The organism is Paenibacillus harenae DSM 16969 (genome assembly GCF_000422465.1).
Taxonomy (GTDB): domain Bacteria; phylum Bacillota; class Bacilli; order Paenibacillales; family Paenibacillaceae; genus Pristimantibacillus; species Pristimantibacillus harenae.
Window position 1 is genome coordinate 235,444 of record NZ_KE383846.1, and the last position, 115,343, is coordinate 350,786.

110 protein-coding genes and 1 riboswitch (1 of these 111 running past the window's edge) are annotated in these 115,343 nt (G+C 51.4%); of the genes, 38 read left to right on the forward strand and 72 right to left on the reverse strand.

The window, feature by feature from the left end; genetic code table 11:
• Window positions 1–141: 141 nt before the first annotated feature.
• The 7 genes from H581_RS0131530 to H581_RS0131560 form a co-directional block, all read right to left on the reverse strand.
• Window positions 142–1,197, reverse strand: coding sequence for an oxidoreductase (locus H581_RS0131530; protein WP_029192728.1), 1,056 nt, complete (start codon window positions 1,195–1,197; stop codon window positions 142–144).
• 181 nt (window positions 1,198–1,378) lie between these two features.
• On the reverse strand, window positions 1,379–2,227 hold the full coding sequence (locus H581_RS0131535; RefSeq protein ID WP_245600216.1) for an AraC family transcriptional regulator: 849 nt from the start codon (window positions 2,225–2,227) through the stop codon (window positions 1,379–1,381).
• 71 nt (window positions 2,228–2,298) lie between these two features.
• Window positions 2,299–3,057: a sugar phosphate isomerase/epimerase family protein gene (locus H581_RS0131540; RefSeq protein WP_029192730.1), complete on the reverse strand. Its 759-nt coding sequence runs from the start codon at window positions 3,055–3,057 to the stop codon at window positions 2,299–2,301.
• A 77-nt stretch (window positions 3,058–3,134) separates the two neighbouring features.
• Complete coding sequence (locus H581_RS0131545; RefSeq protein ID WP_245600217.1) at window positions 3,135–4,289, reverse strand: Gfo/Idh/MocA family protein; 1,155 nt, start codon at window positions 4,287–4,289, stop codon at window positions 3,135–3,137.
• 302 nt (window positions 4,290–4,591) lie between these two features.
• Window positions 4,592–4,870 (reverse strand): hypothetical protein, encoded by a 279-nt coding sequence (locus H581_RS0131550; protein ID WP_029192732.1) that lies wholly within the window; start codon window positions 4,868–4,870, stop codon window positions 4,592–4,594.
• 101 nt (window positions 4,871–4,971) lie between these two features.
• The gene (locus H581_RS36060) at window positions 4,972–6,711 is read right to left on the reverse strand and encodes an ABC transporter ATP-binding protein (RefSeq protein WP_051251511.1); all 1,740 of its coding nucleotides are present in this window, start codon (window positions 6,709–6,711) and stop codon (window positions 4,972–4,974) included.
• Between the two features lie 3 nt (window positions 6,712–6,714).
• Window positions 6,715–8,448 carry an ABC transporter ATP-binding protein gene (locus H581_RS0131560; RefSeq protein WP_029192733.1) on the reverse strand — a complete coding sequence of 578 codons (1,734 nt, stop codon included), beginning with the start codon at window positions 8,446–8,448 and terminating at the stop codon, window positions 6,715–6,717.
• A 488-nt stretch (window positions 8,449–8,936) separates the two neighbouring features.
• Window positions 8,937–9,015: riboswitch (ZMP/ZTP riboswitch) on the forward strand.
• 64 nt (window positions 9,016–9,079) lie between these two features.
• Here H581_RS0131560 and H581_RS0131570 point away from each other — a divergent pair.
• Entirely contained in the window at window positions 9,080–9,925 is an 846-nt protein-coding gene (locus tag H581_RS0131570; protein WP_029192734.1) for a bifunctional 5,10-methylenetetrahydrofolate dehydrogenase/5,10-methenyltetrahydrofolate cyclohydrolase, read from the forward strand.
• Between the two features lie 253 nt (window positions 9,926–10,178).
• Here H581_RS0131570 and H581_RS0131575 read toward each other — a convergent pair whose 3' ends face one another.
• From H581_RS0131575 to H581_RS0131590, 4 genes are all read right to left on the reverse strand, one after another.
• The gene (locus tag H581_RS0131575; protein WP_036720720.1) at window positions 10,179–11,135 is read right to left on the reverse strand and encodes a DNA-binding transcriptional repressor DeoR; all 957 of its coding nucleotides are present in this window, start codon (window positions 11,133–11,135) and stop codon (window positions 10,179–10,181) included.
• A gap of 184 nt (window positions 11,136–11,319) precedes the next feature.
• The gene (locus H581_RS39185; RefSeq protein ID WP_029192736.1) at window positions 11,320–17,010 is read right to left on the reverse strand and encodes a 5'-nucleotidase C-terminal domain-containing protein; all 5,691 of its coding nucleotides are present in this window, start codon (window positions 17,008–17,010) and stop codon (window positions 11,320–11,322) included.
• Window positions 17,011–17,423: 413 nt separating this feature from the next.
• The gene (locus tag H581_RS36065) at window positions 17,424–19,199 is read right to left on the reverse strand and encodes an ABC transporter ATP-binding protein (RefSeq protein WP_036720722.1); all 1,776 of its coding nucleotides are present in this window, start codon (window positions 19,197–19,199) and stop codon (window positions 17,424–17,426) included.
• A 12-nt stretch (window positions 19,200–19,211) separates the two neighbouring features.
• Window positions 19,212–20,954, reverse strand: a complete 1,743-nt coding sequence (locus tag H581_RS0131590; RefSeq protein WP_029192737.1) for an ABC transporter ATP-binding protein — start codon at window positions 20,952–20,954, stop codon at window positions 19,212–19,214.
• A gap of 223 nt (window positions 20,955–21,177) precedes the next feature.
• Between H581_RS0131590 and H581_RS36070 the strand changes: the two genes are divergently transcribed.
• A complete protein-coding gene (locus tag H581_RS36070) occupies window positions 21,178–22,212 on the forward strand; it encodes a glycosyltransferase family 2 protein (RefSeq protein WP_051251512.1) in 1,035 nt (344 codons plus the stop codon).
• Window positions 22,213–22,243: 31 nt separating this feature from the next.
• Here the strand turns inward: H581_RS36070 and H581_RS39825 are convergent, their stop codons facing one another.
• The 3 genes from H581_RS39825 to H581_RS0131605 all read right to left on the reverse strand — a co-directional run bounded on the left by H581_RS39825 (window position 22,244) and on the right by H581_RS0131605 (window position 24,296).
• On the reverse strand, window positions 22,244–22,354 hold the full coding sequence (locus H581_RS39825) for a helix-turn-helix domain-containing protein (protein ID WP_425414679.1): 111 nt from the start codon (window positions 22,352–22,354) through the stop codon (window positions 22,244–22,246).
• Window positions 22,355–22,631: 277 nt separating this feature from the next.
• Complete coding sequence (locus H581_RS0131600) at window positions 22,632–23,678, reverse strand: anthranilate phosphoribosyltransferase (protein WP_036720724.1); 1,047 nt, start codon at window positions 23,676–23,678, stop codon at window positions 22,632–22,634.
• A gap of 12 nt (window positions 23,679–23,690) precedes the next feature.
• Complete coding sequence (locus H581_RS0131605) at window positions 23,691–24,296, reverse strand: ANTAR domain-containing response regulator (protein ID WP_029192739.1); 606 nt, start codon at window positions 24,294–24,296, stop codon at window positions 23,691–23,693.
• Window positions 24,297–24,620: 324 nt separating this feature from the next.
• Between H581_RS0131605 and nirB the strand changes: the two genes are divergently transcribed.
• The 3 genes from nirB (at window position 24,621) to cobA (ending at window position 28,266) form a co-directional block, all read left to right on the forward strand.
• On the forward strand, window positions 24,621–27,062 hold the full coding sequence (nirB, locus tag H581_RS0131610; RefSeq protein WP_029192740.1) for a nitrite reductase large subunit NirB: 2,442 nt from the start codon (window positions 24,621–24,623) through the stop codon (window positions 27,060–27,062).
• A 24-nt stretch (window positions 27,063–27,086) separates the two neighbouring features.
• A complete protein-coding gene (gene nirD, locus H581_RS0131615; RefSeq protein ID WP_029192741.1) occupies window positions 27,087–27,401 on the forward strand; it encodes a nitrite reductase small subunit NirD in 315 nt (104 codons plus the stop codon).
• A gap of 88 nt (window positions 27,402–27,489) precedes the next feature.
• Window positions 27,490–28,266, forward strand: coding sequence for a uroporphyrinogen-III C-methyltransferase (gene cobA / locus H581_RS0131620; protein WP_029192742.1), 777 nt, complete (start codon window positions 27,490–27,492; stop codon window positions 28,264–28,266).
• Window positions 28,267–28,272: 6 nt separating this feature from the next.
• Here cobA and H581_RS0131625 read toward each other — a convergent pair whose 3' ends face one another.
• Window positions 28,273–29,067 (reverse strand): alpha/beta hydrolase, encoded by a 795-nt coding sequence (locus H581_RS0131625; RefSeq protein WP_029192743.1) that lies wholly within the window; start codon window positions 29,065–29,067, stop codon window positions 28,273–28,275.
• Window positions 29,068–29,143: 76 nt separating this feature from the next.
• Window positions 29,144–29,614 (reverse strand): divergent PAP2 family protein, encoded by a 471-nt coding sequence (locus H581_RS0131630; protein ID WP_029192744.1) that lies wholly within the window; start codon window positions 29,612–29,614, stop codon window positions 29,144–29,146.
• A 179-nt stretch (window positions 29,615–29,793) separates the two neighbouring features.
• Here H581_RS0131630 and H581_RS0131635 point away from each other — a divergent pair, with 179 nt between their 5' ends.
• Both H581_RS0131635 and H581_RS0131640 read left to right on the forward strand, forming a co-directional pair.
• On the forward strand, window positions 29,794–30,483 hold the full coding sequence (locus H581_RS0131635; protein WP_245600218.1) for a Crp/Fnr family transcriptional regulator: 690 nt from the start codon (window positions 29,794–29,796) through the stop codon (window positions 30,481–30,483).
• 21 nt (window positions 30,484–30,504) lie between these two features.
• Window positions 30,505–30,933 carry a DMT family transporter gene (locus tag H581_RS0131640; protein WP_029192746.1) on the forward strand — a complete coding sequence of 143 codons (429 nt, stop codon included), beginning with the start codon at window positions 30,505–30,507 and terminating at the stop codon, window positions 30,931–30,933.
• An 84-nt stretch (window positions 30,934–31,017) separates the two neighbouring features.
• Here H581_RS0131640 and H581_RS36075 read toward each other — a convergent pair whose 3' ends face one another.
• The 3 genes from H581_RS36075 to H581_RS38230 all read right to left on the reverse strand — a co-directional run bounded on the left by H581_RS36075 (window position 31,018) and on the right by H581_RS38230 (window position 32,671).
• Window positions 31,018–31,863, reverse strand: coding sequence for an MBL fold metallo-hydrolase (locus H581_RS36075; RefSeq protein WP_051251513.1), 846 nt, complete (start codon window positions 31,861–31,863; stop codon window positions 31,018–31,020).
• 178 nt (window positions 31,864–32,041) lie between these two features.
• On the reverse strand, window positions 32,042–32,221 hold the full coding sequence (locus tag H581_RS39830) for a hypothetical protein (RefSeq protein ID WP_029192747.1): 180 nt from the start codon (window positions 32,219–32,221) through the stop codon (window positions 32,042–32,044).
• Between the two features lie 210 nt (window positions 32,222–32,431).
• Complete coding sequence (locus tag H581_RS38230; RefSeq protein ID WP_156889744.1) at window positions 32,432–32,671, reverse strand: hypothetical protein; 240 nt, start codon at window positions 32,669–32,671, stop codon at window positions 32,432–32,434.
• Between the two features lie 123 nt (window positions 32,672–32,794).
• On the opposite strand from H581_RS38230, the gene H581_RS0131660 reads away from it, so the two are divergent.
• Entirely contained in the window at window positions 32,795–33,211 is a 417-nt protein-coding gene (locus H581_RS0131660; protein WP_029192749.1) for an SET domain-containing protein, read from the forward strand.
• 79 nt (window positions 33,212–33,290) lie between these two features.
• Here the strand turns inward: H581_RS0131660 and H581_RS0131670 are convergent, their stop codons facing one another.
• From H581_RS0131670 to H581_RS0131690, 5 genes are read right to left on the reverse strand one after another with little or no spacing between them, the layout of a single operon-like run.
• A complete protein-coding gene (locus tag H581_RS0131670; RefSeq protein ID WP_029192750.1) occupies window positions 33,291–34,304 on the reverse strand; it encodes a zinc-binding alcohol dehydrogenase family protein in 1,014 nt (337 codons plus the stop codon).
• A 15-nt stretch (window positions 34,305–34,319) separates the two neighbouring features.
• A complete protein-coding gene (locus H581_RS0131675) occupies window positions 34,320–35,264 on the reverse strand; it encodes an aldo/keto reductase (RefSeq protein ID WP_029192751.1) in 945 nt (314 codons plus the stop codon).
• Window positions 35,265–35,283: 19 nt separating this feature from the next.
• Complete coding sequence (locus H581_RS0131680; RefSeq protein ID WP_029192752.1) at window positions 35,284–36,807, reverse strand: UxaA family hydrolase; 1,524 nt, start codon at window positions 36,805–36,807, stop codon at window positions 35,284–35,286.
• A complete protein-coding gene (locus H581_RS36080) occupies window positions 36,800–38,296 on the reverse strand; it encodes a tagaturonate reductase (protein ID WP_051251514.1) in 1,497 nt (498 codons plus the stop codon). The genes H581_RS0131680 and H581_RS36080 overlap by 8 nt, the downstream gene beginning before the upstream one ends.
• Entirely contained in the window at window positions 38,293–39,123 is an 831-nt protein-coding gene (locus H581_RS0131690; RefSeq protein WP_029192753.1) for an amidohydrolase family protein, read from the reverse strand. The genes H581_RS36080 and H581_RS0131690 overlap by 4 nt, the downstream gene beginning before the upstream one ends.
• 148 nt (window positions 39,124–39,271) lie before the next feature.
• On the opposite strand from H581_RS0131690, the gene H581_RS0131695 reads away from it, so the two are divergent.
• From H581_RS0131695 to H581_RS0131705, 3 genes are all read left to right on the forward strand, one after another.
• The gene (locus H581_RS0131695; protein ID WP_029192754.1) at window positions 39,272–40,129 is read left to right on the forward strand and encodes an AraC family transcriptional regulator; all 858 of its coding nucleotides are present in this window, start codon (window positions 39,272–39,274) and stop codon (window positions 40,127–40,129) included.
• Window positions 40,130–40,226: 97 nt separating this feature from the next.
• Window positions 40,227–40,409 (forward strand): hypothetical protein, encoded by a 183-nt coding sequence (locus tag H581_RS0131700; protein ID WP_029192755.1) that lies wholly within the window; start codon window positions 40,227–40,229, stop codon window positions 40,407–40,409.
• Window positions 40,410–40,462: 53 nt separating this feature from the next.
• A complete protein-coding gene (locus tag H581_RS0131705) occupies window positions 40,463–40,648 on the forward strand; it encodes a hypothetical protein (RefSeq protein ID WP_029192756.1) in 186 nt (61 codons plus the stop codon).
• A gap of 88 nt (window positions 40,649–40,736) precedes the next feature.
• Here H581_RS0131705 and H581_RS0131710 read toward each other — a convergent pair whose 3' ends face one another.
• Window positions 40,737–41,684, reverse strand: coding sequence for an EamA family transporter (locus H581_RS0131710; protein ID WP_342663473.1), 948 nt, complete (start codon window positions 41,682–41,684; stop codon window positions 40,737–40,739).
• 190 nt (window positions 41,685–41,874) lie between these two features.
• Here H581_RS0131710 and H581_RS0131715 point away from each other — a divergent pair, with 190 nt between their 5' ends.
• Together H581_RS0131715 and H581_RS0131725 are read left to right on the forward strand one after the other, a co-directional pair.
• Entirely contained in the window at window positions 41,875–43,059 is a 1,185-nt protein-coding gene (locus tag H581_RS0131715) for an acyltransferase (protein ID WP_029192758.1), read from the forward strand.
• Between the two features lie 861 nt (window positions 43,060–43,920).
• Window positions 43,921–44,790, forward strand: coding sequence for a VOC family protein (locus H581_RS0131725; RefSeq protein ID WP_029192760.1), 870 nt, complete (start codon window positions 43,921–43,923; stop codon window positions 44,788–44,790).
• A 14-nt stretch (window positions 44,791–44,804) separates the two neighbouring features.
• On the opposite strand, the gene H581_RS0131730 is transcribed toward H581_RS0131725, so the two are convergent.
• Window positions 44,805–45,641 carry an AraC family transcriptional regulator gene (locus tag H581_RS0131730; protein ID WP_051251515.1) on the reverse strand — a complete coding sequence of 279 codons (837 nt, stop codon included), beginning with the start codon at window positions 45,639–45,641 and terminating at the stop codon, window positions 44,805–44,807.
• A 164-nt stretch (window positions 45,642–45,805) separates the two neighbouring features.
• Between H581_RS0131730 and H581_RS0131735 the strand changes: the two genes are divergently transcribed.
• From H581_RS0131735 to H581_RS0131745, 3 genes are all read left to right on the forward strand, one after another.
• On the forward strand, window positions 45,806–47,860 hold the full coding sequence (locus H581_RS0131735) for a beta-galactosidase (protein ID WP_029192762.1): 2,055 nt from the start codon (window positions 45,806–45,808) through the stop codon (window positions 47,858–47,860).
• Between the two features lie 282 nt (window positions 47,861–48,142).
• Window positions 48,143–49,072 (forward strand): ABC transporter ATP-binding protein, encoded by a 930-nt coding sequence (locus H581_RS0131740; RefSeq protein ID WP_029192763.1) that lies wholly within the window; start codon window positions 48,143–48,145, stop codon window positions 49,070–49,072.
• On the forward strand, window positions 49,072–50,193 hold the full coding sequence (locus tag H581_RS0131745) for an ABC transporter permease (protein WP_029192764.1): 1,122 nt from the start codon (window positions 49,072–49,074) through the stop codon (window positions 50,191–50,193). The genes H581_RS0131740 and H581_RS0131745 overlap by 1 nt, the downstream gene beginning before the upstream one ends.
• A gap of 72 nt (window positions 50,194–50,265) precedes the next feature.
• On the opposite strand, the gene H581_RS36085 is transcribed toward H581_RS0131745, so the two are convergent.
• The 6 genes from H581_RS36085 to H581_RS36090 all read right to left on the reverse strand — a co-directional run bounded on the left by H581_RS36085 (window position 50,266) and on the right by H581_RS36090 (window position 55,132).
• Window positions 50,266–51,420: a cation diffusion facilitator family transporter gene (locus H581_RS36085; RefSeq protein WP_084134896.1), complete on the reverse strand. Its 1,155-nt coding sequence runs from the start codon at window positions 51,418–51,420 to the stop codon at window positions 50,266–50,268.
• A gap of 347 nt (window positions 51,421–51,767) precedes the next feature.
• Window positions 51,768–52,133: an ArsR/SmtB family transcription factor gene (locus H581_RS0131755; protein ID WP_029192765.1), complete on the reverse strand. Its 366-nt coding sequence runs from the start codon at window positions 52,131–52,133 to the stop codon at window positions 51,768–51,770.
• A gap of 255 nt (window positions 52,134–52,388) precedes the next feature.
• Window positions 52,389–52,580, reverse strand: a complete 192-nt coding sequence (locus tag H581_RS0131760; protein WP_029192766.1) for a capping complex subunit for YIEGIA — start codon at window positions 52,578–52,580, stop codon at window positions 52,389–52,391.
• Window positions 52,577–53,488, reverse strand: a complete 912-nt coding sequence (locus tag H581_RS0131765; protein WP_029192767.1) for a YIEGIA domain-containing protein — start codon at window positions 53,486–53,488, stop codon at window positions 52,577–52,579. The genes H581_RS0131760 and H581_RS0131765 overlap by 4 nt, the downstream gene beginning before the upstream one ends.
• A complete protein-coding gene (locus H581_RS0131770; protein ID WP_169507565.1) occupies window positions 53,488–54,063 on the reverse strand; it encodes an NTP transferase domain-containing protein in 576 nt (191 codons plus the stop codon). Before H581_RS0131770 ends, H581_RS0131765 begins: the two co-directional genes overlap by 1 nt.
• Window positions 54,026–55,132, reverse strand: a complete 1,107-nt coding sequence (locus H581_RS36090; RefSeq protein WP_084134897.1) for an XdhC family protein — start codon at window positions 55,130–55,132, stop codon at window positions 54,026–54,028. Before H581_RS36090 ends, H581_RS0131770 begins: the two co-directional genes overlap by 38 nt.
• Before the next feature lie 156 nt (window positions 55,133–55,288).
• Between H581_RS36090 and H581_RS0131780 the strand changes: the two genes are divergently transcribed.
• From H581_RS0131780 to H581_RS0131790, 3 genes are read left to right on the forward strand one after another with little or no spacing between them, the layout of a single operon-like run.
• Window positions 55,289–57,622: a xanthine dehydrogenase family protein molybdopterin-binding subunit gene (locus H581_RS0131780; RefSeq protein ID WP_029192769.1), complete on the forward strand. Its 2,334-nt coding sequence runs from the start codon at window positions 55,289–55,291 to the stop codon at window positions 57,620–57,622.
• Window positions 57,609–58,457, forward strand: coding sequence for an FAD binding domain-containing protein (locus tag H581_RS0131785; protein WP_029192770.1), 849 nt, complete (start codon window positions 57,609–57,611; stop codon window positions 58,455–58,457). Before H581_RS0131780 ends, H581_RS0131785 begins: the two co-directional genes overlap by 14 nt.
• Window positions 58,444–58,920 (forward strand): (2Fe-2S)-binding protein, encoded by a 477-nt coding sequence (locus tag H581_RS0131790; RefSeq protein ID WP_029192771.1) that lies wholly within the window; start codon window positions 58,444–58,446, stop codon window positions 58,918–58,920. The genes H581_RS0131785 and H581_RS0131790 overlap by 14 nt, the downstream gene beginning before the upstream one ends.
• Window positions 58,921–58,959: 39 nt before the next feature.
• Here the strand turns inward: H581_RS0131790 and H581_RS0131795 are convergent, their stop codons facing one another.
• The 4 genes from H581_RS0131795 to H581_RS0131810 form a co-directional block, all read right to left on the reverse strand.
• Entirely contained in the window at window positions 58,960–59,673 is a 714-nt protein-coding gene (locus H581_RS0131795; RefSeq protein ID WP_029192772.1) for a DUF421 domain-containing protein, read from the reverse strand.
• A gap of 577 nt (window positions 59,674–60,250) precedes the next feature.
• Entirely contained in the window at window positions 60,251–61,114 is an 864-nt protein-coding gene (gene sigJ, locus H581_RS0131800; protein ID WP_029192773.1) for an RNA polymerase sigma factor SigJ, read from the reverse strand.
• A gap of 57 nt (window positions 61,115–61,171) precedes the next feature.
• Window positions 61,172–62,359, reverse strand: coding sequence for an NAD(P)/FAD-dependent oxidoreductase (locus H581_RS0131805; protein ID WP_029192774.1), 1,188 nt, complete (start codon window positions 62,357–62,359; stop codon window positions 61,172–61,174).
• A 128-nt stretch (window positions 62,360–62,487) separates the two neighbouring features.
• Window positions 62,488–65,187 (reverse strand): family 78 glycoside hydrolase catalytic domain, encoded by a 2,700-nt coding sequence (locus H581_RS0131810; RefSeq protein ID WP_029192775.1) that lies wholly within the window; start codon window positions 65,185–65,187, stop codon window positions 62,488–62,490.
• Window positions 65,188–65,355: 168 nt separating this feature from the next.
• Here H581_RS0131810 and H581_RS36095 point away from each other — a divergent pair, with 168 nt between their 5' ends.
• From H581_RS36095 to H581_RS0131830, 4 genes are read left to right on the forward strand one after another with little or no spacing between them, the layout of a single operon-like run.
• On the forward strand, window positions 65,356–66,258 hold the full coding sequence (locus tag H581_RS36095) for an AraC family transcriptional regulator (RefSeq protein ID WP_051251516.1): 903 nt from the start codon (window positions 65,356–65,358) through the stop codon (window positions 66,256–66,258).
• Window positions 66,259–66,260: 2 nt separating this feature from the next.
• Window positions 66,261–66,422: a hypothetical protein gene (locus tag H581_RS38235; RefSeq protein ID WP_156889745.1), complete on the forward strand. Its 162-nt coding sequence runs from the start codon at window positions 66,261–66,263 to the stop codon at window positions 66,420–66,422.
• Window positions 66,423–66,473: 51 nt separating this feature from the next.
• Window positions 66,474–67,118, forward strand: a complete 645-nt coding sequence (locus H581_RS0131825) for a metal-dependent hydrolase (RefSeq protein ID WP_029192776.1) — start codon at window positions 66,474–66,476, stop codon at window positions 67,116–67,118.
• 8 nt (window positions 67,119–67,126) lie between these two features.
• Window positions 67,127–67,750: a nucleotidyltransferase domain-containing protein gene (locus H581_RS0131830; protein WP_029192777.1), complete on the forward strand. Its 624-nt coding sequence runs from the start codon at window positions 67,127–67,129 to the stop codon at window positions 67,748–67,750.
• A 28-nt stretch (window positions 67,751–67,778) separates the two neighbouring features.
• Here the strand turns inward: H581_RS0131830 and H581_RS36810 are convergent, their stop codons facing one another.
• On the reverse strand, window positions 67,779–68,699 hold the full coding sequence (locus tag H581_RS36810) for a DUF4871 domain-containing protein (protein WP_051251517.1): 921 nt from the start codon (window positions 68,697–68,699) through the stop codon (window positions 67,779–67,781).
• Between the two features lie 5 nt (window positions 68,700–68,704).
• Window positions 68,705–69,259, reverse strand: a complete 555-nt coding sequence (locus H581_RS0131840) for an RNA polymerase sigma factor (protein ID WP_029192778.1) — start codon at window positions 69,257–69,259, stop codon at window positions 68,705–68,707.
• A 339-nt stretch (window positions 69,260–69,598) separates the two neighbouring features.
• On the opposite strand from H581_RS0131840, the gene H581_RS37560 reads away from it, so the two are divergent.
• Window positions 69,599–70,426, forward strand: a complete 828-nt coding sequence (locus tag H581_RS37560; protein WP_029192779.1) for a CAP domain-containing protein — start codon at window positions 69,599–69,601, stop codon at window positions 70,424–70,426.
• Between the two features lie 50 nt (window positions 70,427–70,476).
• On the opposite strand, the gene H581_RS0131850 is transcribed toward H581_RS37560, so the two are convergent.
• The 3 genes from H581_RS0131850 to H581_RS0131860 all read right to left on the reverse strand — a co-directional run bounded on the left by H581_RS0131850 (window position 70,477) and on the right by H581_RS0131860 (window position 72,481).
• On the reverse strand, window positions 70,477–71,373 hold the full coding sequence (locus H581_RS0131850; protein ID WP_029192780.1) for a hypothetical protein: 897 nt from the start codon (window positions 71,371–71,373) through the stop codon (window positions 70,477–70,479).
• Window positions 71,374–71,459: 86 nt separating this feature from the next.
• Window positions 71,460–72,122, reverse strand: a complete 663-nt coding sequence (locus tag H581_RS0131855) for an HAD family hydrolase (protein WP_029192781.1) — start codon at window positions 72,120–72,122, stop codon at window positions 71,460–71,462.
• A 23-nt stretch (window positions 72,123–72,145) separates the two neighbouring features.
• Window positions 72,146–72,481, reverse strand: a complete 336-nt coding sequence (locus tag H581_RS0131860) for a DUF3221 domain-containing protein (protein ID WP_029192782.1) — start codon at window positions 72,479–72,481, stop codon at window positions 72,146–72,148.
• 707 nt (window positions 72,482–73,188) lie between these two features.
• Between H581_RS0131860 and H581_RS0131870 the strand changes: the two genes are divergently transcribed.
• Genes H581_RS0131870 through H581_RS0131880 form a run of 3 tightly spaced genes read left to right on the forward strand, consistent with a single transcriptional unit; the run spans window position 73,189 to window position 74,682 of the window.
• Window positions 73,189–73,899: a hypothetical protein gene (locus H581_RS0131870; protein ID WP_029192784.1), complete on the forward strand. Its 711-nt coding sequence runs from the start codon at window positions 73,189–73,191 to the stop codon at window positions 73,897–73,899.
• Window positions 73,896–74,453, forward strand: a complete 558-nt coding sequence (locus H581_RS0131875; RefSeq protein ID WP_029192785.1) for an RNA polymerase sigma factor — start codon at window positions 73,896–73,898, stop codon at window positions 74,451–74,453. The genes H581_RS0131870 and H581_RS0131875 overlap by 4 nt, the downstream gene beginning before the upstream one ends.
• Entirely contained in the window at window positions 74,446–74,682 is a 237-nt protein-coding gene (locus H581_RS0131880; protein WP_029192786.1) for a hypothetical protein, read from the forward strand. The genes H581_RS0131875 and H581_RS0131880 overlap by 8 nt, the downstream gene beginning before the upstream one ends.
• Before the next feature lie 364 nt (window positions 74,683–75,046).
• Here the strand turns inward: H581_RS0131880 and H581_RS0131885 are convergent, their stop codons facing one another.
• Window positions 75,047–76,099: a M42 family metallopeptidase gene (locus H581_RS0131885; protein ID WP_029192787.1), complete on the reverse strand. Its 1,053-nt coding sequence runs from the start codon at window positions 76,097–76,099 to the stop codon at window positions 75,047–75,049.
• A gap of 110 nt (window positions 76,100–76,209) precedes the next feature.
• Window positions 76,210–76,638, reverse strand: a complete 429-nt coding sequence (locus H581_RS0131890; protein WP_029192788.1) for a VOC family protein — start codon at window positions 76,636–76,638, stop codon at window positions 76,210–76,212.
• Between the two features lie 427 nt (window positions 76,639–77,065).
• Here H581_RS0131890 and H581_RS0131895 point away from each other — a divergent pair, with 427 nt between their 5' ends.
• On the forward strand, window positions 77,066–77,734 hold the full coding sequence (locus tag H581_RS0131895; protein ID WP_029192789.1) for an SIMPL domain-containing protein: 669 nt from the start codon (window positions 77,066–77,068) through the stop codon (window positions 77,732–77,734).
• A gap of 104 nt (window positions 77,735–77,838) precedes the next feature.
• On the opposite strand, the gene H581_RS0131900 is transcribed toward H581_RS0131895, so the two are convergent.
• A complete protein-coding gene (locus H581_RS0131900; RefSeq protein ID WP_029192790.1) occupies window positions 77,839–78,753 on the reverse strand; it encodes an arginase family protein in 915 nt (304 codons plus the stop codon).
• A gap of 105 nt (window positions 78,754–78,858) precedes the next feature.
• Between H581_RS0131900 and H581_RS0131905 the strand changes: the two genes are divergently transcribed.
• Window positions 78,859–79,200, forward strand: a complete 342-nt coding sequence (locus H581_RS0131905; RefSeq protein ID WP_029192791.1) for a winged helix-turn-helix transcriptional regulator — start codon at window positions 78,859–78,861, stop codon at window positions 79,198–79,200.
• Window positions 79,201–79,263: 63 nt separating this feature from the next.
• Here H581_RS0131905 and ligD (H581_RS0131910) read toward each other — a convergent pair whose 3' ends face one another.
• The 4 genes from ligD (H581_RS0131910) to H581_RS36820 all read right to left on the reverse strand — a co-directional run bounded on the left by ligD (H581_RS0131910) (window position 79,264) and on the right by H581_RS36820 (window position 82,884).
• The gene (gene ligD, locus H581_RS0131910; protein WP_036720736.1) at window positions 79,264–80,163 is read right to left on the reverse strand and encodes a non-homologous end-joining DNA ligase; all 900 of its coding nucleotides are present in this window, start codon (window positions 80,161–80,163) and stop codon (window positions 79,264–79,266) included.
• Complete coding sequence (gene ligD, locus H581_RS36105) at window positions 80,160–81,095, reverse strand: non-homologous end-joining DNA ligase (protein WP_051251518.1); 936 nt, start codon at window positions 81,093–81,095, stop codon at window positions 80,160–80,162. The genes ligD (H581_RS0131910) and ligD (H581_RS36105) overlap by 4 nt, the downstream gene beginning before the upstream one ends.
• Window positions 81,096–81,128: 33 nt before the next feature.
• Entirely contained in the window at window positions 81,129–81,965 is an 837-nt protein-coding gene (locus tag H581_RS0131920; RefSeq protein ID WP_029192793.1) for a deoxyribonuclease IV, read from the reverse strand.
• Window positions 81,966–82,146: 181 nt separating this feature from the next.
• The gene (locus H581_RS36820) at window positions 82,147–82,884 is read right to left on the reverse strand and encodes a C40 family peptidase (RefSeq protein WP_051251519.1); all 738 of its coding nucleotides are present in this window, start codon (window positions 82,882–82,884) and stop codon (window positions 82,147–82,149) included.
• 244 nt (window positions 82,885–83,128) lie between these two features.
• Here H581_RS36820 and H581_RS0131930 point away from each other — a divergent pair, with 244 nt between their 5' ends.
• On the forward strand, window positions 83,129–83,620 hold the full coding sequence (locus tag H581_RS0131930; protein WP_029192795.1) for a hypothetical protein: 492 nt from the start codon (window positions 83,129–83,131) through the stop codon (window positions 83,618–83,620).
• A gap of 9 nt (window positions 83,621–83,629) precedes the next feature.
• On the opposite strand, the gene H581_RS0131935 is transcribed toward H581_RS0131930, so the two are convergent.
• From H581_RS0131935 to H581_RS0131975, 9 genes are all read right to left on the reverse strand, one after another.
• Entirely contained in the window at window positions 83,630–84,673 is a 1,044-nt protein-coding gene (locus tag H581_RS0131935; protein WP_029192796.1) for an HD-GYP domain-containing protein, read from the reverse strand.
• A 288-nt stretch (window positions 84,674–84,961) separates the two neighbouring features.
• Window positions 84,962–87,055, reverse strand: a complete 2,094-nt coding sequence (locus H581_RS0131940) for a CopD family protein (RefSeq protein ID WP_029192797.1) — start codon at window positions 87,053–87,055, stop codon at window positions 84,962–84,964.
• A gap of 71 nt (window positions 87,056–87,126) precedes the next feature.
• Window positions 87,127–88,188, reverse strand: a complete 1,062-nt coding sequence (locus tag H581_RS0131945) for a DUF4198 domain-containing protein (protein ID WP_029192798.1) — start codon at window positions 88,186–88,188, stop codon at window positions 87,127–87,129.
• A gap of 133 nt (window positions 88,189–88,321) precedes the next feature.
• Window positions 88,322–88,969, reverse strand: a complete 648-nt coding sequence (locus tag H581_RS0131950) for a response regulator (RefSeq protein WP_029192799.1) — start codon at window positions 88,967–88,969, stop codon at window positions 88,322–88,324.
• A 6-nt stretch (window positions 88,970–88,975) separates the two neighbouring features.
• Entirely contained in the window at window positions 88,976–89,797 is an 822-nt protein-coding gene (locus H581_RS0131955; protein WP_029192800.1) for a sensor histidine kinase, read from the reverse strand.
• Between the two features lie 119 nt (window positions 89,798–89,916).
• Window positions 89,917–90,525, reverse strand: a complete 609-nt coding sequence (locus tag H581_RS0131960; RefSeq protein ID WP_029192801.1) for a DedA family protein — start codon at window positions 90,523–90,525, stop codon at window positions 89,917–89,919.
• Between the two features lie 26 nt (window positions 90,526–90,551).
• On the reverse strand, window positions 90,552–91,193 hold the full coding sequence (locus H581_RS0131965; protein ID WP_029192802.1) for a hypothetical protein: 642 nt from the start codon (window positions 91,191–91,193) through the stop codon (window positions 90,552–90,554).
• A 14-nt stretch (window positions 91,194–91,207) separates the two neighbouring features.
• Entirely contained in the window at window positions 91,208–91,522 is a 315-nt protein-coding gene (locus H581_RS0131970; protein WP_029192803.1) for a PadR family transcriptional regulator, read from the reverse strand.
• 137 nt (window positions 91,523–91,659) lie between these two features.
• Window positions 91,660–92,202: an AAA family ATPase gene (locus H581_RS0131975; protein WP_029192804.1), complete on the reverse strand. Its 543-nt coding sequence runs from the start codon at window positions 92,200–92,202 to the stop codon at window positions 91,660–91,662.
• 57 nt (window positions 92,203–92,259) lie between these two features.
• Here H581_RS0131975 and H581_RS38240 point away from each other — a divergent pair, with 57 nt between their 5' ends.
• A complete protein-coding gene (locus H581_RS38240) occupies window positions 92,260–92,418 on the forward strand; it encodes a sugar phosphate isomerase family (protein WP_156889746.1) in 159 nt (52 codons plus the stop codon).
• Between the two features lie 150 nt (window positions 92,419–92,568).
• On the opposite strand, the gene H581_RS0131985 is transcribed toward H581_RS38240, so the two are convergent.
• From H581_RS0131985 to H581_RS0132010, 5 genes are all read right to left on the reverse strand, one after another.
• A complete protein-coding gene (locus tag H581_RS0131985) occupies window positions 92,569–92,964 on the reverse strand; it encodes a hypothetical protein (RefSeq protein ID WP_029192805.1) in 396 nt (131 codons plus the stop codon).
• A 320-nt stretch (window positions 92,965–93,284) separates the two neighbouring features.
• Window positions 93,285–94,697, reverse strand: a complete 1,413-nt coding sequence (locus tag H581_RS0131995; RefSeq protein ID WP_051251520.1) for an MFS transporter — start codon at window positions 94,695–94,697, stop codon at window positions 93,285–93,287.
• 90 nt (window positions 94,698–94,787) lie between these two features.
• Window positions 94,788–95,582: a helix-turn-helix transcriptional regulator gene (locus H581_RS0132000; protein WP_029192807.1), complete on the reverse strand. Its 795-nt coding sequence runs from the start codon at window positions 95,580–95,582 to the stop codon at window positions 94,788–94,790.
• 119 nt (window positions 95,583–95,701) lie between these two features.
• Window positions 95,702–96,079, reverse strand: a complete 378-nt coding sequence (locus H581_RS0132005; RefSeq protein WP_029192808.1) for a VOC family protein — start codon at window positions 96,077–96,079, stop codon at window positions 95,702–95,704.
• Between the two features lie 85 nt (window positions 96,080–96,164).
• Window positions 96,165–97,016 (reverse strand): helix-turn-helix transcriptional regulator, encoded by an 852-nt coding sequence (locus tag H581_RS0132010; RefSeq protein ID WP_029192809.1) that lies wholly within the window; start codon window positions 97,014–97,016, stop codon window positions 96,165–96,167.
• A gap of 406 nt (window positions 97,017–97,422) precedes the next feature.
• Between H581_RS0132010 and H581_RS0132020 the strand changes: the two genes are divergently transcribed.
• Window positions 97,423–98,487 carry a GIY-YIG nuclease family protein gene (locus H581_RS0132020; protein WP_029192810.1) on the forward strand — a complete coding sequence of 355 codons (1,065 nt, stop codon included), beginning with the start codon at window positions 97,423–97,425 and terminating at the stop codon, window positions 98,485–98,487.
• Window positions 98,488–98,558: 71 nt separating this feature from the next.
• Here the strand turns inward: H581_RS0132020 and pruA are convergent, their stop codons facing one another.
• The 3 genes from pruA to H581_RS0132035 are packed head-to-tail and all read right to left on the reverse strand — an operon-like array spanning window position 98,559 to window position 102,274.
• Window positions 98,559–100,106 carry an L-glutamate gamma-semialdehyde dehydrogenase gene (gene pruA, locus H581_RS0132025; protein ID WP_029192811.1) on the reverse strand — a complete coding sequence of 516 codons (1,548 nt, stop codon included), beginning with the start codon at window positions 100,104–100,106 and terminating at the stop codon, window positions 98,559–98,561.
• Window positions 100,107–100,152: 46 nt separating this feature from the next.
• A complete protein-coding gene (rocF, locus tag H581_RS0132030) occupies window positions 100,153–101,055 on the reverse strand; it encodes an arginase (RefSeq protein WP_036720738.1) in 903 nt (300 codons plus the stop codon).
• Window positions 101,056–101,062: 7 nt separating this feature from the next.
• Window positions 101,063–102,274 carry an ornithine--oxo-acid transaminase gene (locus tag H581_RS0132035; protein WP_029192813.1) on the reverse strand — a complete coding sequence of 404 codons (1,212 nt, stop codon included), beginning with the start codon at window positions 102,272–102,274 and terminating at the stop codon, window positions 101,063–101,065.
• A 289-nt stretch (window positions 102,275–102,563) separates the two neighbouring features.
• Between H581_RS0132035 and H581_RS0132040 the strand changes: the two genes are divergently transcribed.
• Genes H581_RS0132040 through H581_RS0132065 form a run of 6 tightly spaced genes read left to right on the forward strand, consistent with a single transcriptional unit; the run spans window position 102,564 to window position 108,265 of the window.
• Window positions 102,564–103,607 carry a LacI family DNA-binding transcriptional regulator gene (locus tag H581_RS0132040; RefSeq protein ID WP_029192814.1) on the forward strand — a complete coding sequence of 348 codons (1,044 nt, stop codon included), beginning with the start codon at window positions 102,564–102,566 and terminating at the stop codon, window positions 103,605–103,607.
• Entirely contained in the window at window positions 103,604–104,428 is an 825-nt protein-coding gene (locus H581_RS0132045; protein ID WP_029192815.1) for an ABC transporter permease, read from the forward strand. Before H581_RS0132040 ends, H581_RS0132045 begins: the two co-directional genes overlap by 4 nt.
• A gap of 23 nt (window positions 104,429–104,451) precedes the next feature.
• Entirely contained in the window at window positions 104,452–105,483 is a 1,032-nt protein-coding gene (locus H581_RS0132050; protein ID WP_029192816.1) for an ABC transporter ATP-binding protein, read from the forward strand.
• Window positions 105,484–105,510: 27 nt separating this feature from the next.
• Entirely contained in the window at window positions 105,511–106,698 is a 1,188-nt protein-coding gene (locus H581_RS0132055; RefSeq protein ID WP_029192817.1) for an extracellular solute-binding protein, read from the forward strand.
• Window positions 106,695–107,540: an ABC transporter permease gene (locus H581_RS0132060; RefSeq protein ID WP_029192818.1), complete on the forward strand. Its 846-nt coding sequence runs from the start codon at window positions 106,695–106,697 to the stop codon at window positions 107,538–107,540. The genes H581_RS0132055 and H581_RS0132060 overlap by 4 nt, the downstream gene beginning before the upstream one ends.
• Window positions 107,537–108,265 carry a glycerophosphodiester phosphodiesterase gene (locus tag H581_RS0132065; RefSeq protein WP_029192819.1) on the forward strand — a complete coding sequence of 243 codons (729 nt, stop codon included), beginning with the start codon at window positions 107,537–107,539 and terminating at the stop codon, window positions 108,263–108,265. Before H581_RS0132060 ends, H581_RS0132065 begins: the two co-directional genes overlap by 4 nt.
• 493 nt (window positions 108,266–108,758) lie before the next feature.
• On the opposite strand, the gene H581_RS0132070 is transcribed toward H581_RS0132065, so the two are convergent.
• The 7 genes from H581_RS0132070 to asd all read right to left on the reverse strand — a co-directional run.
• The gene (locus H581_RS0132070; protein WP_029192820.1) at window positions 108,759–109,061 is read right to left on the reverse strand and encodes a DUF6509 family protein; all 303 of its coding nucleotides are present in this window, start codon (window positions 109,059–109,061) and stop codon (window positions 108,759–108,761) included.
• Between the two features lie 154 nt (window positions 109,062–109,215).
• Complete coding sequence (locus H581_RS0132075; protein WP_029192821.1) at window positions 109,216–110,148, reverse strand: manganese-dependent inorganic pyrophosphatase; 933 nt, start codon at window positions 110,146–110,148, stop codon at window positions 109,216–109,218.
• 542 nt (window positions 110,149–110,690) lie between these two features.
• The gene (locus tag H581_RS0132080; RefSeq protein ID WP_029192822.1) at window positions 110,691–112,415 is read right to left on the reverse strand and encodes a cellulase family glycosylhydrolase; all 1,725 of its coding nucleotides are present in this window, start codon (window positions 112,413–112,415) and stop codon (window positions 110,691–110,693) included.
• A 327-nt stretch (window positions 112,416–112,742) separates the two neighbouring features.
• Window positions 112,743–113,045: a Dabb family protein gene (locus H581_RS0132085; protein WP_029192823.1), complete on the reverse strand. Its 303-nt coding sequence runs from the start codon at window positions 113,043–113,045 to the stop codon at window positions 112,743–112,745.
• 53 nt (window positions 113,046–113,098) lie between these two features.
• Complete coding sequence (locus H581_RS0132090) at window positions 113,099–114,121, reverse strand: phosphotransferase enzyme family protein (RefSeq protein ID WP_156889747.1); 1,023 nt, start codon at window positions 114,119–114,121, stop codon at window positions 113,099–113,101.
• Between the two features lie 42 nt (window positions 114,122–114,163).
• Window positions 114,164–114,868 (reverse strand): CTP synthase C-terminal region-related (seleno)protein, encoded by a 705-nt coding sequence (locus H581_RS0132095; RefSeq protein WP_029192825.1) that lies wholly within the window; start codon window positions 114,866–114,868, stop codon window positions 114,164–114,166.
• A 38-nt stretch (window positions 114,869–114,906) separates the two neighbouring features.
• A protein-coding gene (asd, locus tag H581_RS0132100) for an aspartate-semialdehyde dehydrogenase (RefSeq protein ID WP_029192826.1) crosses the window boundary here: on the reverse strand, window positions 114,907–115,343 show its end. 649 nt of this gene lie beyond the right edge of the window; 437 of the gene's 1,086 nt are visible here — the last part of the coding sequence; its start codon lies beyond the right edge, outside the window — the gene reads right to left on this strand; the stop codon is at window positions 114,907–114,909.

Consider the following 115,343-nt stretch of genomic DNA (forward strand, 5'->3'; position numbering starts at 1 on the left):
AACGGCACTTTTACCTTTGATTCGCCCAATAGTCGCCATACGAGTGAAATAAACGGCACTTTTACCCTTGATTTCCTGTTCTGTAAACTGCCGACGCTCTCTAAGAGCTGTTTAAGTACAAGCTTCACATAATCCCGCCCGTTAAGGCGTTACCTCTACCGTGCGCTGTTCCCTTGCGCTCTGCAGGCCCAGCTCGATCAGCCGCACCGCCATCCGCGCCTCCTCCGGCTTCACGGCCAGCTCGGCTGTCCCGTTGATCGCCCCGGCTACGTTACAATAATACGACTGGTAGCTGCCGGGGATGGTCTGAATCCGGCCGCTGAAGCGCAAGCCGTCCAGCTCTGCCTCAAGCGTGGCCCAGCTTTCCTCCGGCTCGGCGCCCCATCCGGGGTTTCCGGGCGAAAGGCCTGCTTTGAGCGCGCCTTCCTGGGGATCCTCGCCGTATTTGACGAATGTGCCGGACGTGCCATGCAGCGTATAACGCGGTCCCGGCTGCCTGGCAAGCAGCATTGATCGAAGCGCCAGCCGTAAGCCGTTCCCGTAGGTCAGCGTCACGTCGAACGCATCGTCGGACTTGGCGCCGTCGCGAATCGCCCGTATATCCGCGTTGATCTGAAGCGGTGTGCCGAACAACGAAAGAGCCTGATCCAGGAAATGCACCCCCAAATCATAAAATACGCCCGTCCCCGGACCGCCGCTGTCGCGCCATCGCTCCGGATTGGCATTCGGGCTGAAGCGTTCCCAACGGAACTCAGCGTCCGTCAGCCTTCCAAGAACCCCCTTCCGGACGACCTGGCTGAGCGTCAGAAAGTCGCCGTCCCAGCGGCGGTTATGGAAGACGCTGAGCACGAGACCCTTCTCGCGGGCCAGCCCGATCAGCTCGTCGGCTTCGCCAACCGTCGCGGTGAAAGGCTTCTCGACGACGACATGCTTGCCGGCCAGCAGCGCAGCCTTAGCGAATGAATAATGGTCCGTGCTCGGCGTCGTAACGACGATCAGGCCGATCGACGGATCGGCGTAGAGCGACTCCGCATCCCGGACGATCCTTACCCAAGGGTAACGTTCTCTGGCGCCGTCCCCGCTTCGCTGCACGACGGCGGCAAGCTTCAGCTCCGGCACCGAAGCGATGACAGGCGCGTGAAACGTCCGGCCGGCGAAGCCGTAACCGATCAGTCCGACGTTGATTACTCGATCCATAACAATATCCCCCTTCGCACTTACTTGGGCAGAATCGCGGCGCTGTTCCCGATACTCCCTGATCCTACCCGATACTCTCCTTGCTCTCTCTTGCTCTCTCTTGCTCTCTCTTGCTCTCTTGCTCTCCTTCTCTTGCTTCCCCTGATTCACCTGTTCCTTTGCGCCGTCCGGTCCCGAACGGTCATGGTGTCCACATATTGTATAAAATCCGGTTCGGCGGATACAGCGAATCGCCGTCGCTGATCGGAACAAGATCCTTATAGATCGGATTGGAGTGCTTTCTGCGATACTCCGTTGCCGTAATTCCTCTGACCGACTTGAACACCCGGCTGAAGTAATTCTCATCCGCAAAGCCGACTGCATATGCCACTTCCTTCACGCTCCTCTCTTCGTGGAGCAGGAGCTGGCAGGCGCGGTCGACCCGTTTATGAATAATAGCTTCACGCGGCGTCCGTCCGAGATGCTTGACGAAAGAACGCGAGAAATGCTCATGCGTCCAGCCGGCCGTCTGCGCGAGCGTCTCTACGGACAACGGCTCCTCCAGGTGCTTCTCGATATAATCGAGCGCTTTCACCAGCTGCGGAGGAATCGGGCTGGTCTGCGAGGCCAGAGGTCCGTCTTCGATTAGGCCGTTGATTTCTTGCAGAACCGCAAGCAGAAGGGTGCCGCACCTCTGATGCATCCGATCCGGCACGGCATACATCAAGTATAGAATCTGCTTCATCATGCCTAGCGCCAGCTCGCTGCCCCCAGTCACGCGCGACGGTCCGCCCTGCCTTAGAATAGCCAGATCAGGCAGCATAGCCGGATTCCGCTCGAAGCCGAAATGAATGAACAAATGTCTCGTCGGCTGATTCGTATCATATTCGTAGAGATGGCGCTCGCCCGGACGGGTGATGATGAAGCTTGGCTCGCGCAGGATATAGGTCTCATCCTCGACCCGGTACACGCTTTCCGACCCGTCCGGAAAAAACAACAGCTCATAGTCGTTAAGAACCCGAGGGGAAATGCCGGTCCCGGGTTTCTTCACGACATCGCCCGCAATATGGATAACCGGCAAATAATCATGGATATGAACGGGAGCCGCCCCCCTCCTCCAAGCTACGGCATCATAATGCCGAGCTTCGTCAAATTCTCGTAGCTGATGCGCAGGCTATCGAACGGATCGCGCCGGCTCTGGTCCTGCTCTACGACGAGCCATTGCACGCCGATCTCCTCCGCAACGCCGGCAATTTCCTTAAAGTCAAGCACGCCCTCGCCGATCTCGGCAAAAAACTGCTCTTCCCCCTTCTCCACATCCTTGATATGGAGCAGCGGCGCGCGCCCCTTCAGCTTCCGAAGGTATGCAGCCGGATCCTCGCCGCCCTTCTTGATCCAGTAGGTGTCCAGCTCGGTCTGCACCAATTCCGGGTCCGTCTCGCGCAGCAGAATATCTAGCGCGTATTCGCCGCCGAATTTCTCGAATTCCCAGTCGTGATTATGATAGAGGAACGTAATGCCGCGCTTCCGGAAAATCTCGCCGGCCTCATTCATTTTTTTCGCTTTCTCCAGAACGTCTTCACGGGATGAGAAGCGAAGTGAGATCGCAACGAACCGTCCGCCGTCCACCTCGTCGAGGTAATCGGCAATCGCATGAGCGTCAAAATCGAAGGTATCGAAGCCGGCATGCGTGCCGATAACCTTCAATCCCAGCCGGTCCAGCAGCGCTTTCTGGCGGGCAACCGTTATGCCTTGCGGCGGACGGCCAAGCTCGATGCCTTTATAGCCGATTGCGGCTACCCTTTCAAGAGCGCCTTCATAATCCTGAGACAGCGCTTCACGAATCGTATATGGCTGGACGGCAACCGGAAATTGTTTCATGGACGATTCACCTGGCCTTTTCGGAATTTTAGCCCTGTATGACGCAGCTGTAATGGATATGCTCCAATTATAGGAGATTATGAATCAAGCATGTTGTATTTAAGACCAAGCGGCAGCGGCTTCGGACGTTCGACGGTAGACTCAAGTCGTACATGCTTCTCCGTATCGGACGCTTCGAAAATACCGAGCGAAATATCAAGGATGTGGCGCGCGAGACTTCCGCTTGCGCGGTTCGAACGTCCCGACTGGATCGCGTAAGCCATATCGGCTACGCCCATGCCGCGGCCTTCCTCCGCATAAGGATGCGAATGAGGAACCTCCTTCAGCTCGCCGCTTGCAAATCTGATCGAAACCGCGCCGCCGAAGAAATTCGGATCGGGCACGATCAGATTTCCTTCCGTCCCGTATACCTCAAGCCGGGGCGCATAGCCGAAGCTTTCTTTGGCCGCTTGCAGGCTGGCGACGGCGCCGCTTGCGAAATCCAGCACAGCCGTGACGTTCGTCGGCGCCTCTACCGGAACCGTCTTGCCGTACGCGTGCGACTTCGGATTTTTAATCGTAATTTCCTTGTTCAACTGTTGGGCGGAACCTGTAACGCGGCGGACAGGTCCAAGCATCGCGACCAGCGCGGTCAAATAGTAGGGGCCCATATCCATGATCGGGTCTCCGCCAAGCTTCAAGAAGTTCTGGAAGTTCGGATGCATGCCGCCGGAAGCGTTGCCCATGATGATCGTGCCGCTGGCCGCGTACGGCGTGCCGATCCAGCCGTCGTCGATCAGCTTGATGCAGGTCTGAATGCCTGCGCCAAGGAACGTGTCCGGCGCGCAGCCGACGAGCAAGCCTTTCTGCCCGGCTAAGGCAAGCACCTCATCCGCATCCGCGCGGTTCAGCGCGAACGGCTTCTCCGTATAGACATGTTTGCCGGCATGCAGCGCTTTCAAATTCAGCGGCGCGTGCGCGGCCGGCGCGGTCAGGTTGAGCACGATTTCGATTTCCGGATCGTCCAACAATTCATCCACCGTATACACATGCGGGATATTGTACTCCTCCGCGCGCTTCCGGGCCAGCTCCGGCACCAGATCCGCAACCGCCTTGACCTCCAGAATGTTATCGAACATTCCCGTGCAGTTTTTCAAATAAATGTTGCTGATGACTCCCGCACCAATGACACCGATCTTGATTTTGCGCATATGGATCTTCCTCTCCGCCTGATAATGGACTTGGACTTGCATGCTCCTATTATGGACCACGAACGTCCCGATCTCAATGGATGATCCCGAACAAAAACTGGACTAATTTGATATTCACCCCTGACATGGACACGCTTACACATCCCTTTTTTACAGTTTTATATTGAAATGCACGACTTATTTGACATTACTATGCATAAAAGGCGGAGGCTCCGCCCGAACCGTTAACCGTACCTTCATGCCGCACGGTTCTATGCCGTCTATTTGCGCTAAAGCTGCTGTCCGCAATAAAAAAAGACTCCGCCCAATTTCCCAGGCAGGAGTCTTCATTCATGTACCGGATGTCAGTCCACGTAACCGGCAACGCCTTTGTCCATCAAATAATCCATTTCGGCATCCAATATCGATTCGACCACCAGCTCGTTCGACTTGACGTCCGGGCGGCTGAGAATATAATCAACCAGCTCGTCGCTGTCGATTTCGACCTCGCCGTTCTTGTCTTCCTTGGCATTGTTAATGAAGGCTTGCTCATGCTTCAGCACGAGCTTGATCAGCTTCTCGTCGGCATCCGTCTCTGTCGCTATGTAGCTAAGCAGCTCCTGCTCATTGATTTGTTCGCTCATTTTCTTGTCATCTCCTAATTGTCATACTCGTCTTATTGTACCATATTGGCGCGCAAGTCATCCTTGCTGCCTTTCTTCGCGCGCCCCAAAGTTTCCCCCCATTAGGCCTCCCGAACCAGCTGACTGCCATGAAGCCGTTCATACAACCCTCTGCGGGCCATCAGCTCTTCATGGCTCCCCCGTTCAGCGATTTCGCCGTCCTTGATGAACAGAATCGTATCCGCATGGCGAATCGTGCTGAGACGATGCGCGATGACGAAGCTTGTTCTTCCCTGTAGCAGACGCTTCATCGCTTCTTGAATTTGCAGCTCCGTCAGCGTGTCGACGCTGCTGGTCGCCTCATCGAGGATGAGCAGCGCCGGGTCGGACAATATCGCGCGGGCAATCGTAATCAGCTGCCGCTGCCCGTGACTGACGTTGCCGCCCTCCGCAGACAGCAGCGTCTCGTAACCGTTCTCCAGCTTGACGATGAAGCCGTGCGCATTCGCCTGAACGGCTGCCTGCTCCACCTCCGCGTCCGTGGCGTCCAGCTTGCCGTAGCGGATATTCTCGCGGATCGTTCCCGAGAACAAATGCGCATCCTGCAGCACAATGCCAAGCTGTCTGCGCAGGCTGTTTTTGTCCAGTCCGCGAATATCCTCATCATCTATCAAAATTTGGCCGCCTGTAATGTCATAGAAACGTCCGATCAAGTTAATGATCGTGGTCTTGCCGGCGCCCGTAGGCCCGACTAACGCGATCGTCTCCCCCGGCATTGCGGTAAAGCTAATATTTCGCAAAGCGGCGGTGCCTTCGGCGTACTCAAATTGAACCTGGCGGAATTCCACCTTGCCCGTTATGGACAACGCCTGCTTGCCGCCCTCATTATCCTCGTATTCCGAAGGAATGTCCATCATCTCGAACACCCGCTCCGCGCCCGCAACACCCGACTGGATCAAATTAAATTGATTCGCGACTTCGTTCAGCGGTCCGCTGAACTGCCGGGAATAACCCAGAAAGCTGATAATAACGCCGACTGTTGCCAGATCGCGAACAGCCAGCCAGCCGCCGGCGCCGGCAATAATCAAGTAACTGATATGGCTGAACATGTTCATGAACGGCCCCATGGACCCGGAATAAATTTGCGCCTTGATGCCAACCTTCTTCAGTCTGGCATTCGCTTCGCCGAACTGTCCGGCCATCCGCTCCTCCTGATGGAACAGCAGGGCGACCTTCTGCCCGGATACCGTTTCCTCAATGAAGCCGTTCAAACTGCCAAGCTCCTGCTGCTGACCCTTGAACTGCCGCTGCGTGATCTTCGCGATCCGCTTCGACACATAGACGATCAGAGGGATAACAACCAGAGCGATTAACGTCAGCCAGACATTCAGGATCAGCATCATCGTGAAGGAGCCGATCAGCATAATGACGCTGGAAATAATTTGAATAAGGCTTTGATTCAACGTATTTGTCACATTGTCGATATCATTCGTCGTCCGGCTCATGAGCTCGCCGTGGCTTTTGCCGGAGAAGAACGGGATCGGCAGCTTTTGAAAATGAACGAATAAATCCTTTCGAAGCCGCCACACCGTCCGCTGTGACACATCCGCCAGGAAAAACGCCTGAAGCCAGCTCACGAGGCTGCCTGCCCCGTATACGCTTAGCATCAGAAGGCAAATCGGCAGCAAGCCGTCATAGCGCTCCGCAATAATATAATCGTCAAGCGCAACCCCGAGCAGATAAGGCCCCGCAAGTGTGAGACCAGCCGCAGCGATCGTAAGCGCAATAACCGCAATCAGCCTGGCACGTTGTTGGAATAAATAAGCGCAGAGTCTTTTTAGGGTAGAAAACGTATGATTCATCCGTTACGCTCCTTGCTGCGATATAGCAATCTGCCGGTAAAGCCCGCTTTGCCCAAGCAGCTCCCGATGGGTGCCTATTGCGGTAATTCGACCGTCTTCCAGCACGAGAATCCGGTCGGCTTCTTCAATAGACGCGATTCGCTGCCCGATAATGAGGCAGGTGCTGTCCTTCATGACCGTTTGCAGCGATTTCCTTATCAGCAGATCCGTGTTCAAATCGACCGCGCTCGTGCAATCGTCGAGAATGACGATTTTCGGCTTGAGCAGCAGCGTCCGCGCAATCGATAAGCGCTGCTTCTGCCCGCCGGACAAATTGACGCCGCGCTGTCCGAGAACGGTATCGTAGCCTTGCTCCAGCTTCATAATAAATTCATGCGCCTGCGCGGCTCTGGCGGCGGCCTCGATCTCTTCTATCGTGGATTCCGGCTTGCCGTAACTAATATTCTCACGAATCGTGCCGCTGAACAGATGCGCCTGCTGCAGCACCATGCCGACCTCGCGATGCAGCTCCCCGGGATCAATCTCGCCGACCGGCAGAGCATCGATACGAATGACGCCCTCCGTCACGTCGTACAGCCTCGGTATCAGGCTGACGAGCGTCGATTTGCCCGATCCGTTCGCCCCGACGATGCCAATCGTCTCTCCGGGCTCCGCCGTAAAATGAATATCACGAAGAACCGCTTTATCCCGATCCCCGTCGTAGCTGAAGCTGACATACTCAAAGGAAAGACGGCCTTCACGTATTGCAGAGGGAGCTTTCCCGCCCGCTTGCGCTGCCCGTGCACCCTGGTTATCCGCAGGTACGGCTAATATCTCGTTAATACGGTCGGCGGATGCCTTCGCGCGCGATATCGCCATCAACTGGTTGCCAAGCCCCAGAGTGGAGAAGAGCAGCTGCGTAATATAGGTCAAAAAGGCGGCAAGGCTGCCGACCGACAAAGCCCCCTTCTCGGACAGCATGCCTCCGTACCACAAGGCAACGACGATACTAAAGTTCAAAATGACCGACATCAGCGGCGTATTGAGCGCTACGATTTTCGCCGCCTTCAAACTGGCGCGGAGCAGACTCCCGTTCGCCTTGCCGAAGCGCTCCTCCTCGTAGCTTGAGCGTACAAATGCCTTAATTACGCGTATACCGGACAAGTTCTCCTGCATCACCGTATTCACATGATCCAGCCTTTGCTGCATCTTCGAGAAAAGCGGCACCGTCAATCGGGTCGTCACGATAAGAAAGGCCGCAAGCAGCGGAAGCATGGCCAGCAGAATAACAGACAGCCGCGGGCTGATCGAGTACGCCATCACGAAGCTGCCGGCAATGATGAACGTATCGCGCGCAAAGACGCGAAGAAGCAGAAAAACCAGATTTTGAATTTGCGTGATATCCCCAGTCAGACGGGTTACGATGGAGCCGGACCCAAAGCGGTCGAGCGTACGGAGCGAGAGCGCTTGAACCTTTTGGAACAGCTCCTGCCTTAGATCGGCGCCGAAGCTTTGCGAGGCGATGGTGGCGAACACGGTGCAGCCGACGCCCCCAAGCAGGCCGATAAGCGCAGCCAGCAGCATCTTCGGCGACGTAGCGGCAATATGGCCGAGATCGCCTTTCATCATGCCTTCATTGACGATACTCGCCATCCATTTCGGCTGCTGCAGATCCATCCAGACCTCGAGCAGCATGAAGAGCGGGGCCAAGAAGGCGGACAACCAATATTTTTTGAGAAACCCAGCAAGCCTGAACAAGCAAACACCTCAAACTTTCATGATAATCTCTTAATCTATATAATTTGAACAAATGAATTACCGTACACCAGGCAGCATGAGGAATGATTTTAATCATTCTCACTCTAACGGTTGTCTGAGCCCTTATTTGCCTAAAAAAGCACGTTTCAAATTTGTAACGGCTGCTACAGACCTTATCCGGAGATTTTCAGCCCGAAAATGAGCTGATATCGGGAAATAGCGTCTGTCAGCTCCGTTACATTTTTATAATGGCCGATATTGCACAAATAACGTATGTAGTGGCCGTTAAACTCATCAAGTGGCATGTGTTAGCCATATCTCTCCACTCGAGTCGCGCAATTCTCTGGTTCAACTTATATAGCTAAGAGAACGTTCTCCCGGCGCGGCGCTAAAAACTTAAAGCTATTATAGCACAGCGCTTCTTATCCGGATTCGTACAAAAGTGTTGTGATTATCCGGTTCAACTGTTACGATGGATTTACCAATTCAAAGCTGTGCGTAACTGGCGGAGCATGGGTAACCATGAGGGAGCGCGCAGATCATTAGCCGTACGCCTGGGCAAAAGGTAAGGGGACATCCCCCTTGCCTTTTTATGTTTTTCGAATACGATTCGAAGGAGCTGAGGTTGACAATGACGGAAAAACTTATTTTGGACGGAGCCCGTGTTGCGGGTGAAATCAAGGAACGGCTGAAAGAAAGGGTAGAGGCGCTCGCCGCAAAAGGGACAATTCCATGCCTGGCCACCATCCTGGTCGGCGACGATCCGGCTTCCGAGACCTATGTGCGCATGAAGGGAAATGCCTGCAAGCAGCTGGGCATGGATTCGCGGCGTATTCACTTGGATGCCGGCACCTCAACCGAGGAACTTATCCAATTAATTCGGCAGCTGAATGATGACCCGCTTGTTCACGGCATCTTGCTCCAGCATCCGGTTCCCCATCAAATCGACGAACGGGCCGCATTCGAATCGATCGGTATCGACAAAGACGTGGACGGCGTGACAACGCTAGGTTTTGCCCAAAATGCTTTCGGCTATGCGGCTTACCCTTCCTGCACGCCGGCAGCGATTATCGCCATTCTTGATTACTACCAGATTCCAATGGAAGGGAAGCACGCGGTCGTCGTCGGACGCAGCCCGATTCTCGGGAAGCCCGTCTCGCTGATGCTGCTGAACCGGAACGCAACCGTGACGATCTGCCATTCCAAAACAACGAACCTGCCTGAGCTGCTTAGAGAAGGAGATATCGTCGTCGCCGCGGTCGGAAGGCCAAAGTTCATTCAAGGAGACTGGATACGCGAAGGAGCCGTTGTGCTCGACGCCGGCTATAACGAAGGGAATGTCGGAGACGTCGACTACGACGCATGCTTAACCAGAGCGAGCGCCATCACACCCGTACCTGCAGGTGTTGGCCCCGTTACGATTGCGATGCTGCTGAAGCATACGATCGATGCGGCAGAGAAAGCGGCTGGCCGGTAGCCGTCGCGCTATCGGACAATTAGGGGAGTTAATTTCAATATCTGAAATTAACTCCCCCATTTACTTTTGTTATGAACTTTCCAGTTTCAATATTTGAAGCTATCCTCTTCTAATCGTCGTAAATGTCCCTCCTTTCTCATGGTTAGTCTCAATAGTTGAATCTATTCTATTGATCAAAGCCGTTTTTCCGGGCTAGCGTCAATAACTGAACTTACCGTTTGCCGTTCGTCTGCCTCTGCCATGCAGATTCTCTTCAGTTCTCCCGTTCCAGCAAATATCTGGCCGTAAACTGGTCCGTAATAAGCACGTTCACATACCCGCCGCTGAGCGCTCCGTAAATGCCGTCAACCTTCTTTGCCCCTCCGGCTACGAGAATCGATTGCTCCTTCTTCTTTAACTCCTCCAGACTAATACCGATGGTGCGCTGGTCGAGCTCCTCCGAGCAGATGGCGCCGGCCGTATCGATGTAACGGGAGCAAATGTCGCCGGCCCCCTTCGTCCGTATGATCTCCAAATCCGCTTCGGTAAAATAATTCGCCCGGATCAGCACCGAATCCTCGGTCGGCGCTCCTACGGTCACAACCGCGATATTAGACAGCTTGCCCATCTCCAAAATATTGCGGATATGGCGGTCCGTCTCAATCGTCTGCTTCACGACCTTGTGATCGACGAGCGCCGGCAGAGGGATGAAGTACGGCATTGTATGAAAGGCTTTGCCGAACAAATGGACGATTTCATACGCATAGGTATTCGTCTCCGAATGGCTGACGCCGCCGTTAAGCTGCACGACCTTAATGTCCCGGACTGGCTTATCCTTCAGCTGTATCGCCATCTGATAAAGCGTGGTTCCCCAAGTCGTGGCGATGATATCCCCGTCCTTGACCGTATCATACAGGTAATTCGCCGCCGCCTCGCCGATATATTTCTTGACCACGGCGTCCTCGTATTGCGGCACCGAGGCGATTAATGCTTTCTTCAACCCGAACTTCGACTCCAGCCGCACGGCAAGCGCATCCTTGTTCCCGCAAGGATCAACGATCTTTATTTGAACATATCCCTCATCCTTCGCCTGCTGCAGAAAACGCGAGATCGTGGGCCGGGATACGCCAAGCTTCTGAGCGATCTCTTCCTGGGTATGATTTAATTCATAGTAAAGCTTTGCCGCATCTATCATTTTACTAAGCTTATCTTCCGATCTTTCATCCGCCATCCCTATTCCACACTTTCCGGCAAATCTCTCATTTTTCCATCCAAACTATATCAAACGACTGTTCAAATGACAATAAAAGTCTGCTTGCGATTGAAACGGTCACGAACGTAAGACGTCCCGGACCACATGAAGTCACGTGGCCGGGACGCTTTCCAAATTAAGATGAAATTATCTTATCGCTTCACTATTGCTTACTCTTCTTGTACTCCAATGCAGACAGCAGCAGCGTTACAACCTCAGCGCGCGTCGCGTTTAATTGCGGCTCAAAGCGGTTGCCGCCCATTCCTTCAATTAAGCCCGCATGATGCGCGGCTGCAATATACGACCGCGCCCATACCGGAATTGCGGCTGCATCCGTAAAGGAAGTCGTAACATCCGGATCAACCGGAATGCCTAGCGCGCGTACCAGAATGACGGTCATTTCCGTCCGCGTCAACGGATTCGCCGGGCGCAGCGTGTTATCCTCATACCCTGCGATCACCTTGTCTTCGATCAGTTGGGCGAAGAAGGCACTCGCCCACGCCGGCACTTGGCCTGCATCGGCAAAATCCAGCCCGCTCTCTGCGGCTTCCAGCTTGAGCGCCCGGCCGACCATCGTAACGAATTCCGCTCTGGTCGTCTTTGCGTCCGGACGGAATGTTCCGTCACCGTAACCTTTAATGAAGCCCGTCTTCACCGCTTCCTCAATCGACTTCGCAGCCCAGTGGCTGCCCACATCCGTGAACGAAATTTCCGGCTCCTCCGGAGCAGGTGTCGGTGTCGGTGTCGGTGTTGGTGTTGGTGTTGGTGTTGGTGTTGGTGTTGGTGTTGGTGTTGGTGTTGGTGTTGGTGTTGGCGTTGGCGTTGGTGTTGGTGTCGGCGTCGAATTCTCGCCGCCTTCGCCCGGCAGCGAACTTCCTTTCAGATCGACGATTCTGCCTTCGATTCCCGTTTTAACCGTACCAACCCGATCCAAATGCTCCCAGAAGACTTCATAATCCACTATGTTCATTTCATGCTGACGGCCGGCATCCTTTGCCGCTTTCATCGAACGGTAGAAATCACCGCCGTTTGCAATAAAGGAGTTCGTTGCTACCATATAGTAGCCATTCAGATCGATTGGACTGAAAGTGCCGTTATCATTCTTGATCTCGACCTTGATGATCCGCTCTCCAGCTTGCGTCACATTTCCGTTCGTGTCTTGAATTTCCGGCTTCTTCGTCGAATCGTAGTAGAACCGCAAGCCCGAAACTTGCGGGAAACGTCCTTGGCCCGTCTCGAGACCACTCACTCCGTTCTCCAGCGCCTCTACAATCTCCTGACCCGTCATACGAAGCGCTGTCAGGTTATTGCCGAAAGGCATTACCGTCAGTAATTCACCGAGCGTAATGTCCCCGTCCGTCTTACCCACTGCCGTCTTCGAGATCGATGTGCGAATACCTCCGCCGTTTTGGATGGCAACAAAGCCCTTTACTTCTAAGTCCTTGAATTCAGGTATGCTCATTACTTTGGCAAGCATGCCGTCTGTCATCAAATTGCCGAGATTCGTTTCCTTCGAACGGACATTATTCCTTTCCCCATCCAAGAGCACATCCGTTTTGCCGATCACTTCGGCCTTAATTTCAGCTATACCAGCATTGTAAGGGGCGAGTTTCGCGAGCGCAGATGCGTCAGCCGCATACTTCGTCGAATCCAGCAGCACACCCTCCCAAGAGGTAAGCACGCCGTCCCCGTCAAACGTCAGGTCCGCGCGACCCAAGTACTTACCGTATTCCTCAGCCTGCAAAATAATCGTCGGAACATTTCCGTTCAAGACCTCGACAGGAGCCGGAAGTTTTGTATGACTGTGTCCTCCGACAATAACGTCGATACCTTCCACCTCATCGGCTAGTATTCTATCGAATTCATAACCAAGATGAGTTAATGCAATGATTTTATTAATCCCCTCCGCCTTAAGCATCTCGACGGTTTGCTTCCCTTTTGCGAGATAATCCTCGAATACGATGTTTTCACCCGGCGAAGCCAAGAACTTCGTATCCTCAGTCGTTAGGCCGAATACGCCGATCTTCTCGCCGCCTTCCTCCAAAATAACCGCATCGTAGATCTTCCCGCCTTCTGCAGGTTTACCAACAGCCTGTTGGGCTACAAAACCGCTAAGTTCGGATTCCTGGCTGAAATCAATATTTGCGCTCACAAACGGGAAGTTGGCTTTCTCCACAAAATCCGCAAGAACCTGCGGTCCTTTATCGAACTCGTGATTACCGAAAACCATTGCATCATATCCGATATCGTTCATAAACTCAAGGTCCGCCTGACCCAAATATTTGTTAAAGAACAACGTCCCCGAGAATACGTCACCCGCGTCAAGCAGAATAGTATTCGCCTCTTCGGCGCGAATTTCTTTTATCGCCGTTATGCGCTGAGCCACATTTTCCAGGTGAGCATGCGTATCGTTCACATGCATCAGCGTCATCGTGAATGGCGCTTCCTTCTTCCCTTTCAGGTCAACCTGAACGAGGAGCGGATCATGGTCGCTGACGCGTCCTTGCGCTGCATCAAAATCAGCATTGATATGAACGATGTCAATAGTAGAGTAGGGAGCCAGTTTCTTATCTACCAAAATATGATCCAGCGTTTGAGAATTTCCTTGATACACATAGGAATAACGTTCATTTTCAGGCAGCGTATCCACTAGATTTGTCAATACATTGCCTTTAGTCAGTTCCAGTGTCTTCGAGAACTGGAAGTCGTTCAGGTCGCCGAGTACAATGACATTTGCTTTCGCATCCTGCTCGTAGATCGATTGTACAAACCCGTTTACGACCTCAGCAATCTTATGACGTTGCACTTCGCTGCCAAGAGTCTCCGGAAGCGGTTGAACCGCGCCGAACGGGGCTTCATCCCCGCCTTTGGAATTAAAGTGGTTTGCGATGACTACAACCTTCTCACCTTCGAATTCAAACTCCGCCGCGAGCGGTTTGCGCGATGATTCGAAAGCTTCATTAGCCGGATCGATGCGTCCAGGATTATGCGAAAGCCCGCCTTCGCCGTAGCTGACAGCTGTTGTGGCCGTACCTTTGCCTGCCGCCTTCTCGATTAATCCGACACGTACCGGGTTGTATAAATAGCCGACACGGATATTGCCGCCTGGGGCTCCGCCGTCCTTGTTATTCTCAGGTGCGATATCGGTATAGCTGTAAACAGGTCCTCCGTTATCAGCAATTGCTGCGATCAATGCCTCATAACTTTTACTGGCATCGGTTACGCCGTTATTGGCTGTTCCGTCGTTGTCCTGAACCTCTATGAGCGCCACGATATCCGGGCTTTTGAGATTTGTGACAATCGCTTTGGCGATATTGTTTTTACGCGTCGTTTCCGAATTGCTCGGATTGTTCCAGAAATTCTCGATATTGAACGAAGCAACCGTCAGTTTATCATCTGTAGGGGCAATAGATGTTTCCTGCCTCGTATTCGCACTCGCAGTTACAGTCGGAAGAATTTCTGGGATTACTTTATAATTGCTGTAATCATAAGACATTACACCAACGATAGAATCGTCGAACTTGTCACCTGTCTTCACCTTTTGCTTAGGATTCCCAGCAATAAGGATCCGCTGAGGGTTAAGGTCTTCACCCGTCAGGATAATGCCTCCCGCCGGAGTCATCGCTCCAGTAGCGGATGGATCGCCCAGTACTACAGGGACTTCAAAGTTTAGCGGACCCACAATATGCGCATCGTTCAATTGTACTCGCATGCCCTCCAGACTTTCATAGAAGTCCAAAGCATCCTCCTCAGGATCAAAAACAGTCATCCCGTCATTATCGATAACGCTGGTCGGTTGTATTCGATCATCGCCTATGACAACCGGTTCAGGAGTTGTGTTGCCTCTTGAGAGAACCGTTAAGGAAGAAGCCGCGATTTGTGTCGTGGTCAAATCTTTTGCATCTGCATAACCTTTTTCTTTTACCTCTTGAACTGTACCTGAGATCGAGACTTTATCGCCTACACTTATCGAAACTGATGGTTTTGGCTCGATCATTATAGCTTCCGACGTAGCATCATTGCTATCCCAATCCGCATCGGACGCCTGTAGGAACCATTTTCCGTCATCGCGTTTCATCGTAACGATACCTTCTACTTCTGTTACCATATGGCCTGCATATGGAGATACATGAGCCGCTGATTGAATTTCATGTATTTTCAAATCAGCATACGATTGTTGAAGTTTGTAGGAGAAAGTGAAAACCTCGCTTGTCGCATCGCCGGCAACAACAATCGCCTTAATCTCCGTATCTGCTGATATAACTATTGGAGTTGAATAGGCGTTTGCTTCGATTGCATCAGGCGCACTTCCATCAGTGGAAAAATAAATTTTTCCGCCGTTTGCGGGAGTTGCTAATGTAACTGATGTATTCGGTTGAATCAATCCCGAAGGAGACGGATTTGCCGTAACGGCCAGCACCTTCTCCACGACATCGGATGCAGAGCGAGGGATGATCATATATTTGCCAAACGAATAAGTTACGACGCCGGTAATGCGCTCATAGGTTTTACCTGACTCCAGCAACGCAGATTTAACATAAAAACTACCACTGGAATCCGTCATGGAGAATTCGTTATACTGATTTCCGGCACCTGCCGTCACCTTTTCGACGGTGACAAGCTCTGCTTCAACCGTCTCGCCCACTCCTGAGCCTTGGATCAACTCCGGAGTCGGAACGCCGGCATTCGATTCCTCAACTGTAACGGCGCTTGTCTCGACAATCAGCTGAGCTAAATCAAAGTACGGTTGCACCGAACCGGACGCTCTTATAACATCGCCGATTTCTGCCGCAAGCCCTGGTCCTCTAACGACAATTCCTCCTGTGCTGTCCTGAACATACAAATTCACTTGCCCGCCTGAAATCTCTTTATAAGTAACTGTTCCTTGAATAAGCGCACTTGAGCCGGCCACCAACACTCTGACATCCGCAATTGACTTGATGTCGCTTGTTGTATAAGAGAAGGTAAGCGTTTCGCTGTCGGCCAAGCCGTCCTTCTTCGCATAAGCATGAATCGTGGTTGGCTCTGTAACGGTAATCGTCGTCACGCCCGGCTGATACCATTCAAAGTCCTGCGGATCGACTTGCGGATCGGCTGCGCCGTATACGCTGTAATATACGCTCGCGCCGACTGTTGGCGTAGATAGTACGACCGATGTCCCTGCCGTAACGATACCGGCCCCCGGCTCTGCGGTTACATTTTCCACTACGCTGCCATAAGCGGAATTGCGGGGCGAAGGCGTGCCCGTCGTAAAGTCGGCACTGTTATCATCCGTATCAAGGCCTCTGTCCGTTGTGTTCGGTTTGCGAATAGCCGCTAACGTACTGGATAGATTAGCAGTTGGACCCATTCCCTCGTATTCGTTGGCAGTTGATCCAAAACCGATCATATCAACTACTGCGCCCTCATCATCAACTAAATCTACTTTACCAGCGGTGCCTCCCATGTTAATTGTTCCTGTATAATCAGGTGCAGGTAGATCCTTCGTTCCACCTGTGCCTGCCGATTGCTGAATCAGAAAATAACCGTTGGCTTTGATTTTGATTGTTCCTACTAATTGCGTAATATTAGTAGAGGTAATGAGACTCCCTGCTTTGCTGGTTGCGCTGGCATACCTTACCTTCCAACCGGTCAAAATTACGTCTTGTTCCGTCGGATTATACAACTCAACAAAATCATTTTTTAACGTTGCTCCGCTGTTCCCCCCGCCCCCATATACCTGCGAGATCACAACATGACCAGCATCTGCCGCATGCACGGGAACGCCTAAGCTCCCCAGAATACCTCCTACAACCATAACGGTCGCCAACATGATACTAGCTTGTCTCTTTATATGTCTCATCCAACGCTGCATTTGACCTCTCTCCTCTCTCCATCCCGTAATCTCATAAAAACTAGCAATACACACTCTAATAGAGTAGTGAAAAATTGTATGCTGCGCGTCAAAATGAAATTAATTTCTAGTAAACATGAACATTTGTTCAGAGACAACAACAAAAAATCCCCTTTCTACATTGCATGCATGCCATCCGTAACAGACTGTTTGCACGATGAAGTAAGGGGGATCTACGCTTTGGGCCCAAGCTGGTTGAGTCATCCGATCAAATGTCATATAAACTGACATAATTTATATTGGCTAGTATACTGCGGAACATTTTACCTGTCAATCCATAGAAATAATCATTTTCCGCCCCGGAAAACCAATAAAAAATGACATAATCATCACTGAAAAAGTAATGACTATGTCATATATTATCGAAATCCTGTCTATTTTGCGCTTTTCATTTCCTTCGCCGCCTCCGGCGAAGCCTTCTCGCCCTTCTGGAGCTGGTACATCTTGAAATAACGGCCGCCCAGCGCCATCAGCGTTTCGTGATTGCCGCGTTCCACGATTTCTCCGCGGTGCAGCACCAGAATCTGATCGGCCTCGCGAATGGTTGACAGCCTGTGCGCAATGATCAGCGTCGTCCGTCCTTCGCTGACGACCCGCAGCGCCTGCTGGATCAGCCCCTCCGTCTCGCTGTCGATGCTCGCCGTCGCCTCATCCAGAATAAGAATCGACGGATCGAAGGCGAGTGCTCTCGCGAAGGAAATGAGCTGACGCTGGCCGGAGGACAGCGTGCTTCCCCGCTCAACCACCAGCTCGTCGTAGCCGCCGGGCAGCTGCTCCACGAAGCCGGCCGCCCCGACATCCTTCAGCGCGGTTTTAACGCGCTCGAGCGTAATTTCTTTATTGTACAAGCTGACATTAAACTTAATGTCTCCGGCGAACAAGTACGGATCCTGCAGCACGATGCCCATATGCTTGCGCAGCTCTTGCTTGGACAGTCCCGCGATATCAACGCCGTCGATCGTTATTTTACCTATATTCGGTTCATAGAAACCGAGCAGCAGGTTCATAATCGAGCTCTTCCCCGATCCGGTATGGCCGACCAGCGCGACCGTCTCGCCGCGGCTGGCTTCGAATGAAATGCCTTTCAGCACATTCTCGCCTTCTTTGTAGGCAAATGTGACGTTGTCGAATTTCACGGCGCCGTCGGGACGCTTCGCCTGGCTGACCTCATCGACCTCCGCCCCTTCCAAATCCAGAATTGCAAACACCTTCTCGGCGGACACGAACGCCCGCTGCGCATTCGTCAATTGATCGAATATCCCGATAATCGGCTGGAAGATTCGCCCCAAGTAATCGATAAAAGCATAAAATACGCCGAATAAAATAACCGACTCGAGCGATGCGCGGCCAAAATACCAAATAACGAGCGCCGTCACCAGGCTGCCGATCGTCCCTACGATATTCCGGGAGGACAACGAAAACACTCTGAACTGCTTAATTTGATTCGAATACCGATCCTCGTTCAGCGTCTCGAACTCCGCAAGCGTCACCTTCTCGCGCCGGAACGCTTGAATGATCGGCATGACGACGATCGACTCGTTAATCATCGCGTTCATATCGCTAAGCCTCGCGCGCATGATCGAGATATAGCCCTTCGAGTATTTCAGGTGCACGTACATAATTAACGCGAACAGCGGCGGAAGCGCCAAGCAGAACAGCGCAAGCCGCACGTCCAGAATGAACAGCGCCGTGAAAATACCGATAAGCTGCACGAAGCTTACGACGAACGTCGCCATGAAGCTCATGAATAAATCCCGGACTGCCTCCGTATCGTTCGCGATCCGGGATACGATTTGGCCGATCGGCGTATTGTCGAAATACTTCAGCGGGATGCGCTGGATGTGCCGCATTAAATCCATGCGCATATTTTTAATGATTTGCAGCGCCGTAGACTGCAGCAGATACGACTGCGTAAAGTTGCCTACCCCCGCGATAATCAGCAGCGCCAAATATAAACCAAGCAGCGCCAGTACGGGCGCCAGCTCCCCCCCTTCGACCGACAAATGCTTGTCGATAATCGTTTTGATAATAAACGGTCCGCCAAGATCGGCGCCTACGGCACAGCAAAGGATGAGCAGCGCGCCAATAATTCTATACTTATAGACGAGAGCGTATGCGAATAGCCTTCTCGCCGTCGATTGTTCCCGCATTCCAGCACCTCCTTATTCCTCCAGGCTCGCTTCCATTTGCTGCCGTTCCCACTGTTCTTTATACCAGCCGCCGAACAGCATCAACTCGTCGTGCGTGCCCTCTTCTTTGATTTTTCCTTCATCCAGTACCAGGATCCAATCGGCGTGACTGACGGCCGAGAGACGATGTGTCGTAATCAGCGTCGTCTTGCCGGCCCTCTCCTGGCGGATATGATGCAAAATCCGGCTCTCGGTACGCGCATCGACGGCTGACAACGAGTCGTCCAGCAGCAAAATTTCGGAATCCGTCAGCAGCGCCCGCGCGATCGCCAGCCGCTGCTTCTGCCCGCCGGAGAGCATAACGCCATTCTCGCCTACTACCGTATTCAGCCCTTCCGGCATCTGGGCGACATCCTCGGCAAAGGACGCCATCCGGACCGCACGGTCAATCTCCTCCTGCGTCGCATCCGGCTTGCCGAGCGCAATATTGTCACGGATCGACTTGGATAACAGGAGATGCTCTTGAGGTACGTACGAAATCCAGCGTTTCATTTGATCCAGCGCGATTCTCTCGACCGGCACCCCGGCAACATACAGCATTTCCGGTTCTACCGGATATTGGCGCAGCAGCTGTTTCAGCAGCGTGCTCTTCCCGCTGCCGGTCTTGCCTACGATGCCGAGCGTCTGGCCCCGTTCCAGGCGGAAGGAGACGCCTGCAAGACTCGGCCTGCTTGCTGTCGGATAAGTGAACGTCAGCTGCTTCATCTCAATCCGGGTCGGCACTTCCACATCGGCAGGCTTATCCGGGTCCTGCAAATCCGGCTTCTGCGACAAAGCCTCATCGAGCCGGTCGGCGGACGCGCTTCCGCGCTGAAGCACATTAATGAATTCACCGAACGAAATCATCGGCCAGATCAGCATGCCTAAATAAATATTGAATGATATAAGCTGGCCAAGCGATATTTCTTCTTGAAATACAAGATAAGAGCCGTAACCGATGCCGATCGAATAGCTTACGCCGACAATAATGGAAATGGTCGGCTGAAATAACGCGTTCAAGAGCGACACGCGTTTGTTCTTCTGCATGACCTCCGAGGTCACCTTGTCGAAAGCGGCGATATCGTTTTTTTCCTGCACGTAGGAACGAATGACCCGAATGCCGGATATAGACTCCAGCGCATGATCGTTCATTTTGCCGAAGGAAGCCTGCGCATCGAGAAACCGGGTTCTTACCCGTGTGCCAAGCTTACTGATGACAAAAGCGAGCAGGGGCAGCGGAATCAAGGCCGCGAGCATCAATTTGTAGCTGACGAATGAAATCATCATCACCATGACGACCGAAGCGCCGACGAGCGTATTGACCAGCGTCATAACGCCGTAACCCGCCGTTTGGCCGATCGCCAGGACGTCGTTCGTCGCTAGCGCCATCAGTTGTCCGGTACTGTTGCGCTGAAAGAAACCGGGCGTCATCCTCGTCAGATGGGCAAGCAGCCGGCCTCTCAACACCTTCTCAATAAGAGCGGAATTACCGAACAGCGTCGTAATCCATATGTACACCAGCACATAAAGAAGCAGCGCGAGTCCGACAAGCAGCAGCACGGTCTGATTGAGGCCCGACTCGGTCAGCTGTCCGTCGCGAATCTGGTCAACCGTTCTGCCAATCAGATTTGGCGGTATCGTCGAGAGTATGCTGACAATCGCCATAATGCTGACGGCAACCGCATAACTCCCCCATCTATCCTTGAAAAACCATTTCAGACGATTTACGAAAGACATAGTATCCCCCTTCAATAATGAATTGCTGCTCAAGGGTTTCCAGCATAACCCGACATCTTCCATAATGCTTCAATTTCCTTATTTATGCAACATTGTTAAGCAAGTCTTATCCACTTTTCATTTTGCAGTTTTAAGCTTGTTCTTAATAACGAATATGATATGATGAATTTACGACTCCGCTTGCTCGCCGCTATAAAATCAGATGACAACCGAGGTGAACGGAATGGACTGTGCCATTAGCATCATCGTACCGATCTATAATGCCGAGAAGCGGCTGCATCGGTGCATCGACAGCATCCTGCGTCAGTCCTTTCACGATTTTGAGCTGCTGCTCATCGATGACGGCTCCGCCGACGACAGCGGAGCCATATGCGAACAATATGCCTCAGCCGACTGCCGTATTAAAACACTCCATCAAACGAACGCCGGTATCGGCGCAGCCAAAAACACCGGAATCGGAGCCGCTTCCGGCAAATACATTTCCTTCGTCGATTCCGACGACGAGGTGAATGAGCATTTTCTCGCCAAGCTTTACGCCGAAGCGGAGGAGCATGCCTGCGACGTCGTCGTAAGCGGCTTCCGGATCGTTCCCGGCTTCCGGATCGTCACGCCCCGTTTCAAGCTTCACGCGCTTATGAACGGCACCGATTTCGTACTCAGCTCCGCAGCCGTTCATTCCGATAATGATTTGTGCTTCAACTGGAGAAGCCTGTTCAAGAGGGAGCACCTTGCCTCGTTGCGAATCCGATTCCGCGAGGAGCTCCTGATTGGAGAAGATACGATATTCATGCTGGAGGCGCTGCTTGGCTCCGGACGCGTATACGCGATCCCCGATCCGTTATATGACTACACCGTCAACAATCCGGACAGCATCATGAACTCCGCTTTCATTCCGAAGCTGGAGTCCGTCCTGCTGCTGCAATACGGGTTAAGAAAACGGATTTCCGAACAATACGGCTTGCTGGCAAACAAACGTTACCGGAAAGACATGGCGGACTATTACATTAAGTCCATTTACGGACTGCTTATCCAAAATTTCAGGAACAGCCCCAAGCCCGTTCAACCGGCGGACCTTGACGCAATTATTCGCAGCGATATGATTTCGGACAGCACGAAGGCATTGGGCTTCGCGTACAAATGCGGCAATATCAAAGAGTATATGCATTTTTTGGCTCTAAAGTTCAAGCTGACCGCTCTTCTGTTCAACCGGGAATACAAATCAAAGAACCCTTCCGCTCTCTCGCCCTCCAGCAGGTGAGCCATTTTAATTCGCTTTACGGGTACGGTCACTAACGCGTTTTGAGGTGAAGGATTCCTGGGCAAGCCCGCCCAATGGCTTCCCGCCATAGCCCATGGAAATGGTTAAACACGAATCTCGCGCATCCGATGGTTTTACGAATGAGCGCAGCTAGTTCTTTGGTGGGATATAATCGATAGCGTCAGGCTTTGTGCACAAGACCCAAGACGAGCGCCTCCTTTCAAAAAAGGGATATGCTCATTATACCAGAACAAATGTTCTTATTACAAGAGAAATCGATTCATCCCCTCCCTAAAACGATGCTCGTTTTGGAGGGAGGGGTCTTCTCGCCAAAATTGATAATTCCGCATTCGACGTAACCCATATATTCCATAACAACAAAAAACTGCCGAGCATCGCTCGGCAGCCCCTGATTTCACTTAACCCGGAAGGGACAGCACGCCCTCGCCCCTCATCACATTTTGCCATTTGCGGTACAGATCCCACGCAGCCCCATCGTCCAGCAAGGCTTTGCATGTATATAGGCCTTCCTCGATCGATTCCACCTTATCCGCGAGCTGCAGCCTGGCAGCCGCATTGAGCAGAACCTGGTTGACGAAAGCAAAATGCCCGCGTCCCTGCAGTACGGCCTCCGATACCCGAAGCTGCTCGGCCGCCGTCCACTCCGTTTCCGGCAAAGCCGTCTCCAAGCCGTACGTATCCGGATCGACGATATGAAGCCTCGACTCCCCGTTCTCCACGATATAGGTGCGGGTCGGACGTTCAATGAACAGATCCTCGGACCCTTCCGCCCCTTGCACGATCAACGCCTTCTCATATTGAAGGTTGGTCGCCAGCTTCGCCATGCGTTCAAATACCGTATTATGATACACGCCGAAGGTCAAGTATGGCGAGTACGCATAATCGATCAGCTTCTCCGCCGTATTCAGAACCGTCCGCATGCCAAGCTCAACGCGTATGGAACGCAGCGCCTTCAGCGGCGGACACCATTCCTCAGCCGGCACATACAGCACGCCCGTGCTCGAAGCCGCCTTCAGCACCTGCTCCCGAGGCAGACGGTCGGCGTCAATGCCTGCTTCGCGCAGCAAATCATCGAGCGTCACTCCCCACTTCGGCGGCAGCGAAGCCGCTCCGTGGAACGTTACCGGCAAGCCGGCGCTTGCAAGAAGGAACGCGGTTGGAAACGTTGCGAAAAATGTTTTTTTGCGTCCGTCGTAAGGACCCGCGCAATCCAATCCCTGATGAACCGGCGTGCGATACGCATGCTTGCGGCATACCGCTACGAATGCCTCAAGCTCCTCGACGCTTTCCATCTTTATCCGTTCAGCGATGAAGAAGGCGCCTATTTGAGCCGGGGTAGCTTTCTTTTCAAGGATCGCTTCGGCAGCAAGCAGCGCTTCCTCGTAATTCAAGTCGCGCGCGCCCCGTTTTCCACGGCCAACTTCCTTCAGCAGGTTCGTAATCATCGCAAGGCCTCCTTATTTTGACTCCTGAAGTATCTGATAAACCTTAACGATCGACGTCGCTACATCGACCATGCGTTTGCGTTCATTCATCGCCTGCTTGCGCAGCACTTCGTACGCCTCCGCTTCGGAGATGTTCTTGATCTTGCATAAAATCCCCTTCGCCATATCAATCCACTTTCGTTCCTCAAGCCTGCCCTCGAGCTGTTTCCGCTCATTCGCCCATTGCTGTCTCTCGAAGCACTGCTTGGAGGCAAAGTGAAGCGCCCAGTGCAGCTCTTGCTCCGACATGGACGGCGTCAATATGCCGTCGACCGGCACGTCATCCTCGCAGAAAGCGGCGGACGAAGCGGCGGCATACGCGCTGCACCACCACAGCATCGGAGCTGTTTTTCGCCCCAGCAGCCTCTGCCCTATTCCTTTTACTTCATTTAATGGCAGATGAATGACCACCGCGTCGGCTGCGCTCATTTGCTGCTCCGCCATTTTCTCGTCTTTAGCGCGAATAATATGATAACCGTAAGTTTCTAATATATATTTTGGCGTTTGTTTCTTAGAAAGCTGATCTGACTGAGGGTCCGCCGCTGCCGCCCGATGATCGACTACTAACAAAGAACGCATGTTGAACGCCCCCTCCTCTACGACTTTTAATTATGATAATCACATTTGTGAACTCTTGTTACTATATATAACATAAAAATATCGAAACTGTCATTACCCTAATTTTTTCAGCCTTTTTTGTGTCAAGTATATTGACATGAGATTTAAAACCATTGTATGATTACGTTAACAACTACAAATCATTCGCGAATACAACGGTGTGTTCGTTTGAAGCGGCAAAGATGCCTGCTTTCGTTTTTCAGAGGAGACGTACGACGTTCTCCCTGAGACGAAGCAGGCTTTTATTATTTTCCCACAGACAGTGTTTGAGAGGAGAGTAACAAATTGACGACAACGAAAAAATTAGTTCTCATCGGTAACGGTATGGCAGGGGTCCGGGCAGTAGAGCATCTTCTGAAGCTTTCTCCGGAGAGCTATGATATTACGATCTTCGGCGCTGAGCCGCATCCGAACTATAACCGCATCATGCTTTCCTCCGTCCTGGCGGGCGGCGCGGATATGCAGGAAATCGTCATTAACAACTGGGACTGGTACAAAGATAATAACATTACGCTTCATACGGGACATAAGATTACCAAGATTGACACTGACCGCAAAAAAGTCACTTCGCACTTAGGCATTGAAGTCAGCTACGACGCACTCATCATTGCGACCGGCTCCAATCCGTTCATGCTGCCGCTTCCCGGAGCCGACAAGGAAGGCGTCATCGCATTCCGCGATATCAATGACTGCGAAGTCATGATCGACGCATCCAAAAAATATAAAAAGGCTGTTGTTATCGGCGGCGGCTTACTCGGACTTGAAGCTGCCAGAGGCCTTCTCCATCTTGGAATGGAAGTAAATGTCGTTCACATCTTTGGTAACTTGATGGAACGTCAGCTTGACGAAGCCGCGGCTAAGATGCTGCAGCGCGAGCTGGAAGCGCAAGGCATGCAATTTTTGCTGCAAAAGAGTACGGCATCCATAAAAGGTAAACGCCGCGCTACCGGGCTGGTCTTCGCCGATGGCAGTGAAGTCGATGGCGATTTGGTTGTCATGGCTGTCGGCATTAAGCCGAACATTGAACTCGCAAAAGCATCCGGCATCGAAGTAAATCGCGGTATCATCGTGGATGATTTTATGCAGACGAGCGTACCCGGCATTTATGCCGTTGGTGAATGTGCCGAGCACCGGGGCATTGCTTACGGCTTGGTTGCTCCGTTATATGAGCAAGGGGCGGTACTCGCTAAGCATCTGGCTGGCGTCGAGACTGCAGGCTATCAAGGCTCGGTCACCTCAACGAAGCTTAAAGTATCCGGCGTTGACGTTTTCTCGGCAGGACGGTTTGATGAGCCTCCAGGCACCAAAGCGCTTAAGATTCAAGACGATATGGCAGGCACTTATAAAAAAATCGTTATACAAGACGACAAGCTGGTCGGCGCGGTACTATTCGGAGATACATCAGACGGCGCTGAATTATTCGCAACGATTAAAAGCGGCGAATCGATTGCCGGGCGCGAGAAAGAAATTTTGCTCGGCATTTCCTCCGACCTGCTCGGCCAATCCTCCGGCGGGAACGGCAGACTTGAAGCGATGGCGGATGATGATATTATTTGCGGCTGCAACGGCGTATCCAAAGGAACGATTGCCGATGCCATCCTGAACAAAGGCTGCAATACGGTCGGCTCCATCAAAGCTTGCACCAAGGCTTCCGGATCCTGCGGCGGCTGTAAGCCTCAAGTTGAAGGCCTCCTGCAGATTTACGCCGGCGATTCGATGGGCGAGCCGGTCAAAGAAGGCATCTGCGGCTGTACAACGCTGAGCAGAGACGAGATTGTCGAAGAAATTACACGTATGAAGCTGATGAGCACCAAGGAAGTCATGAACGTGCTTGGCTGGCATCATCCGGAAGGCTGCTCGAAGTGCCGTCCCGCTCTTAACTACTACCTCGGCATGCTCTATCCGGAGGAGTATGTGGACGAGAAGGAATCCCGCATCACGAATGAACGTTACCACGCGAATATTCAGAAGGACGGCACATACTCCGTTGTCCCTCGGATTTACGGCGGCGTAACTTCTCCGGCCGATCTGAAGAAAATCGCCGAGGTAGCCGAGAAATTCGAAGTGCCGATGGTGAAGTTCACAGGCGGACAGCGGCTTGACCTGCTCGGCGTAAAGAAAGAGGATTTGCCGAAGATCTGGGAAGAGCTCGACATGCCTTCCGGCCATGCTTACGGCAAAACGCTGCGGACCGTTAAGACCTGCGTCGGCAACACCTTCTGCCGATTCGGCACACAGGATTCCATCAGCATGGGCATCCAATTGGAAAAAGCTTTCGAGCGCCTGAACACACCGGCTAAAGTGAAGCTTGCCGTATCCGGTTGTCCGCGAAACTGCGCGGAAGCAACCATCAAGGACTTCGGCGTAGTCGCAATCGACGGAGGCTGGGAGCTTCATATCGCAGGCAACGGCGGCGTGAACGTCCGGGCAACCGATCTGCTCTGCATCGTCAAGACAGAGGAAGAAGTCATGGAATGGTCATCTGCCTTCCTGCAATATTATCGCGAGAATGCGCAATGGAACGAGCGTACGGCGCAATGGGTTGAACGCGTGGGTCTCGATACCGTGAAGAAAGCGTTAGAGAACCGCGAAGACCGTCTGGCGCTGAAAGCACGGATTGAGAAAACGCTCAGCTTGACGACCGATCCTTGGAAGCAAATTGTCGAGACTGACGATCTTCGTAAAAATTTCGAGCAATTATCCGGCGCTCAGCCTGTTAAATTATAAAACCATTTCAGGAGGGGTACACCCATGACAACGAAGCTGCTGGTAGCCAACCTATCGGACATTGATGTCAAAGGATCGCGAAAAATTAAAGTAAACGATATAGAGATCGCCGTATTTCGGCTGACGGACGGCAGCGTGCTTGCCGTTGAAAATAAATGCCCGCACAAGGGCGGACAGCTTTCGGAAGGGATGGTGTGCGGCTCGGACGTGCACTGCCCGCTTCACGATTGGAAGGTCGACCTCCGGAGCGGCCGCGTCCACGAGCCGGACGAAGGCTGCGTAACCACCTTTGAGACGGAAATTGATCGCGAGAGCGGATCTATCTATGTAACCGTATAGAGGAAATTGAAACTGGCGTATGTAAAGCCGGCTGAAGTATTGGACGCCATTAATTAAAAAAGCGATATAAGCAAAGGGGGATCGGCCTATGAGAAAGAAGGCTGCAGGTAAAGTGTACATTGTCGGTGCTGGTCCGGGCGATCCTGAGCTTATTACCGTTAAAGCGATGCGGCGCATTCAGCTCGCAGACCTTATTATGTACGACCGGCTGGCAAGCGAAGAACTTCTCAGATATGCGCGCGACGGCGCCGAGCTGCTTTATTGCGGCAAAGCTCCGGGCGCTCATGCCATGCCGCAGCAGCTTATTAATGAAGCGCTGGTCCGCTACGCTTTGGAAGGAAAAACGGTCGTCCGCTTGAAAGGCGGCGACCCGTTCGTATTTGGCAGAGGCGGCGAAGAGGCTCTTGAGCTGGCGGCCTGGGGGATCGAATATGAGATCATTCCCGGCATCACGTCGGCGATAGGCGCCGCAGCCGCCGCGGGCATCCCGGTCACGCACCGCGAATATGCCGCTTCCTTCGCCTGCGTAACGGGCAGCCGCTGCCACGGTGAGAAATCCCCCATCCGGTGGGACTTGCTAGCGCACGGCGTGGATACGTTGGCCATTTACATGGGGGTCAGCCAGCTCCCCGCTATTCGCGAAGAGCTGCTGAAGCACGGCAAAGCCGCTTCAACCCCTGTCGCCCTGATCGAACGCGGCACAACGGCCAAGCAGCGTACAATCACCGGTACGCTTGCCGATATCCACACGCTGGCCGTCACGATGAAGCTCAGCAACCCTGCTCTCATCATCATCGGCGAGGTTGTGCGCATACGTGAGCAGCTGATGCAAGCGGAGCAGCAAGCCATTGCTTTAATAGGATGATCCTATTTATTGGAAGCCATTCAACTCCAGCCAGGATGCGCATGCCGCGGTCCATCCGATCGTATGCGGCTCATCCTCGGATAGTCCGAGACCGTGCCGGCCTTTCGCATAGACGTGAAGATCGAATAAAACGTCATGCTTGCTAAGCGCAGAAGCGAACATCAAGCTGTTCTCGACGGGAACAGCCCCGTCGTTCGACGTATGCCACAGAAAGGTCGGCGGCGTGTCCCCGGTTACATTCAGCTCATTGCTATGCTGTTCGAACCTCGATAGCTCTGCGTCTCTCCCCACTAAATTTTCTCTGGAACCCTCATGCGTGAATGGACTCAACATGGTGATAACCGGATAACATAACACCAGCAGGTCCGGACGGCAGGAATGGCGTTCGATCATATCCTCTGCATTCTTGTCCCCTCTGTCATAGCTTGTCCCGGCATTCGCCGTCAAATGCCCGCCCGCGGAAAATCCGAGCAAACCAACCTTGTCCGGGTCGATGCGAAACTTCTCCGCCTCATGCCGGACCAACCGAATGGCTCTCTGCGCATCGAGAAGGGCGCAAGGGTATTGATACGGCGCCACGCGGTAACGCAGCACGAAAGCGGATACGCCCAGACCGTTCAGCCACTTCGCGATCGGCTCCCCTTCATGCTGCGCTCTCATTCCGTAACCGCCTCCAGGACATACGATAACCGCCGGACGCTGATCTCCTTCTGCTAAATAAGGCGTAATCGCAGGACGGTCCTCATCCGTATCCCCTTCCGCGAATGGCGCTCCATCAGACCATAATAAAATCTCCTTCATTGTTACCTTCCTCCCCAGGAATAGCCGAATAAAATTGGTTAACTTTCCCCATTATATAATGTAAATAAGCCGCATACTAGATGCGGCCTCTCGAAGGCAATAATGCGCCGATAAGTCCGATGCAAGCTCCGAGTATAGAGCCGGCGGCAACCTCACGCGGCTGATGACCCAAGCTTTCCTTCAGTCTCTCGCGCCTGCGCTTATGGTAAAGGCCGGGATGCTCGCCCGACAGCTTCTCGACGTCTTCATCCAAATCATTGACCTGCATGGCGATTTCTCCCGCATGCCTGCGGATATTCATCGCATCGTACATCACAATGATGCCGAGCATAGCGGAAATAGCGAATTCCGGCGTTTTGATTCCATACTTTGTCGCCGTATAGACGGCTAAAGCGGTCACTCCGCTCGAGTGCGAGCTTGGCATGCCGCCCGAGCCGACGAGTTTGCCCATCTCCCACTTTCCCGTTTCCGCATAATGCAGCGGCAGCTTTAACAGCTGCGCCGCTCCTACCGCTATTAGTGCCGTACTTAATCCTCTGTTTGACACAGGTTACCAACCTCCCGACATATTCTCCGGTCATTTTGCCCAGCGCCTGCAAAAAACATCCCGATTCATGAAAATCGGCGTTAACAAGATTTAGGGCTATAATAGGACATATGTCCTTTTCAAGAGAGGATGTCCTTCCTTACAATGAGAATCGAAGCACAGGAGGATTAATGAGAGTTATGGAACAAGATCGACGAATTGACCGGTACGCGGTTCAGTATAAGCTGAACGAAATATTCGACCCGGCTGCGATAGCTTCTATGCGTCTGTTATCTTACTCGAAAGGCGAGGCCGTCTGCTCTGCCGGAGATCATCTGGACCACTTATATTTACTTGTAAAAGGCAAGACAAAAGTGTACACGACGCTGCCGAACGGCAAATCCGTCCTACTGCGGTTCAACGAGCCTCTCGCGGTTGTCGGGGACATGGAGCTGATGACCGGAAATCCGGTGCAGTGCATGGTCGAATCGGTCGGCGAAAGCCTGTTTTTGGCGATTTCAAAGGAGGCATTGCGGGATACCGCCTTTCAAAGCCCGCGTTTTCTAAGCTTTATAATCAAACAATTAAGCCATAAGCTGTACACGGCTTCGAATGCGTCCAGTCTCAACCTGCTGTATCCGGTGGAAAACCGGTTTGCCAGCTACTTGGTCTCGGTGACATCCGATGACCCTCACTCGGCGGCGCTTAAGGAAATAAAGACGGATAAGCTGACCGAGGTTGCCGAGAAGCTCGGTACGAGCTACCGTCATTTAAACCGCGTCATCGCGCAGCTTGCCCGGAGCGGCATTGTCGAGCGGGAACGCGGCGCCGTTTATATCCGCGATCTTGAGCGGTTGAAAGAGCTCGCAAGCGGAAATCTGTACAGTTAAATGTAATGGAGGTTTTTGGTCATGATAGGCATCATATATTCCTTGCTTGCAGGTCTAATCATCAGCGTCCAGAGCGTGTTCAATACACGACTCTCCGAGAAGACCGGCTTTTGGTTTACGAACGCTTGGGTGCATGGCACCGGATTCGCCATTACGCTTATTATTCTGCTTCTGCTTAAGGATGACGGATTATTCAAGCTGCCTGCCGTGAATAAGCTCTACCTGCTCGGCGGCGCCTTCGGCGTATTGATCGTTTTCTCCGTAACGAAAGGGATTACGCTGCTTGGACCTGCCTATTCCATCGCTCTCCTGCTGATCATGCAGCTGCTCGTCGCGATGATAATTGACAGTCTCGGTCTATTCGGCGTCGATAAAATGCCCATTACGGCCAATAAGCTCATCGGCCTGAGTATCATGATCGCAGGAGTGATCGTTTTTAAGATTAAGTAAGTGTAAACGTCTAACGCCATCTTTTGGCGTAAGCTCGTTTCGCGGAGAATTCTAAGTGATTATAAGTGTAAAACTTATAAATTCTTAGAATTTGAAATAAACGAACTGCTCGCCCGGAGCGAACATATGAAATTTCCGGGCCGGATAATGGCGGTACAAATAATCGACGAAATAAGCCGGATTCTCGTCATTATGCGGAAATAAGCCGTAATGCATCGGTATTAACAGATCCGCGTTAATCTGTACGGCGATCTCGATCGCTTCCCGGTAATTGGTATTGCCGACGATGCCCTGTTCATTCCTCGCAAAATCCCGTCCGTTGATCGGCAGCATGGCAATATCGATTTGTCTGCTTTGCAGCCACGTCACCAGCTCGGGAAAACCAACCGTGTCGCCCGCGTGATAGAGACGGATGCCGCCAAAATCAGCGACGAAGCCGAGAAACTTGTGCTCTCCCGCCTCATCCTGTTCGAACTGTTCATGTTTGGCGGCGAACGCTGACAGCGAGATACCGCCTTTCAGCTCCAAGGTCTGCCCATGCGAAATGCCGATCAGCTGCTCGTCTTTAAAACCCCATTGCTTCATTAAAGAGAGATGGGCCTTCGGAATGATAAATCGCGTTTTGGCCGATTTCCCTATCAGCTGCAGTGTTTGCTTGTCCATATGATCCCCATGATGATGCGAGCATACGACATAATCCACATCCAGGCATTGCAACGGATCAAGCGGCGGTCTGAATGCCCTCGACCATGGCGAGCCGCTCTGCTCCTGAACGGAATCCGTTAAATATGGGTCAAAAAGCACCGTCAGCTGCTTCCATTTCACCAAAAATCCCTCTTGCCCCAGCGCCCACAGCGCAAGTCCCTGCTCCGGCAGCGCCGTCTGCCTGATCTGCTGCTCAAGCTCGGCTCCTTGTTTATACACGCTCATCGATTCCTCATCCTTTCCCATTCCACCCAAGCATAAATTTTGAAATTCATATGATGATTTCTCTTTCTATTATATCTTTTTTCGCAGAGCCTACAAATCAAAGCGACGGCCTGCCAGCCGCCATATGCGGCTGGCAGGCCGTCAGCCGTCTATATGAAGATGACGAATGTCTGAATAATCATGTAGAACGAATCAAGTCCGATAATGCGGGGCGCCAGGATCCCTCGCCTATGCCGGCAATCGTAAATATATTCGCGTACTTATACACGATAATGACGAGCTGACTACTCCGATAAAGAAACTCGTAACGGCCGGTCATGGTCGGATGATGGCTGCTTCCCAGCCATCGCAGCGGCACTGCTCGCGTTCTTTCTCCATTGAACGAAAGACATAAGCGCAAAAAAAGGGCACTTGTAACTCTACGAATAGCCAATGCAAAAAGGGCCGTCCAGTCATAGAATGGACAGAAAGCAGATAGCACAATCTTTGAAGCTAACTGCAATAGAACTGACGAGCGAAAGGAGCGCTGAGCCTCTATGGGATGCCAGATTGGAAGAGTCGTTATCTGTCAGAACGAAGGGACGATCATCTTTGGAAACGTCCGCAACGTTAACGTCAACGAAACTTCGGAAACAACGGAAGAGTCTTCCGACTCTAACGGTGAATCCGGAGCTGACGGCAATGGCACCGAAACAGATCCGGCATCGGCATCCGAGACATGGTCGGCATCCGTTACTCGATCGTCATCCAATACCCGGTCGGCGTCCGGTACCCGGCCGTCAAAACGCTCCAAACGCAAACGGCGCAAGCGGCGTTAGCTCTATCTTCCCCGTTCAGCTTGCCGTTTGACCATTGATGGGTTAAAATTATACTTTTCAAACGTTTTCAAGCGAGCAGCGTGCTTAGACTGAAGAATGCGCAGGTGACCAGCATGATTGAGATCAAAATGTCCAAGCTTAGCGGTGGCGAGTTCAATAGAGGGGTATTTGCGGTACGGGATATAGCAAAAGGAGAGCTTATACACGAGGCGCCGGTCGTTGCTTTTCCGAATGAGGAACACGAGTACATAGAGAAAACCATCCTTGCGGATTATGTATTCGAATACGGCATCAACCATACGGCTATCCTTCTGGGGTACGGCAGTTTGTTTAACCACTCCTATACGCCAAATGCGACGTATGACATTAACTTTGAGAGTCACACCTTCGACTTCTATGCGTATACGGACATCAAAGCGGGGGAAGAAATCCTCATCAACTATAACGGCGACGTCGATTGCGATGATCCTCTTTGGTTTTATGAAGAAGGCAAAGAAAAAGAAAATGAAAAAGAAAATGAAAAAGAATAAGCTTGCTTCAGGTAAAATAAAATTCCGGCTTCAAAAGGCGCTGAGCCTTACTGAGCCGGAATTTTTCTTCGTGTAACCTTTATAATTCCACCATCGCCTTGATGACCTTCGATTCAGGCTTCAGCCATTCGTCGAATTGGCCGATCATCTCCGTAAATGCCGCACGGTGCGTAATGAAGCTGGCCGCATCGATGCCGCCCTTCCGAAAGGCCTCCTGAACCGCGTCGAAGTCCTCCGGCGTCGCGTTGCGGCTGCCCAGCAGCGTCATTTCGCGCTTATGGAACTCGGGATCGTTGAAGGCCAGATCCGCCTTCACCAGTCCCACATAGACGAGCTTGCCGCCATGCGCCACGAAGCCGAAGGCTTCGCTCATAGACCGGGCGCTGCCCGTCGCATCGAAGACGACCGTCGGGAAATCGCCGTTCGTCAATTCAGAGACCCGCTCCTTCGCGCTCTGCGTCGCTTGCACGGTTTCATCGACACCGGCCCACTTCCGGCAGAAGGCGAGCCGTTCGTCCTGCAGATCCATCGCGATGACGCGCGCGCCGCGGTGCTTCGTGAAAGCCATGACGCCGAGGCCGATCGGACCGGCGCCTATAACAAGCGCCGTCTCGCCGGCGCGAAGCTCCGAGCGGCGAACGGCATGCGCTCCGATAGCAAGCGGTTCCAGTACCGCGGACTGATCGAGCGTCAATCCGTTCGTGACGAGCAAATGCGTGACGGGCACCGCGATCCGCTCCCTCATGCCGCCGTCGATATGGACGCCGAGCACTTTCATACCGGTACAGCAATTCGTCTTCCCGTTCCGGCAGGCAATGCAATCGCCGCAATGCATATAAGGGATTACCGCGACCTGATCGCCGGCTTTCACTTTGCCCTGCGGATCATCCGCCTGCTCGACAATCCCGGCCAGCTCATGTCCGAGCACCCGCGGGTAGGTGAAAAAAGGCTGATTGCCTTTATAAGCGTGCATATCGGTCCCGCAAATGCCGATTCTCCGAAGCTTGACGATTGCGGTTCCAGGCTGCGGCTGCGGCTCCTCCTGCAAGGTCATGCGCAGCTGACCCACCTGCTCACATACAATTGCTTTCATGGCCCAGATCTCCTTTTACCGGTTATTTTGTCCATTATATTCCGGCCTCCCGCTTGTCCAGCTCCGATTATGAACGGGCTGCAGAATCGCCAAGACTTCGCTCAGCAGCTCGTCGTCAAGCGGCTCGTCCGTCCATTCGATATTGCTGCGGATATTGGCCGGATTCGCGGTACTGACGAGCGTTGTGGGGATCCGCTCATTCGCGGTCGAGAATTGAACGGCAAGCTTCGTGAGGTCCGCGCCTCTCGCGGTACAGTGCTCCGCCGCTTCCTTGCAGAGCGCGCGAAGCTCCATGTCCGCCGGATGCCAATCCGGCGCCGGCCGCATGCTGAGCAGACCCATGGACAGCGGCGAGGCGTTAACGAGGCCAACCCCCTTCCGCTCCAGCAGCGGCAGGATATCAAGCAGAGAGATATCGTTTAACGAATAATGGCAATACGATAAGACCGCGTCCAGATCACGGTAAGCAAGCGATCGCTCAAACACGCCCAGCGGAAGCCCCGATACGCCGGAATAGCGGATTTTCCCCTGCTCCTTCAGCTTATCAAGCGCGGGGAAAGCCTCCTCGGCCACCTGCTCAAAGGGAACAAATTCAATATCGTGCAAATACAATATGTCGATATAATCCGTACCCAGACGCTGCAAGCTTTCGTCAACGCTGCTCATGATCCGTTTCTCCGAAAAATCAAACTCTTCTGCGCCATAACGCCCTGCCTTCGTCGACAGGATCAGCTTCTCCCTTGGCAGTCCGGCAATCGCCTTGCCCAGTACGGTCTCCGCCTTCGTCAAGCCGTAATACGGCGATACGTCGATCAAATTGACGCCCATATCCACGGCCGTATGAACCGTACGCACGCTTTCCGCCTCATCCGTCTCCCGGAACACCGACCCGAGCGACGACGCGCCAAAGCTAAGGACCGACACCTCCAGGCCCGTTCTTCCAAGCTTCCGATACTTCACTAACAGCCACCCCCGTCCTCTACAATATAACGCCATCCTTGAATATCGCGATTTCCTTAAAGCCGTTGCGCTCATTATTCGTCTGCCGCTCGCCCGAAGCGAGGGCGATCAGCTGCTCCCACATTTCATCGGTCAGCGTCTCCATGCTTTTGCCTTCGAGCAGCTGCCCGGCGTTGAAGTCGATCCAATTCTTCTTCCGCGCGGCAAGCTCGCTGTTCGTTGCGATCTTCACCGTCGGAACCGGCCCGCCGAACGGCGTCCCCCTGCCCGTCGTGAACAGCACGATATGCGCGCCGCCGGCGGACAATGCCGTTACCGAGACAAGGTCGTTGCCCGGCGCTTCCAGCAGGTTAAGTCCGCTGCTCGTAATCCGCTCTCCGTAAGGGACGACGTCCTGCACGATCGCATGACCGCCCTTCTGCGTACAGCCGAGCGACTTCTCCTCGAGCGTGCTGATGCCGCCGTCCTTATTGCCGGGCGACGGGTTCTCGTAGATTTCCTGGTTATGCTTGATAAAATATTGCTTGAAATCATTGATCAAATGAACGATTTTGCCGAACACCCGCTCATCCGCCGCGCGGTTCATCAGAATCGTCTCGGCGCCGAACATTTCCGGAACCTCGGTCAGGATTGCCGTGCCTCCGGCTGCGATGAGCCGGTCGGATACCGCGCCGACAAGCGGGTTCGCCGTAATGCCCGACAGACCGTCCGAGCCTCCGCATTTCAGTCCGAGCTTCAGCCTCGATACCGGCACCGGTTCCCGAACGAACCGCTCGGCGTAAGCAACAAGCCCGTCGATCAGCTCCAGCGCTTCCTCGATCTCATCCTCCGCCTCCTGCGACTTCAGAAACTTCACGCGCTCCGCGCTATGCTCGCCGATGGCCTGCTTGAACGAATCGATCTGATTGTTCTCGCAGCCGAGCCCAATGACAAGCACGCCTGCCGCGTTCGGATGGTTCACAAGCGAAGCCAGCAGCTTCTGCGTATGGACAAGGTCATCGCCAAGCTGCGAGCAGCCGAACGGATGCGCAAAATGGTAAACGCCGTCTACGCGGCCTTCATACATTGCGTGAGCTCTTTTGGCCACGATTTCACATGTTTTGTTAATGCAGCCGACCGTGTTAATAATCCAAATCTCATTGCGGATACCGACCTCGCCATTGTCGCGGACAAAGCCTTGAAAGGTTCGCGCACCGTCAAGCGCGGGCTTCCTGGTTTCTCCCTGCGCGGCCGGCTCATAGGCATATTCGAGAATACCTCCGAGCCCCGTCCCCATATTATGCGTATGCACCCAGCGGCCGGGCTCCAAATCCTCCTTCGCCACGCCGATCGAGTAACCGAACTTAAGGACATGCTCTCCTTTGCGAACCGCGCGCGTTATAATCTTGTGCCCCTTCGGCACATCATCCAGCAGTTCGATCGTCTGTTCCGAGCCTTCGTCCGGGGCGGCGCCTGTTCCCAAAGTCAGCTTATCCCCTTTGGCATACGGCCGAAGCGCGACAATAACATGATCGTCCTCATGCAATCTTACCCAGCTACTCATTGGCCGTCCTCTCCATTTCCGCTATGCATTGACTTACCATTTCCGCTAACTCCGGCCACTCCGCAGCCAGATTACGTCCCCAAATCACGTCCAATCCGAGAAGCCGTTCTACCGTCGTATTCAGCGGCCAGCGCTGCTCCTCAGCGTTCGTCCATACCGCAGCGACGGTCTCCAGCATGCCGGCATCGTCCCGCACCGTATACGAGACGCCTCCAAGCGTCGACCCTACGAAGCCCGCCTCCGTCTGCTTCACCTTATAATACCGCAGCAAGCCGGCAAAGCCCCGAACAAGCCCTTGCGGCGCCTTCGAGCCGCTCCCTGCGTAATGAAGCAGCGACGGCAGCAGCCGTACCTTGAATTTGCTCAGACTGTTCATGGCGATATCCGACAAGCGGTGGCGGATGAACGGATTCAGGAACCGTTCGTATACCGTACCGGCGTATTCCAGCAATTCCTGCTCCGCAACCGGCAGCGCAGGAACGATTTCCTTCTCTACCGTATGGCGGACAAGCGGTCCCAGCACATCGTGCTCCATCGCTTCGCGCACCTGCTCGACGCCATGCAGCAAGCCGAGCGGCGTCATCAGCGTATGGGCGCCGTTCAAAATCCGAACCTTGCGCAGCTGGAACGGCTTCAGATCGTTGACCCACTGCACGTTAAGCCCCGCCTTGCGCAGCGGCAGCAGCTCCTCCATCTCCGGCTCCGCTTCGATTGCCCACAAATGGTACGGCTCGGCGGTGCTCAGCATCGGATCCTTATAGCCCCACTCGCCGAACCATGCCTCGGCCTGCGCCTCATCCGGGTACCCCGTTACGATCCGGTCGACGAGCGAGTTCAGAAACCGGTTATGCCGCACAACCCACTGCTTGAAGGCTTCGGGATAACCCCAATCCTCGCTGTAACGCAGCACGCAGCCGCGAAGCTCGTCGCCGTTACGCTCCAGCAGCTCGCACGGCAAGCAGATCAGGCCGCGGTCCGGATCTCCTCCGAAAAACGCAAACCTCCGGTAAAGCAGCTGCGTCAGCTTCCCCGGAAACGATTGCGCCGGCTGCCCTTCCGCCGGCTCCTCCGCGCGGTAGACAAGACCTGCCTCCGTTGTATTCGATACGACAAACCGGAGATCCGGGCTTTCGGCCAAAGCGAGATAAGCGTCCCAATTCGAATAAGGGTCAAAAGCCCGGCCAAACACCGAAATCACCTCAGTCCGCTGAACCCTCTCGCCCTTCTCCAAGCCGCGGATAACCAAGGTGTACAACCCGTCCTGTTTCGCAAGCGCCTCGATCTTCGGCTTGCCGCCCGGCCGGGGCTGCGTGACGGCGATGCTTCCGTCGTATAATCCCTGCTTGCGGCACTCGTGGATCATCCAATCGAAGAATCCGCGCAGGAAATTGCCTTCCCCGATTTGCAAAATCGTGACCGGCGACTGCTTCATTTGTTCATAGAAACCGAGCTGCTCATCCGTTAACTGACTTTGGCTTATATTTTTCATATCCGATAAAACTCCTTCGCGTTTAGTCCGTACAGCCGCTTCCGGTTTTCTTCCGTCCATGGCTCAGGCAGCCCTGCTTCCAATACCCGAACGACTTCGTCATAATCTGCCGCGAGCAGGCATACCGGCCAGTCGCTGCCGAACATGACCCGTTCCGGTCCGAACACCTCCAGCGCATGCCGGATATAAGCGGTGAAGTCTTCCGTCTTCCAATTGCCGTGATCCGCTTCCGTCACCATGCCCGACAGCTTGCAGTATAGATTAGGAAATGCGGCGATTCTCGCCATTTGGATTTTCCACGGCTCGAGGATTCCCTCCCGGATGCGAGGCTTCGCGATGTGGTCAATGACCGCATGCAGTCCGGGAACGAAATCAAGCAGCTCCAGAACGGGCTCAAGCTGATGCGAGACAACGAGCAGATCGACCGGAACATCCTTCTCCGCCAACCATGCGAGCGCTTCCACAGAGTCCGGCTTCAGCACCTCGCGAGCGTCCGGCATCTCCTGAATCATGACGCGGATGCCGACGAACTTAGGGTGCTTCGCGAACCGTTCGTAATGGCTCCGGCAATCGGGATCGGCGGGATCGAGCCAACCCACAACACCGAGAATCGAATCCGATGCTTCGCTGAGCGACAGCAAATATTCCGTTTCCGCCAGTGTTGGAGCCGCTTGCACGACGATCGTGCCGTCCAGCTTATGCTTATTTAAATGAGCCTCCAAATGCTCCGGCAGGAAATTCCGGTACAGCGCCGGAATTTCCGGCGTGATCCAGCCGTAATCGCCCCGCTCGATGCTCCAATAATGCTGATGCGCGTCTATTCTCATTTTTTCGCCCCTTTACCCGGCTAATCCCTCTTCCTTTCCATTATAAAAAACAAGATTCATGCATGAAATAATCAATAAACGCTTATTTGTACTCTTTTTTGATATTTGCTACAATCAGGCTGACAAATATGGTTAATGAGGTGTTAGCATGAATCCTTATCGCAAAAGGTTCGACGCCCAGGCCGCTTTCCCTTTCGAATGCGTCTACCGGGACACGAAGACGGCGCAAGCCGAGCTGCCCGACCATTTGCATGATTGGTATGAGCTTGTTTATTTATATAGCGGCAAAGGCACCTTTTTCATCGATCAAACTCTATATGACGCCGCGGCCGGCGACATCTTCCTCATTCCCGGCAATACGATTCACCGTTCGTTTCCCGATCCGGAAGACCCGAAGACCTCGACGGCCTTGTTCTTCAGCGCGTCTCTCGTGCACAGCCCGCCGCTTGGCGACTCGTTCACCTTTCTGCGCTGCTTCGAGCAGGCCAAGCGCCGGAAGGCGTATAAGCTCTCGGCGGCCGAAGACGAGAAGCGGCTGCTGGTCTCTCTCATCGAACGCATCCGTCACGAAGAAGCCGATAAGCTCCCGGGTTACCGTCAGGCGGTACTGCTGCAGCTTCAGCATATTCTGCTGCTGCTTGGCCGGGCAGCGTATCCGGCGGAGAGTGAGGCTCCCGCTCCGTCCTCCCTTCCCGGCTGGATGAAGGAAACTCTAACCTATATCGACGAGCATCCTGAAAGCCCGCTAAGTTTGTCTCAGCTGGCGAAGCGCGCTTCCGTAACGCCCGCTCACTTCTCCCGCGTGTTCAAAAAGCTGACCGGCATGAACGTGACCGAATACGTCACGACCAAGCGAATCCTCCGGGCCAAAGAGCTGCTCATCGCGTCCGACGCCAATATCGCCGAGATTGCCGAGCGCTGCGGCTTCGAGAGCCTGCCTCATTTTCACCGGATGTTCAAGAAGCTGACCGGCATGACCCCTTCGCATTATAAGAAAAGCGAATAATTGATTGATTTGACGGTTATGATTAGCGGATACCGATTCTATGAATCTCTCATATGTTATATAGCAAACAACAAATTTGCTGGCAGGAGGTTCGCACATGGTCCGCTCTAACGTCAAGACTTATAAGTATAAGGTCGGCAAGAACAACTTCATCGTCATAAACATTTTTCAAACCTCGCAGGCAAGCGCCGAGCAAGGAAACGTGCTCGCAAGCAACGCAGCCACCGTGCAGATTGTGAAACAATCCAAGTCCAAAAAATCCAGATCCAAAAAAGGCTAGACTCACCCTCAACTGGCAAACCGGCCCGGTTCGCAAGAAAGGGGGTGATCACAATGGCATACTTTGGACAAAAGAAAGGCAAGAAATCCAAGCGCTCGAATGTTGTAAAATGGGGCAACGGCAAAACTAAAGTTAACGTGAACCAAAGCGCTTTCGCATTCATCAATCAAGGCGGAAACGCATTTGCAATCAACGCAACCGATATCGGCGTCGTCCGCATTCGTCCCGGCCAAGGATAATGAAGCAAAAAAAAAGGACTCCGGCAGGCTTAATGCCTGTCTGGAGTCCTTTGCTTTTGCCCTTGCGGCGGCATCAGCCCGGCTCGCGTTAAGCCCCGAACAGCCGCATCAGCAGGATTCCCGCAAACGCGAGCGCGATCCCCGCGACTTCGGTTTTCGTAAACTTCTCCTTCACGACGAATCTCGTATAGAGCAGAACGATTAAGACGTTAAGCGCCGTTACGGCGGATACGAGACCCGCTTTGCCGAGATCGAATGCGGTTACGATCAGCATCATGCCGACCGCGTTCGTCGTGCCGACGGCGAGTCCGACAAGAAATGTGCGCCGGCCGCTCCAGGCGCCAGTCCCGGCTGCCGCTTGTTCGCTTGCGGCATGGCCCGAAAGCCTCACCGCTCCGCCCGCTGCCAGACGAACACGTTCCGCCGCCTTCCGCTTTCCTATTTCCTTCCTCGCGTCGCGCAGCCACCACAGCCCGAAGCAGCACGCCCCCGTCAAGAACATGAAGAACGTCGTTGGAAACAGCTCCGCCTCCATCATCGTCGACCACTTGCCCGACAGGTCATTCCCCGCGAACAGCAGCATAGCCAGCAAGCCCCACTGCGCGCCCTGCAGATTACGGAGCGAGATGTCGTTCGAGAGCCTGACGAGCAGTACGCCGCCGATGATGATGACGAACGAGATCAGCTGCATCGCCTGCAGCTTCTCTTGCCACAGCGCGAAAGCCGCGATAACGACGACAACCGAAGGCAGCGCCGTAAGAATCGCGACGAGCGACGCCTTGCCGACCGCAAAGCCCTTGAACATGCTTGCATTCGCCCCGAATGAAAAGAGTCCCATTTGAATGCCGATAAGCGCGGCGACCGTCCAGTCCGAGGAGAAAACCAGCGCGCACCCCCCGCTTATGACCGCGCCCATCGTAAACGTCCCAAAGAGCAGCAGATTACGGTTCAGCGGCTGCTGACTCGTCCAGTGATACAGAATTCCGCGCAAACCGAAGCTAAGCGCCGCGAACACGGAATAGGTAAGCCACATCATAGCCAGCCCCTTTTTTTACTCATTCGTGTGTGAACATAACAGAACCTATCATAACAAGCCGAACCTCATTTGTCTGTAGAAAGAAATTAAACTGTTGGCTGTTATTGGAACAAAACGTATAATAAACGATAGCGGCTGCCGGTCTTACGGACATTCCGCGTCCAATCTACGACATAGCAAGGGGATACCTATGGCAAACGCTGCAAAAAGACCGTATTTGCCCGAGCTCGACATCGTCAGAGCCTTCGGCATTATGGCGGTCGTCATGATTCATGCCACATCATCGGTCGTCGCCAATTACGATCATCATTCTACGCTGTACCCGCTGTATGTTTTTCTGAATGTGTTCTCCAAATTCGCCGTTCCGGTCTTTATTTTTTTGAGCGGCTTCGTCTTGTTCTACAACTATATCGATAAGCCCTTCACCGCCCGTACCTTCGGGGAGTTCTATAAGAAGCGCCTTTCGAAAACGCTCGTTCCGTTTCTGGTTTTCTCCTGCCTGTATTGGGGCTTTACGAGGCTGCATAGCTTCGGTTTTACCGATATAAAGACGTTTATCGGCTATTTTACGAATGCGGTTTTTCTCGAGAAGCTGCTCATCGGCAAGACGTATACGCATCTTTATTTTGTCGTCATCATCATTCAATTTTACATACTGGCTCCGCTTATGCTGTATGCGGTCAAGCGGCTTCCCTGGCTCGGCAAGCATATCGTCTGGATCGGGCTGCTCGCGCAGTGGGCATTCATCTACAAGCTGGCTGATGCATTCCATTTGATCTATCGCGGCAGCTACTCATTTACGTATATGCTGTATTTTGCCGCCGGTGCGTTCATCGGCATGTATTACATAAAGCTGGCCACCTGGATCAAAGTGTCGAAGCAGCATGCTACTCCGCGTAAAATAACGGCTTGGATTGCGCTGTGGACGCTGTTTCTGACGACAAGCATGGCCGAGGTCTATGTGTATTACCGCTACCTGATGGAAGGCCGGTTCGTGCTCAGTCCGAAGCTGCTGGAGCTGGTGAATGAGGTTCACTGCGTTACGGCGGGCATTGTGCTCATTCAGCTTTCCTATTGGATCTATGCGGCGTGGAATAAAACAATCGTCAAGGCGCTTATTCATATCGGAGCGGTCTCCTTCGGCATCTACCTGCTGCATCCTCTCTTTCTGTTTGCTTACAGGAAAATGGACATTGGCGGCAATTCGATCCTCTACCATTTGTGGGTTGCCGGCGGATTTGTGATAGCAATGGCCATCCCGTGGCTGATCGTATCGGTGTGTGCCCGTTTCAGATGGCATTGGATCTTGTTCGGCCCGCTCCCGGTGAAGAAGAAGCGGACGGCTGTGCCGGAGCAGACCGGTGTGCAAGCGTAAACTTTCTGCGAAAGTAGTGCAATAAGAACAGCCGTCCGATCTTTTTTCGCAAAAAACGCGGGCGGCTGCTTTTTTTTGGGGTTGGCGTATCCGGCTATCCATCCCGTTCGGAAAGAAATCTTGTAACGCTATAAAGGCTTCTAGTTATGATAAGGCTCCAAAAAAAGCTAATAGGGTTTCTAGTTAAGCTGGCTTCTAGTTGCGCTAAGTTCCAAATTACGCTAAAAGGGTTTCTATATAAGTTGAACGAAAGAAACGAAAGCGTGGAGCGGAGAGAGCAAATCGTTCTGGAGAAACGAAGTGGTCGCTTTTTGCAGTCCAAAAAACCATTTGGCTGGAACAGCGATCGTAAGAATGATTTACTCTCGCAGCGATAACTGCTGATGTAAATCAATCGTTCAACTTAGTTACGATATATTGGATCTATGTTAAGGGTTCTAAGTTACTATAAGGTTCCAAACTACACTAAAGAGCCCCCGAGTCACGCTATATTGGAAACCATCCATGGTAAAGGCGCCATTTTATACATAACCTCGGGCTATACTGGATTATAAACAGTGATTTGGTCTCAAGCGCCTCATTTAGGCGGCTGCGCTATTTCTTCGATGTAGAAAATACAGGATAGCTTGCCAAATTGGGGAATATGAACAAAGTTACTGGAGAAATTACAGGATAGGGTCGGGCGGTTGATCTTGAAATTAGGAAGCCCTGCTACTGACCCTGAGATTCATGAAGTCCGGTAACTGATCTTGAGATCAGGAAGCCTGGTGACTGACCCTGAGATCAGGAAGCCTGGCGACTATTCCTAACGGTTATAGGACAGGGCAGCCTGCGTGCAAATTCAAATAGGGAGTGAATACGATGGCGGCATTTCTGGATTCGAATATATCGCTTGGCGAGGTGAAGCTGAAGGTTAGCCGGCTGGACAAGTCGATCCGTTTTTACGAGGAGGTTGTCGGGCTGCGGGTACTGGCGCATGATGCGGATAACCGCACGGCTTCCTTTACCGCCGACGGGCAGCACGCGCTGCTCGTACTGGAGGAAATACCGAATGCGGCCGTGCCGCAGCGCCGGTCCTACGCGGGACTGTACCATTTCGCGCTTCTTGTGCCGGATCGCCGCTCGCTGTCGTTGTCGCTGCGCAATTTGCTGCAAAGCGGCATCTATATCGGTCAAGCCGATCATCTGGTCAGCGAAGCGTTATACATATCCGATCCGGACAATAACGGCATCGAGATTTACGCGGACCGTCCGCGGGAACTGTGGAAGAGAGATGCCGGCGGCAATTATGTGATGGCCAGCGATCCCATTGCATGGGACAGCCTGATAGCGGAAAGCGGAGATGCGGAATGGAACGGCTTGCCGCCGGAAACGGTTATAGGCCATATCCATTTGCATGTCGGCAGTTTACGGGAATCGAGGGACTTCTATGAGAATAAGCTCGGCTTCGACGTCGTAGGCGACTACGCCCAAATGTCAGCCGTATTCGTCTCGGCAGGCGGCTACCATCATCATATCGGGATGAATATTTGGGCGGGAGCCGGCGCGACTCTTCCGCCTTCCCTTACGACAGGGCTTGACTACTTCACGATTGCATTCCCAAGCGCTGCTGCCCGCGAGGCTCTGCTCTCGCACCTATGCAACGAGGTAGCCGGCGTCGCGGAGCAGGATGGCGCATATATCGTGCACGACCCTTCCGGCATTGCCATTCGTCTTGTTCTTAATCATTAATCGGAGCTAGCTTCTTAGCCATAGATCATACGGTATGTTTTCGGAGATACGCCTTCCGCTGCACGAAAAACGCGTATAAAATAACTCGCTTGGGCGAAGCCGCAGCGGGCTGCAATCTCCGTCACGGATAATGCCGTTGTCGACAGCAGCTGCTTGGCTGCCACGATGCGGCATTCCGTCACATAATGATTCGGCGTCTTGCCCATGACCTGCCGGAACAGCCTCAGAAAATGATAAGGACTGTAGCCTGCAAGCTCCGCCATTCGTTCCAGGCTCCATGCTTCCTCGCACCGATGACGAATGTGATCGGCAGCCATGCGGATCGTGTTGCTTTTCTCCAGCGCGGTCGCCCCTTCCAGCCGCTCCGAATGCTGAGCCAACTCCACTAATATTTCATAGAGAAGCGCCGACAGCCGCGGCTCGTTTCTTGTCTCGAACGGACTGCAGAGCGCATACATTTCCTCCGTCAGCTCCTTGAACCTTTCCCGCTTGGAGAACGTGAACGGCAAGCCGCCGAAATCCTCGGCTTCCCGAAGCATCGGCAGAGCCATTTCCGCGTCAAAATGAATCCACCGCACATCCCACGGATCATGAACGTTTGAACCATACTCCTGCTTTGCCAGCTTCGGAAACAGAAAGCCGTCCCCTGCCTGCAGCTGCAATCGCTTCCCGCTGCTTTCATCCACGACGTAACCGCTCCCGGCAAAAATAAGATGAAGATTGTAATGCTTCAGCTGTCCCCGTTCCCTCCGCTCCGCATGCTGAGGAAAGTCCTTGTAACGGCCGGCTAAATCAGGATAACAAATATAATGGGTAAATGACGGATACGGCACGACATAGTGCTGCCTCATCGCTCCAGTTCCCCCTCCTCGTCCAACTCCGCAATTTTGTATTACGAATAGCAGGATATTATTATTTACTGCGGTATATATAGATTTTACAATAAATAATAACTGATTTCATTCGCAATATATTCTTATATTAGAACCATAAACTTGTCTAGGAGGAGCATACCATGAAGCATACCGAATCGCTTAACGAGTTTCGCCTTGGCGTCTGTTATTACCCCGAGCATTGGCCCGAGGAGCTGTGGGAGGACGACTTCCGGCGGATGCGCGAGCTCGGCTTCTCGGTTGTCCGCGTCGCTGAATTTGCCTGGTCGATATTCGAGCCGGAGGAAGGGTCGTTCCAATTCGGTCTTTTCGATCGCGCGCTGGACCTCGCCCACAAGCACGGTCTGAAAGTCATTATCGGCACGCCGACCGCCACCCCTCCCGCTTGGCTCACTCATCGTTATCCTGAGGTGCTGAACGTAACGCAGGATGGAGTTACGCTTCATCACGGTCTCCGCCGCCATTATAATTACAGCAGTCCGAAATACCGCGAGCTGTCCGCCGTCATTGTACGCCGTATGGCCGAGCATTATAAGAACCACCCCGCCGTAATCGGCTGGCAGATCGACAATGAATTCAACTGTGAAATCAGCGAATTCTATTCCCCTGCCGATCATGACGCCTTCCGGGAATGGTGCAGATCGAAATACGGCACGCTGGACAAGCTGAACGATGCATGGGGAACCGTGTTCTGGAGCCAGACCTATACCGGCTGGGAGCAGGTATTTCTTCCTCGCCCTACGCCGGCGCATAAGCAGCCGAATCCTCATCAGGCGCTTGATGAGAAACGCTTTATTTCCGACAATACGATCTCTTATGCCGGAGAGCAGGCGGCTATTTTGCGGGAAGTTGCGCCTCATCACTGGATAACGACAAACGGCCTCTTCGGCCACTTGGACAGCCACCGGATGAACGACGATTTGCTCGACTTTTTCAGCTACGACTCGTATCCGCAGTTCTCATCGATTTATTACGACCGGAACGAGGAGAATCCGCTTGCGGATCGGAGCTGGAGCCAGACCCTGGGTGCGGTTCGCTCGATCTCGCCGAACTTCTGCATTATGGAACAGCAGGCCGGACCGGGCGGCTGGGTGAACCGGATGGATATGCCGTCGCCTAAGCCGGGCCAAATGCGGCTGTGGACTTACCAATCCATCGCGCACGGCGCGAACATGGTGCTCTACTTCCGCTGGCGGACGGCCGCCTTCGGCAATGAAATCTACTGGCACGGCATTAACGATTATCATAACCGTCCGAACCGCAGAGTCCGCGAAGCGGGACAGATCGGCGCTGAGCTTGCCAGTGCCGGAAACCGCATCGCATCGACCCGGTATACGGCTGATATCGCGCTGCTTCGCGATTATGACAATGAATGGGACGGCGAATACGATGTGTGGCACGGCCCGTTCTCCTGGCAAAGCGGCAAAGCCTGGTTCAAGGCGCTGACCCGCCGCCATATTCCGAGCGATACGCTGTATGTGCGCAAAAGTACGACAATCGAGGATTTGAAGCGCTACAAGGTGCTCGTCTATCCGCATCCGGCCATTATGCGCGACGAGACGGCTGCGCTTCTGGAGCAGTATACGAGGGAAGGCGGCATCGTTATTTTCGGCTGCAGGACGGGCTACAAGGATGAACGCGGACATTGCTATATGCGTCCATTCCCGGGCGCGGCGGCCGGTCTTAGCGGTATTTCCGTCGAAGAGTTCACGATGGTTAAGGGTACGAGGGAAGCGACCTTTATGGAGTGGGACGGAGATGATGCCGTTACGACTCCTGCCGATTCCTTCAACGACGTGCTGCTGCCGGAGAGCGATTCCGTTGAAGTCGTGGCCCGCTATGCCTCCGACTATTATGCAGGCAAGCCTGCCGTAACCAGGAATAAGTTCGGCGAAGGCGAAGCTTGGTACTTCGGCGCCGTGTTCAATGAGGTTTCGGCCGGCCGGATTATCGAACGGCTTGGCCTGATGTCGCCGACAGCCGATTGGCTGACGCTGCCCGAGCAGGTCGAGCTGGCGATTCGTCAGGACGATGCGGCCTCCTTCTGCTTCCTGCTCAATTTCAGCGAGCAGCCGGCGGAGATTACGCTTCGCGAAGAGAAGACGGATCTGCTCACAGGGCGCAAGCTCAGCGGAGCGGTTACGCTTGAAGGCTTCGGCGTGGTCGTGCTCAGCTAATACACAGACCTCATTCAGCGGAGGATGCTTCGGCATCGCTTCGCGGGATGAGGTCTTTTTTTTCCCCGTACTTGATCTCTATGTTACGGTATCGATTAGGCTAGCAGGATAAAACAAATATAATCAATCAATCCAATCCCCAGCCGTCGCCGCTCCTCCTCCAGACCGAGTCTAAAGCATGCTGAAGGCTGTATCCTCTTAAAATGGATTTGTTTTACAATAGCTGTAGCGAAAAAACAATCGACGGCGCGATAAATCGATTCTATTTAGGAGGTGCCCTTAATGCCTGTATTGGAAGTCCGGAATTTAAAAAAAGCTTACGGCCAGGTTACGGCTGTAGCGGACATCAGCTTCTCGGTAGAGGCCGGGGAAGTATTCACGATCATCGGCCCGAACGGCGCCGGGAAAACAACAACGCTTGAAATGATTGAAGGACTCGTAACGCCGGATGCCGGCCAAATCGAGTTCGGGCCTTTGAACTGGGCGAGGAATAGCGAGCAGATTAAGGTGACGATTGGCGTTCAGCCGCAATCGAGCGCGCTTTTCGACCTGCTGACGGTGGAAGAAAATCTCGATCTGTTCGCCAGCTTTTATCCAAAATCGCGGCCAACCGCAGAAGTGCTCGATATGATCAGCTTAACCGACCAGCGCAATAAGCATGTCAAGAAGCTGTCCGGCGGACAGAAGCAGCGTCTGGCGATCGGGCTTGCCATGATTAACGATCCCGCGCTGATCTTCCTCGATGAACCGACGACCGGGCTCGATCCTCAGGCAAGGCGCAACATTTGGGATATCATCCTGAAGCTGAAGGAGCTCGGCAAGACAACTATTCTCACGACGCATTACATGGAAGAAGCCGAGAAGCTGAGCGACCGCGTCTGCATCGTCGATCAAGGGAAGATCGTCACGCTGGACACCCCTGCCGCACTTATCGAACGCCTGACGAAGGAACGGGAGGTCAGGCTCACTCTGATGGACGGCGAAGCGGCTGCGATAGAGACCGAGAAGATCGCTCTCCTTCAAAGCTCCGTCGTACGAACGAACCGCGAAGGCGACTCGCTCCAGCTATGGACGACGCAGCCTGAGGAGACGTTGTATGAGCTGTTCGGCTTTACCAAGGACCGCGGATTCCGGGTCGAGCAAATCTCGATCCATGAAATGAGTCTGGAAGACGTGTTCATTGCCTTCACCGGCAAAGAATGGAGGGACTAATGAATAACAGCAAACAATTTGCCAAAATGTTCACCGCTCAGATCAAAATGATGTTTCGCGAGAAACAGGTATGGTTTTGGAACATCTTTTTTCCCATTATCTTAATGGTCATCTTTATGATTATTTTCGGCGGCGGCTCAAGCGACAGCTTTAAAGCGAAAATCGCCGTAGTCGACCCGCAGCCGAACGCGACGTCGGGCATGCTGCTCGAGCAGCTGCGGCAAATACCGGTGCTCGAATTTGAAGATGACGCGCCAGTCAGCAAGGAGATTGGTACGGAGTGGGTGGAGAAGCAGGACATTAACGCGCTCATTATACTCCCGGAATCGGAGAGCGCGGCAACGGTTCAGCTTATCGTGAACAAGGAGGATGAGCAGGGCGTTACGACGCAGGCGGTCGCCGGCGTTTTGGATAAGCTGGTTCAGCAGGCTAACCTGGCTGTCGCCGGCGCGACGGAAACCTTCCGTATGACGACGGAATCCGTGTCGTCCGGCGCCGACGACCTGAGCTATGCGGATTTTCTGCTCACGGGGATGATTGGCCTATCGGTAGCGCAGGGCGGATTGTTCGGCATGGTCGAGCTGGTCGATATGCGCCGCCGCGGCTTGATGACCCGCCTGCGCATGACACCCGCCAATATGAACCTCTACGGCATGGCCGGCATGCTCGTCCGGCTTATGCTCGGCATCATTCAAATCGTTATTTTATCGCTGATCGGGGTGTTCGGCTTTGGCGCGAGTCTGCACATTAATGTGTTCAGCCTGGCCATTGCCCTTATAGCCGGGGGACTCGTTTTCAACGCAATGGGCTACCTCTTCTCGTCCTTCAGCAAAACGATCGAGGCATACATGGGAATGGCCAACATCGCGAGCATGCTGATGATGTTCCTCAGCGGCGTCTTCTTCCCGCTCGAGACGCTGCCGGAATGGCTGCAGCCGGTTACGCAGGTTCTGCCGCTTACTTATTTCGTTGACGGCATGCGCGACGGCCTCATCTACGCTTCCGGCATCGCGTCCAGCGCCTTCTGGATCGGAATCGGCATCATGATCCTGTGGGGAGTCGTTTCCTTCCTGATCGGTTCGCAGGTCTACAAAACGAAATCAATCTCTGCTACAAGGTAGACAGCTTACGAAAAGAAGCAGAGCCAGATGCGAAAGGCATCTGGCCTGCTTCTTTTTTGCTCGGGTGGGGAATTATATTTTGAGCGCCGCATGCCGGAGGCTGGACTTCTCAATTTGAATGGTCGCATGCTCGATATGGAACTGCGCCGCGATTTGCTTGATCGCCTCCTGCAGCACCGCTTGGCAATCGGCGTGATCCTCGACAAGGAGATGGCAGCTTAAGGAATCGAGTCCCGACGTAATCGTCCAGATATGAAGATCATGAACCTCCTTCACGCCGGAGATGCGCTGCAGCGCCGCTGTCACCTGCCCCGCGTCCACGTTCGCCGGTGTTCCTTCCATCAGGATATGGACGGTAGAGGTAACGATGCCCCAAGCACTTTTCAAAATAAGAAGCGCAACGACGACACTAATAATCGGATCGGCGATATACCAGGAGAATAAGGACATTAGTATTCCGGCAATAATCGCGCCGACTGAGCCGATCGCATCGCCGATGACGTGCAGGTAAGCGCTGCGCACATTCAAATTATCCTTCACATCGGCCTTCCGCATGAGAAACCACGCGCTTGCCAGATTGGCCAGCAGGCCGATAACCGCGATGACCATCATTGCTCCGCTGGCTACGGTCGGCGGCTCCGTGAACCTCTCGACAGCTTCGGCAATGATGAATGCCGCAATTACGAATAACGTGACCCCATTCAATAATGCCGCCAATATTTCGAAACGATGAAAGCCGTATGTCCGTTTGGACGACGCCGGCCTTGCGGCAATCCACATCGCAGTCAAGCTTAGCGCCAGCGCGGCCGTATCGCTAAGCATATGTCCGGAGTCCGACAGCAGCGCCAAGGAGTTGGTAATCAAGCCGCCGACAAACTCCAGAAGCATAATGCCCCCGGTGATAAAAAGGGCGATGAGCAGGCCGGCTTTATTGTTCGGCCCGTGCGAATGGCCGTGATGGCCATGGTGGTGATGTCCGTGATGGCCATGACGATGGCTGTGCGAATGACCGCCCGGGCTTGCGCCGCGGTCTTGTCCGCCGCTGCCGTGACTATTCTCGTTGCGATCGTGGCTGCACTCAGCGCCATGACCTTGCTTTCCATGCTCATGGTTACATTCGTCGCCATGGCTTTGCTTCTCGTCATGCTTATGGTCGCAAGCCTTTCCGTGCTCATGCTGATGCTCGACCTGTTTTCCCGCATAATGCTCTTGACCTGACTTACTCATCCCATTTTCCCCCGTTTTCAATCCGAAATCCTATGCCGCACTCTGAACGTTAATAAGATATAACATATGAACATGTGTTCATATGTATTATATGAAAAATCATGTATGGTTGCAATAGGCTCGCTCAATGGATTCCATCCTTATCCATGCTTCCCCGCGCTCCAGCAACTCATGCTTACAACCAACATCCTATTCAAAAACACAATACTCGGCACAATGATACGCATGTCAAACAGGACTGCGTTTAAGCAGAACACTCTGAACCGTAAAATTCAAAAAAACCACGCAAAATGCCCAGCCCTGTCAGGACGAAGTGCATTCATCGTAGTTTCTTCTTTGAATTACTCTTATCCATGCTTCAAATGCTGCAGCGTCAGCATAATCATCTGCTCCACATGATCGTCGTCAAGCGAATAGAATACCGTCTTGCCAACCTTTCTGCGCTTCACGATGCGCATATTCCGCAGCAGCCGCAGCTGATGGGACACGGCCGATTGGCCCATATGGAGCACTTGCGTCAAGTCGTGAACGCAGAGCTCCGACTGCACGAGCGCATGAATGATTTTCACCCGCGTCGGGTCGCCCAGCGCCTTGAACAGATCAGCAAGCTGAACGGCGGTCGTCTCATTAATCAGCTTGCTGCGCACACTCTCTATGTTCGTATCCGAGCCCGCGCATGTATCATCGCAAGCGGCTGTCCCTTGATTATCCATGCTCATCCCACCAACCCTGTCAGTCTTGATGCTTATTATATCATGCTTCGCCTGGCGCTGCTTATATCCCGCCTTGTTTGCGGAGCTTGAGCGCATGCATCCCGACAATCAAGAAAGAGCCACTCGAGGTAGAACACAATCAAAAATCGTCCGAACAAACCTGCAAGCACGTCAGGAGTGAACTGGCCATCGTTGCGGCTAGTCGATCGGATAACTTCGGCAAGAACGTTTTAAAATAACAAAATACGTTCAAAACTATTTTTTAATTACCATACAATCCCCTGTCGGAAACTGTACAATATCAGCCTTGAAGGCTTTGGCTACAGTTGTCGCAAGAGCCAGCAATTCCTCTTCATCCTTTGCCAGCAACGTCAGCGGCTGACCACCCAAATAGCGGTTTTTATCGGTCGTCACAAAAGCCAAAATACCTTGAATTTCTTTACTCATTTATTCTTTCCTCCCACTACGCTCGCATTCAATAATCGGTGCGTTTTCTTTACGCTTTCAAGCAAGGGAGTATTCAATATGGTCTCTTTCAACAGATCGAAGTTATGCACGATGGGGACTAGTACAATGATAACTCGTCCATCCATCAAATTTTGAAAACAGTATCGTTTTTTTCCTATCGCCCGGGTAGCTTCAAATAATACCGCCTGGCGTTGGCCGAAATGCTCCAAAACAATACGGAGATGAGGCTCGCGAGGATGAATTACGGCAGCAATACCTTCCTCCGAGAAAAACTTCTTTGCCTCCTCTTCACCTGCAGCATTGGTAACAAACAGCCCGTCCACGTAAAGTTCGGAACCTTTGATTTCGATTTCCCCCTGCGTTATGGTAGCGATGTCCTTGACTTGCTTGCCTTTCGTAAATCGCCGTAGGAGGACGAATACTAACAGGCCAATCAGCGTACCGGCGACAATTTCGATCCAATCAGACAAATTCAGGAGCTGCATGGTCACACTCGTTGCAAAGGCGACAAGCAGAGCAAAATAATTCCTTGCTTCGAACGTTTTGGCGATACCGTCAATGTAAGAGTCACCGCGAATCGTATACTCGGTTTCTTCCAAGTCCCGCAGACTATCCCTTTCGGTCTTCCTCACTTCACGAAATTGTTGAATCGCAAGAGACAGGAAAGTAACAGCGACAAAGTTTTCGGTCATTAGGGTAGGTATGATAAAGGCGCCCAAAGCGGCTGCCAAGGCTCCCGTTACAAAATGAATCAAATATCCGTTCGGATGACTCGGGTATTGTCTGTAATCCTGCTTTATAGTCAGGGCTCGTGCCAGCGTCCCTATAATAGTTGCCGTAACGATCATCACGAGATACGGCATGGAAATGATATCGCTGCTATCCATCAATCTGTCTCCTTTTCATATAGTAAGGATTCATAATCGTTCTGTGTGTCGATGTCGATAAAACATTTTGCGTCATGCCAATCGATCATCATGCTTTTCTCCTTACCAACGTTCTGTATCATTCGCCGTGCTCCTTCATCGCCTTGCAGCTGTAAGAGGTCCGGGAACATACAAGAGTCAAACAATACGGGGGGACGGGGGATACCCTCATAACGAGCGGCAATGAAAGCTTTGTTCTCATTGTTATATTGACTTACCATGTGATCTATCATCACTGCATTAACAAACGGCTGATCCGCCAGTATGACCAGAACGGCATGCGCCTGCAAACCTTGAACTCTCATTAATCCGCATTTTAACGATTCTGCCATGCCGAGACGAGCTGTTTCGCAAGGAACATGGATCCATTTCCGGCGGTGAGGGTTCTCGAACATAAAAGAAGGGATCCAATCCAAGGAATCCTCCGCTTGGGTTACAACGGCTACACCATTCAACAAGGATGCCGCCGCCGCTTCCAGAGCAATGCTGCCAAGCGGTCTAGCTCCGACAGGCAGACACAATTTGGATCTGCCCATTCTCCTGCTCCGGCCGGCCGCCAGATATATTCCCCAGATCATTCTTATCCTCTCCCCTCCTTAGACGATCGGCTTTTATGACATCCCCAAGTATGCTTATCGCTATCTCTTCCGGACCCTCGGCTCCAATGGGAAGGCCAACGGGTGAATGAAGCCAACTCGGAATCGCCCCCCCTAGCAACCTTGCGGTACGTTCCCTCGAACCCAAGATCCCAAAATACTGCAGCTTTTTAGATATCAAGGCATGAATAATTTGTTGATCTTTTTGAAAATGGTGGGTCATTACGATCACGGAATCGCGCCTTGAGAATGGAAAATCGGCTGCAATCGTATCCGGTAATCCGATCACCCGTTCATTAGCTTCAGGGAAATGGATATGATTGCAAAGTGCCGGGCGCCAATCAGTAACGACAACATGGAATCCGGCTCTGGCGGCAAAACTGACAAGCGGCTTTGCATCCGGACCCGCGCCAAAAATAATCAGACGCGGTTTAGGCTCAAAGAACTGGATAAAGAACCGTTCCGTTGGTTGACAACTCTCTTTCAATCCTTTCAATCCGGCCTTTCGGTTGGCAAATAGCCGGTCCAAATGCTGCGGTATCGCGCCGGACCATTTGCCAAACCACTGGTTGTTTTCTGAATAAAATAAATAATCGGTAACCGTCCACTCCTCTGACAGCCTTTTGATATGAAGCAAGGATATTCCATCGTTCAGTTGGCGCCGCAAATTATGTAAATGTTCCGTCTGCTCGCCGTCCAACGGCTCCATTAGAACATGCAGGATACCGTTGCAGCCGTGTCCTTGTCCCCATGACAAATCGTCCTCAGCGCTTAAATCATAAACCACGGTTCGAGAAACACCTTCTTCCCATACCAGCGGGGCTCTTTCCGCAAGATCGTCATCCAGACATCCGCCGCTTAAGAGCCCAACCCGCTTATGGTCCTCCGTTAAGAGCATCATCGTTCCCTCTTTACGGTAAGCCGAACCCTCAACCCGGATAATCGTAGCTAACAGCTTCTGTCCGTTCGTATCTGACAGAGCGTCCAATACATCATATAAATCTCCCATGGCACACCTCGCCTGAAAATCGAATTGTTATACAATATAACCAATCAGGTGCCAACTAAACCGGGAGCAGGTTTGGTATCGAGTAGTCTTATAGTTAAATGGATATAATACGATTTGGGATGTACCTATTAAATAATGAATATGAGGAATCCATAGATGACGATTGGAGATAGCATTTTCAGAAAAGAAGCCCTTGAGAAGGTTACCGGCACAGCAAAATATACGGATGACTACCATTCCCCGGCTATGCTGCATGCAAAGCTGATCGTTAGTCCGCATGCCCACGCCAAGATCAAATCGATCGACATCTTGGAAGCACAGAAAGCCCCCGGCGTACGTGCCGTTGTTACGGGACAAGCGGAATTCCCGCTCACCGGCGAAGAAATTCACGACCGTCCGCCTATTGCATTCGGAAAGGTTCGTTATCATGGCGAACCTGTTGCGGCGGTAATAGCGGACACTCTTCAATTGGCAAAGAAGGCTGCAGAGCTGGTAAAGGTAACTTACGAGTCTTTACCTGTGGTCAATTCTCCATCCGAAGCCCTGAGCACAAGCGCTCCGCTCGTTCACGAGAATTTGGGGCAGTATGAAAAGATCCAGCATGTTTTTCCGGAACCAAACACCAATATTGCAGACCGGATCAAAATTCGCAAAGGCAATATGGAGATTGGCTGGCAGGAAAGTGAAGTGACCGTGGAAACCAATTTCTCGTTCGGTCCTTCCGATCATGCCGCCATGGAAACGCGGTGCGCAACCGCCGAAATTCGTCCGGACGGGCATATTCTCATTTCCTCCTCTTCTCAATCGCCGTATATGATCAAAAAACTGATGAGCGAATATTTTGATCTTGAAGCCGGAAAGATTATTGTGACCACCCCTTTAGTCGGCGGTGCTTATGGAGGAAAAGTGCCTACCCAGTTGGAGATCATTGCATATTTGGCTTCAAAAGCGGTAGGCGGAAGACCCGTTAAGGTATTTAATGAGCGGGAAGAAGACATGATTACATCTCCAGTACATATTGGCCTTGAGGCGACTGTAAAGCTCGGAAGCACAAGAGACGGCAAATTAAAAGCAGCGAAGCTGTTTTATACGTTCGACTCCGGGGCCTATTCGGATAAGGGGGCAACGATAAGCCGGGCTGCTGCCGTGTCTTGTACCGGACCTTATTTTATTGAAAACATTTGGTGCGATTCGCTCTGTGTATATACAAATCATCCTTATGCTACCGCTTATAGGGGGTTCAGCCATTCAGAAGTTTTATTTGCGTTTGAACGCACAATGGACGTGCTTGCAGAAAAGCTGGGAATGGATCCGTTTGAACTCAGGGAGAAAAACGCCATTCTTCCTGGCCACACTACTCCTACGGAAGTTGACCTGAATTCCAGCAATGTAGGGAATTTGCCCGAATGCCTGAGAAAGCTGAAAGAGTTAATGAAGTGGGACGAAGGAAGATTCATTAAAATCAATGACCGAAAGGTTCGCGCCAAAGGCATCAGCTGTATATGGAAAACTTCTACGATCGATACGAACGCCAGCTCCGGCGTTATTTTGACATATAACCCGGACGGAAGTTTGAACTTGCTGTCAGGTTTAGTCGAAATCGGAACAGGTACGAAAACTGTTCTTGCGCAAATCCTTGCGGAAAAAATGAAAATGGATGTGAGCCAAATCCATGTCCGTATGGAAGTGGATACGCAAACGATGCCGGAGCACTGGAAGACTGTTGCAAGCCGAGGCACCTACATGGCAGGAAGAGCGGTTCAGCAAGCGGCGGACGATCTCATCAGGCAGTTGAAGGATATGGCTTCGCGAGTATTGGTTTGTTCACCCGATGAATTGGAGGTCGGATACGGTAAAGTGATTGTAAAGGATGATCCGACGAAAAGCTGCATGATCGCCGATATCGCATACGGTCACAAGTATCCTAACGGTAATGCGATCGGCGGTCAGATTATGGCTAATGGAAAATTTATGTTCAAGCATATGACCCATCTGGATCGTGAGACCGGCTCCGGCAAACCGGGTCCGGAGTGGACGGTAGGAGCTCAGGGAATAGAGATTGAGTTCGACACAAGAGATTTTACCTATCGAATTCTAAAGGCTTATTCCGTTATCGATGTCGGAAAAGTATTGAATTATAAAGGTGCGCTGGGCCAGGTAATGGGCGCCATGAGCATGGGGATTGGATTTGCCGGGCGTGAAGCTTTTATCTTTGACAGAAAAGGCAAAGTGCTCAATCCGCAATTGCGTACGTATGTCCCGCCTCATTATGGAGAGCATCCGGAATATATTGTTGAATTCGTGGAAACTCCTCATATCGATGCGCCTCATGGCGCGCGCGGCATCGGAGAACACGGCTTAATCGGAATGCCGGCGGCGCTGGCAAACGTTTTGTCGAACGCCGCCGGAATAAACCTGAATCAACTGCCTCTTGTTCCGGAGTTGATATGGAAGATCAAGACTCAGGGGGTGCAAAATGATTCCGTATGATTTTGCCTATTTTAAAGCATCGACCGCGGAGGAAGCCGTAGAGCTGTATCAGTCTTTGCGGGAGCAGGGAAAGCAGCCGGTCTATTATGCCGGAGGAACCGAAATAATAACGCTCGGAAGAATGAAAGAAGTTTATACGGAAGCTGTTATTGACATCAAAGGCATTACGGAATGCCAAACCCTGCAATTAGAACAAAATCAGTTGGTGATGGGAGCCGCTCTCCCTCTTACCAAGCTGCAGGAGGCAAACCTATTTCCGCTGCTCAGCCAAACCATTAGTGAGATAGCCGATCATACAGCGCGAAACAAGATTACCTTGGGCGGAAACCTGTGCGGAAATATTTATTATCGGGAAGCCGTGCTTCCTCTCTTGATAGCGGATACTGACGTCGTCATTGCGGGAAAAAGCGGGAGAAGGCGAATTCCGCTGAATTCGATTTTCGATGAGCGACCGTGTTTGGAAGACGGAGAACTGCTTACCCAGCTTATAACGCAATCAGACTATCTTGGACTGCCTTATTACAGCGTTAAAAAACGTAGACAATGGGATGTCGGTTATCCTTTGATTACGGTAACGGCGCTTAAAAAAGAAGGTAAAATCCGTGTATCTTTCAGCGGAGTGTGTCTTTTTCCTTTTCGCAGCGAACGGATTGAAGAATGCTTGAACGATACCCGGCTGAATCCGGATGACAGAATCGAGCGGGCGATACAACATTTACCTAAACCGATCTCCAATGATGTGGAAGGTTCTCCGGAATACCGTTTATTTGTATTAAAAAATACGCTGCTTGATGTTTTACAAGCACTGGAAGGAGAAACATATGCACACAACTGAAATAACATTAGAGGTTAACGGGGAAACCCGATCTGTTACCGTCAGGAACGCTGATACCTTATTGTACGTGCTTCGGGATAAGCTGGGACTGACCGGGGCAAAGCCAGGGTGTTTGAACGGGGACTGCGGCACTTGTACGATTGACGTGGATGGAAACCCCATGAAATCTTGTTTGATGCTGGCCGTTGAAGTACAAGAAGCCAAGATTACGACTGTGGAAGGTCTGAAATATTCGTCTTTACAAACTGAATTCGTAGATAAATTTGCATTTCAATGCGGGTATTGTACACCGGGCTTCATCATGAATGCCAATGCATTGATCAAACAATACCCTCATGCGAACGACATGTTGATCAAAGAATGGCTTGAATCAAACATCTGCCGCTGCACAGGATATAAAGAAATCGAAGAAGCCGTAAAATCGGCTTTGGCTACCGCTCAAACTGTATTAAGACAACAATAATACACCTTATACACCCAAGATTTCATTATGGTTTGAACGTTAATGTTTAATAGGCGGAATATGACCGGAATAGGGTTGAGAAACAAATAATTCAAAGTTTTCATCGATTGACGCAAAAATAACATCCTCTTTGTTCAAGCCTTTGGCATGCAATTGTGATTCTAACCACACCATGTCTTTATTCAAGTGGGACAATACTTCTTCGGTGACTTTACCTTCAAGAATTAATGGGTATGCAAGTCCGATCCGTTTTTTGACCAGCCCCAAATCCTCTACAGTAACAGCGGTTTTCAGAGGTTTTTTATACACGGATAATTTGCCGTTAGCCTCCAATACGGCGAGTTCAACCTCGTCTAAATGAAAAATGTCTTTTTCACGCAGCATCTGAAGAATGTTGTCAATCGAGTAGCGCACTTTTTGAAGGTTAAGGATTAAAATATTTCCGTTATGAACGACCACAGTTGGTTCAAAGGTGATCCATTTTCCGAATTTTCTTATTTTAATCGCCAACGTAGATACCCAACGCTGCAAGAGACCAATAAGTATAATGGCAACGGCAGTATGAAGATGTTGAATCTTCGGATCGGCTATATCAGCACCGACTACAGCGCCTAATGCAATAATGACAAGGAAATCGAATACCGGCAATTCACCGATAGAGCGTTTCCCCATGTAAAGAGCAACCATTAACATAAGAGGAAAAATTGTAATAATTCTTCCCGCAACCAGTAAAAGGTCTTTAATTATTTCCACTTACTTCACCTCTTCGTTTGATACCGGATTTATCGGCTATTTTTTGATCATCATGGGAGCCGGTCGCGAACGAGTATCCTTATCCAAAAGATAACGCGTATGCATCAAGTCTTCTCTCGGCATAGCTCGCTTTTCGTCGTATTTTATACAATATATCCAATTTAACTACAACTAAACAAACTAAACTCATAATCCAATGCCATTAAAAACAAAATGACAAAAATCCACATGAGCAAAGGCCAGTCGTACACCTTGGAAAATATATCTTTACATTTACCTGTATCAAATAAAAAACAGCATCTCAAATTTTGATGCCGTGCTTCTACGCTATCGCTTCGTTCGCGCGGTCTGCCCTGGGCATTCCAGCAAATAAAACAGATAGGGGCGTCCCTCAGTCATTTATGACTCTTGAGACAGCCCCTTTATATGCCCTCGAAACGCTTCCTGCGTTAGATGAGTTGATTTTGTCTCGCATGCGATTTAAACTTCATAGTAGAGCGTCCTCCTGTATGATGGAATTTTTAGGGCTAAGCTTTTATCTTAGTTCCCGGTCCCTTATCATTCTGCAGTCGACTACCTAAACCAGGGCAAGCTTATCCGGGTTTCGTACGGCATACATTCTGGCAAGCTTCCCGCGTCGGAGATGTATAAATATAGCGGCCAGAGTTTCGTCCCCCGAACGGATTACTATACCGGTCTCACCGTTCAGAGGGGCAACCTCGAGGTGAAAATTTCCCTGATAATAGCGGCCTATGCTCTGGAACCCGTCGAGCAGGACTCGGGCCACTTGATCGCGCGTTTGTACCGGATGCTTGAACGCGAGTACTTTGCCGCCTCCGTCGGCGACGAACATGACGTCTTCGGTCAGCAGAGACAGCAAATGATCGACATTACCTTGCTCGAGGGATATGAGGAAGCGGCTTATCCATTCCATTTGGGCCGCATCGGCCCTTACGGGCTCTTCCTCGGATATACCCATCTTGCTTCTTGCCCGGCTCATCAGCTTACGGCAATTTGCCTCTTGCTTGCCGAGCAGTTCGGCAATTTCGGGATAATCGAAGCCCAGCGCCTCACGCAGGACGAAAACCGTCCGCTCTGTCGGCGTCAGCCGCTCGAGCAGTACGAGCATGCCGTAAGACAGCAGATCGCGGCGGACAACCGTCGTCTCGAGCGTATCCGCCTCAGGCGTCCGAATCGGTTCGGGGAGCCACGGACCGACGTACACTATCCGCCTCTTCCGCGCCGATTTCTGCTGATTGAGGCAGCGATTGGTTACCATTTTGCACAAATACGCCTTCGGTTTCTCCAAACGTTCGGGATGTACGTCGAACGATTTAAAAAACACGTCCTGCACCGCATCTTCCGCGTCTTCCACAGAGCCTGTCAACTGATAAGCCAGCGTGAACAGCAGCGCTCTGTATTGATCGTACAGTTCTTCCATTCGCCGTCTCACCTTCTCCGGGCTGTCAGATATACTGCAATCTTGGTCTCTTTGTTTCTATAGTAGCTTACTGCCCGCTTTCCATGCAATATTCCTGAATTTCCACGCAGGCTTCCCCGTTATAATCATATTAAGTCCCCATTTGCGTCCCCACACCAATCCGCGATTTTCACCCAGACCAATGCAGTAGAAATCCAAGGGGACTTTTTTATGAACCGGGGCGGGGCGCCCCTCCAGATCGGCCATCACGATTTTCCCCAGTCGATCCGCCTGTATCCCGCCTTCTTTGCACGTCATCTGATCCGCAATGCCGTTTCTCGGATCGACTATTCTCGCACAGTCGCCAATGCTGTATACGCCCGGCGCCCCTTGGACGCGATAGCATTCATCCACCAATACTTGACCTTCAGGAGTAAGCGGCAAGCCCATACCGCGAAGGGCCGGATTCGGTATCAGACCAATCGTCCATATACACAGGCCAACAGGCAGACGATCGCCATTGGAGAGCGTCACCACTCCTGCTTCCTCCCGGATCGCCTTACGATTATGAAGCACGGTTACTCCACATCCGCTGAGCGTCAGTTCCAACTTCCGTCCAACTACCACCGGCCCTTCCGGGAACAGCCGCTCCTGCGCATTCAGCAAATAGACGGTGGTATCGGACGGATTCAGTCCCAGCGCCGTCGCTTCCTCCCGCATTGCGAGCGCCAGTTCGGCGGATGTCTCGATGCCGCTGATGCCCGCACCCCCAACCGCGATTGTCATCAGTCGCTTTCGTTCTTCAGGATTCGTCTCGGCAACAGCTTTCCGCAGATTGGCGCGCCAGCGCTCCCGGATGTCCGCCGCGGCATACGGATCGGTCAAGGCGACGCCGCCCTGATCGGGATCCGGTCGCCGAACGATGCTGCCGACCGCCACAACTAAAAGGTCATAACGAATTCGGGCATCATTTCCTTGCGTATCCGTATAACGAATCCGTTTTTCCCCACTATCCACGGACGTAACCGTACCTTGCACGAATTCGACTCCTTCTGGAAACCAATGCATCCAGGGAATCATAATCTCTTCCTCACCTACGGCCGGCCGGAACAACAGTATTTTGCGCACATGACCGGACTGCTTATCGATCAGAACAAACCGAATTCGCCGTCCATTCGCCATGCCCCGGGTCGTTTCCTTTATAGCCTTGAGCGCCCCAAGCCCTGCATGGCCGCCTCCGATGATTATGCATGTCAAGTCGTTCATCATCCCTCAGCTCCTTTTACATTTTGCACATATAACAATGTAAGGCTCTGATTTGTGACATCGGAAACGAACGAATGAGAAACACATGCGCCCGTTTAATCAGCCGTTCTTTGTTTCTCTTCTTTATTTTACAAACGCGGTACGAGCGAAGCTTCCCTAGCGGACTGCTGCCAAACAAACCGGTAGCTTCCCGATCCGACCGTTACCGTAACGGAAGACGAGCCCTCCGCTACGTCCATGATGCCGGCCGCTTCGCCGAGCTGAGCTCCGCTTTCCGTAACCTTAGAGCCGCCCAGCGCTCCCAGCAGCAGCACCTCCGCCGTTGTGTTCGGTGGAATGGTAACCTCAAGCGTAAGTGCGCCCTCGTCTGACCTGCTCCATTTCGAACTCAGCGTACCGTACAGCGTCTCCAGCCTTCCTTCCGCCCAAGCGAGTCCTTCTCCCGGCTGCGGCGCAATCCGGATACGCTTGTAGCCCGGCGCCGACTCGACCGGCTGAATGCCGGCAATCGTCCGGTACATCCAGTCTCCGACCGCCCCGTATGCATAATGGTTGAAGGAATTCATATCCGCGCTCCAGAAGCTTCCGTCCTCCTTAATCCCGTCCCAATGCTCCCATATCGTCGTCGCGCCTTTCGTTACCGGATACAGCCACGAAGGGTACGTCTGCTGCAGCAGCAGCTTATAAGCCGTCTCGTTATGCCCGAATGCGCTTAACGCGTGGTTCAAATACGGCGTCCCGACGAACCCCGTCGTCAGATGGTATTGGGTTGACTCCAACAGTTCCTCCAGCTTGGCGATTGCCCGCGCCTCCGCCTTCCCGTCCAGCAGGCCGAAATGTAATGCGAGCACCTGAGCCGTCTGCGTCGGCACAGACAGCCTTCCGGAAGCCGTGACGAACTCCTCTCTGAATGCGGCGACGACATTCCCGTACAGCTCGAGATATTCGGCGGCATCGTCCGTCTTGCCGAGTGTATTAGCCGTTTTTTGAAGCAACGACACGGAATAAGCATAAAACGCCGTAGCGATGAGGTCTTTATCGGTTGCCCCGATATAATCGCCTGATTTGGCGTCCAGTCCGAGCCAGTCCCCAAAGTGGAAGCCTGTATTCCATAAATATTCATTGTCGCCTTGGCGCCGGATATACGTCACCCAAGCTTTCATGCTCTCATACTGCTCCTCCAGAATCCGCTTATCCCCATAGCAAAGGTAAATCGTCCACGGGCATATGACAGCGGCGTCGCCCCATGCGGAAGAGGAATGCTCATTCTCGCCAAGCACATGCGGAACGACGAACGGTATACCGCCGTCTTCGGTCTGCTCAGCCTTCACGTCGCGCAGCCATTTGGTGAAGAAAGGCGCAACATTCGACAGGTACGACGCGGTTTGAACGAACATTTGGGCATCGCCCGTCCAGCCTAGCCGTTCATCCCGCTGCGGGCAGTCGGTCGGAATGTCCAGGAAGTTGCCCTTCAGGCCCCATTTAATATTGTGCTGCAGCTGATTCACGAGCGGATCCGAGCATTGGAAAGCGCCGGTCTCCTCCATATCCGAATGAAGTACGACAGCCGTAAAATCATCCAGCGACATGGTCTCCGGAAAGCCGGTCAGCTGCACGTAACGGAAGCCCTGGAACGTAAACCGCGGCTCATACGTCTCCCGTTCTCCGCCCTTCAGAACGTACTGGATCATCTGCTTCGCCGCACGAAGGTTAGCGATATAGAAATTCCCTTCGCTGTCCAGAACTTCGGCATGCTGCAGGCTCACCTCTGTGCCCGCTGTTCCCTGCACGTCGAAACGAACCCATCCGACCAGGTTTTGACCGAAATCGAGCACGGTCTCCCCCTTCGGCGTCGTTATAAAGGCAATCGGCTTCAATTGCTCCTGCTTGCGAACCGGCTCATTGATCTGCGGCGTCAAAATGTCTTTGCCATGCGAGAGGAGCTCTACGGAATGCCACTCGGTCTCGTCTCCCCTATAAGCAGAGGTGCTCCAGCCCTCCCGTTCCAAACGGGCGTCGTACATCTCGCCGTGATAAATTTCCGACATGAGAATCGGCCCTGTCGCGGCCTTCCACTTCTCGTCCGTCACGATCAGCTCTTCCCGTCCGTCTTCATATACGACGCGCAGCTGCAGCAGAAGAGCAAGCCGCTCGCCGTACACGCACTTCTGATCGTTCCATGTCAAATTCCCTTTATACCAACCGTTGCCAAGCATCGCGCCGATGGCATTCGATCCGTCAGTTACGAGACCGGTCACATCATAGGTTTGCGTCTGAACCGAATGCTTGTAGCTGGTCCAGCCCGGCGTAAAATAACAATCGCCCACCCGCTGCCCGTTCAGCTCCAGTTCATATAATCCGAGCGCTGTCGCATACAGCCGCGCCTTCTTCACCGCCCCCTTCAGCTCGAAGCTTCTCCTGAACATCGGACAAGCCTCCGCCGTAACCGGCAGCAGCGCAAGCGGCGCCGCAATCCATTCCCCGGCCCAGTTCCCCGGCTCAAGCAGCCCCATTTCCCAGAAAGCCGTCTCGGACCAAGGCGAAGGTTCGCCGTAATGATTCCAAGCCCGCACGCGATAATAATAACGCTCGAAAGATTGTACGGTTAACGCGTCAATCTCTACATGAACGGATTGGTCCGATTCGATTCGTCCCGATCCCCATAACACCTTCGTGAAGCTTTCGTCCTCGGCCACTTCAATCTGATAAGCGGTCTGGTTTGTTGCCCTCTCGTCAGACTGCAGCTTCCAGCTGATACGCGGCTTGGCCGTGCCAAGGCCGATCGGATTACTCCGGTACTCGCAGCGCGGTTCGATTACATGGAACATGATCATTTCCTCCATTCAATTGGGTAAATAGCTTCCCTGTCTTCCTGCCTTCCTCTATAATTATAAGAAAGCACGGCGCTTTATTTGCAGGCAATACGGACATAATCATTCGGTATTTCGGACATTTTCATTGCGGCTGCAAAATCATACTAGGGTGGGTGCTTCATCATGAACCGTCCGGCAGAAACCTATCGCGGCGAGCAATTCTTCCGGCATAACTTGCCGCTGTTCGTCAATCGCAACGCCGAAAACTTTTTGAATCCGTATCATAATCATGATTTCTTTGAATGCACGTATATCGCCGAAGGAACCGGCTTTCATCATATCGGAGACACGGTTCACAGGGTGCATAAAGGACATGTGCTGTTTATTCCGATCGGACAATCGCATGTTTTCCGGCCGGCGTCTTCCGACCTTGCGCGTCATCCGCTCAGCGTATACAACTGCGTCTTTTCTCCGCTGCTGCTGCATAAACTGAGCGCATTCGCATCAGATTTCGGCTTATCGCAGTTCTTGCAGGAAATGGAGAGCGGACGGCTGGCAGCCTTCGCTTGCACGGACACGGGCGATCAGTTCGAGAAGCTGTTCCTGTCGCTGCACCGGGAATATCAGCTGCCGCAAGCCGGCTCGCCGGATTATTTGCAAGCGCTCCTGCTGCAGCTGCTCATTCTTCTCCAGCGCTCGACGGATCAGCCGAGCCTGCCGCCCGCTCCGAAGCAATCCGCGTTCATCGAGCTGCTGGGCATCATGGAGCAGCGCTGCGGCCAGGAGCTGACGCTTGCGCAGCTTGCCGAGGAAGGCCGCTGGAGCGAACGCCATCTGCAGCGCTTGTTCCGGCAGCATACCGGCCAGAGCTTCCTCCGCTGCCTGCAAAATTTGCGGATCCGCAAAAGCCAAGAGCTCCTTCGCGGCTCGGAGCTCAAGATCAGCGCCATTGCCGAGACCGTCGGCTACAAAGACATTCATTCGTTTAATACGCTGTTCAAGCGCTGCACCGGCACGACGCCGAGCGTATACCGCAGAGCAGCCGCAACAAGTGCGGCGCTTACTGAGATCGGAGGTGACGAGTAAGCATGTTTACGCTAAAAGAAAAGCTTTATATGCTGGAATTACTTAAAGAGCATAACCGGAAGCGCCTTCTCGCCTTTCGCAAAAAAGATCCGTCCCACGACCGTCTGGTCGAGAAGCTGGAGCAAATGATCCGCAACGAGCAGGTCAATCGCGAGCAGCTATAACAAAGAAAGCTGTCCGTGCCATAGCAAGCATAGTCAGTCACAGGAGGAATTATGACAGGAAAGACGCATCTGGCCATAGGCGCCTTTGTAGGCGCGGCATCCGCCGCCTATTTTTCATTCGGGCTGGAGCAGGCGGCATACTTCATCGGCGTCTCCGCCTTCTCCGCCCTAAGCGCCGACCTTGACGGTCCGAGCATGCTCAGCAGCAAGCTCGGCAAGCTGTCCAAGCTTATTCGCGAGGCGGCGCTCTGGGGCGGCGCCTTGTTTCTGGGCATTATCGCTTATTATTATTTGACCGGTCGACCGATATCGCCCTTGCTCGGCCTGAGCGGCGCGGCTGCGTTCCTGCTTGGGCTCGTCATGAAGCAGGGCTTCATCCGCAACGCGCTTGTCAGCGTTGTCGGCGCAGCCTTCATGTATGCCGGCTACCGAAATCAAATGATCTGGCTGATCGGCTTCGGCTTATTCGTCGCCTGGGTACCGTGGCTGAAGCATCGCGGGATGACCCATACGATTTGGGCAGTACCGATCTGGGGAGCCATTGCCTGGGGACTCGAGAAGCAGCTGCAAATCGAAGGACTCGCGATTACAGCCATGCTCGGCTACTTGTCCCATCTCATCGCGGATACCCTTACGCCAAGCGGCGTGAAATGGCTGTATCCGATCGTCAAAAAATCTTTTAAAATTCGGATGTGAGGATAACCTTGAGAACGGATTACGAGAATTGGAAACCGCTTGCTGTTGATGAAATGAACAACTTATTTTACAACCTGCCTGTGCAATGGTGCATCGCCGGCGGTTGGGCGCTCGATTTGCACATAGGCTCGCAAACAAGGAAACACGGAGATGTTGATGTCCTTATTTTGCGGGAGGAGCAATTAACCGTTTATCGTCATTTATCGCAGGACTGGATGCTCTACAAAGCGGAGAATGGCGAATTGGAGCTTTGGAGGGAGGACGAATATCTCGACTTGACAGGCGATGTTTGGGCGTGCAAGGATGATGCTTCGCCATGGGCCTTTCAATTGATGCTCGTAGAGACCGAGCAAGACGATTGGATTTATCGGAGAGAACAATCGATACGCCGCGCGCTGAGGGATATTACCTTGAAATCGCCCGAAGGAATTCCCTACTTAAGGCCGGAAATCCAGCTGTTGTATAAAGGCGGCAGCAAGAACATCCGAAGCAAGGATCATGACGACTTTCATACGATCCTCCCTTCTCTTTCACCGCAAGAAATAGAATGGCTTGCATCGGCTTTGCGGAAGCAATTTCCGGAAGGGCATGCGTGGGTCGATATTATCCGCCAAAAGAAGGACAGCCGCTAGAGCTGTCCTTTTGCTTGCTGCATATCCTCTACTCTTTCACCTCGACGACAATGCTGTCGACAAGCTTGCCGCCTACAAAGGGCAGCAGCCGCCATACGCCGGCTTCAGGCAAAGACATCGAACTGGGTACGCTTCGATCCGCGCCGTTCAGCGCTCCCCCAAGGCTGAAGCCATCGAATACTCCAATCATCTGGTTGTTACCCTTCTTAACGGCCATCACGGTTAGCTTACCGTCCAGCTTCTGGTCAGCTTCCCAGAAATGCCACATGTACTTGTTCCCTTTTCCTGCGATAAAGCCGGGGTCAATGAATCCTACTCGCTGCTCTATGCCTCTTAGAGAATAGCTTCCCGACTTGAATAGCGGACTAAGCTCCCAGGAAGGCTCTCCCACGGACAAAATCACATCGCCATACGTTTCCCCGTCCAGCTCAACCTCGTACATCCACATCCCTCCCAGCGGTAGCGCGATTCTTGCGGTAAAACGCCCCAAGCTGTCGTACCCGCTGCTCGGCTCCGTAATCCGGACGGGGGGCACCCCGGTCACTTGCTGGCCCGTCTTGATATGAATCGCACGGATCGAAAGCTCCTTGCCTTGAAACGCGGTGAAAGGCTCCGTGAAATGAAACATATACCCTGCGGGACTGCCGGCCCGCAGCTCCGGTTCGGGAAAGACCTGGAAAAGCAGTTCTCCGTTATCGAAATAAGCGTTTCGCTCCTTGACCGGTTCGGGAGGCACTATTTTCCCATCCATGCTAAAAAGATACAAAAGGATTGAACTCAAGGCTGCCGCCGCAAGCAGGATGGAGGCAAGCCTTAACTTTAACCCGCGCTTGTTTGTTCTTCCCGTTTTGTGCCGGATCTGCGATCTTAATGCCTCTGTAAAATGCGGCTGATCAAACGGCATCTCTTTCAGGCGTTCAGCCCATTGCGGTTTTTGCATGTTTGTCATGGCGTTCACTCTCCTCTCCTTTCGGTATCCAGCAGCGCGGACATTTTGTTCTTCGCCCGGTGCAGCCGCGATTTCACCGTACCTTCCGAAATTTGAAGCGAAACGGCAATTTCACCGATCGGCAGCTCGAAATGGTAGGCTAATATAATGACCTCTCTGAACTTGACGGGGAGCTTCATAACCTGTTCCCAGATTTCTCTGGATGCCATCCGGTCCAAGACAGCCTGCTCCGCCGACGGAGACTGCCCTCTAAGATGCAACAGCGTGTCGATTAGCGTAACTTTCCGGATAAACGCGCTTTTTAAATAATTAAGTGCCTTATTGCGCGTTATACTAAGAATCCAGCTCTTGATTGCAGACGCTCCGCGAAAGGTATACAGCCGGTTATACACGATCAGAAAAACATCCTGCGTAATATCATCCGCCGCATCCGCGCGGCGGGTCAGGAAATAAGCAAAATTCCAGACATCCTCGCCATACGTTGTCATGAGATCCTCCAGCACCAGATCACGGTCGAAGCCCGGAGCCAAATACTGCACATAATGCTTCTCCACATCCATTCACCTCTAACTAATAAGACCATCCAGCGGCGGAAAAGTTCCCGAACTCTGATTATATTTTACCTGAGTCATTCAGTTGGCGGTTAAGGCGGAGGCATGCCAAAAAGCACTTCCTTCATCCGAAGAAGCGCTTTCCGTCATTCAGCCAATCAACTTAAACATGTTAGGCTTGCCTATCGTTCTTTTCCTGTATTAGCGTCATTATGTAAAGTTGTTTAATTTCCAAATTACGCAAGACGGTTTACTCACTAAAAAAGGAATGGATACCGTCAGCGCCAATCGGAAAAAATACTTTCGAACTGCTTCTTACTACATGAATTTATCGGAGGTATGGGACAAATGAAGAAGTACGTCGCGGTAGCAGCTACAGCCTTGTTACTTTTAACCGGCTGTACGGTTAATGACAACAACAATGCCAACAATGCTGCTAACAACAACAATCAGAATAATCAGGCTCGTCAGCAAGCCGCACAGAACCCGGCACGCATCCATTCGAATGCGGCCCGTTCGTCTCAACAGCTTGCGAATGTGTCGCAGACGCTGGCATCTTCTATCGCTACGCCCGGCACATCCCGAACCGTACAGATGAAGCAAATGCCCGGCATGCCCGGCAACATGACTGGCAACATTCCGGATTGGCTTCGCGGATATTTTCCTAATTTACCTGCCAATCCCGGACAAGCGCCTAATACGGGACAAAATCCTGCGACAGGCCAAAACCCGGGAACAGGTCAAAATCCGGGAACAGGTCAAAATCCCGAAACAGGCAGAGCCCCGGATACCGGTAATAACACGGCTGTATCCCAATATGAGGAGCAAGTTCTAAAGCTGTGTAACCAACACCGCGCAAGCGCGGGATTAGGCGCTCTTAGCATGGACAGCAGCTTATCGAATGTCGCTCTGCTCAAAGCCAAAGACATGATCAACAACAATTATTTCAGCCATCAATCTCCGACGTACGGGTCTCCGTTCGATATGATGAAGCAGCACGGTATAACCTATAGATCCGCAGGGGAGAATATCGCAAAAGGCCAGACCAGTCCGGATCAGGTTATGAACGACTGGATGAATAGTCCCGGACACCGTGCGAACATTCTAAACAACAGCTTTACGAAACTCGGTGTCGGATACTACAACGGCGCATGGGTTCAAGCCTTTACAGGCTAATGCGAAATCAATGCAGGCTGCAGCGATAACTCGCTGCGGCCTGCATCTCTTTAGACGGTTATTAATTTTTGTTGAAGCAGCATGGCTAAGCTTTCTGATGTCTCCCAGACGATCGGACGAATGGTTGAAGACAGAACGGCCAACCGGTCCGTCTCACTCCGGTTCACGGTCCAAATAACCGGGATGTTCAGACCAAGCGCATAACCGGCCGCAAAATAAACTTCAGGCGAATGCGTGGACAAATCCGCGATGACAAGTTTGCTTTTGGAAACCTGCTGCATGAGATCGATATCGTGTTTTCTTCGGGCGGCAGGCTGCAGCAAGCGGGGCAGATAACCGCATTGTTCAAGCTTGGGCAGCACCTTGTCCGTCCATTCCGCATACTTGTCATTATTTTCCGTCAGCAGCACGAAGCAAGCCTTCAGCTTTCTTCCGCCCGCTCTAGCGGCGGCCTCGCTCCACCCTTTCTCGGTAAGCTTAAACGTTACGCTTTCCCTTACGATCGATCGCTCTTCACGAAGCTTCTCAATGATATAAACGAGCTCCTGCTGGTTTGGCGAATAGGTTAAGTTATAGCTATTGGACAGCGGCTGTATAACGATGGGGTCTCCCGGCCCCTCCGAATGCCGGTACAAATATTGCAGCAGCCGGCTTTCCTTCTCTTCGATAGACACCGGAATTTGCGGAGATTTACCGATTGTCTCTAAATCGTCAACCGACAGCACAACCTTCTCCTCGCAATCGGTCAGCTCGCGGATATAAGCCGATATGATCGGAAACAGCAGACGTTTCTTATGATACGGGAACGCGCGGATGGAATCGTAGCTGTCTCTTACAAGGCTGTAAGAGCCGTCCGGCGAGCACCAGCAGCCTATGAATTTATCGTGATCGCCTGCCGATTCGACCGGAACGATTGCATCGCAGAACAAACAAAGCTTCTTTAACATACCGTTTAATCCCCCCTCCATGTTATCATTCGCAATGATAACCCGAAATGAGGGTAGAAAGGACGGGTAAATATTACCTCATGCCATCAGGAGACGGCTAGCTTACGTATAAGCGAGCGGATATCCAATTCCGCCAACGACTCTAACCTGAGGTCAAATTCGCCGAATAGTAAATTCTTCGTTAGATCGTTTGGCACGATGACAATTTTCATTCCGGCTCTCTGCGCGGCTAATGCGCCGTTTGGCGAATCTTCCAGGGCAATAGCCTCCGACGGAGAGACGCCAAGGCATTTTAATGCTTCAATATAAAGCGCCGGATCGGGTTTTACTCGCTTTACATCCTCCCGAACCCGGATACAATCGAAATAATCCGCGATACCAAGTTTGGCCAAATACCCCGTTACCCACTCTCTTGACGAGCTGGAGGCAAGCCCTATTTTTATCCCTAACTGCCGGGCATGGATTAAATAATCCGTTACTCCCGGTCTTATTTTCTCCTTCGCGAGAAGCGCATCATATGTCGCTCTGCGTATGGAACGAATCTCTTCGCGGTTCAATGTCCTGCCAACGCACTGATCCAAATGGTCATAAGGGTTAAAGTGACTCGCATCGGTACCGACCCATTGACCCCATACATTCAAATCTAATTCAACTCCATGCTTTAGAAAAATCTCTCTGAAAGAAGCATATTCCGGTGTCTCCGTATCAAGAATAAGACCGTCAAAATCAAAAACAATCGCTTTAATCAACTGTTCATCCCCCTTGATCCGGATTATTCCTGTTCAATAACGACAACTTTCTCAGCTGCTGCCTGTAAAGGATACGAATTATCAACCCCTCCGTCAATCCAGTACTGTACTTTCTTTCCCACTTTCAATTTGGATGTATCGGTGCGCAACCATATGGCATCCCCTTCATGAGACTCAGAAATACCAATCCGGCTTTTACCGAAGTCAGACTCATTGGCTTGGTCTAGAACTAAAATTCTCCCCTCGCTGATCTCAAGAATGAATCCTTGACCTGTCGGTGCCGCTGACTCAGCATTTGTACCGCATCCCCCAAGCACGCCAATCATCATGGTCAATACGGCCGCCACTACATATTTCACCAGCTCACCCCTTATCACCTATCTGAGTATTAACTTTTAAACGTAAATAGAACGGGGTTTGTTTCGCCGGAATCCAGAACTGCGCTCTATGCCTTACGCAAAGGCTATGTTTAACTTGATTGGTGATTTTCTTCAAATTAAATGATCTGACTCTTCCTAATTTAAGCTCTGTAAACTTTTCGGACAACAGTATTTTCGATTTGACGCCGCTTACTTCGTTTCCATCACTAACGAGGATCGACGTTAAAAACAACCGAATTGAGGATATCCTTCCTCTCAACCAAATGTTTAGCCTTGACTGCATAATTCTGCGACATAATCCGGTAAAAAACATTCATGAACTGCAGCTTCCGAAACTTAGTCATCTGTATATCGACGGTGTCGAAACCGAGGATTGGAGCTTCTTGCAATAGGGATTCCCAAAACTAGAATACGTTTCGATCTCCGACGAGGGAATGACAGGCGCCTCAAGCAAGAGTATAAAGGAAGTCATTAGGAGCAAAAAGTTTGCTGTCTCTTTACCGGTCAGGGATTTTGATGAAAATGAAACCGGATAATTCGGACTTCTTCGTTTTGTAAAATAAATTGCAAACTATTTCGAGATCTCGTACACTTGCACCATATTTTCTTCTGACGTCCCAACACCTGGCGAAGTCGCGCGTTTTCCTAGATGTAAAACAATTCATGATCGAATGGAGGAGTTAGCAATGGAAGAGGTAAAAGTGACGGGGACGACGATCGAGAATTTGGGCATACTTGATTTGATCGATAAGAAGCCGGAGGATTTGGCAGCCGTGACGCAGATACAAAACGTCGGTGTTGTTCTCGCTCCCGAAGCGTTGTCCGGCGCCTTGATGAAGATTCCGCAGAAAAATGTCGGATTGATTGTGACGATCCCGCCGACATCCGGGAAAATTAAACGGCTGACCGGGCAGCTAACGGTGGACGGTGAAGCGTTTGCAAACCACTCGGGTTCTCCCGAAGACATGCTGGTCATTGCCGGTCAGATCATCATCACATCCGAGATCGAAGTGGTCGGTTTCAAGGAAGTGATCGTAGCGGGCCAAATAATCGCCCCCAAGAAAGCGGAGAGAGCATTGGTGGGCGCGGTATCACAACTCACCGGCCAAATCGTGTATTATACAGGGGAAACGCCCAGGTTGTTTGTCGGGAATGATACATTCTCGAAGGCTTTCCTCGATCTTATCGACGGCAATATGTCGATGATCCTTATCGGGAGTTTCGAATTCGGCTCAGATGTCGATACGTCCACGCTCAAGCAGAAGATAACGGAATTAGTCTTGATCGGCGAACTGAGAGCTCCGAAGGAGCTCATTCCACTGCTCCAACTCCTCGCCGTCGTTAAATTGGGAAACATTGTAGGTAAAGAGAACGTAGAGGCACAGAGCGAGCAATGAGGAAGGACTTGTTCCATGATCTGTACGTCACATACTCCCGGCAGGTCTATTCATACCTGCTGGGGCGCACGGGGGGGAGCAAAGATGTCGGCGCGGATTTGCTTCAGGACGTCTTCATGCGTATCTGGAATCGGATGGAAGCTCTTGAACGAATTCCCGAAGATCAGCGGATCTACTGGATCTTCTCCGTCGCTTCCAACCGGGTGAAAGATTACTACCGGAAGTCATCGAACCAGCGGCATGCGGAAGAGCAGCTACGCGACCGGAACAAAGGGGGAGGAGGCCCAACCGAGGACCTCTCCCAATTGTTGTCGGGCCGCGAACGGTATCGAGAGCTTGAGTCGGCCATTGGCGCGCTCCCGGAGGAACTTCGTTGCATCCTTCTGATGAAAGTCGTCGGCGGGATGAACAGCAGCCGGATTGGCGAAGCGCTCGAGATGCCGGCCGGCACGGTGCGCTATAAAATATCGCAAGCTCGGGCGCTTCTTGCCGGACGGCTGGGACTGTCAGAGACCAAATTGGCTGCGACGGAAAGGAGTAACTCTAATGGATGATGAGCTCATGGATCTGAAGTTTCCTGCTGAAGCGGATGACCAGTTGAATCGGCTCCTGGCGAAGTGGGCGCTGCAGGTCCAATTGTCGCTACAGGAAGAGGAAGAGCTGTACGATCGAATTTTCGTTATTGCCGACGATTTGGGTTATGACTGGTGGCGTCAATTGGGTGAAGGCTTTTCCTTCCAAACGTTGAACGTCTTTCCCGCATTCGTTTTCCGCAACATATAAAAGACTCGTTATTCGTTTGAAAATGCGCACAACCACAGAGTAACCATGACTCCGAACTAAAATTGCGAATTTGTTATAAATACTAACTAATTGAGTTTAGTTCGGGGTAATATTATGGAAGTTCGTATTTAACTGATACCGGACAAATGAAGTTGACTTTTCTCTGGCTCAATAGTTCATTTTAATGCTGAGTATCGGAATTATCGGAACTTTTCTAACTTGTTAAGACGTATCTCCCCCGTATTGCTTCATCTTCTGGATCAAGACAGAGCAAAGTTCCAATCGATGTAACTCATCAATTCCTAAACATCAGAAAAGAACAGAGCAGCTTCTCAGACCTCCGCTCTGTTCTACGAATATCCGTTTATGACTCCATCACATAAGCGAGCAGAAGAGCCGCCGTATTGACAACCGCATCCGCATGCGTCCTCTCCATCCCATGCGAGGCATGGACGCCCGGACCGATCAGCGCCGCGCGGATATTGCTGCCCCCGCGCAGCGCCGCCGATGCATCCGATCCATAATGGGGGTAGATATCGACCGCATAGGGGAGCTCCTCGCGCTTGGCCAGCTCGATAAGCCGGGAGGTCATGTTGTAATCGTACGGGCCTGTGGAGTCCTTGGCGCAAATGGATACATCCCGCTCGGTTGCCGAGAGATCATCCCCAAGCGCGCCCATGTCGACGGCAATCAGCTCCGTAATATCGGCCGGAATAAACGAGCTCCCGTGGCCGACTTCTTCGTATGTGGAGAAGATGAGCTTAATCGTGCAGGAAGGCACAACGCCTTCCCGTTTCAGCCATTCCATGAAGCCAAACAAGGCGGCAACGCTGGCTTTATCGTCCAGATGACGCGATTTGATCCAGCCGTTCGGCAGTATACGGGTTCGCGGCTCCCATGATATGAAATCGCCTGCGGCGATGCCAAGCTTCCCTGTCTCTTCCTTCGACTTCACGGTCTCGTCGATACGAATCTCCATATTCGCCTCTTCGCGTTTCCAGTCCCTGGCGTCCGTGTACACATGCACGGACGCTTTCGTAGACAGCACGGTTCCCTCATAGGTTCGGTTGTCCCGCGTATGAATCCGGCAGTATTCTCCTTCGACCGTATGCATCGCGTAACTGCCGATCGGCGTGAAACGAATCATGCCGCTTGGCTTAATCGAACGAACCATCGCTCCAAGCGTATCGAGATGCGCGGAAATTCCGATCACTTGGTCCGCCATTTGCCCCGGGATGGTGATCATCCCGTTTCCCTTTGGCGTCATTTCCAACTTATATCCCAGCTTGCCAACTTCATCCTTCATGTATTTCATAATAGCCATGCAATAACCGCTTGGACTCGGGATGCCCAGCAATGCCTCCAGCTGATTCACGATATACTCGCGGTTTAACTGCGGTTTAAGCGGCGAAGTCATGCTCGCGTTCCCCTTTCATGATTGACTTGAAATATCGGTGCCTAGCAAATACTTTCAGTATATCCGATTTTCTCGCATCACATCACGTATGGGGAGCAGGGCAGTTCCAGTTATCCCTGACTGAGCTTCGTAAAAATTTGGAAGGTTACGCCGAACCTATCCGTCACGACAGCAAATGCCGGGCTAAAATATTGCTCTCCTAACGGCTGTTCGACGCGACCGTCCTGACGTAAGGCTTCGTAGAACTGCCTCGATTGTTCAATGTCGGTCGTCGTGATACAGATCGTCAGCAGATTTCCTTGATGAACCGGCTGGCCGGGTATTTGATCGGCCACAAACAATTCCGAATCGGCGACCTTCAGTACAGCGTGCGCGACAAGGTTTTTCTGTTCTTCCGGGACGGGCAATTCCGGAGACCCGGCCCCTTCTCCGACCGTTTCTTTGAAGAGAACTTTGGCATTCAAAGACTTCTCATAGAACGCAATCGCTTCCGCGGCCTTCCCATCCAGCATGATATAAGCGTTTAATTGTACCGTCATTCTAAACATCTCCTCTATTTTTTATTGTTGTTGAATCATGGACCTGTAACCAATTGTAGACCATAATAGTGACAACCCTTGTCATAAATGCGAAGAATGTGCAACCTTCCCTAATCTTCTTCGTCTAGAATTATATGAGATGAATACTCCCGCCACTTACCGATGCAGTCGCATTGGCTGAGTGATGACAATGATCTGCGGAGGCAAACGAATAGCCGCCAAATGACACCATAACAGATGCCTGCCGTTCTCGTGAGCGGCTGGTTTTGGCTCCTCTGTCACTTTAGACGACTATTTCGAATGACAGCCAAGCAGAAACGCCTATCGGCGCCCATTATAAGTGCTAAACTTATAAATTATAAAGTCTTATATTTGAACAAATTCCCATATACCAAGTAATAACCACTTTTTTATAAAGGAGTCCGACATGCCAAATCAACCGTTCGAAGCAGTACCCCATTTAGAGCGTCCAAAATGTCCGTTCACCATCGAAGTGCCGGGAGAAGGAACGGCAGCCGCGGCCCCCGATCGTTCCGTTGTCGTGCTGGGAGCCATGACGGAGGGCCCCGTTCTGCAGGATGCCCAATCCGAGAACGCCGACCTGTTAAACGCCATCATCCAAGCCCTCCTAGAGCTGAATATTCCCCGGGAAAATATCCAAACAAAAGATTTTCGAATCGAGGTTCAGTACGATTACGTAGACGGGAAACAAATCTTTCGGGGTTATCAGGTAACCCATCTTCTGCAAATGACAACCGATCAGGTTGACCAAACGGGACTCATCATCGATACTGCCGTTGCTAACGGGGCCAATACCGTCACCAGCATTGAATTTACAACCTCACAGCCTGAAAAATACGAGAATCAGGCCTTATCTTCGGCTATACGAAGCGCCCTGCAGAAGGCTCAGACGATAGCGGGGACCTTAGGCGTAGCCCTCTCGGCGATCCCCTGCCAGGTTCAGCAGGTATCCCGTACAGCCGAGCCGCCCGTATTATTCAAAGCCGCCCAGCTGTCGGCCGGCGCGGCTACCCCGATCGAGCCGGGACAGTTAACCGTACATGCCGCCGTCCGGGTCTGGTACATGTTCGGGTAATACATTCATTGTAAGCGTTAAACCTGACCCGCCTTCAACGTCAGGCTTAAGTGCATTTTTATGATTTAGCCGAACATCGTTCTAATATAATTCCGTTTGTGACTTTACTTATTTAAAATAGGTATTTCACCAAGCAGCTTCTTCAAGTTAATAGAGTCCCACGGCATATGCTCCGTTATACCTAATCCAACGACATCTGCTTCTTCAGATAGTCCTTTAAGCAGATTAAGTAGTTGAAGCATTTGCATTGTTCCCGCAGGAGAAAAATGATAAGGTGCTTCAGGGTTGGCGAATAATAAAGAACGAAATGCTTTTGGGTCAAGCACATCTAAATCAAGGTGAATAGCTAGGTGCTTTATGCCACTTTCTTTAATCCACGCTTTTATCGATTCCATACTGTTCGTTAACTCTTTGGTTCCAGCAGTTTTAATACCTAGTCTTTGAATGACTTCTGTATCTTGTTCTGTTGGAGCTATACCTAATCTTTGAAACGCTTCCGATACCACTTCTGTTTCTTGTTCTGTAGGAGTTGCTAATCCCGCAATAAAGACATTTTCAGGTTTTAGAGGGACTTTCACATGTTTTACGAACTCTTCGTCTCCTATACCCAAAAGATTCCCGAGAGGTAATGCATGTCCGTTATCATACCCGACATAATTGACTAAATCGGAGTGAGCATCGATCCAAATTAAACCTAATTCCCCGCCGTATCGCTCGTTTAAATAGGCGAAGGGGGCTTGTTCGACCAAGCAGTCGCCACCAAACATTACAATGCGATCCGGCTTATGGGCATCAATAATATGATGAGCAGACTTTAACTGATCAAGCAGCTGGTTTCTCCCATTCATACCGTTCTCGTTTTCAAGAGGAGTTCCATCATAAGCTTGAACCGGAACGTGAATGAGGGGTTGATCATTGTCCGGAGCCAGCCAAGCAAGCAGTTCGGCTCCAAAAGAGTAGTTAGGGTTGTTTCCCCCTTGCCATTGCGGCATTAAAAGACGTATTGTTTTTTTAGTCATTTTTTACTCTCCTTTACTTCAAAGTAAAGTTAGTATAAAGTGAACGCAAATATAAAAATAGTACGCACTTTTTTGAAAGGTACTACCAGAAAGGATAGTGTAAATATGAGTATGACTGAATTTAAAGGCAAAGTTAAAAACATTCAAGATACGCCTTTTGGTTATACATTGTCAGTTATTGGAGGTAAATGGAAAATGGTTATCATTTATCTCCTCGCGGAAAACCAAACGGTTCGCTTTAATGATTTGAAAAGACAGATTGGGGCTATTACTTATAAAACATTGAGTTCACAACTGAAAGAATTGGAAGTGGATGGTTTGGTGAAACGGAAAGAGTATCCTCAAGTTCCTCCTAAAGTCGAGTACAGTCTCACGGATAAAGCGGAAACGCTATTACCCGTTTTGGAAGAGCTATGTGAGTGGGGAGTAAAAAACCAAAATAATTAAATCCGGTTATCTAATTGCTCTCGTAATAGTGAGACCATACTGCTGAAGGCTGGAGAAACCCCTTTATTTATTGATAAATTGAAGCAGATGATCGATGGATTGCTTTACTTTATTCGTCGTTATGAATTCAAACAAATCCCCCTTTTCATCTACCCTCTGCTTCACGTTTTTTATTGTAAAATCGCGAGGAGAGAAACCGGTTCGGACTTCCTCCCATGTAACGGGAGTCGACACCGATCCTTCCTTTCTTGCGCGCAGGGAATAGGGGGCCGGCAAAGTTCTCCCTTCCCCATGTTGAATATAGTCAAAATAGAGCTTTGTCCCCCTATTTTTGACAAGGCGTTCAATCGTCACCAGCTGCGGATACTTATCCGCAATATAGTGGGCAATAAACTTATTTAAATGACGTGTTTGCTCATAGGTGTAGCGCACCTCAATCGGGATGTAGATTTGCAAACCCGAAGAGCCTGATGTTTTTGGCTGGCTGACCAATCCTAACGAATCGATGACTTCTTTAATTCGCAAAGCGACTTCTAATACTAAGCTAAAGTTATCCACATCGGTAGGATCTAAATCAAACACTAATTCTGTCGGGAGATTTGGCCGATCATAAAGATTGAACGTGACATGAAGCTCCAGGCATGCTTGATTTCCAAGCCACACTAACGTTGGAATATCATTGGCAAGTATGTAATTATTTTCTCGCCAGGCATGCGTAGCGACCCAATCGGGAGCATGATCCGGAGCGTTTTTTTGATAAAACGATTTGCCATGAATCCCGTTAGGATAACGAATGGTGGTTAATAACCGGTCCTTTGCATAAGAGAGGAGGCAGGGCGCCATTTCAATCAAATATTTGATATAGTCCAGCTTGGATATCTGGGCTTCCGGCCAAAGCGGTTTCTCCGGATTCGTAATTCGAAGCGTGCGTCCTTCAACTTCAATCTCGAACTCCTTGATCATGATTCCCACCTCGCCTGCTCAGGGGGACTTTGCGTGAAACCAAGGATTTTAGGATGCCGCAAAAGACCATCGTCCGTCAACTCCATAAATTCAGCAAGTAAGGTTAACTGCGGCTTGATCCATCTTATCGGTAAAGGCTGAACCGGGGGATTGAGGAACGGGCTTCCCGGCTGTTCCAGCTGCGGAACAAAGACATGCAACAATTGCAAATCCTTTCCTGTAAGACCGGTAGAGATTTTTCCGACAAAACGCAATTGGTCTTCCATATAGACCCCGATGAGTAACGAATTAGGATAGCCGTCCTTATATTGGACACCCCCAACCACGCATAACAATTGCTTTTTTACTTTTGTCTTATGCCAATGCTTATGTGCTTTTCCGCCGATATAAGGCGAATTCAAGTCTTTAGAAACGATTCCCTCCCATTTTAGCTCCGCCATTTTGGCAAACAGATCAAGACCATCGGTCTGGCTTTCTACAAGGTAAAGCCAATTCGTTGGCCTTACAATGTCATGAAGAGTAACTAAACGTTCCGTTAAAGGGCGTTTTCTGAGATCTTCTCCGTCCTTCATCAGAATATCAAACACGTGATACTCGAGCGGAAATTCTTTCATCATTTGCTTTACTTTTTCCGTTTTGGAGCTGCGGTCCCTCCGGACTACGCGTGAGAACTGCGGTTTTTGCTTTTCTGTACGAACAATGACCTCACCGTCCAAAATAAAGGATTTCGCTTTTACATGATTGGATATTTGTTCGATTTCCGGATACTGCACGTTTCGTTTTTTTTGATTTCTGGTATACAGCTCGATAGAGGCAGAATGAACCATACAAAGAATACGAATGCCGTCATACTTAATCTGATGAATCCAATTCGGCTGGGATGGCGGCCGGTCCATTAAGATTGGTTGCATTAGGGGAAATAGCTGGTCCATATCCGTTTCCTTTCTGACGTTTTATTTAGATTCTCAGTTGCTCGCGGCAAGTGCGTATACGTATTTCATTTCATCCCGAAGAGAATATTCCCGGGAACCCGGCGTCTCCAAGATGAAAGGCAGATCCCTTAATACAGGGGTGTGCAAAAGTTCCTTCATATTTTTTTCGCCGATATACCCCTTTCCGACATTGGCATGCCGGTCCCTGAAAGAGCCGCTTGGATATACGGAATCATTGAGATGGATCGCTTTAAGGTCGGGAAAGTACCCAAGCTCCAGCCCCTTCTCCACGACAGCGGTCCAATTATGCCCTGTCCACAATCCGCTTGCGAATGCATGACAGGTATCGAAGCAATATCCAATTTTATCGGGGTAATCCGTCAGTTTGCGGATTTGCACAAGCTCCTCTAACATGATCCCCATTTTTACCCCGTGTCCGGCATTATTCTCAATCAGCAGAAGGGATTTGCCTTCCCAGCTCATCAGAACTTTATTGAGCATATCGATCATTAATTGATATCCCCGCAGGGGATCTGTGCCCTTATATTTCCCAAAATGCACGACAAGTCCGATAGAGCCGCACGCTTCAGCAATATCCAAATCGTTTAAAATAGAACGAAGCATCACTTGCCGCATCTCGGGATCTTCAACCGATAAATTCGTCATATAAGGCGTATGAGCTATGGAAACCAGTCCATGCTCTTGGCAGAAACGAGCGCAATTATCTGTATCCCTGTGATCAAAGGATTTCAAAGACAGGCTGCGCGGGTTTTTAGGAAAATACTGAAAGGCCTTCCCCCCCAGCTTGACCGTTTCCCGGGCCGCGGCGAGGTATCCTTTTCTAATCGTCACATGGCCCCCCAGCTTCATTCCTTTTCCCTCCCGCCCCAAAACCATTTCATCAACTTACGCTGATATAATCTCAATTTAATTGCTAATATTTGTACTTATCTATTGTTTTCTGCAAGTTGATTTCATATTCACTGCAAACAAAAAGACCACCCATACTCAGGTGGTCTTTCCCGGTTCGTTTGCTGATTGATTGGATGGGCTACAGAACTCTTCTTGCGCTGACATAGTGGCTTGACCACCAGCCGGAGCTTAGGCTGTTAACCGCTAATCCGTCCTTGGAAGGGGTGTTATGAATGAACTTCCCGCTTCCCATATAGATGCCGACATGATTGATCGCCCTGTTATTTCTTCCGATCGTATCGAAGAAGACAAGATCGCCTTTGCGAAGATTGCTCTTGCTGACTGCCGTGCCTTGGCTCTTCTGTGATCTTGTTCCCCACTTTAAATCAACGCCGACTTTGGCAAAAATAAACTCCGTAAACGAGGAGCAGTCAAAGATCAGACGGCTTACATTCCGTGTTCCATAGTCATAGCTTACGCGCCCTTGGTAGCTCTTTGCCAAGCTAATCACCCGGTCGGCTTTCGAGCTGCTTGTTTGCCCGCTTCCGCTTCCGCTGGACGAACCATTGTAATTCGTATATTTGCTATTAGCTGATATGTAACCGATCTTCCCGTTCTTCCGCTGCACCTTGAGCCAGTATCTGTTCACTTTGGAAATAACGTTAATATTCTCCCCTCTGGAGAGGAAACCGATCTTGCTCCCGCTTGTGCTTGGCTTTGATCTAAAATTAACGCCATAGGTGACTTCCGTCTCGTAGGTCGTAGCGGCTGATACCGTAGCAGCCAGCGGGGCATGTCCGATGTCTAGTGCCGATACTCCTGCCGTTGCACAAACTCCTAAGATAGTAACTTTTGCGATGAATGACTTAAGTTGCATGTATTTATTGCCTCCATTACGTTTGATGCCATAAATATACCAGATTTTTTCCTTCCTAAATAATTCCTCTGAGAACTAAAAACTAGATATAACGGTAATTTCAGCCCTTTTATTAGAAAATAATTAGAAAGCTCTCATTTAAAATTATGATAGAAAAAGAAAGAGAATTGTAAATCATTGCCGAATGGTGACTAGGACAACCGGCTGCATCATATACTTCCACTAAGGGAGGGGGAGGCTGTATATGCGATTCACGGTCCAATATATACCTCTGAACAGGATCAAGCCCGATGGAGCCGCCGGAATGACCGCGCAAATCCGCAAGCTGCGCAAAATGATGTGGGATTGCATGAATTTGCTCGTTGTGCGAAAAAACCGCAAGGACGGGAGCTACATGATCCTGATCGGAAATGACCGGTACGATTTTCTCCGCAAGCATACCAAAAATATCATGGCGCCATGCCTGGTCGACGAAAGCAAGTCCAAGACCCAATTCAAATCCTGGCTCTACAGGCTGCGCAGAAAACGTCTGATGAACGAATTCCCGGAATGGAAGGTGCACCGTCTATCGCCTGCCGCTTTGTCCATCTTTCGCGCCTTCTTGAAGGAAGAGCCCCGGTTCAAGCGGCTTTCCCGCAAGGAGCAGCTGCAGGTGCTCATGATGTCCGTACGTTACAAGAAGATTGTCGTCGGCACCATGAAGACGAAGGTGGATCAGCTCATACCGAAGCCGTAAGCCGCGTCGTCAAGTCAAAACCGTCTCAATAAACACCGTCGGATGAAGCGCTAAATCCACTTCGGAGATGTCGAGCTTATCGCCGTTCGCTTGGGCAATACGAACAATCGGCCGCCCCGGGAGGCCGCGGTGCTGACGCACAACAACGCCGGTCTCCTTCGTGGAAAGACGGACAGCCGTGCCATTCGGGTAGACCGAAATGTTTCTTATAAAATGGACAAGGATTTCATGGTCCAGCTGCTTCTCCGACATGGCCATGAGCTTCTCGCACGCTTCATCCGGAGAATGTCCTCCACCATGGAGCGGATTGATTAAATTATCAAATAGGTTGGAAGCGGCCACGATTTTGGCGTAGGGATGAATTTCCGCTGCCGTTAATCCGCGGGGCTCGCCTAGACCGTCGGGCTGTTCATGGTGCTGCAGGGCAATATGAGCAACCATCAATCCGAACTCCTGCTTGGACTTCAACTGTTCAAATCCGCGCCATGTATGATGAACTTTTTTCTCAATCGGCACCCCGTTATTTGAATCCGCGCCTGCTGCGCGCAGACCGATCTTTCCGATATCATGAAGCAGCGCTCCGATCGACAGTTCCTTCAACTGACTGTAATTTAACCCCATATTCATTCCAATGACCGTAGACATCAGACACACATTCATGGCATGTACGAAATGCGCATTATCCTCTGTGCGTATATCTGTAAGCTGGATCAGCAGTTCTTTGCTGCTCATCACATCGTCGAGAATCCGTCCGATGCTAATGCCGATATTTCTCGAGCTCCATTCCTTTCCGGAACGAATCGCCTCGAACGCGTCATTCATTTCCTGCATAACCGCCTGTTTGGTTACTTCGCTGACGATTTCCTCCGGATCTACGTCATCGAATACCGGATCTTGTATGTAAAGCATCGTAACCCCGATCCGATTAAGCGTATTTATCATGTATACGGTAAGGGAGACACCGGCTGCCAGCAGGACTCTGCCGTTTCCGGAATAAATCGATTTACCCAGGACCTGTCCCGGCTCCACGTTTTCCAACCCTACATATTTCATCAATCATCCCCCGCAATCTTCTATTTGTTGATCTCATTATACGTTAATTTGTTTGCTATCCATATCCGAAATATATTGTGATAAGTGCTATATAAGATGAACAAAATAAATGACTTCAGCTGTTATCGCTTCGAGAGCAAATCATGTTAGAGTCCACGTGTGAATGAACAATAGCCGGTTTTCCTCAAAGTAGGGAAAACCGGCTTTTATAGGGTTGAAAGTTACTTAGCGCATATATTCGTTAATTATATGATAGGAGAGCTCATCCAGGATTGCATACACATCCTCCTATGGAATTGTTTTTACTTTCTCATAGTGATGTTCCTGAGCTTTCGAATCGGTGATGTCGATCGTAATCTTCCAAGAGCCTGTTTCGTTCAAATAGTCGCCTTCGGTTTCATACGTATACTTATCGAAACCTTCGTAGCCGTATGGATCGGGTCCGCCCCTCTTGTACTCGAACGGAATGATGATCCCTTTCCCCTCGCCAGTCTCTTTCCCCGCTTGAACATACACGTTATCGGGAGGACCCATTCCAGTCGGCAGCCACACATCCAATCGGTACGTTTGTCCTTTCGATTCCATCTGGTTCATGCGGAAAGACATATGTGCCTTGTTGCCCATGACGTGCCAGTAGACAGGCTCGGATGCCGCCCTTATTTCAGGGGGAGAGGTCGTTGAAAGCATACCGGCTAAAACAAATGCGGTAAGCGCCAGGAACACTTCCAATCGGACGATCGCTATAAATCTTTGGAGCGCGTCCGTTTTCGATTTGCTGGTTGCTTCAACTTCCATGCGGGGGATGATAACCAATCGATGAAATGCACCGATAACAACGACGAACAACAAAATAGCGGTTTTTGCCAGCACCAGTTGTCCATATTCGCTTTGAAACAACGCGTCCCACGATTTCAATCTAAACAGGGACAGCGCGATCCCGCTGAGGGCTACCAAGATAACGGAAGGCATAGCAATACGGGTAAACCGCCGTACGAGTGAATCGATTTCCCTCCAGTTAGATTGGAATAGTTCCTTGTTCAAAGTAGCGGACACTATCCCCGTTAATCCTCCAAACCAGACCGCAGCTGCTATCATGTGCAGCGTATGTGATAAAACGGCAAGCAAAACGCCGGATGAAGAACCGTAAGCATGCCCGGTTAACGGAAACAGGAGAACAAGCGCACAAACAACTGCCGCTTTCAAGACGGTCGCCCGGCGCTCGTCCCGATTCGGCGCAAATGACAACGTAAGCAGCAAAAAGGTTAATGCCGGTTTCAGCCAAGACGCCCAGCCGATCATCGTTGTCCCGAGGATCGTCAATATTAGGTCTCTTGCTCCGCCTGTTCCGATTCCGCTTAATTGCTCGGCCAGAATCCATACATGCAAAGCCTCTGCCGCGCAGAACCCGATCAGTGCGATCCCATACAGCAATCTTTCATTCCGCTTGGCAAACAAGGCAGGTACATCAGGTTTGTTCACGCCCCATAAGGTATAACGGAAAAAGAAAAATCCGGCGATGCAAACGGCGAACAAAACTTCAACTATACGGAGAAGCTGATAAACGAATGTTCTCCAACCGCCGCTATGTCCCGAATCATCATGATGGCGGTTATGCGCTTCTTCGACGGTCAAGGTCGAATGCTGCTCATGTCCGGTTGGGCGATTCTCCGGCTGATCCGTGCTCTCGCCTGATTTCACCGACTTCTCGCTATCCGGCGTGGAACTTGGCCTCATGCCCTGAACCGGAGCTTCCGGAACAAGCTTCGATGATTCAGGTGTCGCTCCCGCTCCTGCCTGTTGATCCTCCCTCTTTCCGGATGGAATAGTCTCATCCGGCTTGATTCCGGTGTGCGGATTCACCGGAGTTGGCTCAGGCTTCTCTTCGGCCGGCTTCGGAACAGGAGATGACTGCTGATTCTTGCCTGGCTCCGTTGCAGGAGCTGGATTTGTTAAACCCTGCGGTATCGGGGCATCCTCTTCGTCAAGAGAGATCGTTTCGTCCGGTTTTTCTTCTTCGAGCGGAATCGCGACAGAAAAGCGAAACGATCCTTCCGTTACATGAGTGTCCACGGACAGTACCTGCCACTTTACCTTATAGACGCCGGCTGCCAACTCGGAAACTTTAAAAATGAGCCAACTTTTATCCTCTGCGCTTAGCCTCCCCTCAATGGATTTCCCTTTTTCATCCTCCAACGTAATTTGACTAAGCTTCGGATCAATCTCTTCTGTAAACTTTATACGAATTTCTGACGGTGATTCCTTGAGTTCCTCATTTTGCAAAGGCGAGGAGCGTTCCAGATTGGCATGCGCGCTAGCGAGCGTAGGCACGGCAAGCAGCAGCATCATCAGAAAGACGCAGGTTCTGAACCCTCGCATTGACATTTTGTGATCAATCCCTTCCAAATCAAAGGAAGCCGCCGAAAAGCGGCGGCTTTAATCCGGTAAAATTGCGATTATTTGTAAATCAATACGGCGGCTCTTGTATCGCCAACGGCCGGCAAGTACTCTATCGCTGCTCCCAAATCCCCGGCAATCGTCCGAACCGGAGCGGAGTCGTTGCCATGATAAGAGGCATCGAGATGCTGCTTGATAAAAGAGGCACTGGCGTATGTCGTACCGTTCACAATTTCAACACCCGCAGCATCGACGAGCTTGCCATTCACATAGACGTATGGCACAGGGTTCGGTTTTGAGGATGAAGACAGCATTATGGACCCGTTCTGCACCGTAAATGTCATAGTCGCTTCATAGTTAACCCGGCTGTACTCGCCTTCCTTGCTTTCATCCGTCGACGGTTTCGCACGAAGCAGGTAATAGTCGGCCGGACCTGTTTTGAACGATATTCTACCATCCGCATCGGTCGTAAACGTCTGTGCTTCCGAGCTGCTTCTACGAATTAACGATACTTCCGTATTCGTAAGCGGCTTGCCTTTCATAAACAATTGAACGCTCACTTGCTCATTCGGCGTTATGGCGGCAGGATTGAACTCAGGCACCAATTCCGCACGATCGGTGCTCACCGCTTTGGAAAATCCTTTGAGCGCCGTTACGCGCTCCACTGTCGGAATGTCGCTCACGGCGACAAAACTTTTGGCGCTGCGAAGCGTTCGGCTAGCAACGTCGCCATGCTTGAAGATACTGTCTCCCTCGACAGAAATAATGTAGGCACCTGGAGAAGAGGAAGAGAACGTAGCGATAAATCCGTTGTTGACTGCAGGTTCCTCTTCCGTCGCAGCTTCTCCGGTGTAGAATCGGGTGCCGGTAATATCCGCCTTCTTGCCGGCGGGAGTCGTTACGTAAACTTTGGAACTATCGGTACTCCATTGACCGGCAATGCGATAGCTTTTGTGCTCATTGGAGTGATTGCCTAGCAGTAGATCGACATAGGAAACCTCGCCTTGCGCGATGATCGGCGCGTTCGTCTGCGACCAGCCGTCATGAGCGAATACGGACGAGGAAATGCTAAACGTCAGCAGGACCGCAAGTACTGTTGCTGCAAATTTTTTTTTGAACATAATGACTAACCCTCCCGATAAGATAAGTGCTGTTATCTTCCAAATTATATCGGGAGGCCGGAAAAGATAGAATGACTATAAAGAGCTATTGTGGACGTACGATGTGAACGAATTGTGGCAGTACGTTTAATCCTCAGTTTTGAAAGTATCCTTGCTCATAAGCATAACGCGCCAATTGTACGCGATTTTCGAGATGCAGCTTTTGCAGAATGTTTTTCAAATGATTTTTAACCGTATGTTCGGAAATGTTGAGTTTAGATGCAATATCCCGATTGGACGAGCCTTTTGCAACCCAGCTTAATATTTCTTGCTCCCTGGCGGTTAAAGGGCTGCTGACGGTTTTCGGTATTTCCTTATTGGAAAATTCCTGCAAAATCCGCCGGGCGAATTCTCTGGATAAGGGCGCCTCATCGAAAGCAACTGCTTTAAGATATTCGTGCCATGCTTCCGGATTCAGATTTTTAAGCAAATATCCTTGAGCCCCCTTTTTCAACGCCTCGAATAGATGAGCAATATCGTCCGAAACGGTGACCATGACAATTTTGACATAAGGAAACCGCGACTTGATTTCTTTCGTTGCTTCCAAGCCGTCCATTACCTTCATGTTGATGTCCATCAGTATCAGGTCCGGCATCGATTGCTCCGTCAACCTTATGGCCTCTAATCCGTTGCATCCCTCTCCAACGATCTCAAATATCGGATCCGCACTCAGGATCTCTCGAATGCCCTCCCGGGCATGATGATGATCATCCACAATTAACACGCGAACCGGCTGCGTCATGCGTGCTCACACCTCTCTTCTGATTTCTACCCTCGTATGCCCCTCTACCCGACTCAGTTGAAGCAGCCAACCCAGTTCCGCTGCACGTTCCTTCATGATTTTGAGCCCGAAACGATTTTCTTTATGAAACGGGTCCCCCTCGTATCCTTGACCGTCGTCGGTAATGCTGCAGAGCCAACCATTCGGAGTTACTTTCGCTTGTATCCGCACGTGCTGCGCATCCGCGTGTTTACGAACATTGAGCAGCGCTTCTCGAACCGAGCCGAAGAGCCCGACTTTCTCTTTCCGGGAGAGAAGATCCTCCGGAAGTGTCCAGTCGAACCGGACCGCTATGTCCGTTTCCTTATTAAACTCCTGAACCATACGGTGAAGCGATTCCATCCAGGGCATCATCTCTGCTTCGGGCGGATAACGCAAATTGGCAATTGCTTGCCGGACGTACTCATTCACCTCGTGTACGGTTTGGCGGACAGACTGAAATTTTCCCTCATGAACGGCATCTCGGGCTTCCATCCGGTTTACCTTGACCGAGAGGAGAAATAGGGATTGCGCTATCCCGTCATGAAGCTCCCTTGCAAGACTTTCCCGTTCCTGCATAGCCGCCTGCAAGGCCCTCGACCGTTGAAGCTCCTCCTGTATTTGCTCCAGAATAGAGAATAGCTTGGTTAAAAACAGAATCGTAACTGAAAACACGATAACCGGAGCCAGCATATTGCCCAGTTCCATCGAAATGTAAGCGAGCAGATATTCATGCCTGATATATTCCCATAAGCCGATCGTAAGTGTAGGAATAATTAAAATAAGCCATTTGATTTGTTTATACGACAATTCTCTTCCTCCTTCACATAAAAGATTACGGTTGAACATAACCCGATAGCGTTAAACCCATCACGTTTGCGAGAAAGCTAAAGCCTTCCGGATATGGAAGGCTCTTTGTCGCTTAAGCATTAGGAAGCTCTTTTCTTACGGAACCACAGAAACACCACGGCCACTGCGACGAGGGCAAGCAAGGCATACACGATATTCGAATAAACATCCATATATGCGACAATGGTTTCCCATGAAGCTCCGACTGCGGCGCCGATGTTGACCAGCAGCACATTCCAGATTAGCGATCCAAGCGTAGTCAGTAAAATAAACAGCCAAAAATTCATGCGGGTGCTGCCTGCCGGAATGGAAATCAGGCTTCGGATTAACGGAATCAGACGGCAGATGAATACGGTCCAAACTCCGTATTTCGAAAACCAGCCATACGCTTTGCGGACATCCTCATTGGTTAGTCTTAGAATACGCCCCCATCTCGTAATGATCCTCTCCATTCTCTCGACATTAATCAAATACCCGACGAAATATAACGCGACCGCACCAAGAATGGATCCGATCGTCGACGCGATGACGACTCCCATTATCGTCATACCGGTGTAGGTTGTCATAAATCCGCCGAAGGTCAGAATCACTTCCGACGGAATCGGCGGAAACAGATTCTCCAATGCAATTAATAGAAATACGCCCAAATAACCAAATTCATTCATCATTTCCGTAATCCAGTTCTCCACTCGTAAACACTCCTCTATTTTTATAATTAAGATAATTGATCCTGCAGCTTGCGATGGATAAAAGCATCCATCAACTTATAGATGATAAACAATCCGAACAAGCCTGCGCCATATGCCACGAGTACCGATTCGATAACCAGAGGCCACAACGCTTCCGGAAACAGCAGTCCGTGAACGAGCTCTACCAGAATAAACAGGATCACAGCGACCGCAATCCATCCGAATAAATAATAATGGGCATGCATGTGAAACAATGACGTGTTCTTGGATAAGCTTAAGAGCTCCTTCACTTTAAACTGCGAGATCGCCTCAGCCGTTGCCTGCTCCCGCGTCTTTCCATGATCCATTAAATCCTGGGCATAATCCTCCAAATAATTGCGAAGCTCCATTTTGTCATCCGGATTCATTGCCAGCTGTTCCACATAGGCGTGGATATCATTTTGCTTCCGGTACATCGTGTTGAGCCGAATATGTCCGATGTAGTTCACCGCCCCCCACAATACGGCAGTCGCGAAGGACGAGCCGTATCCGACGGTCAGCAAAAATTGGTCATCCGGATCGAAATACCGGTCGCCGTAAAAAAACACGCCGCACAAGACCATAGACATAATCAACAGCCAGCCGTACTTGACATCGCTCAAACTGAATATTTTTCTCCATAAATTCATCGTGCTCAATCCTCTCAAATAAATCGGTTGACGATTTCGTATGTTTTTTTCCAATCCTGGATGTATCTATCGAGCAGCCGGCAGCCTTCTTCGGTAATCGAATAGTATTTCCGCCTGCCGCCATGCGTCTGATCGCCCCAATAGGACGAGACCGCTTGCTGCTTCTCCAGACGCTTCAACGATAAATACATCGTTGCCTCCTGCAGCTCGAAGGCGCCCAATGTCCGGTCCTTGACCGCTTTCGAAATTTCGTAGCCGTAATTGTCCTTCTCCTTAATGATGGACAGGATCAGAAGATCTACGGTCCCTTTCAACATTTCCGTATTCAATCGCCGTACCTCCAACTCAAATTACCTTGCATACTTAAGTACATAACAATCATAAGTGAAAGTACTTAATAATGCAAGGTACTCGTGCAAAAAAAAAATCCGGGGGTCAATGAAAATGAAATGATATTCATGACCCGTTATAAAATCAGCCCTTCCGTCTTCGACCGTCTTAAGATTTCGTTAACCGTCTCCTCAGGCGTAAGACCGGTTGAATCCAGCCACATCCCGATCTTGGGCGTCTCCTCGCGCAGCACCCGATCCAATCCGGCTGCGGTCCACAGGCCGTAGCCCTTCTTGGAACGAGCAGCCTCCCTGCGTTCGACGGCTTCCACGGAAGGACAGAGAACGACGAGAGTAAACGGTCTGTTCCGGAGATAAGAGATAAAATCATGCAGCAGCGGGCCGATCACCACGTCCTGAATAATAACATTGAAGCCTGCACCGTAATAGGCATCCGCCGACATGGCGGTTAGCCGATAACGAAGCTTCAACTGATCAAGCTCGGCATCCCCGCTGTCCGGACCTACCTCCCGCCGGTTTCGTACGATCATTTTCCGAAAAATATCTCCCCGCAAATGTACCGATTTCTCAAACCGCTCCGACAATAGCTGGGCAACCGTTGACTTTCCGCTCGCCATTATTCCGGTAATCAAAAAGAGACTGGGCTTTTCATTTAACATAATTTCATTCCTCCATTGATTGATTCATGAATAAACGTCTACCTGGTCGGCGGCAAAGTGAAAAGCTCCGGGAATAGGACGGATACGCTGGCTTTTGAGTTTATAAAGCAATTCACGCTGGACATCTGCTTCGCATCGGGCGGCGGGGTGTCGAAGAACGGCATCAGCACAGCAACTCCCGAAGTCGCGGCGTTAGCAAAGCCGCCGCTACGCTAGTATTTCCAGAAAAAAGATTTGTCTCGCTCCGCATGAGAAGTTAGGGATCGATTTCTTTGCCAAAGGGGGAGCGATCACGGACATGGATGTGCTGATCACAGACGCCGATGCCGACATTCGGTCAGGGGGAGCCTGTCCCCCTGAAACTAGCTAAAACTTTGCACCTTGCTTCAGCTCATACACTTCAAAAAAATCTTGCTTAATCACTACAGACATGATGGTATCGCCATTACTGAAAAAATGGACATGTCCCATCCGCTTATCTTCAAGCTCACTCCATCCCGACTTCTCTAATTCTTGAAAATATGGATGGGGAGGATACAGACCTTGACTGCCTCCGACATTTATTAGTTTATATTTCGCTCCTTTTAGGTAATTAGGATTGTTAAAGTTTGCTTCCTGCTGTTCCGCGTTTCCAGGTACAAGAAATTGTTCATTAACGTCCGATTTCTTATAACCCAGCTCATGATCATACGTTTGAGAACCAGCTTGAGAACAACCAATCAGCATGAGTAGGAACATAAAAGAAAAGCATAGTCTTCGCATCAAACCGCCTCCTGAATCCCAAATAATATCTACCGGCCTATCCCATCGTTATGGACGATGTGGATAAGGACAAAGTTACACTTCATGCAAGAGAAACGTCTGCCTTTCGTCCTTGTCAAAGGGCGCAAACCGTTTATTCCGTATTTTCTGAAGAAACTCATGAAGCAAGCTCTCGAAAAACGGTATCGCGGAGAATTCTAAGCGCATATAAATGTAAAACTTATAAATTCTTAGAATTTAAAAAAGAAAAAGCACGCGTCTTTCACGCGTGCGGTTATCAATACATGTACGGACCCCGTTCGTCATGTCGGATATAACGTCTATCCAGGCTGCTCCGTAACCGGATGCGGCGTCCTTGACTTCTTGCGGAAGGATACGAAATACAAGAGCGCACTGGCTACGACAACGAAGCTTAACAGCAGTATGAGATTGCCGTACATGTAAGCCTTTGAATCCGAAATAAACGGATGCAGCGGAAAAGCGAACAGCTCCTGCTCCATCGCTTTGGCGACTAATGCCGTCACAACAGCTCCGGATATCGTCGATATCATATTAAAAAGGCCCATGCCGACGCCGATTTGATGGTTGGGGAGAATTTGCGTTACACTCTCCGCCAATGCCGTCTGCACGAAAGAAAACCCGATGTACATCATCATAAGGGCGGCTCCGATGTACCATACCCAAAGCCCGATGGACGAGGATTGCAGCAGCAGGCTTATCGAGATGAGAGCTAACCCCAGATATACGACGAAATGGCTTCCCCTTTTGACCGTCATATTGCCGGCGACCCTCCCGAATATGACCGCGCTTATGGCTCCCGGAAACATAATGAGCCCGATGTTCTCCGTATCCAATCCGTACGTGTTGCTTAACATGAGAGGAATGACGAACATCATGGACATAACGGTTCCGAATATCAAGAAGCCGATGATGATAGCGCTCCGGTACAGCCTGTTGCTGAACAGGGTCGGATCAACGAAAGGATCCTTAGCCCTGCGGATCTGAATGATGAACAGGACAAGCGCGACACAGGTAACGAGCAAATAAAGCCAGTTAGCTTCTGTCGTGAATAAAATGAGAGCCGACACGGCTATACCGAGAAGCGCGGCTCCGATCAGATCCAGTCTACCCGCTCCGCGCTCCTCGGCCGGAAGATACTTTCGAAAGAAGGGAATGGCCGCAAGTACAGGAAGCGGTATGAGAAACAGATACGCCCAATGAAAAGATCCGGCAATATAACCGCCGAGCACCGGACCGATCCCGATCGCGAACGAAGCTGTCGAGGTGATGATGCCGAACATTCTACCGCGTTCTTTCGCAGTGAAAAATCGGGCTACCATAACAAAAACCAATGCCGGAATGGCCGCTCCGCCCGCTCCTTGAATTCCCCTTGATAAAATGACGGCCGGATACCAAGCCTGGCAAACAAAGCCCAATATTGAACCGAAGCTATAGAGGATAATTCCGATCGTAATCAGTTTCTTGACGCTGTACATATCGGAAAGCTTGCCGAAAATAACCATCCCCATCCCAAAAACGATAAAGAAGATCGTCACTACCCAGCTAACGCCTGATGCATCCAGGCTGAACTGCTTAGCTATGCTCGGGGTTGATACGTTAAATACGGATTCATTCAAGACGGCAAAAAAAATGACAAAATAGATCCACGGTACGCTTTTCCTGATGCCGGCAAAATCCTGCACAGGTTTATCCGCGCTATGCGCAATATTCATGATTTACGCTTCCCCTTCCTCTTCCGGCGAATGCCAGCTTTCATCTCGATAACTGTACCCATTCTAGCATGCAGCGCCTGCATTGATTTCTTACCGATTGCTATATTGCAGCAATCGGCTTAGGAAGTTGTTCATCAGAAGCGGCAAGGAAATCAGAATCGGAGGGTCGTCCAGCCGGGGCGGGTATAACGTAACCGTCTGATGCGGAACCGCTGCATACGGCTCTACGACGATGGGCTCCTTCGATCGTGTCCGCAGCGTATTGTGGGGGAGAAGAACATCCACCGCCTGCATCCCCCAAGATACGGATGTCGCCATAAGATAATAGGTGCCCGGCTTAACGTCCGTAAAGCAAAAATCCCCCAACGCGGATAGCAGGGTGCCATACAGCGGAAGTCCTTCCGGGATCGGCCTGGCGAACAAGCCGAGCAGAATAACGCCCTCGAAAGGGGCCGCCGCATGGACGGTCCCTCTCACGGCAGCGTGCTCCGTGAAGATCGTACGCTGCGTCTGCCAATCATCCAGCATTTGCAGGGAGCGCAGATGGTTATCCGCCTGCAGCGTTGAATGCCGGAATTGAGACGGCGTCACACCCACCCGTTCGGTGAACCGGGAGGTAAACGTTCCCAAGCTCTGCTGTCCGATCTCCATCCCGATATCGCGAATGCTTAAATTCGTATGGAGCAGCAGCTCTTTCGCCTTCTGCAAGCGGAGAGAGGATACATAGTACAAGGGGGAAAGACCGATCCTTTCCTTGAAAATCCGCGCGAAATGATACGGACTGTAACCGGCATATCCTGCAAGACCGGCAAGCAAATGCGGTTCGTAGATTTGCCGATGAATATAAGCGATCACCTCGTCAATTTCCGAATACCGGTCCGTCACCTCGCACGCACTCCCCTTAAACGCAATATTGAAACATGAAATCAATGGTTTCTTATTCGATACGGAACATTCGTTCGTATTTATATTACCACATATTTCATATTTTTCAATACCTTTGTTTAAGCAAACAGGCTGATCAGGTTGCCGTCGGGATCCTGGACAATCGCATACCGCTGCCCCCAGAAAGCATCCCAAGGCTCGCGGTGTCCGACATATCCGCTTTGAACGATTTTCGCATACAGCTCATTCAAGGATTCGCGGCTATCGCATAAGAACGCCAGTTCAATCCGGTGCCCGGAAGGCGCATCCCAGCTTCCATATACGCCTTTGGCGATTTCTTGCGTATCGAATCCCAGTCGGATACCGTTCTGATGAACCTCCACGTGCTGCTCCGCATCCGCGCTCTCCGGAATGTCCAATCCCAGCACGCGATAAAAGTCCAACGCCTTTTTCATGTCCTGCACGACTACTCCTACCATATCAAGCTTGATTCCCATCGTGATCACTCCCGCGTCTCATTTTTCTGATCCGTGGACCAGTTTACCCGATTACCCTTTTATTATATTGGAAAAAACGGACAAGTTATATTTCATTCTCGCCATTCCGATTCGTATTGAACACCTGAGAAGGCGATAATCCGTAATATCGTTTAAAGCTGTGAATCAGATGCGATTGGTCATAGTAGCCGTATTTCACGGCCGCATCCGGGAAAGAAGCCGGCGCTCCGGCTTTTATTTCCTGAAGAAGATTCTGGAACCGGATAATGCCCGCAAGCTCCTTGGGACTAACCCCCAGCTCCCGTTGGAACACCCTTCGCAGATTTCTTTCGCTGTAGGTTAGCTTCTCTGCCAAAGAGCGTACGGAAATCAATCCGCCGAAGGCGTACAGATACTGCATACTGGTTTCCAGCAATCCGCCGGCATCGGGTTCATCTAAGCGCAAGCGGCTAATTAGCCTCGTCTCGGCCTTCCCAATCATCCCGGAAACTTCTTTGGCCGACATGATTTCAGACGCCAGCTGCAAGCCTTCGGTCCCCCATATTTCTTCGAGATACACATGATAGCCGATGATGGAGGAGACGGGCACTTTCAAAAAATGCCGGGCTGATTCGGAGAAAAAACGAATGCCGAACAAGGATTGACGGTCAGGCATTGCCATCGCTTCGAAAGCGGTCGTTAATCCCGTAACAAAGGCCGCACCAGCAAACGAATGAGCTCTCAGGTCAACGATAATATCCGCGCAGCCATCCGGTATGACCCGGTTAAGCCTGCCCGCCGTATCCGCTGCTTGAAAGTCAAGCGTCCAGTAGCAAGCCACATAAGGCTCGAGACGCTTGTCCGGTAAATATTCCCGGTAACGAAAACCCGATTCTGCAAGCTCGCGTTGTAAGACAGGCGGCTGCACGGGCCGATAACATTTTAGGATGGGTAACACTCCCCTTCCGGTGTTATGATTAACATTACTATAAAAGTTGAACCAGAGAATTGCGCGACTCGAGTGGAGAGATATGGCTAACACATGGCACTTAATTCGTTTAACGGCCGCCACAAACGTTATTTGTGCAATATCGGCCATTTTAAAAATGTAACGGAGCTGACAGACGCTATTTCCCGATTTCAGCCCATTTTCGGGCTGAAAATCTGCGGATATGGTCTGTAGCAGCCGTTACAATTTTGAAACGTGCTTTTTTAGCAAATAAGGGTTCAGACAACCGTTAGAGTGAGTATGATTAAAATCATTCCTCATGCTGCATGGTGTACGGCAATTCATTTGTTCAACTTATATAGAAGAGTTTAAGTTTCCGTTCCTATTAAATCAAATTTTTTCTGGAGGGCCTCACATGCCGTTCACGTTCAACGCCGGAGACTACCCGGAAAGCCCCGGATGCTACCTGATGAGAAATACGGAAGGCCAAATCCTCTACGTCGGCAAATCCAAAAACCTGCGGAGCCGGCTTCGGTCCTATTTTACAAAGCAGCACGCCCATAAAAGAATCAGGCAGCTCGTCCTCGAAGTGGCTTCCATCGAAGTCGTGCTCGTCAATAACGAAGCGGAAAGCCTGCTGCTGGAGAACAATTTGATCAAGCTCCATAAGCCGCCTTACAACCGCGCGCTGAAAAAAGAAAACAGCGGCTACGCTTATCTGCATTTGACCGCGGAGCGTTTGCCCCGATTGGAGCTGTTCTATCGCAATCGGAGCGACAGCCGGATCGAACCGGATGACGCGCCTCGTCTCGGTCCTATTAAGGATGCCGGGTTCCTTGACACGCTTATGGCGTTCATCGCCGGGCATTACGGTCTGCGCTCATGCGAAACGATGCCAAAGCAGGTATGCCTGCTCTATCATATCGGGAGATGCAGCGGCGTTTGCGAGGGAATAATAACGGAAGAGGACTATCGCGGGAGAGCCCGTCAAGCCGCGGAGCTCCTCGCCCATCAAGGGCAAGGGCTGCTTAACGTCCTGTACAGGCAAATGGAAGCTCACGCTTCCCGGTTGGAGTTTGAAAAAGCGCAGCGGATGCTCGTAAGCATTCGCCAGCTGGAGCAGGCGGCAGGCAAGCAGATCGTCGAGAGAGAAGCAGCCGTCGATCAGGACGTGCTGTATTTTGGGGAAAAGCATGTGCTGGTCGCGAAGGTGAAGGAAGGCATGCTGCGGGACTTTCTCATGCTGGAGCTCGATCATGCTTACGGAGATGCGGCTGGTGACCATTTTATAATGACGCGGTATGCGGAAGAGAGGCCGGATGAACTGATCGTGAATGCCGTCGGCGATCTGAAGAAGGTTCGCGCGGCCTTGAACCGCAGAGGGAAGCCTCTGAAAATTACGCTGCCCAAGCGCGGGATCAAATACGAGCTGCTGCAGCTGTGCAGAAATAACTACGGCTATCGGACAGGCCGGCTATAGGCCGGCTTCGGACCATCTGAGGTCACCAGAATCATCTGGTCGACCTCATTATTTAAAATATAAGAATCCGGTTAGAACCGTTCCGAAATTACCTTCGCCTGCGTGAACAGCAGCAGGTAATCGCGCCCTCCCGCCTTCGAATCGGTACCCGACATATTGAAGCCGCCGAACGGATGAACGCCGACCAGAGCGCCCGTGCACTTGCGGTTAAAATACAGGTTGCCGACGTGGAACTGCTCGCGCGCCTGCTCCAGCCTGAGCCGGTTCCTCGAGATTACCGCGCCCGTCAAGCCGTATTCGGTGTTGTTGGCGATATCGAGCGCCGCATCGAAATTAGCCGCTTTGATGAAAGCCAATACCGGGCCGAATATTTCCTCTTGCGATATGCGGGCGTACGGTTCGACGTCCTGAATGATCGTCGGTTCGATGAAATAACCGCTGCTGTCGCCCGTTTTGCCGCCATGCACGATTATGCCTTCGGTGCGGCCGACCTCGATATATTTTAAAATGCTGATATATGCCCGCTCGTCGATAACCGGCCCAACATCGGTATGCTCTTCACTCGCCTTCCCGAGCCTCAGCCGCATCGTCCGCTCGACGACCTTCTCGATCACCTCGTCATAGACGAGCTCATGAACAACCGCGCGTGAGCACGCGGAGCATTTCTGGCCGGCATAGCCGAATGCGGAGGCGGTAATCGCGTCAGCCGCGAGATCAAGATCCGCGTCCTCATCCACGATGATCGTGTCCTTCCCGCCCATCTCGGCGATGACGCGCTTCAGCCACTTCTGGTACGGCTGCGCGAGCGACGCCTTCTCATAGATGCGTAAGCCTACCTCCCGCGAACCTGTAAAACAGACGAAGCGGGTTAACGGATGCTCGACCAGAAAATCGCCCACCTCGTTGCCCGCTCCCGGCAGAAAATTAACGACGCCGTCAGGCAGGCCGGCATCCTCCAGCAGCTCGATGAATTTCGCCGCAATAACAGCCGTCGCGCTGGCCGGCTTCAGTACGACGGTGTTGCCCGCCGCCACGGCCGCCATCGTCATGCCCGCCATAATCGCGAGCGGAAAGTTCCAAGGAGGTATAATGACGCCTACGCCAAGCGGAATGTAGATGAGCTCATTGTCCTCTCCGGCAATCGTGATCAGCGGCTGGCGCTCCGCAAGCCTCTCCATTTCCCTCCCGTAATACTCCAGGAAGTCGATTGCTTCCGCCGTGTCGGCATCGGCTTCGGCCCAGCTTTTGCCCGCTTCATAGACGAGCCATGCGGAGAACTCATGCTTGCGCCGCCGCAGCAGTGCCGCCGCTTTGTACAGCACCCTCGCCCGAGCGGACGGCATCACCCGCTTCCAGTCCTCGAACGCGGCGGATGCCGCAAGGATCGCCTCATGCGCCAGCGCGGTATCGGCTTGCGACACGATGCCCACCAGCTGACTTACTTGAGACGGATTAATCGATTTGCGCTTCGTGACCGTCTCGATTCGATCCGCTCCAATCTTCAACATATATTCGCGTCCAAGCTCCGACTCCACTTTACGGAGCGCTTCCTGAAAATCATGGATATTATCCGTAACCGAGAAATCGGTGAACGGCTCGTTCCGGAACGGTACCAGCATCGGTATATCCCTCCTTCTAGTCGGATTCCTTGCACTTCCTTGTCCGTTATAAAATCTGCTCGCCCAGCAGGGACCCGATCAGCTCCACCGCAAGCTTCGCCGTCTGATCGTTCGAGTCGAGGCCGGGATTGACCTCAACGAACTCGGCCGACGTAACCAGATCCGACTGGTACAGCAGCTCAAGCGCCAGATTCGCTTCCCGGTAGCTCAGTCCGCCGCGGACCGGCGTTCCCGTACCCGGCGCTTCCCGCGGATCAAGGCAGTCGATATCGAAGCTGACATGAACGCCGTCCGTCGTCCTGCCCAAATGCGAGGCGACCTTCTCCATCACTCTGGCGATGCCCAGCCTGTCGATGTCATGCATGGTATAGCATGCTATGCCAAGCGAGCGGATATATTTCTTCTCTCCGGGATCAAGCGACCGTGCTCCGACGATCGCGACATGCTCCGGTTTTATTTTTGGCTCGATCCCTCTCAGACCGGTCAGCGCCGGAATTCCTCGTCCCAGATTAATGCCGAGCGACATGCCGTGAATGTTTCCCGAAGGGCTCGTTTCCTCCGTATTCAAATCCGAATGCGCATCGAACCAGATGACGCCAAGATTAGCGTAATGCTCCGCCAGCCCCGCGATCGTGCCGATCGAGATGCTGTGATCGCCGCCGAGCACTAGAGGCATCGCGCCTTGCCCGACTAGTGCGGATACGCGGTCCGCCAGTCTGCCGCTGATGTCCAACACCTCGGCTAATCGCTTAGCATTCTTCGATTGAAGCGGCGTCAGCTGCGGGGAAACGTTGATTTCCTCCGTGATTTGATAAGGGATACCGAGGTCCTTCAGCTTATCAAGCAAGCCTGCGGCATATAGAATGTGCGCCGGACCAAGCTCCGCCCCTGGCGTTCCCGCTCCCAGTCCGAACGGGGCCCGGACAATCGCAACGTTTTGATTAATCATGGCGCGCTCAGCCTCCCGTCTTATTCACGCTTGAGAAGACGAGCCGGATCCGTTCAAAGGCAAAGTCGAGCTCGGCCTCCGTTATGATGAGCGGCGGCGCCAGGCGGATCACATGATCATGCGTTTCCTTGCACAGCAGGCCCAGCTTCATCAGCTTCTCGCAATAGGGCCGCGCCGGCACCCGAAGCTCGATCGCAATAAATAGGCCGCGGCCCCGAAGCTCGGCGATATCCGGATGGTTCAGCGTACGAAGCCTATCCATGAAATACCGGCCGAGCGCATCGGACCGTTCCGCAAGCCGCTCCGTCTCGGTAACGTCAAGGGCGGCGAGCGCCACGGCGCAGCTCAGCGGATTGCCGCCGAAAGTCGAGCCGTGCGAGCCCGGCTCGAAAACGTCCATGATGTCCGAATCGGCGGCTATGGCCGATACCGGCAGCACGCCTCCGCCAAGCGCCTTGCCCATCACGTAAATATCGGGTATGACCTGCTCCCAATCGCAAGCAAATCGGCGGCCGGTTCGCCCGAAGCCCGTCTGAATCTCATCGGCGACAAGCAGCGCCCGGTGCTTCGCGCATAACGCGGCAGTGCCGGCCAGGAACCCGTCCGGCGGAATGCGAATACCCGACTCTCCCTGAATAGGCTCGATTAATACGGCTGCCGTATGCGAGGTTATCGCCGCTTCAAGCGCCGCCAGATCGCCGTAGGGGACAATGCGGAAGCCCGGCGTAAAGGGGCCGAACCCTTCCCGGTAGGACGGCGTGGATGAGAAGGAGGTAACCGTCAATGTCCGGCCGTGGAAGTTCCCTTCGAATACGATAATCTCCGCCTGCTCAGGCGGTATTTGCTTTACGCCGTAGGCCCAGCGCCGTACTGCCTTCAGCGCCGTTTCAACCGCTTCCGCGCCGGTATTCATGGGAAGCGCCCGTTCTTTGCCGGTGTAGGCCGCAATCCTCTCGCAGAAGGCCCCAAGCGCTTCATTGTGAAAAGCGCGGGAAGTGAGCGTGACTTTATCCGCTTGCTCCTTCAAAGCGTCAATAATACGGGGATGACGATGTCCTTGATTCAATGCCGAATAAGCGCTCAGCATATCCATGTAACGCGCGCCTTCGGAGTCCTGCATCCATACGCCTTCCGCGCTGCTAATGACAATCGGCAGGGGATGATAATTGCGGGCGCCGTACTTCTCCGCCAGCCCGATTTGCTTCTGTGCCCTATCCATCTCCTGCTCCTTTCCGCATGTATCGCAAAAAAATAGCCGTTTTTGAATGTTATGCGGTTGAGGGGCGACAAATAACAGCGAGGTTGTCAAAAAAACGGATCACGTCGGTTGAAAAAAATAGCAGGCTGGTAAAGCCGTTATTTCCAGGGTTTGATTAGCTTAGAGACGGATTAAGCCAAGCCGGCATCCGTTTACTTGATCTTTAATTCTATTTTATACCGAAATAACAAACTAAAAGTAAGCTAGCTTTGTGGGAACGGTTCCACAGACAGAAAAGAGGACAGCGTACATGGATCTAACCATTAAACAAATTGCTTTACGCGCAGGAGTGTCTAAATCAACGGTTTCAAGAGTTATTTCAGGCAAAGGATATGCAAGCCCCGAAACGAGGGAGAAGGTAAATCAAATTATTAACGAACTGCAGTATAAGCCGAATGCATTAGCCCGAGCGATGGTGTCGCAGCGAACGAACAATATTGGCGTCATTATTTTCCGCGAGGAATATCCCATTGCCTCCCATCCGTTCTATGGTCAAATTCTGGATTCCATTATTACGGCGGCTGAAAGTTTGAACTACTCCGTCTTTGTCGCGACGGTTCGCGAAATGAACAGCCGATCGGCCGATTATATGTTTGAGAAAAGAGTAGACGGGCTTATTCTGATCAGCCGTCTCCGAAAGCATTTGATTGATTCCATTCAACATTTCAAGGTTCCTTACGTAATGGTTAACGGTTCTACGGACGTTAGCGGCGTCTTCCACCTTGTAAATAATGATGACGGCGGCGGCCGCAAAGCAGCCGATTATTTACTCGGAATCGGACACCGCAACATCTTCATACTTGCCGGACCTCAAACCCATCGAAGCCATCATTTGAGATTAGCGGGATTTCGGGACGGTATGTCCGGGCATAACAACCCGATTCCGGATTCATCGATAGCCTACCCTGCCGCCTCATCCTTCGAGGAAGGGTATCGAACCATGAAGCAAGAATGGTCCCGTTTTCTTGACGGTAAATATACCGCCATTTTTGCTACCAACGACATGATTGCCCTTGGGGCGATGAAGTTTTTATTAGAACAATTCATCCGTATTCCCGAGCAAGTTGCCGTAATGGGCTTTGACGGTATTGATTATGCGGAAATGTTCTCCCCTTCTTTAACGACGATCGGAGTCGATATGAAGGAAATGGGAAGACAGTCGTTGGTTCTGCTGGACAACCTTATTCGTGAGGAAACGGTGTCGGGGAATACCGTAGAGTTTGAGCCTGAGCTCATTGTCCGCCAATCGACGGAGAAAATCGTTGATCTGAAAGGAGAGTCATCGTTGCTATGAGATGGTATTTGAAAGCCGTTGGCCCGAAGAAAGTCTTTGAATTCCTGGTGCTCGTCGTGTTTATCGTCTTTTTCTTGGGACCTTTGCTGAATCTGGCTATTCTAGCCTTCACCGGAAATTGGGTTTATCCGGATGTGCTTCCGAAAGAATGGTCATTAAAGTGGTGGAGCTTTGTCCTCGAGCAGGATGAAATAGCTTCATCCATCGGTTTATCGTTTTTAATTGCTGCCATCGTAACTGCGGTTTCCATTGTGATTTGTATACCTGCCGCTTACGCTTTCGCACGTATTCGTTTTCCGTTAAGCCGTTTCTTCTTATTCTCGTTTCTGCTAACGAATGCCTTTCCGAAAATGGGGTTGTATATATCGATCGCCGTCCTTTTCTACAGATTGGATTTAATGAACACCTTGCTGGGAGTCGTACTCATTCACCTTATCAACGTGCTGATGTTCATGACATGGATTCCGACGTCGGCGTTCCGCAACGTTCACGCTGCTCAAGAGGAGTCCGCCAGGGATGCAGGCGCCAGCCCTTTCCGGGTATTCCGCAGCATTACGCTGCCAATGGCCATGCCGGGCATTGCGGTCGCTTCCATCTTCACCTTCCTGAATTCATTGGATGAAGCTCAAGGTACTTTTCTGGTCGGTATCCCTAACTATAGAACGATGCCGGTCATCATGTATTCCATTATCTCCGATTACCCGGCCTATGCAGGCGCTGTATTCTCGATTATCTTAACGGCGCCGACGATTATATTGCTCCTGGCCGCGAGGCGGTTTTTAAGCGCGGATGTCATGTCCAGCGGGTTCCAGCTTAAATAACACTTTTCTAAAAGGAGATTCCTATGGACATACAACTATCGATTCAGAACTTGACGAAACGTTATAAAACGGGCGATGGCGTCACCGATATCTCTCTGGATGTCCGGAAAGGCGAACTGATCACCTTGCTTGGTCCATCCGGATGCGGCAAAACGACGGTACTTCGAAGCATCGGCGGATTTCTGGAACCCGATTCGGGAGAAATTCTCATTGAGAACAAAAGCGTTCTAAAAACGCCTCCCGAGAAGCGTCCCACAGCGATGGTTTTTCAAAGTTATAATCTATGGCCTCACATGACCGTCTACGATAATTTAGCGTTTGGCTTAAAAATTCGAAAGATGAAAAAAGCCGAAATGGACTTCGCGATTACCGAGGTTCTCAAGCTGATTCGCATGTCAGGTTCGGAAAAAAAACATCCGGGTGAGCTTTCCGGAGGTCAGCAGCAGCGAATTGCCGTGGCTAGAGCTTTGCTGCTCAAGCCTGCCGTACTGCTTCTCGATGAACCATTCTCCGCGCTCGATGCCAAGCTGCGTCATGAGATGCGGGAGGAGCTGCGCGAAATTCAATCCAAGACCGGGTTGACCATGGTTTTTGTCACGCATGATCAGGAAGAGGCGCTGTCGATTTCCGACCGGATTGTCGTCATGAATCATGGACATATCGAACAGATTGCCTCCCCGCAAGAGATTTATGACGAGCCCAAATCGCTTTTCGCCGCGCAATTCATTGGCAAAATGAACTTTTTAAAGGGGGTGGTGTCAGCAGACCAAGTCATCATTCAGAATTTGGCTTTTCCAAATCCAAAGCGGCTTACCGGAGAGGTAAGCATTGCCATTCGGCCTGAAAATGTCATTTTACAGGATGGAGAGGAAACGGGTCTGTCGGGAAGTGTCAAACAGATCATGATTTTAGGTCATTACGCTGAAGTTTCTGTTGATGTTCAACCATTCGGAATCATTCGGTCATTTCAACCAAGAGATCAAGTCAAGCATCTGCATTCCGGACAAAAAGTAAAGGTAAATTTCTCAAAAGCATTGGCATTCCCTGCGGTTTAAATAAATATAATCTATGGAGGAAATTAAATGATACGTAAGAAATCGATCCTTTCGTCGCTTTCCGCGCTCACGATCTTATCCGTCATTTTATCTGCTTGCGGCGGCGCTGCGAACAATACGGCAAACACGGGGAATTCCGGCGCGACTCCCGCGGCCAATACGGAAGATACTGCTGCAGCTGAGCCGGTAGAATTCTCCTTCTATTTAACGGGTTCCCAGAATGTTAAAAGTTTGTATGATACGCTGATTCCAATGTTCGAAGAGAAAAATCCCGATGCAAAAGTGAATCTCGTGTATATCCCTTCCGGTGCCGGCGCTCAACCGACCTACGATCGTATTTTGGCCGCTAAACAAGCGGGTAAAGGTTCCGGGGATATCGATTTGTATGAAGCAGGTTTATCCGACGTAACCTTAGGGAAGAAAGACGACCTTTGGGACACGCTTAACGCCGACGGCATTCCAAACCTTAATCATGTGAATCAACAAGTATTGACGAATATCTCTAACCTGGCTGTTCCATACCGTTCGTCAGCCGTTCTTTTGGCTTATAACAGCGAAAAAATAACCGACGTCCCAACGACCTTGGACGAGCTGTACGAGTGGATTCGTAACCATCCCGGCAAATTCGCATATAACGATCCATCTACCGGCGGTTCCGGCAACTCGTTCGTTATGACGACCCTGTATAAAGATCTTCCGGAAGATGCCATTTACAACTCGGACCCAAGTATCTTGGAACAATGGGGCACAGGTATGGATCTCCTTAAAGATCTGGGACAATTTGTGTACGGCGGCGGTATATATCCCAAGAAAAACCAAGGTACGCTTGATCTGCTGGCAACCGGCGAAGTGGATATGATTCCGGCTTGGTCGGATATGGTCATGGAACAAACGGCAAACGGGTTGCTCCCTGCTTCTACTAAGATGCAACAGCTTACGCCCGGTTTTAACGGCGGTCCTACTTATCTGATGGTTCCAAAGCTTTCCGAGAAAAAAGAAGCCGTATATAAATTCCTTGATTTTGTTCTCTCGCCTGAGGCGCAGGAGGTTATTGTAAACCAATTGCATGGTTTTCCAGGAATCGAAATTACAAATATGCCGCAGGAAATTCAAGACTCCTTCGAGGGTGCGGCTGAAGGCTTCCGTTCATTCAATATCGGCGAATTGGAAAAAGAAATGACAAAACGCTGGCAAAGCGAAGTTGCCGCGCAATGAGTAAGCAATCAAAAATGGGGGTACTGGGATTGCTTCTGGTACTCCCCTCCTTCCTAGTGTTGTTCGTCATTGTCATTCTTCCCGTTGCTCTATCATTTAAAGAAAGCTTAACCAATGATTCGGGCGGCTATGATCTTTCTAACTACATCTATTTGTTTACAGATAAGCTAATGCGGTCCAATATCATTTTTACATTAACAGTGACGATTATTTCGGTTGGTCTTGTACTCGCCGTCAGTTATGCCTTAGCCGTATACATGAGATTTAACGATAGCGCCATTGTTCGGTGGATTCAAAAAATGTATATGATTCCGATCTTCATTCCCGGAGTGATCGCGACTTACGGACTCATCCGAATGTTGGGCAATCGCGGATGGGCAGCCCAGTTTTTATACCAGTTCGGAGTGGAATCGATGCCGCGGTTCATCTTTGATATGAAGGGGATTATTATCGCCAATTTGTGGTTTAATATTCCTTTCACCACGATGCTGCTAGCTTCGGCCTTAACGGCTGTTCCAAATTCGATCATCGAAAGCGCGAAAGACGTCGGGGCCGGCATGTGGCGAATATTTTTCAATTTGATTTTACCGCTTACCTATAAAACCTTGCTCGTCGCGGCTACTTTTGCATTTATGGGTATTATCGGCTCGTTCACGGCTCCCTTCTTACTCGGTCCTAACGCGCCGCAAATGCTTGGCGTATCGATGCAACAAATTTTCGGAGTATTTCAAGACAGACAATTAGCTTCCGCACTCGCCTTCTTTACGTTCTTCCTCTGCTCCATCATGGGGTACTTCTATATTCGCGAGATGACGAAAGAAGAAAGAGGGAAAGCGACATGAATACGAGACCATTTCCATTGATTACCGCGCACAGCGGATGCATGAATAAACAGGATCATACGCTTGAATCGATTGAAACGGGAATCAAACTTGGTGCTGATGTCATTGAAGAAGATATTCGGGTAACGAAGAACCGCATTCCTGTTCTAGCCCATGACGATGAATGTAAGACTGTGGATGGCATTGAATATTTTATCTCACAAATGTCTCTGGCCGAACTGCGTCAAATCAAGCCGATTCTTACCCTTGAAGAGATGCTGCTTGTCATTCGGGACGCAGGCAAGACTGCCAATTTGGACCTGAAGGACGATGAGAGCATTGAGCCGGTGGCTGCTCTCGTGAAACAATATAACTTATATGAGCAAGTGTATTTGTCGGGATGCAAGACAGACCGTGCCATGAAAGTGCAGCAAACTCACCCGGAGTTGCGCAAATTGCTCAATGCGGATGCTGAATTATTCTTACTGTCAGCCTATCGCGATGCGATAGAGCAGACTTGCCGTGACGCCGTCGCAGCTCACTGCTTCGGCATCAACATCCATTATCAGCTTGTTCGTCCGGAGCTGTTAGACAAAGCAACTTCGCTAGGTTTACCCGTCTACGTATGGACCATTAATGAAGAGGCTGAAATGAAGAAGTTCCTTGATTTAGGAGTTGCCTCTATTACGGCAAGGAATGTGCAAGCTTTAGTAAATTTGAAAGCAGCCATAAATAACAGCCGATAGCAGCTATTTTCGTGCAGCGATTCCTATGCTTGAGCTGCTTCGAGGTCCTCAAGAATGTTTTCCTTTTAAGGATGTTGCGGCATTAAAACAAAACCCCGACCGCATGGGGTCGGGGCTTTCAGGGTGGAGGCGAACCGTGGTACTGATAGCCAGACGACTCCTCTAATCATCGATTTGGCCAGCTATGCTGTATTCTCTACATTAACTTGGAGGAACCAAGCCTCGTATTCGCCCTATATTGGATTCCATCCAATAAAAAAAGCTAAACCACACTGAAACCCTGTTTGGCGGCGATTCCACTGGACAAAATCCACTATAGCTTCACTTTCCGACAATAACTAACTCCTATCGTGCATGAAATCCAGTATAGCGAGCTAGTCACGCACTAGCATCATGCTGTGCTTCACATACCACCGTCGAACACCAGCACCACACTCTTCTTTACGCACCAGCGCCAAGCACCGGCTACATGCACATGTGTATCGGTCACAAGTTATTTCACTTCTTCAGCTTCCAGAGCATGCTCTTTGCAGAACGCCAGCACCATCTGCTGCTCGTCCTCCTCAAGCTCGAAATCGATGTACTTGTTCGACGATGTCGTCAGAAACTCATACTTGGCTATACGCGAGCTGTTCTCCTCGGCCACATAGAGCACGCGCAGCGAAACGCCCTCCTCCTGATGCAGCTCGTCATCCTCAGGCACGTCCAAATCAAGCATAAATTCATATCTGGCACCCGTCAAAATGCCATAAGGGTCCCTCACAAGCTCCACGCTGTATTCCTTAATTTCAAACATATGTCATCCGCTCCTTCTTTATTAATATAACCAAAACGGCTTCGCTTAGAGCGAACCGGGACTTCATTAACCATCTTTTCATTCAAAGAAAAAGCAGCCTGAAACTTGGGAAACCAAGCTTCAGGCTGCCGCATAACGTGAACCACGCAGCCTGTTACAGGCTGCTGAGCGTCTCCGTCAGTACCGGTACGATTTGCGATTTGCGGGAAACAACGCCTTTGAGCAGCGCTTTGTTACCGGAAAGCGTTACGTTGTAAGCTTTCTCTACCGCATGAGCTTGAGCGCCGAGCGCAAGAGCGACGGAATCGTTATTCAGGATGTCCGTTACAACAAGCACGAACAGGTCAAGGCCTTTTGTCGCGATGATATCGTTAAGAGCCGCTTCCAGCTCCGCTTGACGGGATAGCACGTCATTCGTGTCAACCGCGTTCACTTGCGCGATTTCAACCTTGTAGCTGCCCATCGCGAATTCTTTGGCGTCCAAAGAGATCAATTGCGCGATCGTCTTGTCGCTCAGATCCGCGCCCGCTTTCAGCATGTCGAGTCCGTAGCTGTCTGCGTCAACGCCTGCGATTTCGGCAAGCTCGCGCGCTGCCGCTACGTCCTGCTCCGTGCAGGTCGGCGATTTAAACAGCAAGGAATCGGAGATGATCGCGGACAGCATGATGCCGGCAATTTCCTTGCGGATCGCTACGCCGTTCTCTTTGTACATTTTGTTCAAAATCGTTGCCGTGCAGCCAACCGGCTCCGCGCGGAAGTACAGCGGATGGCTTGTCTCAAAGTTAGCGATACGGTGGTGGTCGATTACCTCAAGCACGCGTACGCGGTCAATGTCGTTAGCGCTTTGCTGACGCTCGTTGTGGTCAACCAGAATAACGGTATCCGTCTCGTCGGCGACATTCTCGATCAGGCGAGGCGCCGCGATCCCGAAATAGTTCAAGGCGTATTGCGTTTCGCCGTTGATATCGCCGAGGCGGATCGCTTCTACGTCAGCGCCCAGCTTTGTCTTCAGCTCTGCGTATGCAATAGCGGATGTGATCGTGTCGGTGTCCGGGTTTTTGTGCCCGAAAATAAGCGTTTTAGTCATTTCAAATACTCCTTAATCTTTTTTTGGTTGTTTTATAAACCATTATAACGATAAGTGTACCTTATTCCTATACCTTTACACCGAATTACCTTATCTATTTTGTGAACCCTTTCCCATTGAAACGACACTGAACAAGAAAATCAGGCGTTATGCATGAAATCTTCCTATCTTAACCGTGTTGTAGTATTTACCGATGGAAGCCGGCTTAGTTTCCAAATTTGATACTAAACGGTCGGACTCAACTCCAAAATCAGGGGATAGTTTCAAATTATGAAACTTATGAAACAAAACCGATGGTTTTTCACGCGAACAAAGTCTTTAGTTTCAGTTATCGAAACTAATAGACTGCGCTTCCCATTGTAGTCGGTATTATTTTCAGTTTTTGACACTACTTATACTTTCGTATTGTTAATGCACAGGTAAGCTCAATTCTGCGAAAGTATAAACGAGCCTGTCGCCATGCCGGTTGATAAAGCGACAACGAAAAAGGAAGCCAGCCGATTTCTCGGCTGGCTTCCATCTCGGCTGGCTTATTCCTATCCTTATTCGGCGGAGTTGCCGACGACGGCGGTTCCGGTTTTCGTAATCGTGTATTTAACCGTTTTGCCGCTCCAAAAATGGAACGTCAGGACGACGTCGCCGTCATTCACTTCGTTGAAGAAGTTTTGCGTGAGAGTAATTTCATTCGTATCGTACGAAGGAGAGAAGGCGTATGCGAACTCCTTGAACGACGTCCAGTTCTGCGGACCCGCGTTGCCCCCTGCGGCATATACGGCTTCCATCGTAGCCAGACGGTCGCCGTTGAACGCGGTCGGGATTGCGAAATCCGCCGTCGTTCCCGCTGCGCCCTGCAGCGCTGGCGTATCATAGACGATGACGTCAAACGTCCAGTCCTCGCCCTTATTGAAGTCCGCCGTAATCTCTGCATTCTCGCCGTAAGCGCCCGATGCCGTCAGCTTGGCGAGCAAGTCCGCTTTCACCGTCAAGGTGTCGCCATTCAAGACGTAGTCGATGCCTTGGCGCAGCATCTTGCCCTCATGGCGGAGACCCGTCAGCCGATTGCCGTTCAATTCAAGCCGGATGACGGCATCCTCTGCTGTCGCGCCCTTGGCCAAATAGATCAAATCCGTTTCCGCGGTTGCGGAGCGGCTCTTCCAGCTCGCCTTAAGCATGCCGTGCAGCTGCGGGTCGTTCCACTTCAACGTTAGGCGGTTAAGATGCTGCCCGTTGTCCCACAGCATATGGGAAATGCCTCTTTCTTGAATGTAATGGAGCAGATACTCGAAGAACTTCAGCTTTTCGCCTTGCTCGATCGTTCCCGTATTTTTGTCGAAGCCAAGCAATCCGAATTCGCCTAGAATAACGGGAATACCTTTAGCTACCAGCGATTGATAGACACGATCGAAAGTTTGGACAATGTCGTTTTTGGTTTCTTCGTTAAAGCGGGTGAAGCCGGCGATGTTGACGCTGAACGGCCAGAATCCGTAATAGTGCACGGTGGCGATCAGGTTCGGATCGTCCAGCTCGGCGAACGTGTCTACCAGCGCATCGAGCCGATCCTGGCCCGCGTTCGTTTCGAGCGTCGGCAGTACGAGCGGGCGCTCGGCATTGTTGCCTCCGGAGGCGCGTACGATCTCATGGAAGGACGCATTCAATTCATGCAGCATTTGAAAATGGGCTTCCCCGCCTCCTCCCCATCCGTCAGAGAAGCGCGGTTCGTTGATGCTCTCGAACGAAAGCTTCTTCGAATGATCCTTGAACCGGTCGGCAATTTGCGTCCATGCCGCGTTATAGCGGGCAAGCACTTCGTCATGCTCGGTCCCCATCCGGTTAACCCAGAGCCAGGAGTCGTGATGCAGGTTAATCATGACGTACAAGCCGGCGTCCAGAGACCAGTCGACGACCTCTTCAATGCGGTCGATGAACGCCGGCTCAATCGTGTAGTCCGGCGCTTCTCCCATCCGATGGTCCCATGTAATCGGGATGCGGATACTGTTGTAGCCTTGCGAGGCGATGTGCTTGATGAGCTGCTTCGTCACGCGCGGATTGCCCCAGGACGTCTCGTCGGCTCCGGTCGCGTCGAACGTGTTGCCGAGATTCCAGCCGGGCTGCATGGCTTCGACGTACGATTGAAGCTTGCTTCCCGGAACGGCGATAGTGCCTGGCTTCTCCTGCGAGGCTGCGCTTATGGAAGGAACAGCCATGGCCAACAGGAGCGAAACCGTCAGAAACATACGAAAGATCTTGCTGGATGTGTACGAGAACATTTACTATATTACCTCCTCAGAATTCAGTTATGTAATCAAATACGTGATGTTAAAACAATGAGCTAAGCATGTCCTCCCTCCGTGTCCCTCCTTCAAGAATTTTCAATGAAAGCGGTTGCACAAGTGATTGTACCATGGCATTTTTTTTGGAAAAACCCTACTAATTAGAGAATAATTCAGATGGAAATTATAGGGCGGCAGCAGAATCGGAATCGAATATTCAATATCGCCCAGAGACAAGGGCAATCGTTCGACTTTCATACCTGTAATCAAAAGGATGTGCCGCCGTCCTATTCCGTTGTTTTGACGGCGGCATCATCAGGCAGATCATACCTTGGGGTAATCCACGACCACAACGTTTTCCAGCAAGCCGTCCAGCGATTTCACGAATTGCTGATGGACGGGATGCGGTCCGTAGGCCGACAACGAAGCTTGGTCTTCGAACGTAACTCTTAAGCCAAGCGTATAGCCGTGAATATTGTCCGTCTCTTCCGTTACGTTGATGCCAGCGCTTAAATCCGCGATCCCAGGGATACGCCCCCGGAATGCAAGCAGCTGGTCCAGCAGCTCCTGTTGTTTGGCGGGTGTAATGCTTGTGTTGAACTTGAATACCACGAGATGTTCGTACATCGTACTTCACTCCTTCTATAGGATTCCTACACGGCCTTCAGTCCGCTCGAGTCCTATTCCAGACTTCCCAGCAGATCCGGCAAAGCTGCAAAATGGTTTTCGATCCAATGCATTTCTTCAACAAACCGGCCGAGCAATCCGCGCAGCTCGCTTTCCTTGCGAACTTCCGTGCGAAGCCACCAGATGGATTCGATCAAATAAATCATGTGCATGGCCCGAACGAGCATGCCTGGAGGCGAATCCGAATGCTCACGGTATCCATCCATAAACGCGCGAACGATTTCCGTCTTCAACCGGCCGTTCTGCAAAGCCCCTGACAAGATCGCGCGCGCCACATCGATTTCCTGATAAGCCATCGTCATCCGGTCGAAATCGACAATGCCAGCCACGCCCTGCTCATGCAGCAAAATATTATCCACCCACAAATCCCAATGCAGCCACCCGGGCTGTATGGAATCAAAAATGCGGAAATCCATAGCGTTTACAGCTGCCTGCGACCGTCTAAGCCAGTCCTGGGCTACCGTATCCCCAGCCGCTTTCGCTTGCTCCCAGTTGCTCTGCCACTCTTTCCTGTAGGCGTCCTTGTCCGGCAACCACGCAGGCTTGGATAACGGCGGAACGGCCCCCAGCCACCGGTGCATTCGTCCAACCGCGACGCCTAATTCATACATTTGAGCCGTTTGAATGCACCCCGCCTGCGCGGACGACCCGTTCACCCAATCCAGCACCGCATAAAATAAACCCGACGGCGTCTCCTGGATGAACCTGCCCTTATAAGCATATACGCCCGGGCACGGGATGCCGGCTCCGCTCAGCCCTTGCTGCAGCTGCAGCGTCTTCTCGATCTGGCTTCGCCTCTCGGGTCGCGAATTCAATTTGTACCGGTCCGGATGATAGTCCTTTACGAACAACGGTCCTTGATCGGTTATCATCTTCCATTTGACGTTAAGCCAGCCTTTATCGATGGCCGACGCTTCCCGGACGGTCCATCCGAATCTCTCTTTCAGATGAGCAGCGATTTCCGCTGCCCGGCGCTCTTTCTCATCATCCGTCATCGGCGAAATCCCCTTCAACAAGATACAAAGACCCCTTATCGCTAGAGGGGTCTTTGTTGTCCTTTAAATGAATGATTGGATGGCTGCTTGGAGATACGACTTGATCAGCGGATGGACGATTTGCCGAAACGCAGAGCGTTCGGGCTGAAATAATGCTCCGACAAAGAACGGATGCCCCTGAAGCTCCATGATCCGGGTTTCGCCATTTCCATCTACTCCGGCAACGCGCATTCCTGCTTGCTCTAACAGAGGAGCGAATTCCGGATTTAATCCGTAATTGCAAATGCCGTATTGCTCGGCGATCTCCTCTTTGCCGTAACTTTGGGCAACCTTTGACCCCGGCGCGAGCTTGAACTCATGCGTTTTTTCACTCACCGAGCACGTGAGCGGGGCAACCAGCAGGACGGAGGCATCCGGGTTTTCCTCCGCATGGTCCGCTTCGGAAAGCCCCAGCTCGTTTCTGGCAAATTCAATGATCATGTGCTGAAAGCCGCCGCATGTCCCGAGGAGAGGCACCTGATGCTCGCGGGCGAATCGGATGCCGTTAAGCGCGCCCTGCATACTTGCGTAAGGGCTTGCGGGCACAGTCCATAGCGCATGAAACTCCGCCAGCTTCCGCTCGTAATCTTGTTCCAGTGAAGGAGTGGCTATCCACTCGAATTCGACCTGATGACCGAGATCCCCCGCTGCCAATTCAAGAGCCGCAGGTATCGCGATATGCGCTTTGACCTCTCGATTATAATCTCCTATTAGCCCGACACGAATCATTTGTTTCCCGCCTCTCCAGAAAAGGGATGTACCACTATTTATTTTGCCTGAATATATCCTTCCGCTTTCAGTAATTCGGCAATCAGCACCGCGCCGCCAGCCGCGCCGCGCAACGTGTTATGCGACAGCCCGACAAATTTAAAATCATAAATGGAATCCTCGCGCAATCGGCCCGCCGAAACGCCCATACCGCGCTCAATGTCACGGTCAAGCTTCGTCTGCGGCCTGTTCTCTTCCTCAAAGTACGTGATGAACTGCTTCGGTGCGCTTGGCAGGCCAAGCTCTTGCGGCCGTCCTTTGAACGCCAGCCAGCGGTCGAGAATTTCTTCTTTCGAAGGCTTGTTCTCGAACGATACGAATACCGTAGCCAAGTGTCCGTCCGTTACGGGAACACGAATGCACTGCGTCGTAATTAGAGGCGAGCTTGCTTTAATAATTTCACCGGCCGATACGCTGCCCCAGATGCGCAGCGGCT

Excerpts from the sequence above, each read along its gene's own strand:
- H581_RS0131905 (WP_029192791.1), top strand. The coding sequence starts at position 78,859 with ATGAGTATGACTGAATTTAAAGGCAAAGTTAAAAACATTCAAGATACG.
- H581_RS0132070 (WP_029192820.1), bottom strand. The coding sequence starts at position 109,061 with ATGTTTGAAATTAAGGAATACAGCGTGGAGCTTGTGAGGGACCCTTAT.
- H581_RS0131825 (WP_029192776.1), top strand. The coding sequence starts at position 66,474 with ATGACAGGAAAGACGCATCTGGCCATAGGCGCCTTTGTAGGCGCGGCA.
- H581_RS36065 (WP_036720722.1), bottom strand. The coding sequence starts at position 19,199 with ATGCGGGAACAATCGACGGCGAGAAGGCTATTCGCATACGCTCTCGTC.
- H581_RS0131695 (WP_029192754.1), top strand. The coding sequence starts at position 39,272 with ATGAATCCTTATCGCAAAAGGTTCGACGCCCAGGCCGCTTTCCCTTTC.
- H581_RS0131740 (WP_029192763.1), top strand. The coding sequence starts at position 48,143 with ATGCCTGTATTGGAAGTCCGGAATTTAAAAAAAGCTTACGGCCAGGTT.
- H581_RS0132065 (WP_029192819.1), top strand. The coding sequence starts at position 107,537 with ATGAATACGAGACCATTTCCATTGATTACCGCGCACAGCGGATGCATG.
- H581_RS0131550 (WP_029192732.1), bottom strand. The coding sequence starts at position 4,870 with ATGAGCGAACAAATCAATGAGCAGGAGCTGCTTAGCTACATAGCGACA.
- H581_RS0131760 (WP_029192766.1), bottom strand. The coding sequence starts at position 52,580 with ATGAGTAAAGAAATTCAAGGTATTTTGGCTTTTGTGACGACCGATAAA.
- H581_RS39185 (WP_029192736.1), bottom strand. The coding sequence starts at position 17,010 with ATGCAGCGTTGGATGAGACATATAAAGAGACAAGCTAGTATCATGTTG.
- H581_RS36820 (WP_051251519.1), bottom strand. The coding sequence starts at position 82,884 with ATGCAACTTAAGTCATTCATCGCAAAAGTTACTATCTTAGGAGTTTGT.
- H581_RS36090 (WP_084134897.1), bottom strand. The coding sequence starts at position 55,132 with ATGGGAGATTTATATGATGTATTGGACGCTCTGTCAGATACGAACGGA.
- H581_RS0132020 (WP_029192810.1), top strand. The coding sequence starts at position 97,423 with ATGCCGTTCACGTTCAACGCCGGAGACTACCCGGAAAGCCCCGGATGC.
- H581_RS0131545 (WP_245600217.1), bottom strand. The coding sequence starts at position 4,289 with ATGCAAGTCCAAGTCCATTATCAGGCGGAGAGGAAGATCCATATGCGC.
- H581_RS0131755 (WP_029192765.1), bottom strand. The coding sequence starts at position 52,133 with ATGGATAATCAAGGGACAGCCGCTTGCGATGATACATGCGCGGGCTCG.
- H581_RS0131950 (WP_029192799.1), bottom strand. The coding sequence starts at position 88,969 with ATGACGCAGCCGGTTCGCGTGTTAATTGTGGATGATCATCATCATGCC.
- H581_RS0131765 (WP_029192767.1), bottom strand. The coding sequence starts at position 53,488 with ATGGATAGCAGCGATATCATTTCCATGCCGTATCTCGTGATGATCGTT.
- H581_RS0132085 (WP_029192823.1), bottom strand. The coding sequence starts at position 113,045 with ATGTACGAACATCTCGTGGTATTCAAGTTCAACACAAGCATTACACCC.
- H581_RS0131575 (WP_036720720.1), bottom strand. The coding sequence starts at position 11,135 with ATGGCGGATGAAAGATCGGAAGATAAGCTTAGTAAAATGATAGATGCG.
- H581_RS0131730 (WP_051251515.1), bottom strand. The coding sequence starts at position 45,641 with ATGAGGCAGCACTATGTCGTGCCGTATCCGTCATTTACCCATTATATT.
- H581_RS0131985 (WP_029192805.1), bottom strand. The coding sequence starts at position 92,964 with ATGCGAAGACTATGCTTTTCTTTTATGTTCCTACTCATGCTGATTGGT.
- H581_RS0132005 (WP_029192808.1), bottom strand. The coding sequence starts at position 96,079 with ATGGGAATCAAGCTTGATATGGTAGGAGTAGTCGTGCAGGACATGAAA.
- pruA (WP_029192811.1), bottom strand. The coding sequence starts at position 100,106 with ATGCTGGTACCGTTCCGGAACGAGCCGTTCACCGATTTCTCGGTTACG.
- H581_RS0132095 (WP_029192825.1), bottom strand. The coding sequence starts at position 114,868 with ATGATTCGTGTCGGGCTAATAGGAGATTATAATCGAGAGGTCAAAGCG.
- H581_RS0131895 (WP_029192789.1), top strand. The coding sequence starts at position 77,066 with ATGCCAAATCAACCGTTCGAAGCAGTACCCCATTTAGAGCGTCCAAAA.
- H581_RS0131770 (WP_169507565.1), bottom strand. The coding sequence starts at position 54,063 with ATGGGCAGATCCAAATTGTGTCTGCCTGTCGGAGCTAGACCGCTTGGC.
- H581_RS0132060 (WP_029192818.1), top strand. The coding sequence starts at position 106,695 with ATGAGTAAGCAATCAAAAATGGGGGTACTGGGATTGCTTCTGGTACTC.
- H581_RS36810 (WP_051251517.1), bottom strand. The coding sequence starts at position 68,699 with ATGACAAACATGCAAAAACCGCAATGGGCTGAACGCCTGAAAGAGATG.
- H581_RS0132045 (WP_029192815.1), top strand. The coding sequence starts at position 103,604 with ATGAGATGGTATTTGAAAGCCGTTGGCCCGAAGAAAGTCTTTGAATTC.
- H581_RS0131700 (WP_029192755.1), top strand. The coding sequence starts at position 40,227 with ATGGTCCGCTCTAACGTCAAGACTTATAAGTATAAGGTCGGCAAGAAC.
- sigJ (WP_029192773.1), bottom strand. The coding sequence starts at position 61,114 with ATGGAAGAACTGTACGATCAATACAGAGCGCTGCTGTTCACGCTGGCT.
- H581_RS0131600 (WP_036720724.1), bottom strand. The coding sequence starts at position 23,678 with ATGATTACGAACCTGCTGAAGGAAGTTGGCCGTGGAAAACGGGGCGCG.
- nirD (WP_029192741.1), top strand. The coding sequence starts at position 27,087 with ATGACAACGAAGCTGCTGGTAGCCAACCTATCGGACATTGATGTCAAA.
- H581_RS0131625 (WP_029192743.1), bottom strand. The coding sequence starts at position 29,067 with ATGAAGGAGATTTTATTATGGTCTGATGGAGCGCCATTCGCGGAAGGG.
- H581_RS38235 (WP_156889745.1), top strand. The coding sequence starts at position 66,261 with ATGTTTACGCTAAAAGAAAAGCTTTATATGCTGGAATTACTTAAAGAG.
- H581_RS0131540 (WP_029192730.1), bottom strand. The coding sequence starts at position 3,057 with ATGAAACAATTTCCGGTTGCCGTCCAGCCATATACGATTCGTGAAGCG.
- H581_RS0132050 (WP_029192816.1), top strand. The coding sequence starts at position 104,452 with ATGGACATACAACTATCGATTCAGAACTTGACGAAACGTTATAAAACG.
- H581_RS0131875 (WP_029192785.1), top strand. The coding sequence starts at position 73,896 with ATGAGGAAGGACTTGTTCCATGATCTGTACGTCACATACTCCCGGCAG.
- H581_RS0131840 (WP_029192778.1), bottom strand. The coding sequence starts at position 69,259 with ATGGATGTGGAGAAGCATTATGTGCAGTATTTGGCTCCGGGCTTCGAC.
- H581_RS0132040 (WP_029192814.1), top strand. The coding sequence starts at position 102,564 with ATGGATCTAACCATTAAACAAATTGCTTTACGCGCAGGAGTGTCTAAA.
- H581_RS37560 (WP_029192779.1), top strand. The coding sequence starts at position 69,599 with ATGAAGAAGTACGTCGCGGTAGCAGCTACAGCCTTGTTACTTTTAACC.
- H581_RS0131780 (WP_029192769.1), top strand. The coding sequence starts at position 55,289 with ATGACGATTGGAGATAGCATTTTCAGAAAAGAAGCCCTTGAGAAGGTT.
- H581_RS0131890 (WP_029192788.1), bottom strand. The coding sequence starts at position 76,638 with ATGACGGTACAATTAAACGCTTATATCATGCTGGATGGGAAGGCCGCG.
- H581_RS0131660 (WP_029192749.1), top strand. The coding sequence starts at position 32,795 with ATGATTGAGATCAAAATGTCCAAGCTTAGCGGTGGCGAGTTCAATAGA.
- H581_RS0131670 (WP_029192750.1), bottom strand. The coding sequence starts at position 34,304 with ATGAAAGCAATTGTATGTGAGCAGGTGGGTCAGCTGCGCATGACCTTG.
- H581_RS36060 (WP_051251511.1), bottom strand. The coding sequence starts at position 6,711 with ATGAATCATACGTTTTCTACCCTAAAAAGACTCTGCGCTTATTTATTC.
- H581_RS0131725 (WP_029192760.1), top strand. The coding sequence starts at position 43,921 with ATGGCGGCATTTCTGGATTCGAATATATCGCTTGGCGAGGTGAAGCTG.
- H581_RS36070 (WP_051251512.1), top strand. The coding sequence starts at position 21,178 with ATGGACTGTGCCATTAGCATCATCGTACCGATCTATAATGCCGAGAAG.
- H581_RS0131790 (WP_029192771.1), top strand. The coding sequence starts at position 58,444 with ATGCACACAACTGAAATAACATTAGAGGTTAACGGGGAAACCCGATCT.
- H581_RS0131710 (WP_342663473.1), bottom strand. The coding sequence starts at position 41,684 with ATGATGTGGCTTACCTATTCCGTGTTCGCGGCGCTTAGCTTCGGTTTG.
- H581_RS0131690 (WP_029192753.1), bottom strand. The coding sequence starts at position 39,123 with ATGAGAATAGACGCGCATCAGCATTATTGGAGCATCGAGCGGGGCGAT.
- H581_RS0132055 (WP_029192817.1), top strand. The coding sequence starts at position 105,511 with ATGATACGTAAGAAATCGATCCTTTCGTCGCTTTCCGCGCTCACGATC.
- H581_RS36080 (WP_051251514.1), bottom strand. The coding sequence starts at position 38,296 with ATGAAAAATATAAGCCAAAGTCAGTTAACGGATGAGCAGCTCGGTTTC.
- H581_RS0131605 (WP_029192739.1), bottom strand. The coding sequence starts at position 24,296 with ATGCGTTCTTTGTTAGTAGTCGATCATCGGGCGGCAGCGGCGGACCCT.
- H581_RS0131935 (WP_029192796.1), bottom strand. The coding sequence starts at position 84,673 with ATGAAATATGTAGGGTTGGAAAACGTGGAGCCGGGACAGGTCCTGGGT.
- H581_RS36075 (WP_051251513.1), bottom strand. The coding sequence starts at position 31,863 with ATGAGCGTGTATAAACAAGGAGCCGAGCTTGAGCAGCAGATCAGGCAG.
- H581_RS0131680 (WP_029192752.1), bottom strand. The coding sequence starts at position 36,807 with ATGAGTAGCTGGGTAAGATTGCATGAGGACGATCATGTTATTGTCGCG.
- H581_RS0131930 (WP_029192795.1), top strand. The coding sequence starts at position 83,129 with ATGCGATTCACGGTCCAATATATACCTCTGAACAGGATCAAGCCCGAT.
- H581_RS0131735 (WP_029192762.1), top strand. The coding sequence starts at position 45,806 with ATGAAGCATACCGAATCGCTTAACGAGTTTCGCCTTGGCGTCTGTTAT.
- H581_RS0131635 (WP_245600218.1), top strand. The coding sequence starts at position 29,794 with ATGGAACAAGATCGACGAATTGACCGGTACGCGGTTCAGTATAAGCTG.
- ligD (WP_036720736.1), bottom strand. The coding sequence starts at position 80,163 with ATGATCAAGGAGTTCGAGATTGAAGTTGAAGGACGCACGCTTCGAATT.
- rocF (WP_036720738.1), bottom strand. The coding sequence starts at position 101,055 with ATGATTAATCAAAACGTTGCGATTGTCCGGGCCCCGTTCGGACTGGGA.
- H581_RS0131920 (WP_029192793.1), bottom strand. The coding sequence starts at position 81,965 with ATGAAGCTGGGGGGCCATGTGACGATTAGAAAAGGATACCTCGCCGCG.
- H581_RS0131810 (WP_029192775.1), bottom strand. The coding sequence starts at position 65,187 with ATGTTCCATGTAATCGAACCGCGCTGCGAGTACCGGAGTAATCCGATC.
- H581_RS0131705 (WP_029192756.1), top strand. The coding sequence starts at position 40,463 with ATGGCATACTTTGGACAAAAGAAAGGCAAGAAATCCAAGCGCTCGAAT.
- H581_RS0131975 (WP_029192804.1), bottom strand. The coding sequence starts at position 92,202 with ATGTTAAATGAAAAGCCCAGTCTCTTTTTGATTACCGGAATAATGGCG.
- H581_RS0131590 (WP_029192737.1), bottom strand. The coding sequence starts at position 20,954 with ATGTCTTTCGTAAATCGTCTGAAATGGTTTTTCAAGGATAGATGGGGG.
- ligD (WP_051251518.1), bottom strand. The coding sequence starts at position 81,095 with ATGGACCAGCTATTTCCCCTAATGCAACCAATCTTAATGGACCGGCCG.
- H581_RS0132075 (WP_029192821.1), bottom strand. The coding sequence starts at position 110,148 with ATGACTAAAACGCTTATTTTCGGGCACAAAAACCCGGACACCGACACG.
- H581_RS0131900 (WP_029192790.1), bottom strand. The coding sequence starts at position 78,753 with ATGACTAAAAAAACAATACGTCTTTTAATGCCGCAATGGCAAGGGGGA.
- H581_RS36085 (WP_084134896.1), bottom strand. The coding sequence starts at position 51,420 with ATGAGTAAGTCAGGTCAAGAGCATTATGCGGGAAAACAGGTCGAGCAT.
- H581_RS0131880 (WP_029192786.1), top strand. The coding sequence starts at position 74,446 with ATGGATGATGAGCTCATGGATCTGAAGTTTCCTGCTGAAGCGGATGAC.
- H581_RS0131745 (WP_029192764.1), top strand. The coding sequence starts at position 49,072 with ATGAATAACAGCAAACAATTTGCCAAAATGTTCACCGCTCAGATCAAA.
- H581_RS0131965 (WP_029192802.1), bottom strand. The coding sequence starts at position 91,193 with ATGAATTTATGGAGAAAAATATTCAGTTTGAGCGATGTCAAGTACGGC.
- H581_RS0131715 (WP_029192758.1), top strand. The coding sequence starts at position 41,875 with ATGGCAAACGCTGCAAAAAGACCGTATTTGCCCGAGCTCGACATCGTC.
- H581_RS0131785 (WP_029192770.1), top strand. The coding sequence starts at position 57,609 with ATGATTCCGTATGATTTTGCCTATTTTAAAGCATCGACCGCGGAGGAA.
- H581_RS0131850 (WP_029192780.1), bottom strand. The coding sequence starts at position 71,373 with ATGTTAAAGAAGCTTTGTTTGTTCTGCGATGCAATCGTTCCGGTCGAA.
- H581_RS0131805 (WP_029192774.1), bottom strand. The coding sequence starts at position 62,359 with ATGAACGACTTGACATGCATAATCATCGGAGGCGGCCATGCAGGGCTT.
- H581_RS0131570 (WP_029192734.1), top strand. The coding sequence starts at position 9,080 with ATGACGGAAAAACTTATTTTGGACGGAGCCCGTGTTGCGGGTGAAATC.
- cobA (WP_029192742.1), top strand. The coding sequence starts at position 27,490 with ATGAGAAAGAAGGCTGCAGGTAAAGTGTACATTGTCGGTGCTGGTCCG.
- H581_RS0131870 (WP_029192784.1), top strand. The coding sequence starts at position 73,189 with ATGGAAGAGGTAAAAGTGACGGGGACGACGATCGAGAATTTGGGCATA.
- H581_RS36095 (WP_051251516.1), top strand. The coding sequence starts at position 65,356 with ATGAACCGTCCGGCAGAAACCTATCGCGGCGAGCAATTCTTCCGGCAT.
- H581_RS0132080 (WP_029192822.1), bottom strand. The coding sequence starts at position 112,415 with ATGTTCTCGTACACATCCAGCAAGATCTTTCGTATGTTTCTGACGGTT.
- H581_RS0131640 (WP_029192746.1), top strand. The coding sequence starts at position 30,505 with ATGATAGGCATCATATATTCCTTGCTTGCAGGTCTAATCATCAGCGTC.
- H581_RS0131995 (WP_051251520.1), bottom strand. The coding sequence starts at position 94,697 with ATGAATATTGCGCATAGCGCGGATAAACCTGTGCAGGATTTTGCCGGC.
- H581_RS0131530 (WP_029192728.1), bottom strand. The coding sequence starts at position 1,197 with ATGGATCGAGTAATCAACGTCGGACTGATCGGTTACGGCTTCGCCGGC.
- H581_RS0132035 (WP_029192813.1), bottom strand. The coding sequence starts at position 102,274 with ATGGATAGGGCACAGAAGCAAATCGGGCTGGCGGAGAAGTACGGCGCC.
- H581_RS0131885 (WP_029192787.1), bottom strand. The coding sequence starts at position 76,099 with ATGACTTCGCCGCTTAAACCGCAGTTAAACCGCGAGTATATCGTGAAT.
- H581_RS0131940 (WP_029192797.1), bottom strand. The coding sequence starts at position 87,055 with ATGTCAATGCGAGGGTTCAGAACCTGCGTCTTTCTGATGATGCTGCTG.
- H581_RS0131945 (WP_029192798.1), bottom strand. The coding sequence starts at position 88,188 with ATGTTCAAAAAAAAATTTGCAGCAACAGTACTTGCGGTCCTGCTGACG.